Origin of the sequence: Cupriavidus pauculus (genome assembly GCF_022179805.1) — a bacterium.
Classification (GTDB): domain Bacteria; phylum Pseudomonadota; class Gammaproteobacteria; order Burkholderiales; family Burkholderiaceae; genus Cupriavidus; species Cupriavidus pauculus_E.
Map to the genome: position 1 here is coordinate 1 of NZ_BPUO01000005.1, position 115,343 is coordinate 115,343.

At 62.9% G+C, this 115,343-nt stretch carries 94 protein-coding genes and 4 pseudogenes (1 of these 98 running past the window's edge); 58 read left to right on the forward strand and 40 right to left on the reverse strand.

Annotated elements, in window-relative coordinates; genetic code table 11:
* Positions 1-330 precede the first annotated feature (330 nt).
* Both MFF62_RS11125 and MFF62_RS11130 read right to left on the reverse strand, forming a co-directional pair.
* Positions 331-1,698, reverse strand: coding sequence for a type II toxin-antitoxin system HipA family toxin (locus MFF62_RS11125; RefSeq protein ID WP_238263130.1), 1,368 nt, complete (start codon positions 1,696-1,698; stop codon positions 331-333).
* Positions 1,695-2,081 carry a helix-turn-helix domain-containing protein gene (locus MFF62_RS11130; RefSeq protein ID WP_238263132.1) on the reverse strand — a complete coding sequence of 129 codons (387 nt, stop codon included), beginning with the start codon at positions 2,079-2,081 and terminating at the stop codon, positions 1,695-1,697. The genes MFF62_RS11125 and MFF62_RS11130 overlap by 4 nt, the downstream gene beginning before the upstream one ends.
* 678 nt (positions 2,082-2,759) lie before the next feature.
* On the opposite strand from MFF62_RS11130, the pseudogene MFF62_RS11135 reads away from it, so the two are divergent.
* A pseudogene (locus MFF62_RS11135) lies at positions 2,760-3,084 on the forward strand (type II toxin-antitoxin system HicB family antitoxin).
* Between the two features lie 755 nt (positions 3,085-3,839).
* Here the strand turns inward: MFF62_RS11135 and hisN are convergent.
* Positions 3,840-4,616 carry a histidinol-phosphatase gene (gene hisN / locus MFF62_RS11140; protein ID WP_238263134.1) on the reverse strand — a complete coding sequence of 259 codons (777 nt, stop codon included), beginning with the start codon at positions 4,614-4,616 and terminating at the stop codon, positions 3,840-3,842.
* A gap of 132 nt (positions 4,617-4,748) precedes the next feature.
* Between hisN and hisD the strand changes: the two genes are divergently transcribed.
* The 9 genes and pseudogenes from hisD to MFF62_RS11185 all read left to right on the forward strand — a co-directional run bounded on the left by hisD (position 4,749) and on the right by MFF62_RS11185 (position 15,330).
* Positions 4,749-6,062, forward strand: a complete 1,314-nt coding sequence (gene hisD / locus MFF62_RS11145; protein ID WP_238263135.1) for a histidinol dehydrogenase — start codon at positions 4,749-4,751, stop codon at positions 6,060-6,062.
* Positions 6,063-6,226: 164 nt separating this feature from the next.
* On the forward strand, positions 6,227-7,177 hold the full coding sequence (locus tag MFF62_RS11150) for a LysR family transcriptional regulator (protein WP_283205340.1): 951 nt from the start codon (positions 6,227-6,229) through the stop codon (positions 7,175-7,177).
* A 242-nt stretch (positions 7,178-7,419) separates the two neighbouring features.
* Complete coding sequence (locus tag MFF62_RS11155) at positions 7,420-8,508, forward strand: ABC transporter substrate-binding protein (protein ID WP_238263139.1); 1,089 nt, start codon at positions 7,420-7,422, stop codon at positions 8,506-8,508.
* Positions 8,509-8,531: 23 nt separating this feature from the next.
* Positions 8,532-9,716 (forward strand): ABC transporter ATP-binding protein, encoded by a 1,185-nt coding sequence (locus MFF62_RS11160; protein ID WP_238263140.1) that lies wholly within the window; start codon positions 8,532-8,534, stop codon positions 9,714-9,716.
* Complete coding sequence (locus MFF62_RS11165) at positions 9,709-11,481, forward strand: ABC transporter permease subunit (protein ID WP_238263142.1); 1,773 nt, start codon at positions 9,709-9,711, stop codon at positions 11,479-11,481. Before MFF62_RS11160 ends, MFF62_RS11165 begins: the two co-directional genes overlap by 8 nt.
* Entirely contained in the window at positions 11,478-12,734 is a 1,257-nt protein-coding gene (locus tag MFF62_RS11170; protein WP_238263144.1) for an NAD(P)/FAD-dependent oxidoreductase, read from the forward strand. The genes MFF62_RS11165 and MFF62_RS11170 overlap by 4 nt, the downstream gene beginning before the upstream one ends.
* A 10-nt stretch (positions 12,735-12,744) precedes the next feature.
* Positions 12,745-13,443 (forward strand): GntR family transcriptional regulator, encoded by a 699-nt coding sequence (locus tag MFF62_RS11175; RefSeq protein ID WP_238263146.1) that lies wholly within the window; start codon positions 12,745-12,747, stop codon positions 13,441-13,443.
* A gap of 47 nt (positions 13,444-13,490) precedes the next feature.
* Complete coding sequence (locus MFF62_RS11180; RefSeq protein WP_238263148.1) at positions 13,491-13,847, forward strand: RidA family protein; 357 nt, start codon at positions 13,491-13,493, stop codon at positions 13,845-13,847.
* Between the two features lie 88 nt (positions 13,848-13,935).
* Positions 13,936-15,330, forward strand: a pseudogene (locus tag MFF62_RS11185) (aspartate ammonia-lyase).
* A gap of 1,208 nt (positions 15,331-16,538) precedes the next feature.
* Here the strand turns inward: MFF62_RS11185 and MFF62_RS11190 are convergent.
* The gene (locus MFF62_RS11190; RefSeq protein WP_238263150.1) at positions 16,539-17,810 is read right to left on the reverse strand and encodes a patatin-like phospholipase family protein; all 1,272 of its coding nucleotides are present in this window, start codon (positions 17,808-17,810) and stop codon (positions 16,539-16,541) included.
* Between the two features lie 411 nt (positions 17,811-18,221).
* On the opposite strand from MFF62_RS11190, the gene MFF62_RS11195 reads away from it, so the two are divergent.
* The 4 genes and pseudogenes from MFF62_RS11195 (at position 18,222) to MFF62_RS11210 (ending at position 21,725) form a co-directional block, all read left to right on the forward strand.
* On the forward strand, positions 18,222-19,952 hold the full coding sequence (locus tag MFF62_RS11195) for a SulP family inorganic anion transporter (RefSeq protein WP_238263553.1): 1,731 nt from the start codon (positions 18,222-18,224) through the stop codon (positions 19,950-19,952).
* A gap of 214 nt (positions 19,953-20,166) precedes the next feature.
* Positions 20,167-20,466: pseudogene (locus MFF62_RS30875) on the forward strand (DUF2252 family protein).
* Between the two features lie 83 nt (positions 20,467-20,549).
* Positions 20,550-21,395 carry a transporter gene (locus tag MFF62_RS11205; RefSeq protein WP_238263152.1) on the forward strand — a complete coding sequence of 282 codons (846 nt, stop codon included), beginning with the start codon at positions 20,550-20,552 and terminating at the stop codon, positions 21,393-21,395.
* A 99-nt stretch (positions 21,396-21,494) separates the two neighbouring features.
* The gene (locus MFF62_RS11210) at positions 21,495-21,725 is read left to right on the forward strand and encodes a hypothetical protein (protein WP_238263154.1); all 231 of its coding nucleotides are present in this window, start codon (positions 21,495-21,497) and stop codon (positions 21,723-21,725) included.
* 277 nt (positions 21,726-22,002) lie between these two features.
* On the opposite strand, the gene MFF62_RS11215 is transcribed toward MFF62_RS11210, so the two are convergent.
* The 7 genes from MFF62_RS11215 to MFF62_RS30880 all read right to left on the reverse strand — a co-directional run bounded on the left by MFF62_RS11215 (position 22,003) and on the right by MFF62_RS30880 (position 35,730).
* A complete protein-coding gene (locus MFF62_RS11215) occupies positions 22,003-27,522 on the reverse strand; it encodes a trifunctional serine/threonine-protein kinase/ATP-binding protein/sensor histidine kinase (protein WP_238263554.1) in 5,520 nt (1,839 codons plus the stop codon).
* 1,088 nt (positions 27,523-28,610) lie between these two features.
* Positions 28,611-29,720, reverse strand: coding sequence for an alkene reductase (locus tag MFF62_RS11220; protein WP_238263555.1), 1,110 nt, complete (start codon positions 29,718-29,720; stop codon positions 28,611-28,613).
* Between the two features lie 59 nt (positions 29,721-29,779).
* A complete protein-coding gene (locus MFF62_RS11225) occupies positions 29,780-32,053 on the reverse strand; it encodes a xanthine dehydrogenase family protein molybdopterin-binding subunit (protein WP_238263156.1) in 2,274 nt (757 codons plus the stop codon).
* Positions 32,050-32,532 (reverse strand): (2Fe-2S)-binding protein, encoded by a 483-nt coding sequence (locus MFF62_RS11230; RefSeq protein ID WP_238263158.1) that lies wholly within the window; start codon positions 32,530-32,532, stop codon positions 32,050-32,052. Before MFF62_RS11230 ends, MFF62_RS11225 begins: the two co-directional genes overlap by 4 nt.
* Complete coding sequence (locus MFF62_RS11235) at positions 32,529-33,815, reverse strand: cytochrome c (protein WP_238263160.1); 1,287 nt, start codon at positions 33,813-33,815, stop codon at positions 32,529-32,531. Before MFF62_RS11235 ends, MFF62_RS11230 begins: the two co-directional genes overlap by 4 nt.
* A gap of 247 nt (positions 33,816-34,062) precedes the next feature.
* Positions 34,063-35,262 carry an MFS transporter gene (locus tag MFF62_RS11240; protein ID WP_238263162.1) on the reverse strand — a complete coding sequence of 400 codons (1,200 nt, stop codon included), beginning with the start codon at positions 35,260-35,262 and terminating at the stop codon, positions 34,063-34,065.
* 171 nt (positions 35,263-35,433) lie between these two features.
* Positions 35,434-35,730 (reverse strand): LysR substrate-binding domain-containing protein, encoded by a 297-nt coding sequence (locus MFF62_RS30880; protein WP_404990739.1) that lies wholly within the window; start codon positions 35,728-35,730, stop codon positions 35,434-35,436.
* Between the two features lie 311 nt (positions 35,731-36,041).
* Between MFF62_RS30880 and MFF62_RS11245 the strand changes: the two genes are divergently transcribed.
* A complete protein-coding gene (locus MFF62_RS11245) occupies positions 36,042-37,535 on the forward strand; it encodes a DUF1254 domain-containing protein (protein WP_238263164.1) in 1,494 nt (497 codons plus the stop codon).
* Between the two features lie 84 nt (positions 37,536-37,619).
* Here the strand turns inward: MFF62_RS11245 and MFF62_RS11250 are convergent, their stop codons facing one another.
* From MFF62_RS11250 to MFF62_RS11275, 6 genes are all read right to left on the reverse strand, one after another.
* Positions 37,620-39,050: a DUF1254 domain-containing protein gene (locus tag MFF62_RS11250; RefSeq protein WP_238263165.1), complete on the reverse strand. Its 1,431-nt coding sequence runs from the start codon at positions 39,048-39,050 to the stop codon at positions 37,620-37,622.
* Positions 39,051-39,302: 252 nt separating this feature from the next.
* Complete coding sequence (locus MFF62_RS11255) at positions 39,303-40,436, reverse strand: porin (RefSeq protein ID WP_404990740.1); 1,134 nt, start codon at positions 40,434-40,436, stop codon at positions 39,303-39,305.
* Positions 40,437-40,593: 157 nt separating this feature from the next.
* A complete protein-coding gene (locus MFF62_RS11260; protein ID WP_238263170.1) occupies positions 40,594-41,901 on the reverse strand; it encodes an MFS transporter in 1,308 nt (435 codons plus the stop codon).
* 116 nt (positions 41,902-42,017) lie between these two features.
* Positions 42,018-43,664, reverse strand: a complete 1,647-nt coding sequence (locus MFF62_RS11265) for a GMC family oxidoreductase (RefSeq protein WP_473700884.1) — start codon at positions 43,662-43,664, stop codon at positions 42,018-42,020.
* Positions 43,661-44,254: a thiamine pyrophosphate-dependent enzyme gene (locus MFF62_RS11270; protein ID WP_238263174.1), complete on the reverse strand. Its 594-nt coding sequence runs from the start codon at positions 44,252-44,254 to the stop codon at positions 43,661-43,663. Before MFF62_RS11270 ends, MFF62_RS11265 begins: the two co-directional genes overlap by 4 nt.
* 11 nt (positions 44,255-44,265) lie before the next feature.
* Positions 44,266-44,793 carry a thiamine pyrophosphate-binding protein gene (locus MFF62_RS11275; RefSeq protein WP_238263176.1) on the reverse strand — a complete coding sequence of 176 codons (528 nt, stop codon included), beginning with the start codon at positions 44,791-44,793 and terminating at the stop codon, positions 44,266-44,268.
* 71 nt (positions 44,794-44,864) lie between these two features.
* On the opposite strand from MFF62_RS11275, the gene MFF62_RS11280 reads away from it, so the two are divergent.
* The 9 genes and pseudogenes from MFF62_RS11280 to MFF62_RS11320 all read left to right on the forward strand — a co-directional run bounded on the left by MFF62_RS11280 (position 44,865) and on the right by MFF62_RS11320 (position 55,674).
* Positions 44,865-45,581 carry a Crp/Fnr family transcriptional regulator gene (locus MFF62_RS11280; protein WP_238263178.1) on the forward strand — a complete coding sequence of 239 codons (717 nt, stop codon included), beginning with the start codon at positions 44,865-44,867 and terminating at the stop codon, positions 45,579-45,581.
* 765 nt (positions 45,582-46,346) lie between these two features.
* Complete coding sequence (locus MFF62_RS11285; protein ID WP_238263180.1) at positions 46,347-47,621, forward strand: formylglycine-generating enzyme family protein; 1,275 nt, start codon at positions 46,347-46,349, stop codon at positions 47,619-47,621.
* A 29-nt stretch (positions 47,622-47,650) separates the two neighbouring features.
* The gene (locus tag MFF62_RS11290; protein WP_238263181.1) at positions 47,651-48,718 is read left to right on the forward strand and encodes an HAD family hydrolase; all 1,068 of its coding nucleotides are present in this window, start codon (positions 47,651-47,653) and stop codon (positions 48,716-48,718) included.
* 86 nt (positions 48,719-48,804) lie between these two features.
* Positions 48,805-50,454, forward strand: coding sequence for an arylsulfatase (locus MFF62_RS11295; protein WP_238263183.1), 1,650 nt, complete (start codon positions 48,805-48,807; stop codon positions 50,452-50,454).
* 62 nt (positions 50,455-50,516) lie between these two features.
* Positions 50,517-51,281 (forward strand): annotated as a pseudogene (locus MFF62_RS11300) (bestrophin-like domain).
* Between the two features lie 931 nt (positions 51,282-52,212).
* A complete protein-coding gene (locus MFF62_RS11305; RefSeq protein WP_238263185.1) occupies positions 52,213-52,842 on the forward strand; it encodes a TetR/AcrR family transcriptional regulator in 630 nt (209 codons plus the stop codon).
* 170 nt (positions 52,843-53,012) lie between these two features.
* A complete protein-coding gene (locus tag MFF62_RS11310) occupies positions 53,013-53,927 on the forward strand; it encodes an alpha/beta fold hydrolase (RefSeq protein WP_238263186.1) in 915 nt (304 codons plus the stop codon).
* Between the two features lie 429 nt (positions 53,928-54,356).
* A complete protein-coding gene (locus tag MFF62_RS11315; protein WP_238263188.1) occupies positions 54,357-55,034 on the forward strand; it encodes a VIT1/CCC1 transporter family protein in 678 nt (225 codons plus the stop codon).
* Between the two features lie 70 nt (positions 55,035-55,104).
* Positions 55,105-55,674, forward strand: a complete 570-nt coding sequence (locus MFF62_RS11320) for a hypothetical protein (RefSeq protein WP_238263190.1) — start codon at positions 55,105-55,107, stop codon at positions 55,672-55,674.
* Here the strand turns inward: MFF62_RS11320 and adhP are convergent.
* A complete protein-coding gene (gene adhP, locus MFF62_RS11325) occupies positions 55,671-56,702 on the reverse strand; it encodes an alcohol dehydrogenase AdhP (RefSeq protein WP_238263192.1) in 1,032 nt (343 codons plus the stop codon). The two genes, MFF62_RS11320 and adhP, sit on opposite strands and share 4 nt — an antisense overlap.
* A gap of 840 nt (positions 56,703-57,542) precedes the next feature.
* Between adhP and cax the strand changes: the two genes are divergently transcribed.
* Positions 57,543-58,604 carry a calcium/proton exchanger gene (gene cax, locus MFF62_RS11330; protein ID WP_238263194.1) on the forward strand — a complete coding sequence of 354 codons (1,062 nt, stop codon included), beginning with the start codon at positions 57,543-57,545 and terminating at the stop codon, positions 58,602-58,604.
* 23 nt (positions 58,605-58,627) lie between these two features.
* Here the strand turns inward: cax and MFF62_RS11335 are convergent, their stop codons facing one another.
* Positions 58,628-59,245 (reverse strand): TetR/AcrR family transcriptional regulator, encoded by a 618-nt coding sequence (locus MFF62_RS11335; RefSeq protein WP_238263196.1) that lies wholly within the window; start codon positions 59,243-59,245, stop codon positions 58,628-58,630.
* Between the two features lie 204 nt (positions 59,246-59,449).
* Between MFF62_RS11335 and MFF62_RS11340 the strand changes: the two genes are divergently transcribed.
* The gene (locus tag MFF62_RS11340; RefSeq protein WP_238263198.1) at positions 59,450-60,331 is read left to right on the forward strand and encodes an alpha/beta fold hydrolase; all 882 of its coding nucleotides are present in this window, start codon (positions 59,450-59,452) and stop codon (positions 60,329-60,331) included.
* A 708-nt stretch (positions 60,332-61,039) separates the two neighbouring features.
* On the opposite strand, the gene MFF62_RS11345 is transcribed toward MFF62_RS11340, so the two are convergent.
* The 5 genes from MFF62_RS11345 to MFF62_RS11365 all read right to left on the reverse strand — a co-directional run bounded on the left by MFF62_RS11345 (position 61,040) and on the right by MFF62_RS11365 (position 67,034).
* Positions 61,040-61,657, reverse strand: a complete 618-nt coding sequence (locus MFF62_RS11345; RefSeq protein ID WP_238263200.1) for a nitroreductase family protein — start codon at positions 61,655-61,657, stop codon at positions 61,040-61,042.
* A gap of 601 nt (positions 61,658-62,258) precedes the next feature.
* Positions 62,259-62,846: a TetR/AcrR family transcriptional regulator gene (locus MFF62_RS11350; RefSeq protein WP_238263202.1), complete on the reverse strand. Its 588-nt coding sequence runs from the start codon at positions 62,844-62,846 to the stop codon at positions 62,259-62,261.
* A 45-nt stretch (positions 62,847-62,891) separates the two neighbouring features.
* Positions 62,892-63,929, reverse strand: a complete 1,038-nt coding sequence (locus MFF62_RS11355) for an HlyD family secretion protein (RefSeq protein ID WP_238263203.1) — start codon at positions 63,927-63,929, stop codon at positions 62,892-62,894.
* Positions 63,926-65,482 (reverse strand): MFS transporter, encoded by a 1,557-nt coding sequence (locus tag MFF62_RS11360; RefSeq protein ID WP_238263205.1) that lies wholly within the window; start codon positions 65,480-65,482, stop codon positions 63,926-63,928. Before MFF62_RS11360 ends, MFF62_RS11355 begins: the two co-directional genes overlap by 4 nt.
* A gap of 16 nt (positions 65,483-65,498) precedes the next feature.
* Positions 65,499-67,034, reverse strand: coding sequence for an efflux transporter outer membrane subunit (locus MFF62_RS11365; protein WP_238263207.1), 1,536 nt, complete (start codon positions 67,032-67,034; stop codon positions 65,499-65,501).
* A gap of 366 nt (positions 67,035-67,400) precedes the next feature.
* Here MFF62_RS11365 and MFF62_RS11370 point away from each other — a divergent pair, with 366 nt between their 5' ends.
* Positions 67,401-67,874 (forward strand): excisionase family DNA-binding protein, encoded by a 474-nt coding sequence (locus MFF62_RS11370; protein WP_238263209.1) that lies wholly within the window; start codon positions 67,401-67,403, stop codon positions 67,872-67,874.
* Between the two features lie 530 nt (positions 67,875-68,404).
* On the opposite strand, the gene MFF62_RS11375 is transcribed toward MFF62_RS11370, so the two are convergent.
* From MFF62_RS11375 to MFF62_RS11385, 3 genes are all read right to left on the reverse strand, one after another.
* Positions 68,405-68,803: a type II toxin-antitoxin system VapC family toxin gene (locus MFF62_RS11375; protein ID WP_238263211.1), complete on the reverse strand. Its 399-nt coding sequence runs from the start codon at positions 68,801-68,803 to the stop codon at positions 68,405-68,407.
* Between the two features lie 26 nt (positions 68,804-68,829).
* Entirely contained in the window at positions 68,830-69,042 is a 213-nt protein-coding gene (locus tag MFF62_RS11380) for an antitoxin (RefSeq protein ID WP_238263214.1), read from the reverse strand.
* A gap of 467 nt (positions 69,043-69,509) precedes the next feature.
* Entirely contained in the window at positions 69,510-71,015 is a 1,506-nt protein-coding gene (locus MFF62_RS11385; protein WP_238263215.1) for an aminotransferase class V-fold PLP-dependent enzyme, read from the reverse strand.
* Positions 71,016-71,454: 439 nt separating this feature from the next.
* Here MFF62_RS11385 and MFF62_RS11390 point away from each other — a divergent pair, with 439 nt between their 5' ends.
* Both MFF62_RS11390 and MFF62_RS11395 read left to right on the forward strand, forming a co-directional pair.
* Positions 71,455-72,147, forward strand: a complete 693-nt coding sequence (locus tag MFF62_RS11390) for a helix-turn-helix transcriptional regulator (RefSeq protein ID WP_238263218.1) — start codon at positions 71,455-71,457, stop codon at positions 72,145-72,147.
* The gene (locus tag MFF62_RS11395; RefSeq protein WP_238263220.1) at positions 72,144-72,698 is read left to right on the forward strand and encodes a DUF6036 family nucleotidyltransferase; all 555 of its coding nucleotides are present in this window, start codon (positions 72,144-72,146) and stop codon (positions 72,696-72,698) included. The genes MFF62_RS11390 and MFF62_RS11395 overlap by 4 nt, the downstream gene beginning before the upstream one ends.
* A 68-nt stretch (positions 72,699-72,766) precedes the next feature.
* On the opposite strand, the gene MFF62_RS11400 is transcribed toward MFF62_RS11395, so the two are convergent.
* Both MFF62_RS11400 and MFF62_RS11405 read right to left on the reverse strand, forming a co-directional pair.
* Positions 72,767-73,480 (reverse strand): YoaK family protein, encoded by a 714-nt coding sequence (locus tag MFF62_RS11400; protein ID WP_238263222.1) that lies wholly within the window; start codon positions 73,478-73,480, stop codon positions 72,767-72,769.
* A 78-nt stretch (positions 73,481-73,558) separates the two neighbouring features.
* Positions 73,559-74,257, reverse strand: a complete 699-nt coding sequence (locus MFF62_RS11405; RefSeq protein ID WP_238262415.1) for a hydrolase — start codon at positions 74,255-74,257, stop codon at positions 73,559-73,561.
* Positions 74,258-74,600: 343 nt separating this feature from the next.
* On the opposite strand from MFF62_RS11405, the gene MFF62_RS11410 reads away from it, so the two are divergent.
* Both MFF62_RS11410 and MFF62_RS11415 read left to right on the forward strand, forming a co-directional pair.
* Entirely contained in the window at positions 74,601-76,226 is a 1,626-nt protein-coding gene (locus tag MFF62_RS11410; RefSeq protein WP_238263224.1) for a methyl-accepting chemotaxis protein, read from the forward strand.
* A gap of 297 nt (positions 76,227-76,523) precedes the next feature.
* On the forward strand, positions 76,524-77,402 hold the full coding sequence (locus tag MFF62_RS11415) for a c-type cytochrome (RefSeq protein WP_238263226.1): 879 nt from the start codon (positions 76,524-76,526) through the stop codon (positions 77,400-77,402).
* Positions 77,403-77,411: 9 nt separating this feature from the next.
* Here the strand turns inward: MFF62_RS11415 and MFF62_RS11420 are convergent, their stop codons facing one another.
* Positions 77,412-79,049, reverse strand: coding sequence for an acyl-CoA synthetase (locus tag MFF62_RS11420; RefSeq protein ID WP_238263228.1), 1,638 nt, complete (start codon positions 79,047-79,049; stop codon positions 77,412-77,414).
* A gap of 187 nt (positions 79,050-79,236) precedes the next feature.
* On the opposite strand from MFF62_RS11420, the gene MFF62_RS11425 reads away from it, so the two are divergent.
* Both MFF62_RS11425 and MFF62_RS11430 read left to right on the forward strand, forming a co-directional pair.
* Positions 79,237-79,917, forward strand: coding sequence for a Crp/Fnr family transcriptional regulator (locus MFF62_RS11425; protein WP_238263230.1), 681 nt, complete (start codon positions 79,237-79,239; stop codon positions 79,915-79,917).
* A gap of 90 nt (positions 79,918-80,007) precedes the next feature.
* Positions 80,008-80,754 carry an HAD family hydrolase gene (locus MFF62_RS11430; RefSeq protein WP_238263232.1) on the forward strand — a complete coding sequence of 249 codons (747 nt, stop codon included), beginning with the start codon at positions 80,008-80,010 and terminating at the stop codon, positions 80,752-80,754.
* 8 nt (positions 80,755-80,762) lie between these two features.
* Here MFF62_RS11430 and MFF62_RS11435 read toward each other — a convergent pair whose 3' ends face one another.
* Complete coding sequence (locus MFF62_RS11435) at positions 80,763-80,939, reverse strand: hypothetical protein (protein WP_238263234.1); 177 nt, start codon at positions 80,937-80,939, stop codon at positions 80,763-80,765.
* Positions 80,940-81,072: 133 nt separating this feature from the next.
* Positions 81,073-82,071 carry a GlxA family transcriptional regulator gene (locus tag MFF62_RS11440; RefSeq protein WP_238263235.1) on the reverse strand — a complete coding sequence of 333 codons (999 nt, stop codon included), beginning with the start codon at positions 82,069-82,071 and terminating at the stop codon, positions 81,073-81,075.
* A 276-nt stretch (positions 82,072-82,347) separates the two neighbouring features.
* Here MFF62_RS11440 and MFF62_RS11445 point away from each other — a divergent pair, with 276 nt between their 5' ends.
* From MFF62_RS11445 to MFF62_RS11465, 5 genes are all read left to right on the forward strand, one after another.
* A complete protein-coding gene (locus tag MFF62_RS11445; RefSeq protein ID WP_238263237.1) occupies positions 82,348-82,944 on the forward strand; it encodes a carbonic anhydrase in 597 nt (198 codons plus the stop codon).
* A 150-nt stretch (positions 82,945-83,094) separates the two neighbouring features.
* Positions 83,095-83,667: a TetR/AcrR family transcriptional regulator gene (locus MFF62_RS11450; protein ID WP_238263239.1), complete on the forward strand. Its 573-nt coding sequence runs from the start codon at positions 83,095-83,097 to the stop codon at positions 83,665-83,667.
* 44 nt (positions 83,668-83,711) lie between these two features.
* Positions 83,712-84,593 carry an NmrA family NAD(P)-binding protein gene (locus MFF62_RS11455; RefSeq protein ID WP_238263240.1) on the forward strand — a complete coding sequence of 294 codons (882 nt, stop codon included), beginning with the start codon at positions 83,712-83,714 and terminating at the stop codon, positions 84,591-84,593.
* Between the two features lie 27 nt (positions 84,594-84,620).
* Positions 84,621-85,262 carry an HD domain-containing protein gene (locus MFF62_RS11460; RefSeq protein WP_238263241.1) on the forward strand — a complete coding sequence of 214 codons (642 nt, stop codon included), beginning with the start codon at positions 84,621-84,623 and terminating at the stop codon, positions 85,260-85,262.
* 38 nt (positions 85,263-85,300) lie between these two features.
* Positions 85,301-86,020 carry an SDR family oxidoreductase gene (locus MFF62_RS11465; RefSeq protein ID WP_238263242.1) on the forward strand — a complete coding sequence of 240 codons (720 nt, stop codon included), beginning with the start codon at positions 85,301-85,303 and terminating at the stop codon, positions 86,018-86,020.
* Positions 86,021-86,638: 618 nt separating this feature from the next.
* On the opposite strand, the gene MFF62_RS11470 is transcribed toward MFF62_RS11465, so the two are convergent.
* The 3 genes from MFF62_RS11470 to MFF62_RS11480 form a co-directional block, all read right to left on the reverse strand.
* Positions 86,639-86,929 carry a hypothetical protein gene (locus tag MFF62_RS11470; RefSeq protein ID WP_238263243.1) on the reverse strand — a complete coding sequence of 97 codons (291 nt, stop codon included), beginning with the start codon at positions 86,927-86,929 and terminating at the stop codon, positions 86,639-86,641.
* A 76-nt stretch (positions 86,930-87,005) separates the two neighbouring features.
* Positions 87,006-88,256: a serine hydrolase domain-containing protein gene (locus tag MFF62_RS11475; RefSeq protein ID WP_238263244.1), complete on the reverse strand. Its 1,251-nt coding sequence runs from the start codon at positions 88,254-88,256 to the stop codon at positions 87,006-87,008.
* A gap of 45 nt (positions 88,257-88,301) precedes the next feature.
* The gene (locus MFF62_RS11480) at positions 88,302-89,222 is read right to left on the reverse strand and encodes a DMT family transporter (RefSeq protein WP_238263245.1); all 921 of its coding nucleotides are present in this window, start codon (positions 89,220-89,222) and stop codon (positions 88,302-88,304) included.
* A gap of 117 nt (positions 89,223-89,339) precedes the next feature.
* On the opposite strand from MFF62_RS11480, the gene MFF62_RS11485 reads away from it, so the two are divergent.
* The 3 genes from MFF62_RS11485 (at position 89,340) to MFF62_RS11495 (ending at position 93,003) form a co-directional block, all read left to right on the forward strand.
* Positions 89,340-89,777 (forward strand): Lrp/AsnC family transcriptional regulator, encoded by a 438-nt coding sequence (locus MFF62_RS11485; RefSeq protein ID WP_238263246.1) that lies wholly within the window; start codon positions 89,340-89,342, stop codon positions 89,775-89,777.
* Positions 89,778-89,925: 148 nt separating this feature from the next.
* Positions 89,926-91,785 (forward strand): dihydroxy-acid dehydratase, encoded by a 1,860-nt coding sequence (gene ilvD, locus MFF62_RS11490; RefSeq protein WP_238263247.1) that lies wholly within the window; start codon positions 89,926-89,928, stop codon positions 91,783-91,785.
* A gap of 237 nt (positions 91,786-92,022) precedes the next feature.
* Positions 92,023-93,003, forward strand: a complete 981-nt coding sequence (locus tag MFF62_RS11495; RefSeq protein WP_404990732.1) for a tripartite tricarboxylate transporter substrate binding protein — start codon at positions 92,023-92,025, stop codon at positions 93,001-93,003.
* Positions 93,004-93,044: 41 nt separating this feature from the next.
* Here the strand turns inward: MFF62_RS11495 and MFF62_RS11500 are convergent, their stop codons facing one another.
* The gene (locus tag MFF62_RS11500) at positions 93,045-94,253 is read right to left on the reverse strand and encodes a GGDEF domain-containing protein (protein ID WP_238263248.1); all 1,209 of its coding nucleotides are present in this window, start codon (positions 94,251-94,253) and stop codon (positions 93,045-93,047) included.
* Between the two features lie 309 nt (positions 94,254-94,562).
* Here MFF62_RS11500 and MFF62_RS11505 point away from each other — a divergent pair, with 309 nt between their 5' ends.
* From MFF62_RS11505 to MFF62_RS11525, 5 genes are all read left to right on the forward strand, one after another.
* Complete coding sequence (locus MFF62_RS11505; RefSeq protein WP_238263249.1) at positions 94,563-95,534, forward strand: Bug family tripartite tricarboxylate transporter substrate binding protein; 972 nt, start codon at positions 94,563-94,565, stop codon at positions 95,532-95,534.
* Between the two features lie 12 nt (positions 95,535-95,546).
* Positions 95,547-96,842 carry a 3-isopropylmalate dehydratase large subunit gene (locus tag MFF62_RS11510; protein WP_238263250.1) on the forward strand — a complete coding sequence of 432 codons (1,296 nt, stop codon included), beginning with the start codon at positions 95,547-95,549 and terminating at the stop codon, positions 96,840-96,842.
* Positions 96,839-97,360 (forward strand): LeuD/DmdB family oxidoreductase small subunit, encoded by a 522-nt coding sequence (locus tag MFF62_RS11515; RefSeq protein ID WP_238263251.1) that lies wholly within the window; start codon positions 96,839-96,841, stop codon positions 97,358-97,360. Before MFF62_RS11510 ends, MFF62_RS11515 begins: the two co-directional genes overlap by 4 nt.
* Positions 97,357-98,223 (forward strand): isocitrate lyase/PEP mutase family protein, encoded by an 867-nt coding sequence (locus MFF62_RS11520; RefSeq protein ID WP_238263252.1) that lies wholly within the window; start codon positions 97,357-97,359, stop codon positions 98,221-98,223. Before MFF62_RS11515 ends, MFF62_RS11520 begins: the two co-directional genes overlap by 4 nt.
* 89 nt (positions 98,224-98,312) lie before the next feature.
* Complete coding sequence (locus MFF62_RS11525; RefSeq protein ID WP_238263253.1) at positions 98,313-99,098, forward strand: GntR family transcriptional regulator; 786 nt, start codon at positions 98,313-98,315, stop codon at positions 99,096-99,098.
* 4 nt (positions 99,099-99,102) lie between these two features.
* On the opposite strand, the gene MFF62_RS11530 is transcribed toward MFF62_RS11525, so the two are convergent.
* Positions 99,103-99,669, reverse strand: a complete 567-nt coding sequence (locus tag MFF62_RS11530; protein ID WP_238263254.1) for a helix-turn-helix domain-containing protein — start codon at positions 99,667-99,669, stop codon at positions 99,103-99,105.
* Between the two features lie 168 nt (positions 99,670-99,837).
* Between MFF62_RS11530 and MFF62_RS11535 the strand changes: the two genes are divergently transcribed.
* Genes MFF62_RS11535 through MFF62_RS11545 form a run of 3 tightly spaced genes read left to right on the forward strand, consistent with a single transcriptional unit; the run spans position 99,838 to position 102,986 of the window.
* Positions 99,838-101,208, forward strand: coding sequence for an LLM class flavin-dependent oxidoreductase (locus MFF62_RS11535; protein ID WP_238263255.1), 1,371 nt, complete (start codon positions 99,838-99,840; stop codon positions 101,206-101,208).
* 13 nt (positions 101,209-101,221) lie between these two features.
* Positions 101,222-101,725, forward strand: a complete 504-nt coding sequence (locus MFF62_RS11540) for a flavin reductase (RefSeq protein WP_238263256.1) — start codon at positions 101,222-101,224, stop codon at positions 101,723-101,725.
* Between the two features lies 1 nt (position 101,726).
* A complete protein-coding gene (locus MFF62_RS11545) occupies positions 101,727-102,986 on the forward strand; it encodes an MFS transporter (protein ID WP_238263257.1) in 1,260 nt (419 codons plus the stop codon).
* Positions 102,987-103,005: 19 nt separating this feature from the next.
* Here the strand turns inward: MFF62_RS11545 and MFF62_RS11550 are convergent, their stop codons facing one another.
* Positions 103,006-103,356, reverse strand: a complete 351-nt coding sequence (locus MFF62_RS11550; RefSeq protein ID WP_238263258.1) for a VOC family protein — start codon at positions 103,354-103,356, stop codon at positions 103,006-103,008.
* Between the two features lie 173 nt (positions 103,357-103,529).
* Between MFF62_RS11550 and MFF62_RS11555 the strand changes: the two genes are divergently transcribed.
* On the forward strand, positions 103,530-104,522 hold the full coding sequence (locus tag MFF62_RS11555) for a Bug family tripartite tricarboxylate transporter substrate binding protein (RefSeq protein ID WP_238263259.1): 993 nt from the start codon (positions 103,530-103,532) through the stop codon (positions 104,520-104,522).
* A gap of 82 nt (positions 104,523-104,604) precedes the next feature.
* Here the strand turns inward: MFF62_RS11555 and MFF62_RS11560 are convergent, their stop codons facing one another.
* Together MFF62_RS11560 and MFF62_RS11565 are read right to left on the reverse strand one after the other, a co-directional pair.
* Positions 104,605-105,657: a porin gene (locus MFF62_RS11560; protein ID WP_238263260.1), complete on the reverse strand. Its 1,053-nt coding sequence runs from the start codon at positions 105,655-105,657 to the stop codon at positions 104,605-104,607.
* A gap of 96 nt (positions 105,658-105,753) precedes the next feature.
* Positions 105,754-107,187 carry an aldehyde dehydrogenase family protein gene (locus MFF62_RS11565; RefSeq protein WP_238263261.1) on the reverse strand — a complete coding sequence of 478 codons (1,434 nt, stop codon included), beginning with the start codon at positions 107,185-107,187 and terminating at the stop codon, positions 105,754-105,756.
* Between the two features lie 74 nt (positions 107,188-107,261).
* Here MFF62_RS11565 and MFF62_RS11570 point away from each other — a divergent pair, with 74 nt between their 5' ends.
* The 8 genes from MFF62_RS11570 to MFF62_RS11605 form a co-directional block, all read left to right on the forward strand.
* Positions 107,262-107,915 (forward strand): GntR family transcriptional regulator, encoded by a 654-nt coding sequence (locus tag MFF62_RS11570; RefSeq protein WP_238263262.1) that lies wholly within the window; start codon positions 107,262-107,264, stop codon positions 107,913-107,915.
* Positions 107,916-107,976: 61 nt separating this feature from the next.
* Positions 107,977-108,963, forward strand: coding sequence for a Bug family tripartite tricarboxylate transporter substrate binding protein (locus MFF62_RS11575; protein WP_238263263.1), 987 nt, complete (start codon positions 107,977-107,979; stop codon positions 108,961-108,963).
* 42 nt (positions 108,964-109,005) lie between these two features.
* Positions 109,006-110,193: a mandelate racemase/muconate lactonizing enzyme family protein gene (locus MFF62_RS11580; protein WP_238263264.1), complete on the forward strand. Its 1,188-nt coding sequence runs from the start codon at positions 109,006-109,008 to the stop codon at positions 110,191-110,193.
* A gap of 25 nt (positions 110,194-110,218) precedes the next feature.
* The gene (locus tag MFF62_RS11585) at positions 110,219-110,956 is read left to right on the forward strand and encodes a ribonuclease activity regulator RraA (protein WP_238263265.1); all 738 of its coding nucleotides are present in this window, start codon (positions 110,219-110,221) and stop codon (positions 110,954-110,956) included.
* On the forward strand, positions 110,949-111,770 hold the full coding sequence (locus tag MFF62_RS11590) for an NAD-dependent epimerase/dehydratase family protein (RefSeq protein WP_238263266.1): 822 nt from the start codon (positions 110,949-110,951) through the stop codon (positions 111,768-111,770). The genes MFF62_RS11585 and MFF62_RS11590 overlap by 8 nt, the downstream gene beginning before the upstream one ends.
* On the forward strand, positions 111,739-112,665 hold the full coding sequence (locus MFF62_RS11595; protein WP_238263267.1) for an SMP-30/gluconolactonase/LRE family protein: 927 nt from the start codon (positions 111,739-111,741) through the stop codon (positions 112,663-112,665). The genes MFF62_RS11590 and MFF62_RS11595 overlap by 32 nt, the downstream gene beginning before the upstream one ends.
* A 121-nt stretch (positions 112,666-112,786) precedes the next feature.
* Positions 112,787-114,538, forward strand: a complete 1,752-nt coding sequence (locus MFF62_RS11600) for a hypothetical protein (RefSeq protein ID WP_238263268.1) — start codon at positions 112,787-112,789, stop codon at positions 114,536-114,538.
* 237 nt (positions 114,539-114,775) lie between these two features.
* Positions 114,776-115,343, forward strand: partial view of a LysR family transcriptional regulator gene (locus MFF62_RS11605; protein WP_238263269.1) — the 5' portion only. Its footprint extends 359 nt past the window's final position; 568 of the gene's 927 nt are visible here — the first part of the coding sequence; its start codon is at positions 114,776-114,778; its stop codon lies beyond the right edge, outside the window.

A 115,343-nucleotide genomic window follows, 5' to 3' on the forward strand; every position in this document is an offset into this window, starting at 1 on the left:
ATGGTCACCAATCCCTGTCCGTGCATCGCTGCCTCCCGTAGCGGCCGGTGAATCTCGGAGCCTACGGGACAACAAAGGTGACATCTCTAATCACCGCAAAGGTGACATTACTAAAAACGGCCAACACGATTCTAATGCATAATATGTGTTATGTTAAATTTATGAGACGGCTGCAGGCGGGTGTGACCGTTCTTGAGTGGCTGAAGACCCCGCCGGCTTGTCACAGCCCGACAACCATTACGGAAACGCGTTCGACCCCGCCGCCTCGTCCTGGCCCGAGCGTCGGGCCTTGGCCAGGTACGGAGCGAGGCGCGAGTGGCAAGGCTACAGCTACGCTGCGGCCTTTTGGCGTTTCAAGAGCGAGGCCACCAGCTCATGGCTCTTGAAGTACGAAAGCAGACGCTCTTTCTGCTGCTCAGTGAGCAGAGATTCCTCAATCATGTCCGGCCACTTGGCGACGGCAGCTTCCACCGTTTCACGCACAACTTTCGAAGCGGGCTTTTCCGGGATACCCAGCTCCGCACAGAACCTTCGGACAATCGCAGGGCTGATCCTCGGTTTGGCCGCCCGCCCGCCTTCAGCGCGCTTGGGCTGCGGCAGCAATTCCGGAGGCATGATGTGGAGCGCATGCCCGGAGCGCTTGTTGTACGCGGAATAGGCCACGATATCGTACGCCGGCGGCAGTTCTGGTGTTTCTCCGTCCGGATACCAGAGGCCGATGTTCTTCAGGTGCATATCAGGATTGCCGAGCATCTCGTTGACGATGAGACGGCGGAGCAGCTCGTGCACTGCGGGCTCCCCCAACGCGGCAAAGCCCATCATCACGGACGCGACATCGAGGTACGTCCCGCCCGTGTACTTTTGCTCTGGAGCGGCGCCCAGGACCTGCGCAAAATCCTCCGTATGGACACGCTTCTGGCCCGGAGCACGGTCATAGCGAATCACCGCTAGAAAGTTGGTCTTCCTGTCCGCGTCTCCCAGGTCATAGCCGTGCTCGACCGCTAGCTTTTCCAGTGGCTCCAGGTGAGCTTCGGTCACTGTCGCACCCGCAGCGGCGGCAAGTCGCAGGGACAGCTCTTCCACCTCGGGAAGGCGTGGCTGGTCCACCACCGGCAATTTGGCAATGATGTGGGTGTCCTGCATCTTGGTCCGACCAACGTAATGGCCGCCCTCGTAGATGACCCCCAATTTTGGTTGAACACCCGACAGGGATACGCCCTCAGCCATAGGGTTCGCCGTCACGGACATCTCAAGGGAGTCAGCATCCTGCGTGACATAGTGGGCCAGCTCGTCGCGCGTCAGCTCAAGCGGGAGCGCAAACACATTCCCAGGAAGGTCCAGACCGCAGGCCGCCAGCATCTCGAAATGGTCTTTTGGGTCGCACTTGCGGAGCACCGCGACATGGTCCCGGAACACGCCCTCAGGAAGTAGGTTCTGGAAGAACGAAGGAAGCAGCCAGCCATTCGCTGGACTGTAGACACCGTTGAAAGGGATGGAGCGAACATCGCTCCACAACGCCTTTTGGGCCTCCGGGTCCGCCGCTTTCATGGACAGCGACAGAGTCGGTGCGTCACTGAGGTTGCTGAAGGCATCGTCTGCAACAAAACGGTTCACGACCTGCTCACCCATCGCATACTGAAACAACACCCCAACGCGCAGGTCCCGACCGATGAAAATCCCAAGTGCTCGAACGTTCATTCCTTATCCTTCTTAACGAGGCGTTCCGTAAAGGCCGGATTGAGACTGAGCACCTTCAACTTGGCTGCCGATTCGCTCAGCGGAAGGCTCTTCAACCTTTCGCGCGCGGCCTGCACCACCGTTTTCACTGTCGGTGGAGTCGGCGCAAACGACCCCTCGCCACCCAGGCCAGCGGCTGCGCCCTTGGGAACGATGGCAAGCTCGTACCCCAATCGGTCAAGAACGGCCATCAGCGTGGTGACTTTATAGTCAGCCTCCCCGCTTAGGACGCCAGTGAGCGTGCGTCGTGCGATGCCAGCGTCCTCGCCGAGCTCGCGCTGCGTAACGTTGTTGTTCTTGAGCCTCTCTCGTAGGAATGAGGCGATTTCCGGCAGGCTTTTCATGGCGCTAAAGTAGGATAATACGTATTGATCATACTTTACTGCTCACAATAGGACAAGGAATATGCGCAACAAAGTAGGATAAATGTAAAGTTACGCAACTTATTGCGCTCTGCATCACGAGCAACCGCCTGAGCAACAAAGTAGTCGTTTTCTACGATGCACCTACTTTACTGCTCACCGCTGCCAGGGATATGCACAGGGAGGCTTCCAAGGCACAATCAGGCAATCAGCCGAGCCTCACCCGCCCATGGCCCTCTCTTCCACCCAAGTAGGTGCAATTGGGGAAAACCTGCTCAGTAACGCCGTCCTGACGGCCAGTGACAGCCGGCTCTCGCCTTTTCAGCCGGTTGCGGACGATGACGGTATAGCCGCGTTGTTCTTTGACAAGAGCACCGCCGCAGTGGCCATCCAGCTCAAATGCCGCACGGTGGCATTGTTCAAGCCCAAGACCCAAGTGCGCGGGAACGGATCGTCCTCGACCACCCAGAGCGCGTCGAGCAGGACGTCGTGCCCCCCCGGCAACAGGGTACAAGCCACATGGTGTTCAAGATGCCTTGGCCCGGTGATCCCCGGGTCAACATTCAAGAAGACAAAAGCGGCAAAGCAAAGCCGTACTAGGTCCGTCAGGTCTTAAAGGCCATCGACAAGCAGTCCGAAGAGAAGCAGCAAAGTAATACCGTGCCGTTCGATCACTATACCTACCGTGTTACCTGGTCCGCCGAGGATAAGGAATATGTGGGCCTTTGCGCGGAGTTTCGTTCCCTTTCCTGGTTGGCGGACTCCCAGGCCGAAGCCTTGGAAGGCGTTCGTCAGCACGTGGCAGACGTAGTCCGGGATATGCGCAAGGCCGGCGAAAAGATCCCCGAGGCGTTGGCCGATCAAAAACTTCAGTGGGAAATTTCTGGTGCGGATTCCGCCGCAACAGCATCGCGCGTTGGCGATTGAGGCAGCAGAGCAGAACGTGAGCCTGAATCGACTGGTGAGCGCACGCCTAGTGGCGTAACACCGCACTTGCCTCGCAACGCAGAAGGGTCCCGCAAGGGGCTTTTTTTTCGCCCTAATAAGGCAGGCGACCAAGAAGTCACGATCGAGCCCGAGCCCACCCCCCATCGATGAAGAACACTTCAGTGTGGCGTCGACATCGAGCGCGTGCTGCTGGGCCTCACTCCGTCCCGAGGAAAAGTCGACACTTACCCCCAGGCCAACTACCGGAGCGGAACACCCCGCGTCGCTTTTTGCTTTCCGATACTATGTGGGAACTCTTCGACCAGAACGGCCACTAGAGGTCAGAAAGCCCGTTCGGTGCGCTAATACCGGAACGGGCCGTCTGGGTGTTCAACAGGGACTATTGACGTCCTGCACTGTCGCCGACGCCTATCTGTATTTGTATTCGCTGACCCAGTGGGACCAAGCCGAGTGGCTGGAGTCCGTCTACAAAGCCGATATCCATTTCGACGGTTTGGAGAACCTCAGGCGTTGGTATTTCCGTATGCGCGGGTGGCCAGCGGTGCGTAAGGCATTGCACACTGAAGGTCTCAGGTAGAGCTCTAAGTTCAAGATACGAAAAGCGGCTACAGTTCGGTTACCGCCCCCGCAGGGTCCCTCGGCCACCTCGGCCATGGGACCCTTGCCGGCCAGTTTCAGCCACTGTCTATTGATTCGGGTATGGCTGGTGAGCAGCCATGAGCTGCCATCGCGCTGCGCCCATTTTACTCAGCTACTACGTCGCATCCGCTAAGAAAGCTCTGACGACGCTGTTCAGGTAGCTCGTAGAACCGCCAGCGCTTCGTCGTGCAATTGGCGAGTCGCGGCCGCAACAATCTGGCCAGAGAATGCCGTGTCAATGGGCTGGCCACGCCAGTCGGACACAACGCCACCAGCGTTCTCAATGATGGGAACAAGCGCCATGACATCGTAGGCTTTCAAGCCGGACTCGACGACCAAATCGCAATGGCCCGAGGCTAGCAGGCCATAGGCATAACAATCTGTCCCAAAGCGCCTAAGCCCCACTTGTTCGCTGATTCGCGCAAACGCATCGGCGAATTCGCCGACGAACATGTCAGGTGATGTCGAAAACAGCCTCGCTTCTGCCAAAGACTTGCAGCCGCTAACGCTAGCACGCGCGTCGTTACATAGGGTACGCCCAGCAGCACCTACCCAACGCTCTCGCAATGCGGGCATTTCCAAAACGCCAATCACAGGGCGCCCAGCCACCAGGAACGCAATCAGCGAGCCAAAAAGCGGAACACCGCATATAAAGCTCTTGGTTCCATCGATCGGATCCACGACCCACGTTGGACCATTGAGCATCGTGCCGCCGCTTTCCTCACCAAAGAACGCGTGGTCTGGGTAGCGCTCGCTGATCGCGTCGCGGACTTGGCGTTCGATCTCGTTGTCCGCCTCGGTGACCGGAGAGCGATCCGACTTGACTGACACCGACAAAGCGGTTCGGAAATATTGCCGGGCGGTCGCCCTGGCGACATCCGCAAGCTGCTCGGCAAATGCGCGCACATCGCTGAGGTCCTTTTCATTCATGCCGGCATCCATAAGCAAACACTATGCAAAACATAATACTTAGGTCATTGTCTGATAGATGGCGTGACTTTACTCTCCCTCGTGCCGCTCGTCATTACACCTTCTTCCGGACGAGCCCCAAGGAGATACCCCATGGAATACCGCCTCAAGTCACCGGCCGTCCAGACCAATGCCGCAGAAGCCTCTTCGCCGCAAGTCCGGCAGGTAGTCGAAGACGCGCTGCGCGACATTCGCGCCCGGGGCGACGCTGCCGTGCGCGACCTGTCGAACAGGTTCGACAAATGGTCGCCCGAATCCTTCAAGCTCTCCCGCGAGCAGATTGAGGCAGCCATCGCGCACCTGCCAGCCCAGACGCTCGCCGATATCCGAACCGCCCAGGCCAACGTACAGCGCTTTGCGCAACTGCAACGCTCCTCTATCACAGACTTCGAATCCGAGGTGCAACCAGGCGTCATCCTCGGCCAGAAGAACATCCCCATCAATTCGGTTGGCGCTTATATACCCGGTGGCCGTTATCCGCTTCTGGCATCGGCGCACATGATTATTACGACGGCCAAGGTGGCAGGCGTCAAGCGCGTGATCGCCTGCACGCCGCCGAATCGGGGTGAGATTCCTTACGCTTCCGTTGCAGCAGCGCATTTTGCCGGCGCCGATGAAATTTATTTGCTGGGCGGCGTGCAGGCGGTGGGCGCCATGGCGATCGGCACGGAAACCATGCCCCGCGTGGACATGCTGGCGGGCCCTGGCAACGCATATGTGGCCGAAGCAAAGCGTCAACTCTTCGGCGAGGTGGGCATCGACCTGTTTGCCGGGCCCACCGAAGTGCTGATCATTGCCGACGAATCGGCCAATCCTTTCGTGGTAGCCACGGACATCATCAGCCAGGCAGAGCATGGTCCGGACTCCCCGGCTGTGCTGGTTACCACGTCGCGTACGCTCGGCGAGGCCGTGCTGAAGGAAATCGACAGCCAGCTTTCCAACCTTGTGACGCGGGAAGTGGCAGAAGCGGCATGGCGCGATTTCGGTGAAATCATCGTGACGGACACGATTGAAGAAGCTTACGCAGTCTCGGACCGATACGGCAGCGAACACGTGCAGGTGCTCACGAACAATCCGCGTCACGCACTCGAACATCTCACGACCTATGGCGCGCTGTTCATGGGCGAAAACACCTGCGTCTCGTTCGGCGACAAGGTCATCGGGACTAACCATGTGCTGCCGACGCGCAATGCCGCGCGCTACACGGGTGGACTGTGGGTCGGCAAATTCCTGAAGACGGTCACCTATCAGGAAATCACATCTTTGGCCGCCAGCGGCGCCATGGGCGAGCTCTGTGCCCGCGCGTCGCGTGCCGAGAACTTCGAGGGGCACGCCCGCTCGGGGGACGTGCGCGCGGCACGGGCCAAGGGCGAGAAGCCGGAATGGGCAATCGAACAGGTGGCCTGACGTGTCCTGACCCATCGCAGTCCTGTCTCCGTAGTCTTCGGCGTTGCAAGCGGTAGGGCTTGCACGCCGTTTTTTGTTGCTGATGGCTTTCCTGCCGCGCAGCTTCACCGCATGCGACAATGCACAGACCCTTGTACCACCTATAAGGTTTACTTGTGACACTTGTGCAGCTTGAGGCATTTGTCCGGGCTGCACGGCTCGGGACGTTTAGCGCGGCCGCTATCGAAATGGGCATCAGCCAGCCTGGCGTGTCGGATCTCATCGGGCGCCTGGAGGCAGAACTCAGCACAAAGCTATTTCATCGCGCAAACAAACAACTGGTGCTGACGTTTGCCGGCGAGCAACTGCTGCCGTTTGCCGAACAATCCACGGTGTCGGCGGAGCAAGGGGCGCGCGTCGTCAAGGCGATGATGGCGCTGGGCGGCGGGACGGCGACGTTCGGGCTGCTGCGCAATGCGGATTTTTACCTTGGCACCAATCTGGCCCAGCAGTTCCACAGGCTTTATCCCAACGTTCGCATGCGGCTGTTGGGCCAAAACAGCGCCGAGACGGCATCTAGTGTCGCTTCCGGGAACCTCGAAGCCGGGCTAGTTACCCTTCCCGTGGACGATGCTGACCTGGACGTCGTACCGCTGGTGCGCGACGAGGTTTGCTTTGTCAGCGCCGTCGCGGAGCGATGCGCGGCGCCGATGACGATCCGCGCCTTCGCCGAAACACCGTTGGTGTTGTATGACGCGCACTATGCGGACACGGACCCGGCCAGGCGCCAACTCGCCGGCCGCGCGCGCATTGCCGGCGTCCGCATCCTCCCCCTGATCGAAGTGGAGTACTTGTCCTCTGCACTGGCGCTCGTCTCCGAGGGCATCGGGGACACGATCGCATGCCGCGCTGCCATGGCGAGCGAAGCGTTTCCAGAGAACTTACGTTTCGCGTCGTTCGAGGAGCCCCTATTCGACACCATTGCGCTGATCAAGCGCCGAGGCCAGTTGCTTTCACCGGCCACGCGGGAGATGGCGCGCTTGGCTCATTCCGCTCTGATGGCATATCAAAATTCGCCTCATGGCACCGCTGAAATCCTGCCCACTGCGGGCGAGACCGACGCCTTCTTTTTCTAGATCCTCAGTGGCTGGAATCGCGGTCGACTCCTCTCCTCATCCTCCAGCCCGCCCCTCTCCACATTTTCGAAACGATGCCTCGGTGCGCGAGCAGTGCATCCTGCACCCGCTCGTCCATGTCGCTGCATAAAGCGGGTAAACACCCATAAGAAGATCTTTGACTCCGTAACCTGACATGTCTACGATGACTGTGACATGTCAGAGAACGTATTTGTGAAAAACACTTGAGTCACGGAGTCGTTATGGTCGCCCCTGTCGAAATCCCCCCGGTCGTCAATTCGTCGCGTCGCCGCGCCCTTCGCAATCTCGCGCTTGGCACCACCGCCCTCGCGTTCCCGTTCATCAACAAGGGCTCGCTCGCAGCGGATCGGCGCATTGTCGTACGGGACCCGGGCGGCCCCTACTCCGCTGCGTTTGCTGAAGCGTTCTATCAGCCTTTCAAAGCCGCGACCGGCATTGAGATCGTGCCCGTGGTGGCGCAATCCGATCCGACCGCCATGGTCAAGGGTATGGTCGATGCGAAGAACTACGCTTGGGACATGGTGCTGCTCAATCGCCAATCGCAGGAGGTGTTGACCGATCCGTCAACGGGGGTGTTTCTGGAAGAGGTTCGCGTCAAGGCGCCCGAAATCCCAGAGAAGTACAACAGCCAGTACATGATCGCCACGCTCGTGCTGCAAACGGTATTGGCGGTGCGGACCGACAAATTCAAGGACCGTCCGATGCCGGCATCCTGGGCCGACTTCTGGGACGTCCAAAAATTCCCTGGCCGCCGCGCAATGCGACGCGCGCCGCAGGACACGCTGGAAGAAGCCTTCCTCGGCGGCGGGGGTGCGGCCAGCTCGCTCTACCCGCTCGACGCGAAAGTGGCGTTTGCCAATCTCGACCGCATCAAGAAGAACGTCAACGTGTGGTGGACGGGCGGTGCTCAGACCTCGCAACTGCTGAAAAGCGGCGAAGTCGATTTGTGCCCGACGTGGAACGCCCGGGCCCAGGCAGCCATCGACGAAGGTGCGCCCGTGAAGATCATCTGGAACCAAGGCCTGTGGAGCACCGAGGGCTTCTGCATCCTGAAGGGCACGCCGAAGGCGGACCTCTGCCGCGAGTTCATCAAGTTCACGTGTGACGCCAAGCGCCAAGCCCTTTACACGAAGGGATTGTCGTATGGCCCTTCGAACCCGGACGCGTACAAATTCATTGATCCCGTTCGCGCGAAGTCGTTGCCCACCCATCCGGACAACATCGCCAAGGCTGTCCAGATCGACTCGAAGTATTGGGGCAAGAACAAGGACAAGCTGACCGAGACCTTCAACACGTGGTTGCTGGCCTGAGCGTCACGGAAAGAGACATCAAGATGGAAGCCCTGAATCAAACTACGCTCGGCAATCGCTTCGACATGCCGGGTACGCACAAAGCGAGCACGACGCCGGACCAGCGCGCTTCGGCGGGCATCGGCAACGAGAAGCTGCGCATCGCTGGCCTTTCCAAGCGCTATGGCGACACTTACGCACTGATCGCTACGGATTTGGTGGTCCAACAAGGCGAATTCGTGACGCTTCTCGGCCCATCAGGCTCCGGCAAAACCACGTTGCTCATGATGATCGCCGGCCTGACGCAACCCACCAGCGGCCAGATCTGGATCGAGCGCAAGGATGCCACACTGGCACCGCCGCATCGGCGCGACATCGGCATGATGTTCCAGAGCTACGCGCTTTTTCCCCACATGACGGTGGCTGAGAACATCGGCTTTCCGCTGCGGATGCGAGGCATGCGCGCCGAGCAGATCAAACACGAAGTGGATGCCATCTTGGCGTTGATCAAGTTGCCCGGCATCCAGCACCGTTTCCCGACCCAGCTATCCGGAGGGCAGCAGCAACGCGTGGCGCTGGCACGTGCCATTGTCCACAAGCCCTCGATTGTACTGATGGACGAACCGCTGGCCGCGCTGGACAAGGCGCTGCGCACGCACATGCAGGCTGAAATCCGGCAACTGCAGAAGGCGCTTGGGATTACCGTCGTCTATGTCACGCACGACCAGGAAGAAGCGATGACGATGTCGGACCGCATCTGCCTGATGAACAATGCGGCCATCGAGCAGATCGGGCAACCCGAGGAGCTGTATTTCTCGCCGCGCACCCTGTTCGCCGGCCAGTTCCTGGGCGAATCCAACTGCCTGCGCGGTACGCTGCAGGGCATCGATGCCGGCTCGGGAATCGGCACGTTGCGACTCGCCTCGGGCGTGACGCTGCATGGTCGTGTAGCCGAATCGGCCAAGGTGGGATCGAAGGCTGTCCTGCTCGTGCGCCCCGAGTCGGTTCGCGTTAACGGATCGCCGTCGGTAGCCACAAACCAGCTCGGCTGCACGGTGGACGAGTGCACGGTGATGGGTTCGCTGTCTCGCACTCGCATGACCCTCGACGACCAGGCCGGGATGGTTTCCGTCGCGCTGACGCAGGCCGTCAAGCCGGCGACCGGCGGAACCGCATCGGCCATGTTTGACGCCAACGATGCGATCATCTTTGGAGACGGCCATGTCTAACGTGTCGGTGCTCCGAGGGCGATGGACTGGCCCTGCGCTGGTCGCCCCTACTCTGGCATTTCTACTGGCAACGGTGTTCGTGCCCGTGGTCATGCTGCTCGGTGCGTCGCTGTTCAACAGCGCCGGCTTTTCCTACTCGTCGTTCACGCGACTGGTGAGCACACCGGTCTACACGCAGGTTCTGATCCAGAGCCTCTACCTGTCAGCGGCGGCCGCCACGCTTGCCGTGCTTGCCGGCTTCCCCGTGGCTGCGGCCATCGCGCGCGCGACGCCCGGATGGCGCCAATGGCTGTGGCTGGGGGTATTGCTGCCGTTCTGGACCAGCTTTCTGGTGCGTACGATTGCGTGGATCGTCATTCTCGGTCGCACCGGTGTCGTGAACAGTTCGCTGATGAGTACGGGCATGATCAGCGAGCCGATGGAGCTGCTCTACACCAACTTCAGTGTGGTGGTGGGCCTGGTTCACGTACTCCTGCCACTGGCCATCCTCACAATGCTGCCGGTCTTCGAGTCCATTGACCGACGCCTTTTTGCGGCGGCCCATACGCTGGGAGCCCGACCCGGTGTCACGTTCTTCACGGTATTCCTGCCGCTTAGCGCGCCGGGCGTCACTGCGGCATGGCTCTCGACCTTCATTTCCGCACTTGGCTTCTTTATCACGCCGGCACTGCTGGGTTCGCCCAAGCAAACGATGATGGCTCAACTCATCATCCAGCAAGTGCAGGAAATGCTTGATTGGGGTCTCGCGGCGGCACTCGCCGTGGTCACCTTGATTGCCACGTTCATCATCTACTGGATCTATGACCGCCTGGTTGGCCTGTCCACGATGACTGGCGACACGTCGTCCATCAAGCAGGGAGACAGGGCGAACACGGGTTTTATCCGCAATCTGGCATTCAACGTCTGCTGGGCACTCGGCAAAGGCATCGACAAGGTCGTCGGTACGGTGTTCGCCGGCGGCCCTGCCACCGAAAACGCGAAAGGCCTCGCCAGGCCGATTGCCGTAGCAATTATCGTCGCCCTCAGCCTGCCTGTGCTCCTGCTGATTCCGGAGTCCTTCACGACCAGCGCGTTCATCGATTGGCCGCCGCAAGGATTCACCCTGCACTGGTACGAGGAAATCTTCGCGTCGCCGCTCTGGATGACGGCCATCCAGCGTTCGCTGGGCGTCGCAGTGGGCACCGCCATCCTCGCCAGTGCTATTGGCATCCCGGCAGCATTTGCTTTCGCCCATCAGAAGCTGCCGTTCCGCTCGCTGGTGCTGGGTGCCATCCTGGCACCGATGATCCTGCCGCGAATCATTGTGGCCCTGGGCCTCTTCTATGTGCTTTCTCGGCTCGGCTGGCTGGGTTCATCGCTGGCGCTGATCATCGGCCATACCGCGCTCGCCGTGCCCTATGTCGTCATCACGGTCTCGGCGGCGCTGCGCTCCTACGATCGCCGGCTGGACAACGCGGCAAGCATTTCCGGCGCCAATATCCTCACGCGCCTGCGCCTGATTACGTTGCCAATCATCGCCCCGGGCATCCTGTCGGCGTTCATCTTCGCCTTCGTCACATCCTTCGATGACCTGACACTCGCGCTCTTTGTCAGCGGTGGCATGTTCACGACTCTGCCCAAGCAGATGTGGGACGACGCACTACTGAAAGTCAGCCCCACCCTCGCGGCCGTTTCGGTGCTCCTGTTCCTTGCGGTACTTCTGATGATCGCCATCTCCTACCTTCTCCGCCGTCGATCGGCAAAACTTGCAGGTGCCGCAGCATGACGAACCATCAACCCATCGACGACGTGGTCGTCATCGGCGCCGGCATCATCGGCGCGACTGCAGCATTCAATCTCGTGCAGCAAGGCCGGAAAGTCACCATCATCGACCGCCAGGCACCGGGTTTTGGCTGCTCCTTCGGGAATGCAGGAGGCCTGAGCCCGGGCATCAGCTTCCCGCTGGCGATGCCGGGGATCTACAAGCATCTCCCAGAATGGCTCGTGAATCCTGCGAGCCCGGTCACCGTGCTGTGGCGCCGCTTGCCCGCCGCCCTGCCCTGGCTACTGAAGTTTCTGTATGAAGCGACGCCTGCCCGCTCAAGCGTTGCCGCAGAGGGCGTTCGCAAGATGATGCGCAACTCCCTTGAGGACTACGCCCCGATTATCAAGTTTGCCGGCGCTGAAGACCTCGTCCATCGCGTTGGGCAGCTCTACCTGTACAGCACCGACCAGGGCTTTGCCGACGAACAGGCGGGATTGCGCGCGCGGGCGGACCTTGGTGTCGAACAGACGGTACTGAACGCCGCCGAGCTGAAAGACTATGAACCGGCTCTGTCGGACATCTTCAAGCACGCGATTTACTTCCCCGGCCACGGGCACTGCTCGAATCCACAGCAGTTCGTGGAACGGATCGTGCGCGCCTGCGTCGAAAAGGGCGACGCACAACTCGTTCAGCAGGATGTCACCGCCATTCTGCCGTCACGAGACCACGTCGTGATCAAGACCGCCGGCGGCGACCGCATTGCCAAACAGGTTGTCATCGCAGCGGGCATCCATTCGAAGACGTTAATGCAAGGCCTTGGATGGCGTGTCCCGCTGGAAAGCCATAGGGGCTATCACCTTCAATTGAGCGATACCGGTGTCCATGCAAACCGCAACGTCATGTGGGCCGAACGAAAGACGCTGGTGACGCCCATCGCCGGTGGCCTCAGGGTTGCGGGGACCGCTGAAATCGGTGGCCTTGAAGCCGCACCCACCGCGCGCCGCTTCGACCAGCTCTTGCAGACACTGAAAGAGGTATATCCCGCCGCGCAAACCGACAGCCGCAAGGAATGGATGGGACACCGCCCTTGTACGCCTGACTCCCTGCCCGTGATCGGGCCGGTGCCTGGCAACGACCGTATCATTTGTGCATTTGGACATGGACATATCGGCCTGACGGGGGCGTCATTCACCGGGCGTGCCGTTGCGCTCGCCGCGCAGAGTGCTTCCATGGCCGATACCTGGCGCGAGTTTTCCATCTCGCGTTTCGCGTAAGGACAAGTCAATGAATGCCATAGACCCTGTCGCGTTGTCGGAAGCTGGCGACAGCCGGCCCCTTCAGCGCCTTATCTTCGACGACATCAAGCGGCGCGTGATCACGTGCGACCTGTTGCCTGGCGTGGAAGTCACCGAGAAAGCCCTCGCCGATTCCTACGGCGTGACGAAGGCGCCGATCCGTAGCGCGTTGACGCGTCTGACGGAGGCGGGCTGGCTCGTCAGCGCACCGCGCAAGGGGCACGTTGTCGCCCCGCTTCGACTCCACGACGTCGTCGAGATCTTTGACGCACGAGAACTCATCGAGCCCGAAACTGCGCGCCTCTGCGCAGGTCGCGTATCGAAAGATATGCTGGTGCAGCTTAACAACGCCTGCACGAGGGAATATGACCTCGACGACATGGAAGCCAAGCGCACGTTCCTGTTGGCAAACGCTGCGTTCCATGTCGCCATTGGACGGGCGTCCGGCAATAGCCGCTTGGCGCTCATGCTGGAACAGCTTCACGAACAAAGCCTGCGGGTGCTGTACCTGAGCATCAGTGCCAGCGATCGCTCCGCCCAGTGGCGACACGGGCACGAAGGCATGATCGACGTGCTGGTATCCGGCGACGCCCAGGAGGCCGCAAGCCGGACGCTCGCCGGCATCCGACGCAGCCGGCAGGCCGTGCTCGACATTGTCAAGCAACGCAACGGCGCCCTTTTTGTGTGACCCAACTTTTACCCCTTCCAACCCAACCTTTTTGACAAAGGATCCACGTGAGCAATATTCAACGCCTCAATACCGGTGTTCGACTGTCGGACGCATCCATCTACAACGGCACTGTCTATCTGGCTGGCCAAGTGCCGCGCCAGACCACCGAGCAAGGCATCGAGGCACAAACCGCCGAGGTACTCGCCTCCATCGACAAGCTCCTGGCTGAGAGCGGTTCGAGCAAGGAGCGTATCCTGTCTTGCCAGATCTTCCTGAAGGACATTAGCGACTTGGCAGGCATGAATAGCGTGTGGGACGAATGGGTCGCAAAGGGCCAGTGCCCCAGCCGCGCAACGGTGCAGGCCACGCTCAACAATCCCGCATGGCGGATCGAGATCGTTATCGTCGCTGCGCAAAACTGATCAGTAACAGAAGCGCCCCGCTGCATCTTGCGGGGTGTTCGGCGCCTGCGTTGCGCGGCACGCGTTTCAGCTTCTTGGAGCAGAAATCATGGAAACCCGCACTGAAGTTGACTTGCTCGGCGAGAGGCAAGTAACCCGCAGACGCCTACTATGGTATCCATACGCTGAGGGACTGGTAGAACTTCCAGATTAGTGGCTTAGCGATATCGGCGTGGCCAACCCTAATCAGTGCGCTAGCAGCGGTCAAGGAGGCCGCGGCAGAGGCCAATACCGAACTCGGCCTATTGCCACAGGATCTGTGCGCCGCCATCGTAGCCGCTTGCCAGGATGTGCGCGCCGGCGAGCTGCATGACCAGTTCATCATCGATACCATCCAGGGCGGCGCCGGCACCTCGACCAACATGAATGCGAACGAGGTGATCTGCAACCGGGCGCTCGAGCATCTCGGCCGGCAGCGCGGCGAATACCATTATCTGCATCCGAACGAACACGTCAATCTGGCGCAAAGCACGAACGATGTGTATCCGACGGCCATCCGCATTGCCACCTGCTACGCCATCGACTACCTGCTGGACGCCATGGAGGTCCTTCGTACAGCATTCGAACGCAAGGCCACCGAATTTTCCGACATCCTCAAGCTCGGCCGGACCCAGTTGCGGGACGCCGTGCCAATGACGTTTGGCCAGGAGTTTTCGACCTACGCGGTAATGATCGAGGAAGACATGGCCCGCTTGCGGGAAGCCGCCCTGCTGATTCGGGAAATCAACCTCGGCGCCACCGCTATCGGAACCGGCATCACTGCACACCCTGCATACGCGGGCAAGGCTCTCGCGGCGCTGCGCCGTTCACCGGCCTGGAGTGGACCACAGCGCCGAACCTTATCGAAGCCACGCAGGATTGCGGCGCATTCGTGCAGATCTCGGGCGTATTGAAGCGCATCGCCGTCAAATTGTCGAAGACGTGCAACGACCTTCGGCTGCTTTCGAGTGGTCCTCGTGCCGGCCTGGGCGAAATCAACCTGCCTCCCATGCAGGCCGGGTCATCCATCATGCCGGGCAAGGTCAATCCCGTCATCCCGGAGGTGGTCAACCAGATCGCGTTCGAGGTGTTCGGAAACGATACGATTACGTTCGCCGCGGAGGCCGGGCAGCTTCAGCTCAATGCGTTTGAGCCAGTCATCGCGTCCAGCCTGTTCCGCAGCTTCAACCACCTCACGCAAGGCCGTCAGACTCTGGCGTGCACATGCGTGGACGGCATCACGGCGAACCCGGAAAGGCTGCGCGAAACGATCGAAAGGTCTATCGCGCTGGCGACGGCGCTCAACCCGAGCATTGGGTACAAGAACGCTACGTCTGTTGCGGCAGACGCGCATGCAACTGGCAAGACGGTGCGCGAAGTGGTGCTGGCACGCGGGCTGCTGAGCGCTGAAGCTCTGGATGAGACATTGCGCCCCGAAACCTTGATCCGCCCCAAGATCCAATGACCCTCTGACGATTTCACGCCATGCCTCTTGACTCCCCTACCGGCTCCGCGTTTTCGCTGGCCAGCCAAGATCTGACTGCAGCACAGTCGCTATTCGACTCCCCATCGGTGCAGGACCTGCGCAGACAACTGGCGCTCGCACTGCGCGCAGTCACGATCCGGCCCTTCGGTAGATGGAGTTCGACAGTCGCCGTCGCTCCAGCAGAAGAGACAACCGGTGATGGGCGACGGACCACTGGCTCGACACACACGGGAACAAACTCGGCGCCCACCTGCGCTACCGCGCCATACGTGCCTTGCTCGTACTCGCGGCGCCATCTGGCCAGTTGGTTGTGGTTCAGGTCGTGCTCGCGTGCAAAGCGCGCTTACGACATCTTCGACGACAGCAGCGTCTGCACCATCTGGCATTTGTACTCGGCCGAAGCGGCGCCTTGGTTCTCGACGGTAACCGCCTTCCTGATCCTTAGCTGACTGCGGCATAGGTCCCCACCAAATGATAGGTGGGGACCTATTGTGCTTGTCGATGCCCCAACGTCCAGACGGTACTGGGCCGGAGGCTTACGGCAAGGATGCCCGACGTCTGCCGGTGTCAACACCAGACCGCCCCTGCCTCGAATTGCGAATTCAGTTTCAGAAGTCAAAAAAAATGACATGGATTGTAATGTCAATTATTGTTGACATTAGATTTGCTGAATCCAACCCGGTTGAGGGGGGCAAATGGACCATCGACGAGAGCTACATGATCAAGCGGACGCAATGCGCCGCAAAATTGGGGAAGCCTTGCGCTCCGCGCGCGAGCGACAAGGTAGCAAGCAATCCGACATCGCCTAGAAAGTGGGCGTGTCTCGGGCAACCGTCATTGCAATCGAGAGCGGCCAAAGCGTCTCGACGTTGAATCTGCTCCTGATGGCGGCTGCGGTCGGCGTGAACCTTAACCCTCAACCAGACCCGGCGATCGTCACGCCACCACGTCGCCCCATGCTCAGGGAAATGATGCGAGCGGAGCGGGAGCGCCAGGCAATGCTCCAGACGAATCTCATGCCCAAAGTATCTCAATGAGTACCGCCCCCGAAGGGTTCCTTTGCCACCTGGACCATCGGACCGTTGCCGGCCGCGACGTTCGAACGTCGGCTTCGGCTCACTCATTTACGTTCTAAGGTGCCCGATGCAAGTATGAAAGTGTTCACGCGAATCAATGCCGCCGCTGCGCTATTTCTCGGCTGGTAGGGCACGCGGCAAGGCAAATCCTGGTGGCGCCTTAGCCCAAGGGTATCCCTTCAAAGTCATTTGATAGGCGGCGTCATAGAGAGCACGCATGTAGTCAGTATCGAACTCTTCCTTGTGGGGCGCGTTAAAGCTTGCGGGGATGAAAGCAAGATTGAAGTCGACTCCATCGCGACTGGCAGTCGCATAGATGCGATAAAGATCGCCAACGCCTTGGCTTTGGATCATCGATGCGACCGCGCGAGAGGCTATGCTCATCGTAGAACGTTCCACCTCCGCCCAGTCTGCGTCGAGTCGAGCGTTGCGAATAATGTAAAGCTTGCGCTCGCGACGGACGCCGATCGAAGCTGCCTCCTCTTGTACCCGCAAGGTCGCCGGGTAGACGAAAACCTGAGCTACGACGCCTCCATCGACGTGCATTTCCTGGTAAGCGGCGCCATTGGCTTCCACGTTTATCATCATCGGCGGAAAGGCGCCTGGAATCGAAGTGGAAGCGACTAGCACTTTTATAAACAGGTCCAAAGCTTTGGGACCGCCGTAGGTCGCAATCTTGCCCATGTCCCAAATTATTCCGCGGCGTGCATCAAGGTCCGTCGTGGCGACCAATAACATGCGGCCTTTGGCGTACTCGGCTGCAATCTCCTTGAGCAGGTCCTCCGTCACGAATTTTCGTGTCAGTGTCAGCAGCGGTCGGTTATCGGCCATGGCATCGCTTAGCACGCCTCCGAGAAAGCTTCGCTGTTCCAGGACGTCCTTCGGGGAAATAGTCGTGTAGACCTGCTTCAGCGTCGAGTCGTACTTCGCTCCGAGAAAAGCGAAAGGCGCAATCAGCGCGCCGGTGCTTATGCCGGTGACCAGCTTGAACTCCGGCCGTGTTCCCGTCTCATTCCATGCATTCAACAAGCCTGCGGCAAATGCCCCATTGTCGCCCCCACCCGAAATCGCAAGGAAAACTGCCTGCGGCATCTGTCCAGTCACCCCCTGTCCGCCGAGATATTCCCTTTCCCGCTTCAGAGCGTCAAAAGCCGCTTTGGTCAGTTCCGGGGCATCCGCCCCCGCAACGTAACGTACACCGGGCATGCCAGGAATTTCAGCAATTCCGGTTACTTCGTGTGGAACGGCTGGCAATCGTCCGGGCGTCGTTGAACACCCTTGCAGCGCAAGCATGAAAGCGATGGATAGGCCGAAAAAAAAGGAGCCGGCGCTTAGCTTGTTCGCGGCAAATGCATTCAACGGCACTACGAAGAGTTTGCTCATGCTCTTGCTCTCCTCGAAACGGATTCATTTTCTGTCTGCGTAGCCCCTGTTTCACTGGGTCGACCTCTGAAGTGGAGTTTAGGGTAATCGCTTTTTTTTGCACCAGCTCTTGCGATCTGGAATTGATTTTCATTACGAATTAATATTCGCGACTCAGCAGTTCCCCGGCCGTAGACGTACGGCAACCGGGTCGACGGCCGATATCGCGCGATCAATCCGACCCTCCCTAGGGCAATACTTTTATAACAATCGATGGACCAATCGCCTTTACTTCATAGAGAAGCACAACCGCGACGGTTTTGAGTGAGCGCCAGCATCCGACAGGTCGCGAACTGTAAGGAGATCTCTGAGGGGAGAGGTGCCGTGGGCAGAAACGCTTCTAAGCCCGATAAGCCGGGACCCGCTGTCGGCATCCAAGACGAGACGATTGTCGTCCGCAAATGGCATGAGGTGCTCCCTCCTAGTCGCTGGCTGCCCGCCTACGAGCCGCAGTGGCTGCGGCGCGACATCCTCGCGGGAGTGACGCTGGCAGCCTATGGCATTCCGGTTTCCCTTGCCTATGCGTCGCTAGCCGGCCTGCCCCCGCAGTACGGCATCTATTGCTATCTGGTCGGCGGTATTGCCTATGCGCTCTTCGGCACCTCGCGCCAACTCGCCATAGGGCCGACGTCGGCGATCTCGATGCTGGTGGGCGTCACGGTTGCGGGTATGGCGGGGGGCGATCCGGGGCGCTGGGCCTCCATCGCGGCCCTGACGGCGCTGCTGATCGCCATCATGTGCGTTGTGGCATGGCTCTTCCGGCTGAGCTCGCTCGTGAATTTCATCAGCGAGACGATTCTGCTCGGTTTTAAAGCTGGCGCAGCGCTAATCATCGCATTAACCCAGCTTCCCAAGCTGTTCGGAGTCAAGGGTGGCGGGGAATCATTTTTTGACCGGATCGCCGTCCTCGCCGGACAGATTCCCGACGCCAACCTGGCCGTACTCGCCTTCGGACTAGCCGCACTGGCCATTCTGCTGTTGGGCGAGAAATATCTGCCGGGGCGGCCGGTGGCACTGGTCGTTGTGGTGCTCTCCATCGTCATTCTGTCGGTGACGCCGTTGAGTGCGCTGGGCTTCAAGGTCGTTGGCGCGCTGCCGCAAGGGCTGCCGTCGTTCCAACGCCCGGGACTACAGCCGAGCGATGTGGATGGGGTGATCCCGTTGGCGTTTGCGTGCCTGCTGCTTTCCTATGTGGAAAGCGTGTCAGCAGCGCGTGCGCTCGCGCAGGCGCACGGCGAGGAGATCGATCCGCGTCAGGAATTGCTCGGGCTCGGTGCAGCGAACCTGGCGGCAGGGCTGTTTCAAGCCTATCCGGTCGCGGGGGGCCTGTCGCAGTCGTCAGTCAACGACAAGGCCGGTGCCCGTACGCCGCTCGCACTGGTATTCGCCTCCGTGACGATAGGTCTGTGCCTGATGTTCCTGACCGGCCTGCTTGCCAACCTACCGAATGTGGTGCTCGCTGCCATCGTGCTGGTGGCTGTCAAGGGGCTAATCAACATTGCAGAGTTGCGCCACCTCTGGCGCGTGAGCCGCTTCGAGTTTTGGGTGGCGATGGTGGCATTCGCTGCCGTCCTGCTGCTGGGCATCCTGAAAGGGGTTGTCGTGGCGGTGCTGGTGTCGATGTTGCTACTGGTTCGACGCGCAGCGCACCCGCACGTGGCTGTGCTCGGCCGCATCCCTGGCACGCGGATCTTCTCCGACCTGGAGCGCCACTCGGACAACCGGCCGGCTGCGGGCGTACTGGTCCTCCGCCCGGAGGCCTCGCTGCTCTATTTCAACGTCGAGCACGTGCGCGCAGCCATCCGGTTTCGCGTGCGAACTGGCGCCGGGCTGGTGCGGCTGGTGATCTGCGATCTCTCCCTGAGCCCCGTCGTCGACTTGGCAGCAGCGCGGATGCTATCGACGCTCTGCCACGAACTGGTGACGAAAGGCATCGCGTTTCGTCTCGTGGGCGCACACGCCGGGGCGCGCGACATGCTGCGCGCCGAGGGGCTCGAAGAAGAGGCAGGAAGTCTCGACCGCCGGCTGACGGTTGCCGATGCGGTCGATGAGTTTCAGGCTGAGGCTGGCAATGTCGCCATTCCGATGCGGACACAACTGTAATAGAACGAAAGGATGCCCCATGGCCAAGGCAGACAGGACCCTGCGCAACGGCACAAAAGCCCCCGCGTCCGCTTACCTGACCGCGGACGAGCGCGCCGCCAAAGGCCGGGCCCTGCGTGACACTGTGCCGCCCTCTTCGCAATCCGGCCGGACGCCAGCCCCGGAGCATCGCGACCCAGTGACGCTCCTGGAGCAATCGAACGCCGGCCGGATGATGGAACTGGTCCCTATCCGCTTCGGCCGTATGTTGGCGTCGCCCTTTGCCTTCTACCGGGGCGCGGCGGCGATCATGGCAGCCGAACTGCGAGCTCGCCCACGAGTGATGCCCGTGTGCAGGCCTGTGGCGATGCGCACCTCATGAATTTCGGCGGCTTCGCCACGCCGCAGCGCAACATCATTCGATATCAACGATCTCGACGAGACGCTCCCTGCACCCTTTAATTGGGACGTGAAGCGTCTTGCGGCAAGCATCGTCATCGCCGCCAGGGCCTTCATGACGGAGAGGAGACACTGATGCCAAGGTGGGACCGGTCTACCGCATGTGCCATTTGGGGGCGATGTCTGTTGCCTTGCTTTGGCGCGTTTGCCGACGGCTGCATGGGTCAGGAACTCGAACCGCGCGCCTATTCGGCGGCACCGGTTGGCACGCATTTCCTGCTTGCAACGTATGCACGTCTGGGCGGCGATGTACTGACCGACCCCTCCCTGCCCATTACCGACGTCAAGTCGAAGATCGACGTCTTCGCACTGGGTTATCTGCAGGTGTTCGACCTGCTTGGCAGGACGGCTTCCGTTGGCGTCGTACTACCCTACTCCCGCGCAAACGTCGCAGGAAATGTATTCGACGCGCCGAACAGCGTCTATCGTGCCGGCCTCGGCGACGCGTATCTCCGTCTCGCGGTCAACCTTTTGGGTGGTCCCGCCAGGACGTCCTCCGAGTTTGCGAGGCATCCGCAGGCTCCTATCCTGGGAACGAGCCTGACAGTGGTCACGCCGAGTGGGCAGTATCACGCGGACAGGCTCATCAACATCGGTGCGAACCGTTGGGCATTCAAGCCAGAAGTTGGGGTGTCGGCACCGTTTGGCAACTGGTTCGCCGAAGGGTCGTTTGGTATCTGGTTCTTTACCGATAACAATGAATTTCTGGGGAGCAGGCGACGCCAGCAAAGTCCGCTAGCGGTCGCACAATTGCATGGTGGATACCAATTCCGTCCAGGTCTTTGGCTCGCTGCTGATGCGGGCTTGTATAGCGGCGGCAATACGACAGTGGATGGCGTGCACAACGATGATCGTCGCACCAATACTCGGTACGGATTGACGCTATCGGTGCCCTTCGCTGCAAACTGGTCGGGGAAAATCAGTGCCTCCAAAGGCTGGATCACGCGTGCCGGTGGCGATTACAAGGCAATCTCACTGACCGTTCAATATCGCTGGATTGACTAAGTTGAAGGGACTGTGGGCTCTGTTGAGAGCCCGTGGACAATAACACTCGGAGTGGAACAACTGATTGGACGGCGATTACGCCGTTGATGATGGACAAGCATGAGCACGGGAGGAACGCCGATCAGAGAAATCGCTGTTCATCCGGCTGGCAACAGCATGTTGATTGCGCACGGAACGGTGGCGGTCTCCATGCTCGTGAACGTCGACAAGTCCATTTCCGGTTCAGGAAATGGAATCGGCAGTGGAAGCGTGCCGCTCACGACGATTGCTGTGTCGCCAGATCGCCGAACGGTGCCGATATGGGTCGGCCCTCGGCGTCAAGCCGCGTGACGGCCCGCTTCGTTCGCATCGCTGATGTTCGCAAAACCCATCACTAAACCACGCGGCGTGTCCCGCATACGGCCGCGCGCATACCAGATCGAAAGCGGCAACACTGCAAGTCCCGCCTGTCAACTGGTACCGCAGCAAACGCTGCTTGCAGTCGGGCGTTTGAATGTCGGCTCCGCAAGCTTTCTAGGACAACCTCAGTTCCGAGCCGCGTGGTTTGCTAAAGTGGTGCGATATAAAGATGGAACCCGCAAGAGCGGCCCGCGCGCGCTGCGTATCGCTATGAAACAGATGGAAGGGCCGGTACTGTGAATTGAAAGATAGCGCCGCGGGGCCCGTTCTCGCTCGCCCACAATCGGCCTCCGTGTGCCTCGATGATTGAACGGCAGATGGACAGTCCCATCCCTAGACCTGTGGACTTCGTGGTGTAGAAGGGCGCGAAAAGCTGTTCTGCGCCGTCCGGGCCAAAGCCTGGCCCCGAATCGCTCACCGCCACGAGCACGTAGCCAGCATCCGCTGTCTTCGTACGGATCACGCATTCCCGCACGCCGTCGCTAACTCCACTCATCGACTCCATCGCATTGATGCACAGGTTGAGGAGGACTTGCTGCAACCGCACCCGATCGCCCTCGATGAGTGGTAGTCCGTCCGCGAGATGTGTCTGCACCGAGGCACCATGCTTCCAAGCTTCGCCACGGGTAAGCTCGATAACCTCAAGGATTGCCTTGTTGATATCCAGCGGTTCCTTCTGTGGCGGCGCTTTCTTGACGAGTGCAAGGATGCGGCCGACCACGTCGCCCGCCCGATTAGTATCTTTAATGATACGGCCGAGCACCTGCTCGACCTCATAGAGGTCAGGTGGCTGGGCGCGCAGCCATCGCAGTCCGGTCTGGGCGTTGGTGATTGTCGCGGCGATCGGTTGGTTGACTTCATGAGCAATCGAGGCTGTGAGCTGCCCCATGGTCGCAACACGGTTTGCGTGCGCCAGCTCCGTCTGCGCCTCGCGATAGCGCCGCTCGCTCTCGCGGGCCTTCTCCTCCGCCTGCTTGCTCTCGGTCAGATCAAGTACGAAAGCCACACCTTCCTTGCGGCTTGCTTCGAACGCGGCCGCACCCAGCATGACAGGCACGCGGCTACCGTCCCTCTTGAGGTACTCCTTCTGAAAGGTCTGCGCCCGCCCCGTCTCCGCGATCTCTCGCAGCGCGCGTTCGTCGCCCTCGCGCCATTCCGGCGGCGTCAGATCCGTCCAGCGCAATCGTTCCGTGACAAGATCGTCACGCTGGTATCCCACCATGCGAAGAAATGCGTCATTGGCCTCGAGAATCTCGCCACTTGCATTCCACAATATGATCCCGATGATGTTCGCGTCGACGAGGCGCCGAATTTTCTCTTCGCGCTTCGCAACGTCGCGGTACAAGCGGGCAATTTCCAGCGAAATGGCCGCCTGCGAGACCACCAGCCTCAGTACCGCGATGCGTGCAGGGGTGAACACGCGGGTAGTGAGATTGTTCTCGAGGTAAAGCGCACCGGTGAGCTTTGCCTGATTCATCAATGGTAGGCAGAGAATGGATCGAGTGCGATGTTGTCTAATGTAGGGATCCGCAGCAAATGAGGAATCTTCTACGGCATCGTCTAGGATGATGCTCTCCCGGGTCCGCAGGACGTAATAAAGAACGGACTCCGGCAGCGCTGCCGGAGTCACGGGCGCGTCGCGCAGGTGCACGGCGACCCTTTCGCCACCCGTCGTTGCCTCTGCGGCGATGCGTTGTTCGCCCTCTTCCGGAAGAATCAACAGACCTCGTTCAGCGCCGGCATGTTCGATCGCCGTACGCATGACCGTCTCAATCAGCTTATCGAGGACGATGTCTCCAGAGACCGCTTGCGACACCTTGATTACGGTCGCGAGATCGAGGTGTTCGACCGGAGTCGCGATCGTGCCCGTTGAACCGGACGCCAACTCTCCCGTTCTCAGGTGCGGATACGCCTGCTCGAGTTGCCGCACCTTTCCATCGGCCCGCCAACGCGAGTAGCAATAGCGAGCGTTTTGCAAATAGGCCTCGGCGATGACTTCGAATTCGCGCGCCGCGTAGAATCGCGCGGCGATTTCGTTGGCAAGGGCCTCAACGTGCCAGAAGCCATTTGCATGGGCCGAGCGGATGGCCAGTTGATAAAGGCGCATCGCATCAAAACTGCGGTTTTCGATCCGGGCGATCTCCGCGTCCACCAGCGCGGCGCGGCTCTCGAAATTCTCCGGGCAATGCTCGGCCCAGACCTTCAGCTGCCGGTGGTGCACAGTCAGAGTATTCATGTGCTCCGACCGCTCGCCGGACGCGGCGGAGTCGCAGCAGGCCGCGTGGGACAGCGCCCCGTAAAAATAATATTCGGCTTCCTCAAAGAATGACGTCGTGGTCCAGAGCAGCGTTTTCGCTTTCGCTGCGGAGTCCAAAGCCGTGACATGGTCGCCAGCAATACAGCGCGACTGCAACTTCCGGATCCAGTACCAGCAGGCAGCGAACGCCAGGCCTGGGTTACTGGAGAGATGGTCCTCGGTGCGATGCTCGTTGAACTGCCCGTCGTCAAGGCAGCCGAATGTCGGCGTCGAGCCGCGGAGCATCCGCATCAGCGCGAGTTGCGTCGTGATCAAGGCAAGACCGAACCGCGCCTTGTCGACGAACGCGAGGCCGTGTTCGGCTTCGCTTTGGACCTCGGGCAGTGGCCCACCGGCGAAGAGCTGGGCCGCGTTGAGATGGCAGCTCGCCCCGACTGCGAATACGGGATCTCCAATCCGGTTCGCTTCTTCAAACGAGCGGCGCAGCAGTTCCCGGCACGCCGCCACGTGTTTCATCCAGGGCATGACAAAATGCGCAAAACAAACTAAGGTTCGCGCCTCGAAACGCTTGAGCCCGCGCAGTCCGACGAGGTCATAGCCGAGTTGGCCGAATCGAAATCCGGCCTGGTAGTCGCCGAAGCGCGGTCCGGCAATCCTGGCGAGCTGGACATAGGCGAGACAGGAGGCATCACAGTTGCCGCGCTCTAGGCTGAGACTGATCGCCTTGCAGATCATCAGAGAAGCCAGGTTCTCATCCGTAAATACTGCTGGCGGCGTAAGCTTACTTAGAACGTCGAGAGCAGCCAGGGTTGCCGGATCCTCCATCAGCGGCAAATCAATTAAATCGTCGATGGTCCGATCCCTAAGCGCAGACCAAATGCGTTCGTATTCGCGTCGTACCTCGCTATCTTTCGGATGGGGAGTCCACGCGATACCAAAATGCCGGAGACAGTTGAGGCCGACGACAATGGCGCGGCTGCTCTGACCGAAGGTCGTGCAGACATCGATGTGCAAGCACGCGACGATGGCGTGTTCGACCGTTGTCGTGGCCCGGTTCGACAGTGTCGTCAGGCGCTCGTCCGCGATCGATAGCTGGCCGGTCAAGAATTCGCATTCGGCCCGGTTCAGTTCCAGCGCGAAGACTACCTCGCGCTGGCGGTCCCAACGATCCTCCGCCAACAACTCCAAGCCGAAATTGAGATAGGTGAGCGCCGAGGCATAGGCGCTGGACCCCTTGGCACGCTTTCCCGCTAGCAGGTTCAGCTCGACCAGTTGGTTCCGTTCTTCCTGCTGCGTGATTAGCGCAGCGCCTCGGTTGAGCTGGTTGACAATCTCGAAGATCGCCTCCTCGCGCTTCCCGGCGGGCGTTCGCTCGATGAGCAAGCGACCGAGCCGGAGATGGACTTCCGCGCGCATGGCTTCCGGAATCATCGAATAGGCGGCTTCCTGAATACGGTCATGCATAAACCTATAGGCACTCTCGAGACGCTCAACCAGTCCCTGACAGACGGCCCCCCAGAGATCTATATGGACCTGCTTCTCCGGGATTGCGAGGACTGTCGATAGTGTCGCAATCTCCGCAAGGTTGCCCATGCAAGCGAGTTGCTTCAAGGCCAGTTGTGTTTCGCTTGGCAGCCGGCTGAGTTTGCCGACCATCAGATCCACAACATTGTCGGTGAAACGCTTGGCCTGTATGCGATCGAGATCCCAGGACCAGCACACCAAGTCATGGTCGAAATGAAGCAAGCCCACGTCGGCGAGCGAATAGAGAAACTGGATCACGAAGAAAGGATTGCCAGCGGTCTTCTCATGCACCAGCTGCCCCAGCGGTGCGACGCGCGCAGGGTCGCCGTAGACCGCATCCCCGATCAACCGCCCGACGTGGTCAGCGGCAAGCGGTGCAAGCGCGATCTCCCGCACGTTCCCGCCAGCGTCCTTGATGACCTCCAGCTTGTGCATCAGCGGATGTGCGGCATCGACTTCATTGTCCCGATATGCGCCGATCACCATCAGGTACTGCAGATCGGACCGTGTCAGCAGATCCTCCAGCAAGTCGAGCGTCGCCGCGTCAAGCCATTGAAGATCATCGAGGAACAGTGCCAACGGATGCTCCGGCCGGGCAAAAACACCAATGAACCGGCGAAACACCAACTGAAAGCGGCTTTGCGCCAGCAGCGGTGCGAGCTCCGGCACCGGCGGCGGCTCCCCGATGATGAGCTTAAGTTCCGGGATCAAGTCGGTCATGAGTCGTGCGTTCGGTGCAATAGCTCCCAGCAACGCCTCGCGCCAGCTCGCCAGTTCGGTCTCCCGCATCCCGAGCAGTGGACGCACCAGGCTCTGTAGGGCCTGTATTAAGGTCGAGTAAGGAATGTTGCGCTTGTACTGATCGAACTTGCCGGAAGCAAAAATCCCCCGCGGCGGCACCAGCACCTTATGCAGCTCATTGACGACAGAGGATTTTCCGATGCCGGAGTATCCTGAGACCAGTACCAGTTCCGGTGCGCCGCCTGTGACCACACGGTCGAAGGCCGCGAGCAGCGCATCGACCTCGCGCTCCCGGCCGTACAGCTTTTCGGGAATCACCAGTCGGTCCGGCGTGTCGTGTTCCCCAAACGGAAACGCGTCGATCCGGCCATTGGTCTCCCAGCTGGCGAGGCAGCGTTGCAGATCCTGTTCGGCGCCGGCCGCAGTCTGGTAGCGCTCCTCGGCCGTCTTGGCGAGTAACTTCATGACGATGCGGGAGAGCGGCAGCGGTATCGACGCCAACCGCTCGCTAGGCGGCACGGGTTGTCGGGCGATATGGCAGTGCACCCACTCCATCGGGTCAGTCGCCGAAAACGGCAGCGCGCCCGTGAGGGTCTGGTAGAGCACGGTGCCGAACGCATAGAGATCGCTGCGCGAATCGATGGAACGATTCATCCGCCCGGTCTGTTCGGGCGCCATGTAGGCAAGCGTGCCAGCAATGGTTTCTGGCGGCTCAGGCGCCTGATGTTCGCGCAGCAGGCGCGAGGCGATGCCGAAGCCGGTGAGCCGCGCCCGTCCGTCCGGGCAGTTCACCAGGATATGAGCCGGCTTGAGATCTTTATGAACGAGGCCGCGCTGATGGAGTTGGCCCAGGGCCGCCGCAATGCCGACAGCGAAGCGCAAGACACGACCCACCTCCATCGGCGCGCCGAGCAGTCGCTCGAGCGGCTCACCGCCAGGATCCTCGAGCACCAACGAGGTCCGGCCGTTTTCGCGCAGAAGCTCCAGTGGCCTCACCGCCCACGCGCCATCGAGTTCGTCCTTCAGTTCAAATTCGTGCGCGAGGCGATCGAGGCTGACGGACGATGGATGGTCGGCCGCGGGCCGCACAACGAGAATACTGTCGGCGCCGCCGTTGCTCGGGTGCCAGCCTCGACAGAAGACGCGTTCGCCGTCTTCCCACAAAGTTTGAAGGTCTGGGCTGCTTCCCATCGGCATTGAAATCATGTGAGGGGACCATGTTGCATACTGGTGCAGGCTTCTGTCCTGCGCTGCTGCTGAGAGAACACCATGGACGTTCAGCGCAGCCACGCGACAGGATGCGCTCCTAAAGCCATTGCAACGTGGGCGTTTCCGCAACATCGAAGTTGTGGCACTAGCTGATTAGATTACACCGTGGCGCCCACGGCGCCAGCAGCATTGTGCTGACGCGTCCCTGAGGAGGGAGCAACATAACGGCGCGCTGACCTGCGAGCACGGACCTGGCGCGCCACAAGGGCCACACAAGAGACGGCTAGGCAAGTGGTACCAAAAGGGCGCCTCGCGTCGGCGTCGGCCCACGGCTGTCCGCTTCGTTGCTGTCAAGGGACAGTCATGCCGTTGCACTCGGATGGCAGAAAAGGGACGGCAGGAGTCCTCGCCGGCAGTCAACTTCTGAGCATTCTGACGATCGGCTTCGATATCACGAAGTTCAGCATTCAGAACCCGGTAACGGCCCCCGGCCCCATAGACCAAAAGTTCAGCGCAAACGCTTATAGAGCGGGTTCATCCCCGACCAGTCTTGGGTCGCAGGCTAACGAAGGATGCACAGGTTACGCTTGAGCACTAGGGAGAAATCTTCCCTGTGGAGATCAGCGTCCGCCACCTGCGCCCGAGCGCCCGAGCGGCTACGTGATGCATGGCAACAGCAACGACTACCGGTTGGAAGACGTGAGCCTGAAATCCTCATCGGCAAGGAAGGCTCCGAGCTGAAAATCTCGGGCCGCTAACGCCAGGTCAGACGCTAAAGATGGCGGGGCCGAAGCGGTTGAGTCTTAAGTCAAGGTCACCGCAAAATGCGCCTATGCAGTTTTGTCACATTACGATGCCATTGCGATAAGAAGGCTTATCGCTATAGCTGTGTTCGCAGCACAGCTTTCCGGGGTTTGGGGGGCATCGTCCTTTTGCAGCATATTGATACGGTCAGGCTTAAAAATGCGTTCCAGAACAATGTCTTAGTGATTATTCATTTTGCGCTGCACCGTCCTTTCGTTGCGAATTGGTACACAGTTGGTAGGCGCTGTCTCGCCAAAGTAAGCCGCCAGCCCGCGAAGCCCCTACGCAAGCACCTTGTAGTCCGTATAGCCCACGGCATCGCCGCCGAAGAAGGTTGCCGGGTCAGGTGAATTCAGCGAGGCGGCTAGGCGGATTCGCGCAGGAAGATCCGGGTTGGCAATGAACGGACGGCCGAAAGCGATGATGTCGGCCCGCCCCGAGGCCAATGCCTCCTGCCCCGTCTTGCCATCGTAGCCACCCGCGAGGATGAGCACACCGTGCCACGCTTCGCGCATCGACAGGATCATCTCGTTCCACCGTGGATCGGTGACCTCGTCCCTGACGTTACCGACCATCGCTGGTTCCACCAGGTGCAGATAGGCCAGCTGCCATTCGTTCAGGCGCCGTGCGATATACCCGAAGGTCTGCATGGGCGTCTCGTCACCCATTCCCATGAAGCGACCCATTGGCGTGAGTCGAACGCCAACGCGCGACGCGCCGATCTCGTTCGACACGGCTTCCACGACCTCAAGCAGCAAGCATGCACGATGCTTCAGACTGCCACCATAGGCGTCATCGCGATGGTTGCTGTTCGAATTGATGAACTGGTCCAGCAGGTAGCCATTCCCCGCATGGATCTCCACGCCATCCATGCCCGCTTCAATCGCGTTGCGGGCCGCATGGCGGTAGTCCTCCACGATGGCGGCGATGCCTTCGAGAGTCAACGCCTGCGGCGTCGGCACATCGCCCCATACACCCTTCCCTTCCTCATCGACGATGAACGTCTTTCCCGGAACGGGAAGCGCGCTGGGCGCAACAGGCAGAGCGCCGCCCGGCTGGAACGACTGATGCGAGACGCGCCCGACATGCCAGAGTTGCAGGAACATCCGGCCACCGGCTTCATGCACCGCATTGGACACGGCACGCCATCCGGCAATCTGTTCAATCGAATAGATGCCGGGTGTCCACGCATATCCCTGCCCCTGCGGCGAAATCTGCGTGGCTTCGGAGATGATCAGACCGGCCGATGCGCGCTGCCGGTAATACTCGACGTTCAGCGCCGTGGGCACGTTGCCAGGCTGACCTGCCCGCGACCGGGTCAACGGTGCCATGGCAATGCGATTCGGCAACTGGAGTGATCCGATCGAGATTGGCGAGAACAGCGATAGCATACGGTCCATGAGGATCTCCAAGAAAAGGGAAGGAGCGCCGCAAAGGCGCCCCGTGGTAATTAGGGAGCGATCAGGTTCTTCAGCCGCTCGCCCGCCAGCGGCATGTCGCGCAGACGGTGACCCGTGGCATCGAACAGTGCATTGCCGATGGCGCCGGCCGTCGGCCCCATTGCCGCTTCGGCCACCCCGAGGAACGGCATGCCCGGGCGGTCGATCAGGTGCACGTTGATCTGCGCAGGCACAGCAGAGAAGCGCAGGATCGGATAAGTGCCCCAGTCGAAACTGCGGATGCCCTGCGGATCGAAACGCAGCTGCTCGTAGAGACTCCAGCTTGCCGCTTGCAGGATGCCGCCCTCGATCTGGTTGCGCACACCATCGGGATTGACGATCTGACCACAGTCCACCGCCACCTCGGCGCGTTCAAGCTTCACCTGCCCCGTATCGCGTTCGACCGATATCTCCACGGCCATCGCCACATACGCCATCAGGTTCTTGTACTTGCCGAACGCAAAACCCACGCCGTGTCCCGGCTTGCGCGCGGAGCGTGGCCAGCCGAAGCGCTGTGCTGCCAGGCGGATGACATCGAGCGCGCGCGGATCGTCCATATGTCGGATGCGGAAGGGCACGGGATCGATGTCGGCCGCATGCGCCAGATCGTCCATGAAGGTCTCGATGGTGAACACGTTCATGTGCGCGCCGAGCGAACGCATGGCCGAGGTGCGCAAGGGCATCGTCGGCGAGAAGTTGTTGACGATGTGGCGCGTCGGCAGGCGATAGAGCGGAATCGCGTTGCGATCACCGCCGCCTTCGGGCTGCATCATCGGCGTGGATGGCGCGGGTGTGAATGGCTTGGCGAGCAGTGTCGCTGGTAGCAATCGCCCTGCGCTAACCACCCGCTCGTTGTGCGAACTGCTCCACAGCGCGTAGTGCCAATCGACGATGGTGCCGTCCGCCGAGAGCGATGCCTTGACCTGCGTGACCATCGCGGGCGTGAAGTGGTCCCAGAGGTTTTCCTGATCGCGCATCCACTGCACGCGCACCGGTTGACCGGGCAGCGCACGGGCGAGCAGCGCGGCGTGCGCTGCGGCATCGTCGGCGGGGTTGTGACCGTAGCAGCCGGAACCTTCCACGTGCACGCAGCGGATTGTCTCCTTGGGCATCGACAGCATTTCAGCCAGGCCATCGCGCAGCGGATAGACGCCCTGCGAATGCGTCCAGACAGTGAGCATGCCGTTGTCGAGATGACCGACCGCACAGGACGGGCCAATCGAACCATGCATCAGGTAGCGCTTGGCGTACGTGGCAGACAACGTCTTCACAGCAGGCGCCATGGGCGCGCGCTGATCCGCGATCACGATGTGCTCGGTGCTGATCTGCTTGAGCTGCGTGTTGACCTGATCCGGCGCGGGCAGTGTGCGGCCCGGGCCCCATCGGCATCCCGCCGACAGCGCGCGTTGTGCGAGCACGGCCTGCCATTCACGTCGCGCCACGACGGCGAGCATGTTGCCGTCGCGGACGATGGCGACAAAGCCCGGCGTCGCCCGTGCGGCGGCCTCATCGACGGAGAGCAACTGCGCACCATAGCTCGCGGGCAGCACCACGCGCGCATGCACCATGCCAGGCAGCTTCATGTCCTGGACATAACTCGGCCCGCCCGTGACCTTTCCCGGGATGTCTACGCGATGCATCGATGTGCCGATTACCTTGAACGTCGACGGATCGCGCAACGGCGACGTGGGCGTAGCTACCACGTGCAGGTTCACGCGTGGCAGCAGTTCCGCGAAGGTCAGCGCGCGTCCATCCGCCGCGACAATGCGCGCATCGCTCGTCTTGAGCGTGGACGGATCGACGCGCCACGTTCGCGCGGCGGCATCGACCATCAGCCCGCGCACCTGCGCGGCGGCGTTGAGCAGAGCGCTGCCGCTATCGGCCATCGTATGGCTGCCAGCGGTCAGGCCTTCGTCAGGCGAGCGCGCAGTGTCGGCGGTCAGGAACGTCATGCGATGCGGCGAGATCTGCAGTTCCTCGGCGGCCACCTGCCATAGCGCCGTACGGATGCCGGTGCCGAGTTCCACCTTGCCGGTGTAGACCGTGACGTGGTTGTCTGGCGCGACCTTGATCCATGCATCGAGATACGGATTGGTCTTCAGGCTGCCGGCGAGCTTCATGTAGCCCCGCCCTACGGTCACGGCCGCGCCTTCATCGGCAAGCACCATCTGCGCCAGCGCATCGCGCCCCGGCAACAGCGAGAAGCCAACGACGAGCGCGCCGGACACCATGAAGGCACGGCGGCCTGGGTTGTGCAGCGTCTTGATGGAATCGTCGTGGCTCATTGCGCTGCCTCCGCCACACGTCCACTCGCCGCACCCGACGCCGCACGGATCGCGGCGAGGATGCGCATGTGGGTGCCGCAACGGCACAGGTTCGGCTCCATGTGCGCGCGGATCTCTGCGTCGGTGGGATGTGGGTTGCGATCAAGCAACGCCTGCGCGCGCATCACCATGCCTGCGATGCAGTAGCCGCACTGCGCGGCCTGATGGTCAATGAACGCCTTCTGCAAGGGCCCCGGCTTCTCCGCCGTGCCGAGGCTTTCGATCGTGCGCACGGGGCGCTTGCCGATAGCGGCGACCGGTGTCACACACGAGAACGTGGGCTTGCCATCGACAATGACCGTGCAGGCGCCGCACTGGCCCATGCCGCAGCCAAACTTTGCACCATTCAGACCCAGGTCTTCACGCAAGGCGTAGAGCAGCGGCGTGCCAGGGTCGATGTCGAGGGTGTGGCTGACGCCGTTGACTGTGATGTGGATCATCGCGATGCATCTCCCTTGCGGATATCTGCCACCGCCCGCGGCACGTTCTGCCACGGCGATAGCTTCGTGTAAGTGGCGCGCAGGTACATCGCCAGATCGGCGATCTGCGCATCGTCGAGCGACTCGCCGAACGCGGGCATGTAGTGCATGGGCTGCTCGCCCTGCCATGGCACGCCGAGTAACATCATCTGGATCACGTTGCGCGGCGTACTCGCCAACACGGCGCTGCTGGTAGCCAGTCTCGGACGGTCGCCTACGCTCTGCATGGGCGACTTGTCGCCATGGCACGACGCACACGCGCCGTTGAACAGCACTGCACCACGTGCGATGGATTGCCTATCTGCATCTGTTGAAGTGGTAGCTGCCGGATGATCCACGGGCTGTTGCAGCGAGAACAGGTAAGTCGCCATGGCCTGTACATCGGCAAGCGGCACGGTGGCCAGTTCCTGCGTGACAGGCAGCATCGGACCTGCCGCCGCGCCATGGCGCGCCGACATGCCGGTGCGCAGATACGTCACAAGGTCGGCCTCGCTCCACGGCGCACGCGCATTCGCCAGCGTCACCAACGAAGGCGCGACCCAGCCATCGACTACGCCGCCGTGTAACGACTTGCCCCAGCTTTCCGCGCCAATCGGATTGAGCGGGCTGTGGCACGCTGCGCAATGGCCGAGCCCGGCGACGAGTTCACGCCCACGGTTCCAAGCAACGCTCTGCACGGTATCTGGCGCTTCGCGACCGGTGCGCAAGAACAGCACGTTCCAGAACGCGACGAGCGCGCGGAAATTCAGCGGGAAAATCAGGTCGTTGTCCGTCGTCTTGGCGACTACGGGATCGCGCCGCATCAGGAAGGCATACGCAGCGGCGATATCGTCATCGGACATCCGCGTGTAGTGCACGTACGGAAACGCGGGATAGAGCTGATGGCCGTCGCGTGCAATGCCGCGACGCAGCGCACGCTTGAAGGCGTCGAGCGACCACGTACCGATGCCGGTCTCTGCATCGGGCGTGATGTTGGTCGTGTATAGCGTGCCGAACGGCGTGGCCAGCGGCAAACCGCCGGCATAGGGCTTGCCACCTGGTGCGGTGTGGCAGACCGCGCAATCGCCGAGCGCCACCACACGTGCGCCGCGCAAGGCGAGTTCGCGGTCGATGGTTGACGGTGCGGGCGGTTGGATCGGCGCGATGGCCGGCTCCCACGTCAGCCATGCCGCCACGGCTACGCCGACCACGGCAACGGCCGCGCCGGCAATCAGGATGGGCTTCCATCGGAATCGGGACAACATGTGGTGGACCTCCGCCAACTTTTTCTCTGGGTTGCGGCAATCGTAGAAAACACGGGGAAGGCGGACAACTGGCGCGTAGTCGAGCGCGGCTCACACCATGGTATGGGCTCGGATAAACCAATCCCTTGGAGACCAGCGCCCGTGATCACTCCAGCGTGCGATGCAGAAATCCCTGGCGTTGCCCGAAAGTGCGATGCGGTGGTGTGCCCAGGGGACGAAGCCCAACACATACCTCCGTCGCCACAATTCAACGGCGCGAGGTCGCGATCAACGCCGCCAGCGCCAGCAGCGCCATGCTGCCTCCCGCCACGACAATGCCGTGCCATCCGAAGCGTGTGTAAAGCGAGCTTGCGAGGGCAGAGCCTGCCGCACCACCCACGAAGATCGCCGTCATGTAGAGCGCGTTCAGGCGCGCACGGCTGGCCGCATCCAGTGCGTAGATGGCCCGCTGGCCCAGCACCATGTTCATCTGCACGGCAAAGTCGAGCAGGATGCCGGTGACTGCGAGGCCGATCACCGCACCGCTACCGCTTGTCAGTCCCGGCAGGAAGCTCAGCGCTGCAACACTCATTGCCGCAAACGAGGCGACGCGTGTATGTCCGGCATCCGCCAGCCGTCCAGCAATGGGCGCTGCCACGGCACCCAGCGCACCAACCAAAGCGAACATGCCGATCTGGGATTGCGAGAGGCCATGTTGCCCAGCCAGTTCCAGCGGGACCGCGGTCCAGAACAGGCTGAACGCGGCGAACATAAGACCCTGGAACAGCGCACGCTGACGCAGCAGCGCATAGTGGGCGAGCAGATGCCAAAGCGACGCCAGCAAAGTGCCATAGGTGGCGCGATGTTGCGGCACGCGACGCGGCAGGGTCATCACGATTATCCCGACGGTCAGCAACGTCAGGGCAGCTGCGATCACGAATACCGCGCGCCAGCCCAGCCATTGCGCCGCCATGCTCGAAAGCGGGCGCGACAGCAGGATGCCTGACAGCAGGCCGCCCATGATCGTACCGACGGTGCGGCCACGCAACGCCTCCGGTGCGAGGTGCGCCGCGAGCGGAATCAGGATCTGCACGCTCACAGAACTGAGCCCCAGCAGCAGCGAGACGAGCAGGAAGACAGTCGGCTGCGACGACAAGGCCGCACCCGCGAGGCTGGCAGCGGCAGCCACTCCGCTGATGGCCAGCAAGCGGCGGTTCTCCAGCAAGTCGGCGAGCGGCACGAGGAAGAAAAGCCCGACCGCGTATCCAATTTGCGTCAGCGAAACAATGACGCTCGCGCGGTCAGTAGAGAGTCCGATCGCAGGGGCGATCAGCTCGATAATCGGCTGGGCATAGTAGAGATTCGCCACCAGGACGCCGGCGCAGAGCGAGAACAGCGCGACGAGCGCGGGTGACATCGGCGACACCGTTACACTGCCAGCGGGGGTGGGAGAGGCTTGGGTAGACATAGCTCCGGTTCCTGAAAGGGAATGACCGGAGGTTAGTTGTCAGGCGACGTTGCGGGAATCGCAACGCGGCGCAACACAGCGTTGCGCGCAGGGCAAAGGGGCGGATTGACCGCTGCTTATTGCGCAGCGGGCCTTGCCTGGCCGGTCGGCCCTGGCAGCGACGACAGGAACTCAAGGAAAGTCGCCACACGGCGCGATCCGAGATGATTCCGAAGATAGCGCGCGGTAAAGACCGAACTGGACTCGTTGGGCGCCACGTCCCACGACACGAGCAACGTCACCAGCGTTCCCTCGGTATGTGACATCCTGTACGAGCCAGTCTGGCAACAGTCCCACGCCCAGACCCGTCAACACCGCATCCCTCAACACTTCGATGTTGTTGCTTCGAAGGCTGCCGTTGACGGGCACCACCACCTTGTGCGCGTCTTGTCGAATCGTCCAGGCCTGATCACGGCTGGCGCATTTCAGCCTGCCGGGCCAACGACGCCGAGTCGCGAGAGAAAGTCAGTAGGACGGCAAGCGGGAAATCCGCTACTGCGCAAGGCATTGATCGATAAGAAGAATTCAGATCAAACCGCCAGATTTTGCATGGAACGTACGATGACCCCGAAATGAAAGATTTCTCCGGCGGATGTGAAGATTTCCGAGAAATGGGGATTCGGCGCCATTTCCGGTGACCTGCTTGGCATACTCGCCGGACGAGCGAGCCGGCAAGTAACCCAACCCATGGCATGGCGGCAGACTGGCATCGCGCCCGCCCCCACGACAGGAGCATTGCAATGGATCGACGCCAATTCCTGGTTTCAACCGCTGGCGGTGCCCTTACCGCCACGGCGGGCACGCCGGCTGAAGCCCAACCTTCGGGCGCTGTCGCCGCGCAGGGAAGTCGCGAGCCCCTGGGCGGCCAGCCTCCGCCGGGCGCCACTCCATCCGTCAAGGATTTCGACTACCAGATCAAGTACCACCGCGCCTTCGAGGCCGTGCTCTGGAACATGCCAGCGATTGCGATCTATTCGTTCCGCCGCGCGGCCTTCACCGACCTCGGGATGAAGGACAACGACATCATCACATACTCCGCAACGGCTACACCACGGCTGGAAGCCATCACGGCCAACAGCTCGACGCCCTATATCGCGGCCTACACCGACCTGCGCAAGGGCCCGGTGGTGCTGGAGGTTCCGAAAGCGGGGCCTGATGGCAGCCTCTACGGCCAGGTGGTGGACGCGTGGCAGTTCACGATTGCCGACGTGGGGCCTTCCGGTATGGACAAGGGCAAGGGCGGCAAGTACCTCTTTACGCCGCCGGGCTACAAGGGCCAGATCCCGAAGGGATATCTCCACGTGGCGTCGCCCAACTACCGTATTGCGTTCGCATTCCGTTCGGTGCGGGCATCAGGAAAGTCTGTGGAAGACGCCTTCCATTATGCGCAGCGGCTGCGCATGTACTACCTGTCCGAGGCGGCCAGCCCGCCTCGCCAGCGCTTTGTCGACCCAGCCAACCAGCGCTATCCCACTCTGCCGTTCTATGACGAGCGGCATTTCGCCGACATGCACGAGATCATGAGCGTGGAGCCGGTGCGGGAGCACGACAAGGTCATGATGGGAATGCTGACCTCGCTGGGGATCGAGCGGGGCAAGCCGTTCACGCCTGACGACACCGCGAAACGGGCCATGCACAATGCGGCGATCGATGCCTGGTTCTTCCTGCAGCAGTGGTTCGACACTGAAATGGTGAAGCGCGTGTATTGGCCGGACCGGCACTACGTATCGCTGCTGCAGACCGACGCTAATCGCCGCTTCAACTTCACCTACGACGACCGGATCGACCTGATCGAACGCGCCGCCGAGTATTTCTGGTGTACCTACATGCCCAAGGTACTTTCCGATGCGCCGGCAACGCAGTACTTGATCGCCCTCTCGGACAAGGACGGCAAGCTGCTCGAGCCTGGAACGCTCTATAAGCTGGACGTCCCGCCTGACATGCCCGTCAAGCAGTTCTGGGCGCTGACCGTCTACGACCGCGCCACATTCTCGTTTATCTACAGCGATTCCAATCGCACAACGCTGTCCTCATACGATCTCGACAGGATGAAGCGGAATCCCAATGGCGGCGTGACCCTCTACGTGGGCCCGAGGCCACCAGCCGGACTGGAGTCAAACTGGATTCCAACCGAAGGCAAGCGGCCGATGCCGACGATGCGCTTCTATGGCGCAACGGATGCCCTGAACAAGAAGACCTTCAAACTGCCGGACTTTGAGATCGTCAAAAGCTAAGTGTCTCTGCGCGATCTCGCCGCACGAGGAAGGGGCTGCAGCACAACTGCGGCCCGTTCGATCATCAGTCACAACTGAAAGCCTTTACTTGCCGGCACGGTCCATCTGCGGCAACTTCCACGCGCCAGAAATGACTTCCTCCTTGGGCTGATAGATGCGCAGGATCGCGTAGAAGGGACCGCTCGGAGAAGGCAACCAGTTGGTGCCCTCCGCGGGCTTGCGTGGCGAAACGGTGACCGAGAAGCTACCGTCGCCGTTCTTGCGGATGCCGGGCGTATCGCTGCCGAACTTGTACCGGTTGAGCGGATTCTCGATCAGCATCTTGGTCTTGGCGTCGTAGATCGTGAGCGACCAGAATGCGTTATTTGGCGGTTCGCCCGAGAACTTGACGACATAGTCGTTGGCGCCGTCGAGCGGCTTGCCTTCGCTGTCCGTGTAGCGGATCGGATAGACAGCTTCGTTCTCGCCTTGGCCGCCAAGGTACGGGCCAGCCACTACCGCCCGTAGGGGGTAGTTGTAACCAAAGCTGTCCATGCCTCGAACATAGTTCCACCCTTGCCGGACCTGCGAAGCCTGCGACACGCCGGATACCGCAATGAAGGGGCCATCATTGATCGCGCGAAGCAGTCCCTTGCGCTGGTTGTCATTGAGCTTTCCCGGGTCGAATCCTTTCGCGGTCAGCCCGATCCGCGAAAATTGCTCGGCAAGCGCCTTGTCTTCGGTGCGGATGGGGTTGTCCTTCAGGGCCGCGCCCAGTTGGCGATAGAAGCCGAGAGGATCGTTGCCGATGTCGGGCAACGAAGCCAGCGTTGCGCTGGGGGCCTGCCAGTTCTTCTGACCCATTGCCGCCAGCGGCCGAAGGTCGAACGCATCTTGCAGCGCATGGATCTTCTTCATGTCCTCGCCAGCCGATACGCGCATGCGGCCCCACAGCCAGACCTTGCTCGTTGCCACATCCAGGCGCTTGACGCCCGCTGGCAGCGCCCCCTTCCAGCCGGGTGGCACCAGCGCATAACGGGCTGCCTTGGTTCCGGTGGTGCGACGGCCAATGTAGTGCTGCAATTCCTGCCACATGTTGAAGACATCGACAACGTAGTAACGGTTACCCACTTCCGGCACCGACAGGATGTACGGTCCGTTGGACAGATCGACCACGGCGCTCAGGTACGTGGTGTCATTGTTAGCCGTAGGCATATCCAAGGCCGAAGGCGTCGCCAGCTCACGCGCCCAGCCAATGCGGTTCAATGGAGCGCGATAGCTCGTGGCAGGCTTCGGATTGGGCACGTCGGTGTATTCACGCGCCACGCGCTCCATCCGGACCAGCGGGTAGCCCCATACATAGGCGGAAAGGCCGAGTTGGTAGGCATCCAGCTCCTCCCCCTTCGCCACGTTCTCCGGGGTGCCCGCAGTATCCAGAAGCGGGTCCGGCCAATCCTTTGCCACGGCTGCTGGCGCTACCGCGCACGACATGGCGCCCAAGACAAGACATGCAAAGATCTTTCGTGGAAGGGTCATCGGAGGTCTCCAGAAACAAGGCTGGTTCAGGCGAGCAAGGCACTATGCACAACACCGATATCGTGTAGCAATTATTTTGCCAGGGGGCCCTCCAATCAAAGATTTCAGATCAACTTCTGAAATATTGAAAGCGATCGAACTCCCGCAGGCACCGCGATGAAAATGGACCACGAGGCGGACAGCCTCCGTGGTCCCGAAGACTCCCTGCGGGCTCCAGCGGCGCTCTTGCGGAAACGGAGAAATCAGTCCCCTCTAAAACCTGTGCCGCACGCCCACGGCCACGCCAAGCATCGAACTCTGCCCGTTGGCCAGCGCGTAGCTCGTGCCCAGCGACAGCGAGGTGGCGTAGACATTCGCCACCGAATCGAAGGTCAGGCCGGCATTCTTCGCGTAGGCGGCCGTCAGGTACACGTCGGTCCGCTTGGAGAATGCATAGTCGGAGATCAGCGCGACTTGCCACGGATTGGCCAACTGGGTGTTGCCGTACAGGTCCTTGAGGTTGTCGTAGTTGTACTCGACCGACAGGGAAATCGCCTGCGTCGCCTGATAGGTGGCGCCCGCCCAGTAATAGTCGTCCCGCTGGATCAGGTTGCCGTCCTGGCCCTTGTTCTGGCCCCAGCGGTAGCCGCCCATCACCTTGAGCGTCGGGCCGAACGTATAGCTGGCGCCGACCGACGCCTTCTTCACCGTTCCGCTACCCGTGCCGATGGTCGGACTGAACTGGTCATAGCCGGCCGTCACCGCGAGCGGGCCAGCACCGTAGACCAGCGCCGCGCCATAGGCCGAATCGCGCCGGAACTGTCCCGGCACCTCGCCATTGCCGCCGATCGGCGTGGCCACGCCCACCGTCGCCGGCAGTGCCAGCCCGGTGCCGAACGACCAGTGCGCCAGCGCCGTCAGCGGGCCGAACTGGCCCGTGTACTTCACCGTGTTGTCCTCGCGGAAGTTGGCCCCCGCCATGAAGGCGACGGGCTCGTACTGCGTGGCGTAGGCCATCGGCACGAAGTTGGCCAGCGCCTCGAACATCGACGTGTACTGCCGTCCCAGCGTGACCTGTCCATAGGGCGACGCCAGGCCGACAAATGCCTGCCGGCCGAACAGGCGGCCACTCTGCTGCAGCGTGCCGGTGTCGAGGTTGAACCCGCTCTCCAGCACGAACAACGCAGACGTCCCGCCGCCCAGGTCCTCCGTGCCGCGAATCCCCCAGCGCGATCCGGCATAGCCGCCAGAGTCCATGCGCACCACGCCATGCGCTGGCCCCGGATTGAAGCCATTGGCGGCGGTCGGCACGGCGCCGACATGGCTGGCGTACTCGGCGTTCACATCCGCCACGCCATACAGCGTCACGCTGGATTGCGCGTGGGCGCTCCCCGCGCCGGCCAGCATCGCTGCTAGCGCTACGATCGATTTCCTCACTCCTGTCTCCCCCTTGTGGGTTGTAAATGACCGCCGCCCGTTGGATCGGACGTGACGGTATAAACGGGCACTGGAATGCCCGGTTGCTGCAACGCCTGCCTGATGAATGGAATCGTTGGGTTCGACGTCAGCCGGCGGCCGATTGGGTGCCCGACCCCGAGGCACGGATGGCCGTGCCCTTGTCGCGCAGCGCGCGCACCGACTTCCCCGGATCAATCGCCATGGCGCCGACGATGCCGCCTAGCACCATCAATGCGCCGCAGAAGGCGAAGCCGGCCTGATAGCCTGCCGCGCCCGCAATGCCCTCGATGAAGAACGCCGATACCAGCGGCGCCAGCACGCCGGCAACGGAAGCGATGGAGTTGTCGATGGCGAGGATGGCCCCGCGCTGCGCGCCAGGCGTCACTTCCGCCAGCATGGCGGGTCCCAGCGAGTAGATCGTCGGCGATACGCCCACGGCCACGCCGATCAGCGCCACGCGCCAGATCGGTGCAAGGTCCGTCGCCCACAAGGCGATGAAGGCGCCGCCTGCCAGCAACAGCGTGGCGGCGGAGAACAGGCCGCGGGCAGCGCGCGATGTGGCGCCGCGCTTGAGCATCCTCTGGGCGAACCAGCAGCAGCCGATGACCGTCGGCATGCTGATCGCGACGATCACGGCATACAGGCGGCCCGCCTCGATGCCCGAGTAGCCAAGCCCGCGCTGCAGATACGCTGGCAGCCATGTCAGGGTCAGCGCAAGCCCCCAGTACGCCACGAAATGCAGGAGGAAGCAGGCCATCACGGTGGGGTCCGACATCAGCCGGGCATAGGGCAGGCGCGCTTCGGTGCCGGCCGTCTCGGCCCCCGCTTCCCTTGTCTCGATGTGGCCCTCGCGGCCAAGCAGCATCCACAGCAGCGCCCAGACCAGCCCGACGGCCGACAGCACGTAGAAGTTTGCCCGCCAGCCCCAGTGCAGGGTGATCTGCGGAATCACGATGCCGGCAATCAGCAGCCCGACACTGCCGCCCTGCGAGAAGAACGCCACCGGCACATTGCGCCGGTCGTCGGGGAACCACTTGTAGGCGGCATGAACGGCCACGGGGAATGCCGGGCCTTCGGCGATGCCGAGCAGCACGCGCGACAGGATCAGCACGGCCACGCTCGACGACATCGCCAATGGAATCTGGAAGACCGACCACGCGAGTGCCATGACCAGCAGCATCGTCGTCGTGGCGACGCGATTGGCCATGAAGCCGCCTGCGATGCCGGCGACAGCAAATACCCAGAAGAAGCTGCTGGCCACCAGCCCGAACTGCGAGGGCGTCAATTGCAGCGATTCCATCATCGGCACGGCCAGCAGGCCGATGACGATCTTGTCCAGGAAGTTCACCACCATGAATAGGAACAGCAGCACCGCCGTGCGCCACGCTCGCGCGGGCTCGTAGATTGGGGTCATGTTGTCTCCGAGATATTGTGTTGGGTTGGAGTGGCCGTCTTGGCGCGGCCTGTCTTCGCTGAATGTGCCCCGTGTTGCCCGTGTTGCCCGCTTTGGCCGTATCGGGCCGTTGCGGCTCAGCCCCGCGCGGGGCCGAGGATCATGTCGGCCGCCTTCTCGCCGATCATGATCGACGCCGCATTGGTGTTCGACGAACACATGGTCGGCATGATGGAAGAGTCCACCACGCGCAAGCCGGCCACGCCGTGCACGCGGAGCTGGTTGTCCACCACGGCCATCGGATCGCTCCCCATCTTGCAGGTGCCGATCGGATGCCAAGACGTCTGTCCCGATGCCTTGATGTAGTCCAGAAGGCCGGCGTCATCGCGCACGTCGGCGCCGGGCCGGGTCTCGCGTGCCACGTAGCCGGCCAGGCCCTGTTGCTGCGATACCTTGCGCGACAGCCGCAGCGCTTCCAGCATCGCGTGCCGGTCGCCTTCGGTATCGAGATAGCGCGGCTCGATCACCGGGGCCTCGTGCGGGTCGGTGCTGCGGATATGCAGATGGCCGCGCGAATCGGGCCGCAACTGGAAGAACCCCACCGCGAAGCCTGGGAACGGATCGAGGCCGAAGCCCCGGCCGGCGTAGCGGTCCGCGCCGGTCAGGTGGTGAAGCTGGATTTTGACGGCCGGTCGTTCCTTCAGTTCGGCGGTACGTGCCAACGCATGGACCGTGGCGGAAGGCGTGGCCATGATGCCGCGCCGCGTCATCAGGTAGCGCATGCCCATCCAGCCCTGCCGCAGCGGGCTGCGGACAATCTCGTTGAGCGTGATCGGCTTGGTGCATGCGAACGTGATGCGCGCCTGCAGGTGGTCGATCAGGTTTTCTCCGACGCCGGGCAGATGATGGCGTACCGGGATGCCAAGCGCCTGCAACCGCGCCCCGTCGCCGATGCCGGAAAGCTCCAGCAGTTGCGGCGACTTGATCGGCCCCGCACTGAGGATGACCTCGCGCGTTGCCATGGCACGGCGCCGGACGCCACCCTGCTCGTATTCGACGCCGACGGCACGCTGTCCGTCGAAGACCAAGCACGTCCCGATCGCCTCCGTCGCCAGCACGAGATTGGCCTGCGGCCTGCCGCGCAGGTAGCCGACAGCCGTGCTGCAACGCCTGCCGCCACCGGTCGACAGTTGCAGGTAGCTCACCCCCTCGTAGACGCCACCGTTGTAGTCGCTGGCTGCGGGAATGCCCGCCTGCTGGCACGCCTGCACGAAGGCATCGCTGAGCGGATTCGGGTGGACCTTCGACACCGACGACACGCTGATCGGCCCACTGCGGCCGCGCGCGTCGTCCTGCCCGCACGCGGTGTTCTCCAGGCGCTTGAAGTACGGCAGCAGCGATGCGTAATCCCAACCCTGGTTGCCGAGTGCGGCCCAATGGTCGAATTCGGCGGGTTCGCCGCGCACGAAGATCATGCCGTTCACCGAACTCGACCCGCCGGGCAGCCGGCCGCGCGGCCAGTAGATCTTCTGTCCGGCAAGCTGGGGCTGGGCCTCGGTCTGGAAAGGCCAGACGTAGTCGGGGTTGAGCAGCAGCTTGGCAACGCCGAGCGGCACCGTGACCCAGAAATCCTTGTCGCGCGGCGCGCCGGCTTCGAGCAGCAGCACCTTGCCCTGGCCACGCTCGGCCAGGCGGGTGGCCAACGTCGCACCGGACGAGCCAGCACCCACCACGATGTAGTCGTACGTATCTGCAACCTGGGAAGTCACGTCATGCCCCTTCAATACGCTGCGTACCAGACGCCGAGTTGCTCCGCCTCGGCGCCCATGCGCTGGAACTGCCGGTCCGGCATCTCCGGCTGCGGCTTCGCCGGTCCGAACTGCGGCGCCTCCGGCTCGGTTTTCAACACGACGAATACGGGGCCGCTGGCGTCGAGCAATGCGGGCAGCGCGTCGCCAAGCGCCGCGGCGTCGTCGAAAACTTGCGCGCTCGCGTAGCCGGCGGCCAGCGCCATGGCGCGGAAGTCCACGTCATGCCCGCCGGGCACGGGAAGGTTGGAGGCGCCGGCAAACTGGGCCCCGTTCTGTACGACAAAATGGAGCAGGTTGGTGGCGCCGGCATCGGCGACGGTGATCAGCCCGCCGAGCTGCATCAGGAGGCTGGCGTCGCCGTCCACCACGATCACGCCGTGGTCCGGCCGCGCGAGTGCCAGCCCCAGACCGAGACTCGCGGCGCCGCCCATCAGCGGCACCGAACTCAGGCGGCGTTCGGTCACGCCGAGCATGTCGAAGGCGAACATCGCCCCCATCGTCGCCACGATCACGCGCCCGCCGCGCGCTTGTGCAATGGCCTTGCAGGCTTCCACGATTCGCATGGTGTTCTCCTTCAGTGCCACGCCACGGGGCGTCCGACGATCAGCGCCGCGGCGCCCCGACGGCTCTGCGCCGCGTCATAGGCGGCCGCCACAGCCACCAGGTCGGAAGCCTGTTCCAGTTGCCAATGCGGCACATTGAGGGTATCTAAGATCGGCTCCAGCAGATTGACGACACGCCGGCGCGACTGAATGCTCGGCTGCGCGAAGTTGTCGGTTTCGCGGCCGAACTGGCCGATCAGGAAGACAGTGGGAATGCGCGCGTCGAGCGCCACGGCGCGGATGGTGTTGATGCATGCGTAGAGACCCTGGTTCTGGATCACGACGAGCGGCCGCTTGCCGGCAATCGTCAGGCCCGCCGCTACGCAGACGGCCTGGTCCTCGTTGCACGTGCGGACCAGCGCCATCCCGCCTTCGCCGCGCTCCACGGCCTGATGCAGTGCAAGCTGGACGAAGTCCGGCACTGTGACAAAATGACTGACACCCGCCCCCCGCAATGCGGCAAGATAGGCGGATGCGCCAATGCCAAGATCGTCGGCCATTGCTGTCTCCTGGAATTCTGTGAATGTGCCGGCGATTCTAGGGAGGCGCGTCCCTCAAATCTGTAAAGAACATGACAGAATCCGCTCGGCCCTCGCACCGTGCCCTGGCCTCCGCCGTACTGAAACGCGTCAGCTGGTTCAGCACCTGCAAGCCGGAAACCCTGGAAACGCTGCTGGACGAAGGACAGGTCAGGCTGCTCAGACGCGGCGAAGTCCTGACCCGACGGGGGGAGCCGGTCGAGCACCTCTGCCTGATCGTCGATGGTGTGCTGGAGGTCAGCGCCACCACACCGACCGGCAAGCGGCATGTGGCACGCTATCTGGAACCGGGCCAGTTGATGAACCTGATCCCGGTGCTGGATGAGCAAGGCGCCATCCATGACGCCGTGGCCCATGAAGACACCGTCGTCCTGCTGCTCGGCAAGGCACTGGTCCAGCGGACGCTGGCCAGCGAGCCGGAGCTTGCCCTGGCGCTCATGCGACTGCTTTGCCTGCGCTCCCGCCTGACCTACCTGAACCTTGCCGAGAGTTCGCTAGCCACGCTGCGTGCGCGTTGCGCGCGAACGCTGCTCCACATGGTGGACCCCTACGGAATGCCACGCACGGACGGCGTGTCGATTTCGCTGAAGCTCTCCCAGGACGAGTTCGCCGACATGGTGGGCCGCTCGCGCCCTATCGTGAACAAGGAACTCAAGCAGCTTGAGCGCGACGGCGTCATCCGCATTACCTACTCGCATTTCCTGGTTCTCGACGTGACAGCATTGAGCGCGATCGCTGCCGAAATGTGAGGGCGCTCGCGGTGGGAGCGATTGATCCCGAATGGCTGAATTCAACAGGGCAAGCGCCATTCCGAGACATGTCTGCGAATGGCGGAGTCATTGAGCCGGTGCGACGGCGAACCCTGAGTATCCGCTTGAGCGCAAGCGCACCTGTGGACTCGAAGCTGACTCCGCAATCGTCTTGGCGTTTGGGTCGGCGTATTCGTAGCCCACAGGTGCATGTCCCGCCTTCACTGGCAGCTTCGCTGCCAATCCCAAAGTATCGATGAAGGCGGGGCGGACTACCTATAAAGGGGCGCGTAACGCTGATTGAGCTTTGCTGCGCCTGTGAATGAGGGTCGACGACCGAGTCCGGCCATTTTGCGTCGCTCGTGACCCCGGCCATGAACGGCCGGCCTCGGATTTGTAACGGCCGTTCCACCACCAGTTTTTTCAAGAATGTTGACATATTGAAACGCACCAAGAATGAACATTCGTTAGTGCGCTAGGGAACAGACGTCGGCCAATCCGGCACTCATGCGGGTTCTGAAGATCATTCGGCCACGCTACCCATGGCACCAGGCCATCCTTCATGAAATCGCTGGCAAGGCTCTCGCTTGGAAGCATCCATCCGACTGAAATATCTTAAATCGCCCAAGAAAAGTTTCACTTCCCCAGCGCTCCCCTTATCGGAAGTATTGCCATTGGTGAGTGCTGCCAAACGTGGTCTTCGGCGGGCACCGCGCATCGCGTCAATAGCGCTGTCAAAGGCAAGTAGATGCCTAGGAGTGGTGCATGGGAAAGCGCAGCAAGGTAAGCCGTCGGAACGTTCCGCAGATGGCAGTCGACACGCGACCAGGCTTCTCGATTGGTGCGCGAACGGGCGCCACGTTTTCGCGTACGTCGCGCCAATGGCTTTGGGGGCTTCTCATACTTGGTGTTTCGGCTGGACTGGGAGCCACCACCACATGGTGGCTCCATTCGCCGATGCAGACTGCCGCCACAGAGGTGGTGGAGGGAAACGGTCGCAGCGGTCCGGTCGGCATGGTTCATATCCCAGGCGGCGAGTTCCTGATGGGCAGCGACAGCAAGATGGCGCAGCTCAATGAGAAGCCCGCCCACAAGGCGCGAGTGCGTGGATTCTGGATGGACAAGCACCACGTTACGAATGCGCAGTTCCGCAAGTTCGTCGATGCCACCGGCTATGTCACCACGGCCGAACGGGTACCGGACTGGGAGACGATCAAAGTTCAGCTTCCCCCCGGTACGCCGCGCCCGCCCGCCGGCACGCTGGTCGCAGGTGGCCTCGTGTTCGTCGGGACCAACAAGCCTGTTCCACTGCAGGACCTCTCTCAATGGTGGCGCTATGTACCGGGCGCCAACTGGCGGCATCCGGGTGGCCCAGACACATCGATCGTGGGCAAGGACGACCATCCGGTTGTGCAGGTCTCGTTTGAAGACGCACAGGCTTACGCGAAATGGATAGGCAAGCGGCTGCCGACCGAAGCGGAGTGGGAATTTGCCGCACGCGGCGGTCTCGAGCAGGCAACCTATACGTGGGGCGAGCAATTCTCGCCCGATGGCAAGCAGATGGCCAATGTCTGGCAAGGCCAGCAGGGGCAGCCGTTCCCCGTGGTCAGTCCCAAGGCCGGAGGTGCGGTCGGTACCAGCCCGGTGGGCACCTTTCCGCCTAACGGATATGGCTTGTCCGACATGACTGGCAACGCTTGGCAATGGGTGGCCGACTGGTACCGCAGCGACCAGTTCCAGCGTGAAGCTGCAAGTGGCAAAGTGGCCGACAACCCGATGGGTCCACTGGTTTCATGGGATCCCGCGGATCCTGGCGTGCCCTTCGACGCCCCCAAGCGGGTTTCGCGCGGCGGCTCCTTTCTCTGCAATGAGGACTTTTGCCTGAGCTATCGCCCCAGCGCTCGGCAAGGGACGGATCCGTACAACAGCATGTCGCACCTTGGTTTCCGATTGGTCATGGACGACAGCGCTTGGGCTGACCGAAACCGAGACGGAGCACTCGCCAGCGCCGATCGCTCTCTAAAGCAAGCCCCCAATTAGCCACTCTTCGTCCTACGCGACTTCGCATCATGCGCCAGCCCCCACTCTCTCAGCGCCTGCTCGCCGGCGTCGGCACCATATTGCTGTTTGCCGGACTTAGTCTGTCCGGTTGCACTGTACCAGCCACGCCGGCGACGTCGCCTCAACAGGCGCCCGCGGCCACGTCGCCAACGGCTGTGCAAGCGCTGCCGTCATGGCGCGACGGTGCCGCACGCCAGGCGCTGATAAAGTTCGTCGCGGATGTGACCACGCCTGGCACGTCCTCCTACGTTCCACCCGAAGCCCGCATCGCCGTTTTCGACAACGATGGCACGCTGTGGAGCGAGCAGCCGATGTATTTCCAGATCGCGTTCCTGCTCGACCAGGTGAAGGCCGCTGCTTCGAAGCACCCCGAGTGGCGTAGCAACCCGACTTACAAGGCATTGATAGCCAATGACATGGCCGGGGTCATGCGCGACCAGAAAGCATTGCTGGCGCTAATCGCCGCCGCGAACAGTGGTATGACAGTGGACGAATATGATCGCACCATCCGGGACTGGCTCGCCACCGCACGTCATCCCAAGTTCAACCGTCCTTACACCGAACTCGTCTTCCAGCCACAACTCGAGTTGCTCTCCTACCTGCGTGCCAACGGATTCAAGACCTATATCGTCTCTGGCGGCACGATCGACTTCATGCGGCCGTGGAGCCAGGCGGTTTACGGGATTCCCCCTGAGCAGGTTATCGGCTCCTCGCAGGCCGTGCGATACACCGTGCAGGACGGCAAACCGGTGCTGCTGCGTGAACCTAAGCTCGACTTCATCGATGACGGACCTGGCAAGCCAGTTGGCATCTATCGCCATATCGGGCGGCGTCCCATTCTTGCCGTTGGCAATTCCGATGGAGATTTCCAGATGCTCGAGTACACCATGGGCGGAGACGGCCCGCGTTTAGGCGTGCTGATCCACCACGACGACGCCGAACGCGAATTCGCCTACGACCGCGCGTCCCATTTCGGCAAGCTTGACAAGGCCCTGGACGCGGCGCGTGACAAGGGTTGGTCCGTCGTGAGCATGAAGCAGGACTGGCAGCAGATATACCCAACGCTCGGGCGATGATGCGGTAGCCCGGTCCAGGGTACTACGAGCAGGAATACGGCTACCGTCTGTCGCGGAAAGCCGGATGTGACAACTCGGAGGACACCATGAAGCGAACACTAATGCGGTGGTTGGCGTTGTTGGCGTGCGCGCTGGCAATCCCCGCCTGGGCGCAGAACAAGCCGAATATCGTCTTAATTGTCTCCGACGATACAGGCTATGGGGATTTGGGTCCGTATGGCGGTGGCGAGGGACGGGGCATGCCGACACCTAACATCGATCGCATGGCAGCGGAAGGTATGACCTTCTACTCATTCTATGCTCAGGCAAGCTGCACACCCGGTCGTGCGGCGATCCAGACCGGACGCATTCCAAACCGCAGTGGCATGACCACCGTTGCCTTCCAGGGTCAAGGCGGCGGCTTGCCTAAAGCAGAATGGACACTGGCGTCAGTACTAAAGACAGCAGGATACAGCACGTTCTTCACGGGCAAATGGCATCTGGGGGAAGCGGACTACGCGCTGCCGAACGCTCAGGGCTACGACGAAATGCGCTACGTCGGCCTGTACCACCTGAACGCCTACACCTATGCGGACCAGAGCTGGTTCCCTGGCATGGACCCTGAACTGCGTGCAATGTTCAAGAAGGTCACACGCGGGTCATTGTCGGCCAAGGCCGGCGAACAGGCGAAGGAAGACTTCGCCATCAATGGCCAGTACGTCGACAAGCCCACTGAGAAAACCTCGGAATATCCCAATGGTGTGGTCGGCATCCCCTTCTTCGATGGGTATGTAGAAAAGGCCGCTATCGAGTACCTCGACAAGGCGAGCCAGGCTGGCAAGCCATTCTTTATGAACGTCAACTTCATGAAGGTGCACCAGCCAAACATGCCACATCCCGACTACCAGTACAAATCTTTGTCCAAGTCCAAGTATGCCGACTCCGTGGTCGAGCTCGACGCGCGAATCGGCCACATCATGGATAAGATCCGGGCGCTTGGCCTCGACAAGAACACGCTGGTCATCTACACAACCGACAACGGCGCTTGGCAGGATGTCTACCCAGACGCTGGCTACACCCCGCTCCGCGGTACCAAGGGAACGGTCAGAGAAGGGGGTAACCGGGTACCGGCAATCGCGTGGATGCCTGGCAAGATCAAGCCTGAATCCAAGAATCACGACCTTCTGGGCGGACTAGATCTGATGGCCACATTTGCTTCGGTCGCCGGCATCAAGCTTCCCACCAATGACCGGGATGGCAAGCCCATCATCTTCGACAGTTTCGACATGTCGCCGGTGCTGTTCGGAACGGGAAAATCGGCGCGCAAGTCTTGGTTCTTCTTTACGGAAAACGAGCTCACGCCAGGAGCCGTTCGCGTCGGCAACTACAAGGCAGTCTTCAACCTACGCGGGGACAATGGCCAATCGACAGGCGGACTTGCAGTGGATAGCAATCTTGGGTGGAAGGGACCGGAAAAGTATGTGGCTACGGTTCCGCAAATCTTCGATTTGTGGGCAGATCCGCAAGAACGCTATGACCTGTTCATGAACAATTTTACAGAGAGCACCTGGACGCTCGTCACGTTCAATCAGGCGGTCGGCGATCTCATGAAGACGTACCTCAAGTATCCCCCACGCAAGCTGCAGAGCGAGGGCTACTCGGGACCAATCACTTTAACGCAATACCAGCGTTTCCAGTACGTCCGCGAAGCGCTGCAAAAAGAAGGGTTCAATATCCCCTTGCCTAGCGGCAATTGACGACCCACGCGTCGAGGAAGTCGGTGCGCTCCTTGCGCGTCGACTTCCGCAGCCATTGAATCATGAGCCAACTTATTCGCCATCCCCCCATCCTCTTCGTCCTGCTGCTGGTGATGCTGACGGTTGCGACGGCCCTCGGCGCATTTGTACTGCGCCGCATCCGGCCACTACGCAGCGAAGGCCGGGAGGATTTCAACATCATTCAGGGAGCCACGCTCACGCTTCTGGCGCTGTCAATAGGATTTACGCTGTCCATGGCAGTCGGAAGATACGATCAGCGTAAGAACCTCGAAGAGGAGGAGGCCAATGCCATCGGGACAGAATATCTACGCGCAGACCTGATTGAAGGGCCTGAAGCCGCTACCGTGAAGGTGCTGCTTAGCCGCTATCTCGATCTTCGCTTGCACTACTACCAAACGCGCGACCGGGAACGCCTTAGCCGGATCGCTGCGGACACCGCGCGAACTTAGGATGAGATGTGGGCAATTGTTCGAGCTACAGCGCATGCTAGGCCGAATCCCATTTCTGCGCTCGTGGTGACTGGCATGAACGATGTGATCAATTCGCAGGGCTACGCCGAAGCCACATGGTTGAATCGCATCCCTGTATCGGCGTGGTGCCTGATGATTGCCATCGCATTCTTCAGCACCTTCATGCAAGGCTATGGTGCACGGGCCGAGACGTCGAAAGCCTTCTTGCTTCTCGTGCTACCCATGACGGTGTCACTCTCTCTTGCACTGATTGCGGATATCGACAGTCCTCAAGGCGGACTGATTCAAGTCGCACCCCAAAATCTGCAGAATCTTGCGGCATCTCTTCAACATTAAGCGCTTCCGACCGATCTCAACACTCGGCCGATTCGTCCTTTTCGGAAGGCGATGTCTAAGCGGTAACCGCCCTAGCTGGCGCCGGCGCGAATATTCAGGCGCCGGATTTTCCTTACCGTCGTAGGAACGTCCACCCCTGGCCTGGCGACATGGGTTGCTTATGCGTAGTCGCACGGGCGACCAACGTCCCTTTTTCCCATTAACAAGAGTCATCCGGCTCAACGCAATCGAACGGCCGAGAAGGGTCGGGAACGGTCTTCGGCCATAGCTATTCCTTTGCTCGATGCGCAAGTTCTCGATCGACTGCCCTGCATTGACAGTGGGCTGCAGCCGATTCCGCAGATGGCCGACTCCATTCCACGTAGGGTCATTGGCGTCGCGCAAACGGTCGCGCCGGAGGCAGCGGCGACGGCCACGCCAGCCGCGTCAACACATCCTGCCGCCAAAACGTGCTCGTAGGTCGACCCGAGGCAGGCCATCGGAGACTGATCCACAGGCCCGCGTCAGCGCAGTTGCGCATTGCTGCGCCAAGGGTTGCGTAGAGGTCGGGGGCACCCGACGGCAGCCGATTCGTTAGCCCATGCCAGCACCCGGCCGGCGCACATTCTGCATCGTGTGCCTATCCATCGCGATGATCTAAAACGTTAGCGAAGAGATATGAGCGAGCTGGCGCCGAATCGCTCCGATGACGCCTCTGCCGACTGGCCATCGCCAAGCCGACCGCGCAGGTGGCGGTCAGCCGCCTCACGCAAGGACGCGCCCTCGTACCGGACGGCAGCCGGGAAATTCGCTACCGCGCAAGGCATTGACCTATAAGGAAAATTCCGTCCGCACCACCAGGTTTTGCGCGGAAAGTACGATAGCCCCTAGAAACGCACCCCGGTGGGCAAGGATCGCTAGTCCAAACGCGTCGCTTGATTATGGAAACGATATGACCCATAATCGGCCCATGACGCCTTTCACAAGCAAACCGGGCCGCGGCCGCCCCAGGGAATTCAACTACGACGAAGTCGTGGACTCGGCGATCGGGTTATTTAGGCAGCGCGGTTTTGGCGCAACCTCGATTGCGGATCTGGTCGAGGCGACCAGTCTCACGCGGGGTAGCCTGTACAAGGCATTCACGGACAAGAAGTCTGTCTACGTCGCCGCGCTCGAACGCTATGTAAGGCTCGGGCACGAGCGCATCCGGGCGATCGCAGGCGGCCAGGGCACGGGGCGCGAGCGGGTAGCTAAGTTGCTCGCCTACTATCTTGAGCAATCACGCAGCGAGCCGGGGAGGCTCGGCTGCCTCGTCGTCGCGACAGGACTCGAGGCCACCGTGGTGGACCCCGACATCGCGCGCATGTTCGAACAGGCGCTGAAATACCTCGAGCAAACATTATCGGAACTGATTCGGATCGGTATCGAAGACCATTCGATACGCGTCGACGTCAACACCAAGGCAGCTGCCAAAGCGCTGCTCTGCTTCCTGCAAGGACTGCGAGTCGTCGGGAAAAGCGACCTCCATCGCGATCATCTCGACAAGGCCATGCTCGACATGGCGATGAGAATCCTCGATTAAGCGTTGAGCCGTGTCATGAAGATCCACGGCATTTTTTTTATTAATTTGGAACCGAAATGCCCATAAATACTTCATCCACTCCATCTCCACGACGCATTGCCCTGCGCATCTTCGCTGCCGCGTGGCTTGCCCTCGTGGTCCTTTCACCTTCTATAGTTCGAGCCGCAGACATGAACACCGACCATAGCGATACCAACGTCCAGTTGCACCACAAGCTGATCGACGTCGATGGCGTCAGACTCCACTATGTGGAAGCCGGTGTGGGCGCGCCGATTCTGCTGATCCCCGGATGGCCGGAAAGTTGGTATGCGTGGCGCGACGTCATCCCGAAGCTCGTGCGAGCGGGCCGTAGGGTAATTGCCATCGACCCGCGCGGCATGGGCGATTCCGCTCATCCTGCGCAAGGGTTCACACCAGGCATCGTCGCCGCCGAAATCCACCGCTTCGTGCAAGTGCTGGGGCTGACGAACGATGACAGACTCGATCTGGCGGCGCACGATGTCGGCGCGTGGATCGCCTACGCCTATGCCGCCGACTGGCCGGGCGACGTGCGCACTCTGTCGTTGTTCGACGCTGCCCTGCCGGGCATCTCACCGATGCCCGTGTCGGATATTCCATCGGACGAGGTCAATAAGCGGACGTGGCATTTTGCCTTCAACCGCATTCCCGACCTGCCCGAGATTCTTGTGCGCGGGCACGAGCGCGAATACCTGGCGTGGCTGTTTTCCCAGAAGGCTGCGCGGCCATGGGTCTTCACGCCCGCTGTCATCGACGAATACACGCGCACCTATGTCCAGCCGGGTGGGACGAGAACGGCGTTCGCCTACTATCGCGAGTCGTTCTCGCAGGAGGCGCTTGCCACCAACCGGACACGTGCAACGAAGAAGCTCGAAATGCCGGTCTTGGTGCTCGGCGGGCAATTTGGCGTGGGATCGACGCTGTTCGATACGATGAAACGCATCGCGACGAACGTGCAAGGGCACGTGCTTGCCGATTGCGGGCATTTTGTCATGGAGGAATGCCCAGACGAGGTGGCGTCTCATATGATCGCGTTCACCTCCAATCCAGTCAGAACGCTTCGTTGATACGCATGCACACCTCGTGGCATAGCTGCCAGCGCGGCATCGCGACCAGCTTCAGTTCCGTTAAGGAAGAGCCCGCACGCTGCGGGCTCAAGTCAGCTAGCTTGGAAGATCGGTTGTTCGCGGGACGCCTCCAACGCGTCACCAATATCGATACTGTCTTCTAGGATTGTCAAAACCCACCAAGAGCACGCCAAGGCACTTCGCTGCCAGCTTGCGCAACCGCAGTCCAGCCCAAAGGCGGTCGGTACCAACACACAGATGAGCAGGCGCAAAAGGCGCTGGCGATGGTCAGCGCACCGGCGAATGTATCGGGAGTGCACCGAGACCGCCTTAGGCCGTTGGTCCAATGGATGATCGACATGAATGGGTCTACTTTCCAAAAGCACGTCATTGTGACGGCGATTCTCCATGTAGGGAGGGAGAACTTGCATGACGTCTATCAATTCGTCGCAAGAGAAATCTGCTGTAGAGCGATCCCCGGCTCTTGATGTCGTCGACCGCGTATCCGAGACGTGCTTCGGGTTGTTCATGGCGCTGACTTTCGTCGGCGCGGTTTCCTCCGCTACCGCCGGCCCCGATGCCGGCCGAACCATGTTGAGCACGGCCCTTGGTTGCAACCTTGCCTGGGGCCTGGTCGATGCCATCATGTACCTCGTGCGAACCCTGGCGGGACGCGGCATGCTTCAGAAGCTTGTCGTCATTACCAGGCACGGCGACCCTGCATCCGGCATCGCTGCGATTCGAGACGCGTTACCGCCCGCTATGAATCCCCATGTTCCCGACGAGGATCTCGAACCGTTGCGGCAGCGCTTCCTTAGCGGCGCGGCGGTGCCCGCGCGTCCCAAGTTGCGTGGTGGCGACCTGTTGGCGGCACTCCGGATCTTCTGCATCGTCGTGCTGGCGACCTTCCCTGTCGCACTACCCTTCGTCCTATGGGATGACGTCACTACGGCCCTCATCGTTTCCCGGGTTCTCACCCTGATCATGCTGTTCGCAAGCGGCGCGGCACTGGGATACTACGGCGGCATCAGCCCATGGCGCGCCGGCTTCGGCATGATGACACTCGGGGTCGCCCTCACTGTGGCGGTCATCGCGCTGGGGGGATGACGTGCGCGCATTACCGGCTGCCGCTGTGTTCTGCTTGGCATTCCACGGCGCACATGCTCAGCAGGCTGTCGTGGACCCGCCGAATGCCACCGCGCCACCGCCGGCCTGGAGTTTTATGGCCACCGGCTTCTGGAACATGCCGCGACATGAGGGTAGCTATGGCTCGGGCATCTTCGCGGCCGACCACGGCTCGCTTCATCTTGAGGCACGCGTCAACTACGAAGCGATACATGCCCAATCCGCCTTCGTCGGATGGTCGTTTTCAGGTGGCGAGACCGTCCAATACAAGGTCACCCCCATCGTCGGCTTTGTTGCAGGCAGCACGCACGGCCCCATCGTCGGCGCGGAGGCGAGCCTAACGGTCAGCAAGTTCGATTACTACCTCGAATTCGAGTATCTACCCGGCACAGGCTCCGCCACGCCCTACACCTATGCCTGGAGCGAACTCGGATACCGCCCATTGCCATGGCTGCGGTTGGGGGTCGTTGCACAACGCACGCGAATCTATGGCGGCGATCGCGAGTTCCAGCGCGGCGGATTGCTGCAACTCACGTTCGGCAAGGTCACAGGCAGCGTCTACTTTTTCAACCCGGCCTCCCACGACCAAGTAGTTATCGCTGCCGTGACCCTTGCGTTCTAGCGGCCAAATCCCGTCAGTACGACGCGCCCGTTGATCTTCCCGGCCTTCAGGCGATCGAATACGGCATTGATGTTGTCGAGGCTATCCGTCGATGTCGTCGCCGTGACCGCGCCTGCCGCGGCAAACTCCAGCGCCTCCTGAAGGTCGCTTCGCGTTCCCACAATGGAGCCGCGGATCGTGATCGCCTTCAGCACGACATCGAAGATCGGTGTCGGGAAGTCGCCCGGAGGCAGGCCATTCAGTGCAATGGTGCCACCCCGGCGGGCCATGCCGATGGCCTGGGAGAATGCTGTTGGCGATACCGCAGTGACCAGCACGCCGTGCGCGCCGCCAATTTCCTTCTGCAGGAGCCTCACCGGGTCATCCGTACGGGCGTTCACGGTCAACGATGCGCCGAGATCCCGTGCGAGCGAGAGCTTCTCGTCGTCCACATCAATGGCGGCAACGTGCAGTCCCATCGCCGTGGCGTACTGCACCGCGACATGGCCCAATCCACCGATGCCGGAAATGGCGACCCACTGTCCGGGCCTGGTATCGGTCACCTTGAGGCCTTTGTAGACCGTAACCCCCGCGCAAAGTATCGGAGCGATTTCGACAAAGTCGATGCCGGCCGGCAATAGGCCGACGTAGTTCGGATCCGCGACGACGTACTCGGCATAGGCACCATTCACTGAGTAGCCCGTATTCTTCTGCGATTCGCAGAGCGTTTCCCAACCTTTCAGGCAGTGCTCGCAATAGCCGCAAGCGCTATATAGCCACGGTACGCCGACACGATCGCCTTCCTTGACCCGTTTCACACCGCTGCCCACCGCCGACACATAGCCAACGCCCTCGTGCCCGGGAATGAACGGCAGCAAGGGCTTGACGGGCCAATCACCCTGTGCGGCATGCAGGTCAGTGTGACAAACGCCCGAAGCCTCTACTTTTACCTGAATTTCCCCTGCGCCCGGCATGGGTACAGGCACTTCCTCCAGAATCAGCGGCGCGTCAAACTGTCTTACGACCGCCGCCTTCATGATCGATGCCATATCTTTTCTCCTGTCGGTGTACGTCTCGCATGCAACGCTTCCCTCACCGGCTTCAGTGCCGATGCACGCAAGTGCATCTGGCATGATCAATTCCAGCCCGAGCGGCGTCAGACTCGAAACGTTCAATGATGACCTCCGTGGGCAAGGGACTACCTGGGCCGGCGTCCATCCCTCAATTTGCGATATCGGCGCCCGATTGCCATTGGACCTTGGTCCCTGCGCGCGGCAGCATTTGCTGCCGTGATTCCAATTAGTCCTTTGGACCAATTGAGTACCGCGCAAACGCGCACTAGCTTAAGTATCGGGAATCTGCGAACTCGCCCGCGGCTTTCGGATACCGAATGCGCTGTAACGGCAACCTGAAGACATAAGAGACGGACCATGTGCCAGAGAGATGCCTCGGCCCTGGAAACCTTTTTGCCTTTCGATCTCAGGGACGAGTTGAACAAGCTTCGGGGCAGCGTGACGAACCGGCGAATGTTCGGTGCCCGCCGTGGCAACTCGAGTTCTCTGGCCCCTGTGCCTCGTCACGGTTTCTGGCATCAGGACCTGTTTGCGATGGTCTATTTCGAGCGCGCGTTATCCTGCCTGCCCGAGTGGGCGGGTCCTCGCGACGGGTCGGCATTATCTTCGGCTGGTTGCGCGCCGTGCATCCGACACTTGGCCGTTTTCCCGAACCGACATTCTGGTTTATGGATGCGGGTGGGTCTGAACGCGTTTGGCGCGGCCCGCATAAGCCGGGTGGTCAGCCTGTGCCTGTGGGGCATATTCACGACGGCAGTACGCCGCTGGTCTGAGGGTCGATGGCAATCATGATCCTCTTATGAATTAATTCCGCTTATGGCATGGAACATCCTGCTGATCGCCGTACCGATCTCGATTGCCGTCGAACTATTTGCGCCAGACCAGCATTTCCTTATCTTTCTCGTTTCCGCGGTGGCGATCCTTCCCCTCGCCCAGAAGATGGGCAACGCGACTGAACGGCTGGCCGAACACATGGGGGATAGCGTTGGTGGACTGCTCAACGCCACGTTCGGCAACGCGGCCGAATTGATCATCGCACTGGCAGCGCTGCGTGCCGGGCTGCATGAAGTCGTGGAAGCTTCGATTGTAGGCTCCATCGTCGGCAACCTGCTTCTGGTCTTCGGCGCCGCCATGCTCGCCGGCGGCACGCGCTTCCATGAGCAGCAGTTCAACGCTCGCGGTGCGCGATCCCAGGCAACCATGCTGATCCTGTCCGCGATCGCGTTGATCCTACCCGCGTCATTCGAAGTAGTGAAAGGCAACCTCCCTACGTTGCACCAACTGAGTGTGTCCATCTCGATCGCATTGCTGGTGGTCTATGCGTTGTACCTGGCATTCTTGCTGCGCACGCATCCGGAACTGTTTCGCGGCGCTGCCGTCACGGCGGAGAAAGCCGAGGCGGACTCATCCGGTTCATCAGTCGGCCGTGCCCTCGCTGTCCTGCTCGTGGCGACGGCCGGCACCGCCTGGGTGAGCGAAATTCTGGTCGGCTCGATCGGGCCGACGATGCAACAGTACGGACTCAGCAATATCTTCGTCGGCGCCTTCGTGGTGGCCATCCTTGGCAATGCTGCCGAGCATGCCACCGCCATCACGGCTGCACTGAATAACCGCATGGACTTGTCGTTCTCCATCGCCGTGGGCTCAAGCGTGCAGGTGGCGCTGTTCGTCGCGCCAGTACTGGTGCTAGCCAGCCTGTTCATCGGCCCCGTACCGATGGATCTTGCGTTTCGTCCTGCCCTAGTCCTGATCGTCACTCTGTCAGTGGTTGTCATTGCCCAGATGGCAAGCGATGGCTACGCGGACTGGTTCAAGGGGGTGCAGCTTTTGGTGGTGTACCTGACCTTGGCTTTGACATTTTTCTTGTTGCCTGACTGAGCAGTCAGGTCGCGGCCGGCCAGCTACGGTCGGTCTATGCCATCGCGCGGAACTCCCGGTGTCCGTAGTAACGCGAAAAACGGCCGAACGACCCCGGTCAGCAGTTCACGGTCGGGATTGGTGCGGGCCAAAACCCGGAGGCCCAGGACGGTGCCCAGGGCGAGCCGCGAGATGTCGGCCGGAGGTTGCGAGGTAAGGATTGATCCGTCGCGCTGCCCAGCCGCGACACATTCGCGGACACGTTTCTCCATTTCATCAAAGACCTCCGTTACAACATCTCGGAAGTCTTGGTCGTGCGGCGCCATCTCCAACGCAGTGTTCACGACAAAACACCCCCTGTGAAGCCTGTCAGCGAGCACGTCTTCAACGTTTGCATCGAAGTACCGCTCCAGTGCGCGCAAAGGCGGGTCATCGCTTCCGAATATTGCCGAGCAGGTGTCGAGCGTGCGACGGATGTATCGATCGAGCACGAGACGGTAGATAGCTCTCTTGTCACCGAAAGCGTTGTAGAGGCTTGGCGTCGTCATTCCGGTGCAGTCGGCGAGGTCGCGCATCGATGTCGCCTCATAGCCGATATTCCAGAACCGTTGCATTGCCGCTTCGAGCACCGCGTCTTCGTCAAATTCCCTGGGCCTGGCCATCTTGATCCTTCGGTCAATCGTAAGGGGGCGAATCTTTCAATTGCGTAATTTTATCACGATCGTCACAAAAATCCGTTGCCGATTTTATAACGATCGTCATAGAATTCGCGCAGCCGATGCTGATCGTGGCTTCGACCACGGAACTCAGAGGCTCGCGACACCGCTTCGCCAATCCCCAACTAGAAACAAAACTGGAGTACGCAGATGAGTAAGCATGCCTACGTAGACGGAATTCACTCCTTCCCGGCTGTGATGCAGACAAGGACGATAGAAACCAACGGTACGTCCATCCATGTACGGGTCGGTGGTCATGGCCCAGCGGTCGTCATGCTGCACGGCTTTGGGACGACGGGCGACATGTGGGGGCATCTGGCGAGCGCACTCATCGAAGACCACATGGTTATCGTGCCCGACCTGCGTGGGTTGGGTCTCTCGTCGAAGCCTGCTGGTGGCTATGACAAGAAGAATCAGGCGGCGGACGTGGTGGGCGTCATGGACGCCTTGGGTGTGCGTTCGGCCGAAATGGTGACGCACGACATCGGCATCATGGTCGGCTTCGCAGTTGCAGCCACCCACCGAGAGCGCGTGAGCCGATGGGTCGCGATCGATGCACCGCTACCCGGGGTCGGATCCTGGGATCGGATCACGCAGGACCCGGCCATGTGGCACTTTGGTTTTGGCGGCCAGGACATGGAGCGTCTGGTCGCCGGCCGAGAGCGCATCTATCTCGACCGCTTCTGGAACGAACTTTCCCGGAACCCGAAGCGGTTTGACGAAGAGAAGCGTGAGCATTATGCGGCGCTCTATGCGCAACCCGGCGCGATGCGAGCTAGCTTTGCCCAGTTCCTGGCATTCAGCCAGGATGCGGCCGACAACCGGATGCTCCTTGCACAGGGCAAGCTTCAGATGCCGGTCCTAGCCCTGGGTGGTGAATCGACTTTTGGCCCGATGATCGGCTCAGTCATTCGGTGTGCAGCCGATAACGTCGAAGATGCAATTATCCCGGATTGCGGGCACTGGATCACGGAAGAGCAGCCGCAGGCGACGACAGACCTGGTCGTCGAGTTCCTGCACCGTCGTTCGTGACCTAGCTAGTGTTGCGTAGTGCGCCGCTGCGCCAATCGATGAGATGGCGACAGCGGCGCCTGGCAAGAAGCGCCGCGCTCGCTGGCGCTTCGGCGTTAGGCGGCGAAGGGCCGTTTGCAACAGTCTTTTCTGGATCGGCAAGAGCCCTTGCCGACGTCAACTTCTAATGGTTCTGGCAATCGGCTCGGCATCACGAAGGTCAGCATTCAGCACCGGTAACGGCTTGGCCTACCGCGCCCATCAACGCTGTGTGCCTCACAACACATTCTTCAAGCCGATCATAATGCGGTCGATGTCGTGCTTTATCGACGCAAACATAGGCTAGTGCAGCCTAGGGCGTGCATTATGCGTTTGACATGGCGATCCGGCGAACCGGCTATGACGAAGCGGAATCGGTCCTCATCCCAGGACTGTCAGCCATGTGCGCACCAATTCTCGATGTCCAGAACGAGGCAATCGCGTGTCTGACGTTAATCGGCGCAAGTCCTGATGTCCGGCGCGTCAAGACAAAGGCAATCAGAGCGCTCGTCGAGGCAAGCGTGAGCATCTCGCGATCTTGCGGGAGCAACCTGTCGTTCGCTTCGTCATTGGCCCATCCGGCAACATAAGCCTGATCTCCTGCATTGCCGCTGGCCGTCTGCAAATGATTACGGGTGAGCTGGTACCGCCATTGTGAATAGCGGTACTTTGCAGCACCCCCTGCGGGATCTACGCAAAGTCCAGTACTTCTGCCAGCGAGCGGCGCGGCTTTTGCGGCCAGTTCTCGGGCAAGGCTGAGCCAACGGATAACAGCATGACGGGCACTTCGTCTTGGGCCAGCGCGAATTCCCGGACCACCGCGTCAGCGTCAAAGCCGATCATCGGCGACGAACCCAGGCCGAGCGCATGGGCTGCATAGATCAATGCGGTCGCGCCAATAGCGCCAGTGCGTACCGCCTCGTCCCGCTGCAGTTGCGGCTGCTCGAAATACAGGCCGCGCGCCGCGTCTTCGAACCCAATAGCGACCTTCGCCGGCATGATGCCTGCCTCCACAGCCGGCGCCAGGCGACCCGGGAGAACGCGATGATCGGCCAACTGGCCGCAGATGATGAAGGTAACGGCGGCATCGGTAATCTTGGCCTGGTCCCAGGCAACCGCTCGCAGCCGCGCCTTGGCTTCAGGCGTACGCACGGCGATGAAGCGCCAGTTCTGCATGTTGAAGGACGTCGGCGCCGTGGTCGCGACTTTTACCAATTCGCGGATCTGATCGTCGCTCACGGTAAAGGCACTGTCATACAGACTGATGGTACGACGGCTCACAAGGGATTCGATGATTGCGTTGGACATGGTGATTCCTAGGGTCGAAGGGCTCGATTGAGCTGATAGGGCGGCGGTCCGTTGTGATGGCATTGGCACGACGCAGTCCTCATCGTAGGAACTCCGCCGGTCTGACGGAAGATCCAGGAAGGTGCTCACAGTGTTGTCCGCGCCGCACCATTCCCATTCGATACGATTGCCCCGTGTATGCGACGCAGCCCGAGACCAGACCCGCCATTCTCCCTATGGAAGCGATCGAACATCCGAACTTAAAGCCATTCTGACTGGCCGGATTGCCAAAACTGCCCTGTACAACACGGGTGCATTGCTTATCGCGGGGCCATGCACTACAGCAGCACCGTCAGCACCTTGAACCGCATCGGCAGCGCGGCGGGTAGCGCGCCCGCCAGCAACAGGCTGGCCGAGTCGGGCTTCATATTTAAGCGGACTATTTAGTATCCGCGGCAACGTCAGTCCAGAGTTGTCGGCTTTCGGCAATGTGGTGGTTCGCATCGGACCAACCGGCAAACAGCCTTTAGGCCCCTAGCATTCCTGGGCCCAGCGCTCGTCCATGCCATTGACAACCGCAATGGGACGATTTCCATCGTCGAGCCGAAGCCACCAACCACGGTCAGATGCGCGCGGCTTTCAGCATCGACCGCAGTGACAAGCCGATCAGGTCGCCTGCCGACGGACCGGCGTGGAATTGCAGCGCGATCCCGAAAGTCAGCTCCATGACGAGCGCGCCCAGTTCCAGCGGCGTGGCGGGCGCGCGTCCGGCGGGAAAGATCCGCGTGACGATCATGCCGACCTTGTTCCACTGGTCGGTGAACATCCCGGTATGGCGCGCGGTCAGTGCCGCATCCTGCTTTGCGTGGCGGATCAGGTCCAGGATCAACGAGCGCGGACCCGGCTCACGTGACGTCTCGGTGGACCACTTGCAGATGGCGTCGATTAGCGCCTCGGGGTCGTCGATCCCCTGCACGGCCTGTTCAAGCTCGGCGGCATCACGAAAGCTCACGTCCTCCACGAACTGCAGGAAGATGTCTTCCTTCGACACGAAGTTCGAGTAGAACGCGCCCTTCGTGAAGCCCGCCTCCTCGACGATGCGATCGATCGTGGCGCCGCCCAGGCCGTCGCTCGCGAAGACCTTGCCCGCGGCGGCCAGCAGCTTTTCGCGCGTCAGCGCGCGGCTTTCCTGTCTTGTCAAACGTGCCATCGATGTCGAAGTTCCCGGACCTGCTGTTCGTCATGCTCCCGACGGTCACAAACGCACGTGCACGGTGGGAACCACGGACATGCCGATACGCAGGTCGCGCGCGGCAGCCTGGCCGCTGTCGATGCGGATCTTCACCGGCACGCGCTGCACCACCTTCGTAAAGTTGCCGGTGGCATTGTCCGGCGCGATCGGCGAGAACGCGATGCCGCTGGCGGGCGCGACACTCTCCACATGACCGCGCAACTCGATGCCCGGCAGCATGTCCACCGCGATTGTAACGGCTTGGCCGGCCCGCACGCGGCGCAACTGCGTCTCGCGGAAGTTCGCCTCGATGTATGCGTCCTTGAGCGGCACCACGGCCAGCAGCGGCGCGCCGACGTTGACATAGGCGCCCACGCGCAGCGTGCGATGCCCCACCATACCGCCGATGGGCGCGGTGATGCGCGTGTACGACAGGTTCAGGCGCGCGGCGTCCAGCGCGGCCATCGCCTTCTCCAGGCTGGCCTCGGCCTGCTTCTGCTGGGCCTGCAGCACGCCGGCCTGGTGCTGTGCGGCATCGCGCGCCGACGCATGCTCGGTACGGCGCGCCACGGCCACCTGCAACTGCGATTGCGACTGCTGCCGCTCCTGCACCGTGCCGGAACCGTCGACCGCCAGGTTGGCGTAGCGCCGCGCGTCGGCCTCGGCGAAAGTGATCGACGCGTTGTCGGCGGAAATCGCCGCGTCGCCCTGCCGGATCACGCTCACCTGCTGCTGTTGCGCCGCCTTCAGGCGCAGCAGGTCAGCACGCGCGTTGTTCACGTCCGCGGTGGCGCTGGCCACCGCCACCACGAAATCGCGGTCGTCGATGGTAGCCAGCAGCTGGCCCTGCTTCACTATCTGGTTGTCTTCCACCAGCACCTGGGCAATCTGGCCGGCGATGCGCGGCGCCACGAAGGTGGAGTCCGCGCGCACGTAGGCGTCGGTCGTGGATTGCGTGGCACCGCGACCCTCGTCGCGGAAGTAGAGATAGGCCGTTGCGGCAAGTGCGCAGCCAAGGACGGCCCAGACGGCGATCTTTGCGGGGCGGGGGAGCATCTTCATAAGTGGATAGGCTTGTGCACTTTGGGCGGAGCGATGTAGTGCAGGTTCAGGACGAAGGGCACCAGGGCCACCGCCAGCAGGCCCAGGACCAGATAGGCATCGGCGATCGACAGCACGAACGCCTGGTGCGTAATGCGCTCGGCAAGGTGGCGCAGGTGTTCCACGCCATCGGCATGCAAGCCCGCGCCGTCGGCGCGGATCGCGCGATCCAGCAGTACGTTGGCGTGCGTGTGTTCGCGCACCACGATCAGACGCTCGACGAAGGCTGCGCCGCTGACCGTGGCCAGCACGCGCAGTACGTTGACGATGCCGGACACGACCGGGCCTTCGCTCGGCTGCACCACGCTGGTGGCCAGGAACAGCGTGGAGACGACAGCCATCGGCTGGCCAATGGCCTGCAGTACCTGCACTGCGAAGAACTCCGGCGCCATCCACGCCGACGTCACGCGCGACGCGATCAGACACGACATCGCAATGCAAAGCAGGCCGCCCGCGAACATGTACCGTGCGTCCATCCAGCGCTTGTAGAGCAGGTACGACACGAACGGTCCGAGCACGAGTTGCGGCACGCCAACCGTGATGCCCAGCACCGCCACATACGGCGTGCGGAACGCGTGGATATGCGACAGGAACAGCGCCGGCAGCAGCGATCCCGACAGCAGAATCACCACCAGTGCGTAGAAGATCGAGAAGCCCAGCCCGAGATTGCGGCGTTCCAGCAGCTGCAGCTTGATGAAGGGCAGCGGGTGATACCACTCGGTGAGCAGGCATACGCACAGCAACGCACCGCCGGCGCCGAAGAACCAGCAGATCAGTGTGTCGTTGAACCAGTCGTAGCGTTCGCCCTGCGACAGTCCAAGCCCCAGCATCACCAGCCCGGCCAGGCCGGTGACCAGCCCGATCAGGTTGATCTGCCTGAACCGCCCCAGCATCACCGGGTCTTGCGGCACGCCCCACGCCACGGCCCATAGCGAGAAGGCGGCCAGCGGCAGAGCCTGCCAGTAGACAAGATGCCAGTTTCCCAGCGTATCGGTGTAGGTGGCCGACAGCCACGTAGCAACGTTTGGCGAGAACGTGGCTGTCATCGCGTACAGCGCCAGGCCATAGAGCCGCAGCGGCAGCGGAAAGAAGCGCAGGGCCGCGGCCATCAGCACGGGAATCAGCAGCCCGCCAAAGAAGCCCTGCAGCGCGCGCAGGCACAGCAGCACGGGCAAGCTCGGTGCGTAGGGCGTGAGCAGGCCCAGCAGCGTGAAGATCGCCACCGCCCCCAGGTGAAAGCGCCGCAGCGACAGCGTGACCGCGAACCACGTGGCAAACGGCATCGCGGCGAGTTCGCAGGCCGCGTAGACGCTGGTGATCCAGCTGCCTTCGTCGGCGCCCAGGCCGGCGGCGCCCTTGAGGTCTACCAGCGACAGACCGCCGATACGGTTGTTCATGCCCGACATCATTGCGGCCACGAACACGCCGAGCACGCCGATGAAGATCTGCGCGTTGAATGGATGGGGCCCCGCCGCCGCCTTGGGCGGGACGGCATGGACCGGAAGACTTGCCATGTCGATACCCTCCCCGCTATTGGACGGTGCTGGCCGGCGCGGGCGTCCAGCCGCCGCCAAGCACCTTGTAGAGCTTGACCATTGCCATCGATACATCGGTCCGGCTTTGCGTCAGCGCGTTCTCGGCGGCTAGCAGGTCGCGCTGGGCGATCAGAACGGCCAGGAATGTCGATGCGCCCTGCGCATAGCGCTGCTGCGCGGTGCGAAACGCGATGCGGTCGCTGTCCACAGCCACTCCAAGCTGTTCGTCACGTGCCTGCGCCGAGCGATACGCGGTCATCGCGTCGTCCACTTCGTGCCACGCGGTGAGCACGGTCTGCCGATAGCGGATCGCGATCTCCTGCTGGCGCGCCTTGGTCAGCGCGAGCGTGCCCATCAGGCGTCCGCCTTCGAAGATCGGCAGATGTAGCACCGGCCCCACCGCGAACTGTCGGGCGCTCCAGTCGCCGGCCTCGGTGAACTTCAGCGCCTGGAATCCGAAGCTGCCGGTCAGGCTGACGCTCGGATAAAAATTGGCCTTGGCCACGCCGATGGCAGCCGTTGCCGCATGCAGCTCGGCCTCGGCGCGCAGGATGTCGGGTCGACGGTGCGCGAGGTCGGACGACAAACCCACGGGCACCACCACGGGCGGCGCAGGGATACCGGCATCGCCGGCAAGTTCGTCGTCCAGCGCGTGCGGCGCCTGGCCCAGCAGCAGCGCCAGCGCATTCATCAATGCCGCGCGCCGGTGTTCCAGTTCAGGAACGGTGGCGGTAACGCGCGCAAGCTCCGCCTTGGCGCTGGCTGCGTCGTACCGGGTGGCCACACCCTGCTCTTCGCGACGGGTAGCCAGGCGCAGCGTGGCCTGGGCGATCTCCCGGTTCTTCTGGGCAATCGCCAGCGACGACTGCACGCCCCGCAACGCCAGGTAGGCACGGGCCACTTCGGCCGATACCAGCACGCGCACGGCTTCGCGGTCGTAGACGGTGGCATCGGTGGTGGCATTGGCCGACTCTTTGGCGCGTCGGACCTTGCCCCAGATATCAATCTCCCACGTGGCATCCACGCCGTATTGCCAGAGGCTGTACGGCGGCGAGCCCAGCTCGCCCTTCAGCGCGCTGGTGCCGAACGGGTCCGCACCATTGGCGGCGGTGCCACTCACGGCGCCCGAGGTGCCGGTGAGCTTGAGGATGCCATTCGGGCTGGCGCGCTCGCGCAGCCCCGAGCCGTTGGCCGAGAACGTCGGGTAGGCGTCGGCGCCCACCACGCGCAACCGCGCCCGGCTCTGCCCGATGCGCGCCTCAGCGGCCTGCAATTCAAGGTTCTGCTCCGCCACGCGCGACTCGAGCGATGTCAGCACCGGATCGTTGAACTGCTTCCACCAGTCCGCCTGCACTGCGCCGGCCGAGAAGCCGGCCGTGTCCGTGCCGCCGGCAGCGCTCAGCAATGCCGCAGGGGGCCGCATCGAAGGCGTTTCGAAATCGGGGCCGACGGCACAGCCGCCTAGCCCCGCAACGAGCGCGGCATTGACCAGCGCGAAACACACCATCCGCAAGCGCAACGTGACAGACATGCAATAGTCCACGAACCGAAGTGGGCCGAATCATATACCAAATAGTTTTCAAATACTATTCAGTATTTGTGCGGCGACCGCCAACATTACCCGCTGTAGTCCGCCGTGAAGGGACACCCCGCCGGCTCGCGGCCGTGGCCTGCCCGTCACTGGGTCGAGCGCAGTTCACGCCGATGGTGCCGGCGTCGCCTTATATGTGCTGCAATAGCAACAAAAATCGCATTTGTGACTAAAGCTTCGGTGGATGTTCACCGTACACCTACTGCACTTTTTTCACTTATTGCGTTTGTGGGCTAGGCTTGCTGTCGTAGATAGCGCAAGCCTAGCAATCGCAATTGCCGTGTTAAGCAGTGGGGAGAGAATCAAATGTCTGCGGTGAATCGATTGCGTGAGGTGATCCCTCCCGTAATGACCGAGCAAGAACTGGACATGGCGCGCACCGCCCAGCGCTGCATCATGGAGGCGTTGGACCATTCTCGTGCTGCCGCCATGACTTTGACGACGGATGCTGGTGAGCACCTCTCGGTCGATGTGCCTCCCGCAGCGTTGAAGCTGATTGGTCAGCTTCTCGGTGCATTAAGTGAAGGCCGCCCAATCACGTTGATGCCCGCGAAGCGTGAATTCAGCACGGTAGAGGCAGCTCACTTTCTCAATGTGTCCCGTCCGTTTGTCATTAAGGAAATTGAGCAAGGCAAGCTGCCGCACCGCATGGTAGGCACGCATCGTCGAATCGCCTTCGAAGACTTGGTTGCCTACGCCAAGGCGATGCGTGAAAGTCAATCTAGTGCGCTGGACCGCATGGCAGAGAACGCCCGAGAACTGGGGCTGGATTCCTTATAACCGGGTACGCGCGCTATACGGCGCTGCTCGATGCCTGTGTGCTCTATCCCATCGCCATAACCAATTCGCTAATGAGCTTGGCTGCCGCAGGGCTATTCGCGGCCAAGTAGACGCAGCGCATCGAGGATGAATGGATGCGCGCCCTAGAAGCGCAACGGCCTGACTTGAAAGGCCGCTTGACGATCCGTCGCGACGCAATGCGAGACACTGTACCGGACTGGGAGGTGCCCGAAGGTGCCTGGGCGCCGCTCATCGGAAACTACAGTCTGCCCGACCCTGACGGATAGGGTCTGAGTAACAGCAAAGTACGGTGCAAGAGGCGAGTCGATTCGCACCATGGTCCTGCGCAACATTCCGTTTAGACCCATTACCAATGGTCAGGTCTTGGAATGCGGGGCTGTCCTACATCGGCGAACTGGCTTGCCGCCTGGGGTAGCTACTCCGGTAAGTTGCAGGAAATCAAAGGGACTCCACAGGCGATGCCGCCGGCTACAGGAGTCGTCTCAGGTCACAGACTGTGCACAGCATTCCTAATGACCGCCGGCATGCCAGTCTTCGACCAGCAGCTGCGTCACACGGGAAAACTCGCGTACGTTGTGGGTCACAAGAATGAGGTTGCGCGCCCTCGCCTGTCCGGCAATCAATGTGTAAGGGCCGATCGGCGTACCAGCGGCCGCCAGTTGTGCACGAATCTCGCCTGCATGCTGGGCGTCCTCCAAATCAAATGGCACCACATCAAGCTGCAACGCTTCGATTCGCGCAAGGTTCGCCGCCGCGCGCTGGCTCTTGTAAGCCCCGTAGTACAAATCGTGAGCAACGATGGACGGCATCCCGAAGTCCGCCGGCAAATGCGTTCGCAGACGGGCAAGCATGTTGGGCTCGCCCTTGAGCATCGCGATCACCACGTTGGTATCGAGAAGATACTTCATTCAAAGACGTCCAGGCCAGGCCGCTCCTACTCCCCAGGCTGGGAGACTGCCGCTGCCTCGAAATCCGCATCGACTGGTCCGATCAGCGGTGATAGCCATGCCCAATCTTGCGGGACTGGTTCCAGGATAACCGCGGCGCCGTGTCGACGAATCCGCACTTCCGCACTGTCGAAACGGTAGTCCTTGGGCAAACGTACGGCTTGGGAGCCGCCATGGCGGAAGATTTTGGCAAATTTCATTTGTACTCCCTTTTTTGTATCTACAAAACGTAGATATCGAACAGACGCAAGCCCGCTGATTCAACCTTCCCGCACGCTTGCCTCCTCACGAGTTGCGAACGGGTTGCTCGCCCCGGTCCTTCCCAAGTAACGCCTCAAAGTTGGAAGAATGTTGTAACGACCGAAGAATTCGCTTGGCTTATCACGGTCCCCATGCAGGATCCGCTCGGCTGCGCGGGGCAGTCGACCTACAATCTGCTTCGAGGAGCACTACAGAGCATTGGACATTGCGGTGCTCAATACGCTTTCCTAGCAGGTTTTCGCGTCGTTGTCTGGTATGGCGATCCGATGCTACAGACTTTCTTGGTCGACTAATCGGCCAAGCCCGCGTAGTGATGTATGCATCACTTAATCTGCATAACGGCATTTAAGGCCCGGATCGGGCTGCCCCGACTCCTTTGCTTCATCTGGGGCGTGGGGCGCGGCGCTCAACCTTGGCTGCTGCTTCCTAGTTTCCACAGCGACTCCGACCGGGTACCCGTGCGGCAATATGCGAGGACGGGCTTTGGCAGCTCGGCCAACAATAATTCGAAGGCTGCCGCTTCGTTCAAGGTGATACGCCCCGATTCCATGGGCATGTAGTGCGCGACCATTCCAAGTGAGCGGGCAATCTCTGCAACCTCTGCGAAGGCAATCTGATCTGCAGACTCTCCATCGTGACGGTTACAGACAATGGAGCGAAAACCGTTCGTATGTGCGATCCGTACGTCAGCGCGGTCTATCTGTGCCGCGACGCTCAGATCATTCGACAGATACTTGATCTGCAATGCCTGCGGACTTGTTCCCGCTTCCTGACAATTTTCGATGGCAAGGTGGAAGCACTCCACTGCAAAATCCACATCATCCTCCGTCGTGAAGCGCCCAAGACTCAACCGAACTGTACGTTGCGCGGCGTCTTCAGCGAGGCCAAGGCCGGTGAGCACGTGAGACACCTTGCCAGCCGCCGAATTGCAGGCAGACGTCGAGGAGATCGCGATATCGTCGGTCAGCATGGACGGGAGGAAATTGGGCAGAGCCACCGTCAGACTCAGCGTGTGCGGGATACGGTCTGTGCGACTGGCGTTTTGGGTGACGACGCCCGACGCGCCCACACCATTCAGCAAACGCTCGCTCAGTTGCACGATGCGCTGGTTGTCCGACGCCATTTCGGCGCGCGCCAACTCACAAGCCAATCCCATCCCGACAATCTGGTGCGTGGGAAGCGTTCCAGACCTCAAACCCTGCTCATGTCCGCCGCCGTGCATCTGGCAAGCAATACGCGGCGTAACCTCGCGGCTCACATAGAGCGCGCCAATGCCTTTCGGGCCATAGAACTTGTGTGCTGACAGGGACAACAGGTCAATGCCCATCGCCTTGACATCAATCTCAGTCTTCCCTGCCGCTTGTGCTGCATCCACGTGCAGCAGCGCGCCAGCGGCGTGAACAACCCGCGAGATCTCGGCAATGTTGGTGAGAGTCCCAAGTTCATTGTTGACCATCATCAGTGAAACCAGTCCCGTGGTGTTGCTGCAAGCCGCTTCGACGGCAGCCAGGGAAATCTCGCCTGACGGGCTAGGCGAGAGATAGGTCACTGAGCCGCCAAGTCGCTCGAGGTGTTGCGCCGTATCCAGAATCGCCTTGTGCTCGAGCTTGCTGGTCACAAGATGGCGGCGACTCTGCTCGTCCTCGAAGAAACCCTTCAGCGCCAGGTTGTTCGACTCGGTCGCACCTGACGTCCAGACAATCTCCGACGGGTCTGCGCCAATGAGTCCCGCGACCTGGGCTCGCCCTTGTTCGACGAGGTCCTTGGCTTTTAGCCCCGCAGCGTGAGAGTTCGACGCAGGGTTCCCGAAGACGCCGGAGACTCCCATGCAGTGAAACATCGCCTCCATGACACGCGGGTCGGCTGGCGTTGTGGCGGCGTAATCGAAGTAGCGGGGGGCGTCCGTGCGCATTGTTCCATCCATCCTTGCGAAGGAGAGAAATGCTACGACGAATGCTCTAGAACTTCTTTCTAAGTCTCACCCTAAGAGGTGAAGAGAATAGTATGCACTTCTACTTTTCAGTTAATTATGAGAATTTTATTCTATCCATCTGACAAAACCTGCGCTCGGATCTCCACCGCCGTGCGGCAGCTTGCGTAGAAACGGGCTAGGAGGCACGGGGATGCCAGCATAGTTCGGCGGGCAGGCAGTACTGGAGCCTAGAAACTCGCGAGACCCGGCGGGGTAACCAAAGGTCGCACCCTGGAAGGCGACCAGGCCGAAATGACCTGTGCGGCGCCCTACGGGAAGGCCGTTTCTCAAGCTATTCTGGAAGCGCGTCCCCATCACTAGCCTTCAAATGTTCAATATACTGGACAAATGTTAGGTTTTTGCCTAGCATACTGAACATATGATCTACTCTCGAGAAACGGACCCTCTTGTCGAGCGCCAGTTGCTTTTAACGCTGGGCGATCGGCTTCGGCGTCTTCGCAAGGCCAAGCGGCTGACGGCCAGTCAGTTGGCTGAGCAGGTAGGCATCTCGCGCACCACACTCGCATCTGTCGAAGCTGGTGATCCGACGCCTTCGATCGGCACCTTACTCCGGGTCATGTCGGCTCTCGGTGTCGCGGGTGACTTCGCTTTGTTGGTGTCCGACACATTCCAGCCAGCCCCGCCGAAGTCCGCAGGATCGAACACGTATCGCGGCCGTCCCGAAATTCAGGTGACGATTAGGGCGGATTCGGCGCTTCATCAGGCACAAGATCTTCAGAGCATGGCGCTTCACGAAAGGGCGTTTCAGTTGTTGCGCGAGAATCCCGAACTCCGTCAGCGTGCACTCGACACTCTCGCAGCCTGGCGCGCCAAGGGTCCGTCTCGTTCAGAATCTCTCTGGCTTGAATGGGAGCACATTCTGGCGAATAAAACGTGGCGCAGGGCGCTGGGGCGTACGAAGCGCGCGCAGGAACTCAGGCAGGCATCCCCCTTGCCTACTCTGCTGCCAGAGGAGGTCCGCCGCGAGATAATTTCTCAGGTTCAGGCGCTCAAGAGAGGCGTCGTGATCGGCGATGTGCCCGAAGACGAGTCCGCTGGAGAACCACTATGAAGCGAGAGGATCTCGAGCACATCATTCGTGCGTCGGGCGTTATCACGGACGAGTACGAGTTCGTCATAGTCGGCAGCCAGTCCCTTCTTGGCGGGCATCCATATCCACCCGAGGTCTTCACCGCGTCGGCGGAGGCCGACATCTATCCGCTCCATGCTCCCGAGAAGGCGGATGACATTGATGGCGCGATTGGCGAGGGCTCTCAATTCCACGAGTCGAATGGCTATTACGCGCAAGGCGTCGGCCCAGACACCGCCGTATTGCCTGAAGGATGGTTGCGGCGAGTCGACAAGATCCAGAACGATGGTACGAGCAGCCGCATCGGATACTGTCTGAGCGCCATCGATCTATTTATGGCCAAGGCCGTCGCGAATCGTGACAAAGACCGGGACTTCAACGTGGCGCTGCTGGTGTACGGCTACGTCGAGGCAGAGATGGCCGTTTCGATGGTCGACCAGATGCCGATCGAAACTGCAGCAAAGGGCCGCCTGCGAGCTCGGGTCAAGCGCTGGGTGGGCATCGCTCAGGCACAGGTGATCGCAAAAGACTGAGGAAGGCCAGGGAAACGCGAGTGGCCCCGCCTTTAGTCTGTCCCAATTTCATAGGTGCAGAAGTCTTTTTAAGGAGCCAGAGCGGTCGCATTCGGTGCCAGCGCCCGGTGTGCGCACAGTGCGAACAGGACGCTAACGGGGAGCGCTACCGCCCAATAGCCGGCGCAGCTAAACAGCAGGCCGCCAAGTATTGCGCCGGTCGCGAAGGCCAACACGCTCGGGATCATTTTGGCGAGTCGCTTGCTGATGGCGGCATGCTCTTCTGGCGTGCTCGGGCTGAGCAGGTCCACGATATCCACCACAATCTGCGTGCTATTCCCTGTCATGATGGTGGTGGGTCCCAAATCGCTCAACGAGGTGCGTGACAGCGCATTCTGCACAGCCATTGCCGCCACAGCAAGCAGTCCCGTTAAGGTGGCGAGATATGCGCGGCTGTCGGGGCTGGCGGCGTGCATCGTCGTGCCGGCGATTGCAAACGCGATGAGCAACAGGCTCTCCAGACCGACCAGCGGTACGACAGGGTCACGACCGCAGCGCAGGCGCGCGCGCTCAGAGATCCGGGTGAAGGCGACGACGCCGACAAAAATCGGCAGCGCGAGAATCTTCAGCAGCAGGCCATTCTGAGTTCCCACCGCCTCCACGCCGATCATGATGATATTTCCCGTCACGTGAGCCGTGAACAGTCCTGCCAAGGCAATAAAGCCGATCACGTCTACGTATCCGGCGGCGAATGCGTACCCAGCACCTTCCGCGTTACGGGCAAAGTCTTTTAGAGGCGGCATGTTTTCTCGAGCAAGTACCGTGTGTAACATCCGAAGCGCCACCCCGCTGAACCGGCGCGGTGGCGACATCCTGCGGAATTAGTACTCGATCACCGGTGCATGCACCGGGGCGATGGACTCGTGTGCGGTCTGCGTGCGCTGCGCGGCCTTGTGCACCATCGTGTAGGCGTAGTCGATACCCATGCCGTAGGCGCCCGAGTGTTCCTTGGCCAGACCGGTCACGGCGTCGTACGTTTCCTTGTTCTTCCAGTCACGCTGCCATTCCAGCAGCACCTGCTGCCAGGTGACCGGCACCACGCCGGCCTGGATCATGCGCTGCATGGCGTAGTCGTGCGCTTCCTTGGTGGTGCCGCCCGACGCGTCGGCCACCATGTAGATCTCGTAGTCGCCTTCGAGCATGGCGGACAGCGCGAACGTGGTGTTGCAGACTTCGGTCCACAGGCCGGCCACGACGATCTTCTTGCGGCCGTTGGCGGCCAGCGAGTCGCGCACCTTCTGGTCGTCCCACGAATTCATCGAGGTGCGTTCCAGCGTTTGCTTGCCCGGGAAGACGTCGAGCAGTTCGGGGTAGGTGTAGCCGGAGAACGAATCGCTTTCCACCGTGGTGATGGTGGTGGGCACGTCGAAGATCTTTGCTGCCTTGGCCAGGCCCACCACGTTGTTCTTCATGGTCTGGCGGTCCATCGACTGCACGCCGAAGGCCATCTGGGGCTGGTGGTCGATGATGATCAGCTGGCTGTTACGCGGGGTCAGGACTTGCAGCTTGGCGTTCGACATGGTGATTCTCCGGTATAAAAGATAATTCAATGAATTTGAGGTTTTATCGGGCGGCGCGGGCTTCGCTTCGTTTGCTTCAGTGCGTTGCTGCGCTGTCCATGTGCAGAACTATAGCGGTCGCCCAACCGGAGGAAACAGGCTATCGCTGTCATAGTTATTCAAAATAATTGAATTGATGGAAATGACGCGGAATACACGGCGCCCGGCGCTGGGCTTCTCAAGTTCCGGTCTGGGTGACCGACAACCGAAATAGGTCAGTCCGATAACCCGCGGCGCAGGCAGGCGGTAGACCTTCATCAAGAGCAGTGGGCAACGATCCGCGCCGTTCGAATGGAGACAAGAAATGATGAAGCACCCGTCGATCCGGGGCTCGCTGAGCCTGCTGGTCGCGTTTTTCGGGGTGGCGCTGCTGATTGGCGCCGCCGTGGGGCTGTATTCGATCAGCGCCGGCAACGACGCGCTGAAACAGACCTACACGGTGGATACGCCTGCCGTGGCCGATCTGGAAGCCAGCGCCAGCCAGTTGCTGCGGCTGCGGCTGGCACTGGCCACCTATGCGTCGCTGACCGAACTCAATGACCAGGAAGGCGCCAGCGCGGTACTCAAGCGCTTTGACCAGTACCTCAAGAACGCCAACGAGCGCATCGACCACTATCTGGCCGTGACCGGCAAGGGCGACGAGGAACAGCAGCGGCTGGTCAAGGACATGCAGGACAAGCGCGCCAAGTTCCTGAGCGATGGCGTGGAGCCCGCGTTAGCCGCGCTCAAGGCCGGCGACCGCCAGGCATTCCTGCAGCAGCAGGCGCACAAGCTGCCGCCGCTGTACAGCGCCTATGAGAAAGCCATGCTCGCGCTGGAAAAACTCCAGGTGACCTATGGCGAGCAGCGCTACAACGCCGCGCAGACGCGCTTCAAGCTCGTGATCTGGGCGGTGGCGGTGGGGCTGGCCGGTGCCTTGGTGCTGGGCCTGCTGGTGCGCTGGCTGATGATCCGCGCGATCGTCGCGCCCGTGGATGCGGCGGTGGCGCAGTTCCAGCGCATTGCCGGCGGCGACCTGACGGGCCGCGTGGAAGTGGCGTCGAGCCGCGAGATGGGCAAGCTGACCGGCGCGCTGCAGCAGATGCAGGCGTCGCTGATCGAAACGGTAGGGACCGTGCGTGCCGGCACCGATGCCATCGGCACCGGCGTGGGCGAGATCTCCAGCGGCAATACCGACCTGTCCCAGCGCACCGAGGAGCAGGCCGCGTCGCTGGAGCAGACCGCCGCGAGCATGGAGGAACTGACCTCGACCGTGAAGCAGACCGCCGAGAATGCCCGCCATGCCAGCGAACTGGCGCGGGGCGCGTCCGACCTGGCCGCGCAGGGTGGGGACCTCACGCAGCAGGTGGTGGACACCATGCAGCACATCGTGGCCGATTCGCAGAAGATCGGCGACATCGTCGGCGTGATCGAGAGCATCGCGTTCCAGACCAATATCCTGGCCCTCAACGCCGCCGTGGAAGCCGCGCGTGCCGGCGAGCAGGGGCGCGGGTTTGCCGTGGTGGCGTCCGAGGTGCGCTCGCTGGCCCAGCGCAGCGCCGGCGCCGCGAAGGAAATCAAGGGCCTGATCGAGCTGTCGGCGAACCGCGTGGAATCGGGCGCCGGCCTGGTCGGCCGCTCGGGCGCGACCATGGGCGAGATCGTGACGGCCATCGCACGCGTCAGCGACATCATGAACGAGATTGCGGCGGCTGCCGTGGAGCAGAGCAGCGGCATCGACCAGGTGAACGTGGCCGTGACGCAGATGGATGAAGTGACGCAGCAGAACGCGGCGTTGGTGGAACAGGCTGCGGCGGCGGCCGGGGCGCTGGAGGAACAGGCGCAGCGGCTGTCGGCGGCGGTGGCGGTGTTCAGATTGGATGGGGTGGAGGCAACCGCGCGGCCGGAACGGCGCGGTGTGGGGCACGGTGGGCGGTTGGCGTTGGCATAGTTGTGTAGGTGTTGCGACTGGTTATAGCTCCCCTCTCCCGCGTGCCTTGGGTTTTTTGGCTCCCCTCTCCCGCTTGCGGGAGAGGGGCTGGGGGGAGAGGGCAACGCGGTTCTGCTTGCCGACATTTCGCAATTTGAACCGCTGACCCTCTCCCCCAACCCCTCTCCTGTCCGTCTTGCGGGAGAGGGGAGCAAACCAGCGCGGAAGCAGGCAGCGGAGGGGAGCAACCCCGCGAGGAAGCAAACGAGGGGCATTCCATGCGACCATACCCGCCTGACCCTCCCCAACAAAAACAACATGACCCCCTGGCTCTCCCGCGTCGCGGCGGCATTCGCCTGCGCCGCTGCCTGCCTCGTCACGCCAGCCCAGGCGGCGGACACCTCGGCCACGCTGACCATCACCGCCGGCGCGCAGCAGAAGACCTTTACGCGTGATGCGCTGCTCAAGGACCCGCGTCTGGTCAGCGTGACGGTCGACGACGACAACTACAAGCGCCGCATGACGTTCAAGGCCATTCCGATGGCGGCGTTGCTGGCGGGCTTGCCGCAGTCGGCCGATGGCAGCGCCACCACGGCGGCCACAGACGGCTACGTCTCGCACCTGCCGCTGGGGCTGCTGCTGGCCGACCAGCCCAACGGCCCGCGCGCCTGGCTGGCGGTGGAGAACCCGGCGCGGCCGTGGCCGAAGCTGAAGGGCCAGGACATCGGCCCTTATCGGCTGATCTGGACCGTGCCCAAGGCGTCGACCCAGACGGTCAGGATTACCGAAAGCCTGTGGACCTGGGCAATTGCCCGCATCGATATCGGCGCCACGGCGGCCGAGCGTTTCGCGGTGATCCGCCCGGCCGAAAGCGAGCCGGCCGATGGCCCGGTGATGCGCGGCTTTGCCGCGTTCCAGCGCGTCTGTTTCTCGTGCCATTCGATGAACCGCGCTGGCGACGCTCACCTGGGGCCTGACCTGAACGTGCCTCACAACCCCGTGGAATACCTGGGCGACGAGCGGCTGGCAGCGCTCGTCCGCAACCCGCAGTCGCTGCACTGGTGGCCAGGCTCGAAGATGCCTTCGATCGACGAGAAGACGCTGTCCGACGCCGAACTCAAGGACCTGCTGGCCTACCTGCACCACATGGCGGGCCGCAAGGCGCCCGCCGAGACCCCGGCGGCGCCCAAGCCCTGAGCGCGCGACTCAGACGTCGATGGCCGACGCGGACTGCAACTGGCGCCGCAGTTCGAACTTCTGGATCTTGCCCGTCGACGTTTTCGGCAGCGGCCCGAAGTACACCGCCTTGGGCACCTTGAAGCCCGCCAGCAGCGTACGGCAGTGCGCGATGATCTCGTCGGCCGTGGCGCTGGCGCCGTCCTTGAGTTCAACGAACGCGCACGGCGTTTCGCCCCACTTGCTGTCGGGCTGGGCCACCACGGCGGCGGCCATCACGGCCGGATGGCGGTAGATCGCATCCTCGACCTCGACGCTGGAGATGTTCTCGCCGCCCGAGATGATGATGTCCTTGCTGCGGTCCTTGATCTTGATATAGCCGTCGGGCATGCACACGCCCAGGTCGCCCGTGTGGAACCAGCCGCCCTTGAATGCGTCGCGCGTGGCGCGGTCGTTCTTCAGATAGCCCTTCATGCAGATGTTGCCGCGGAACATGATCTCGCCGATGGTCTCGCCGTCGCGCGGCACCGGCTCCATGGTGTCGGCATCGAGCACCGCCACACCCGACTGCAGGTGGTAACGCACGCCCTGGCGCGCCTTGAGCACCGCGCGTTCTTCCATCGACAGCGTGTGCCAGTCGTCCTGCTCGGCGCAGGCGGCGGCCGGGCCGTAGACCTCGGTCAGCCCATAGACGTGCGACAGCTCGAATCCCATTTCTTCCATCTGCGCCAGCACTGCTGCCGGAGGCGGGGCGCCGGCCACCATGCCGCGTACCGGCCCGCGCAGGCCCTCGCGCCAGCTCGCCGGCGCGCTGACCAGCGCGGTGTGGACGATGGGCGCGGCGCAGTAGTGCGTCACGCCCTCGTCGCGCATCAGGTCGAATACCAGCTTGGGATCGAACTTGCGCAGGCAGACGTTCACGCCGGCACGGGCGGCCACGGTCCACGCGAAGCACCAGCCGTTGCAATGGAACAGCGGCAGCGTCCACAGGTAGACGGGATGCTTGGCCATGTCCCATTCGAGGATGTTCGACACCGCGTTCATCGCTGCGCCCCGGTGGTGATAGACCACGCCCTTGGGGTCGCCCGTGGTGCCCGACGTGTAGTTCAGTGCGATGGCATCCCATTCGTCGTCGGGCATGCGCCAGGCGAAATCGGGGTCGCCGCCGGCCAGGAACGTTTCGTAGTCGGTGTCGCCGAACGGCGCGTCCGGCTCGGGGCCGAGCACATCGTGCACGGCGATGACCTTGAGCCCCTGCACCTCGCGCGCAAGCTGGCGCGCCACGTCGGCGAATTCGGTATCGGCCAGCAGCACGCGGGCCTCGCCATGACGCAGCATGAAGACCAGATTGGCGGCGTCGAGCCGGATATTGAGCGCGTTCAGCACGGCGCCGGCCATCGGCACCCCGAAATGCGCCTCGATCATCGCCGGCGTATTGGGCAGCAGTGCCGCCACCGTGTCACCCTTGCCGATCCCTGCGCGGGCCAGGGCGCTGGCCAGCCGGCGGCAGCGCGTGAACGTGTCGTGCCAATTCTGGCGCGTCGGGCCATGCACGATGGCCAGGCGCTGGCCGTAGACTTCGGCCGCGCGGGCGATGAAGTCGATCGGCGTCAGCGGCACGAAGTTGGCGGCATTGCGGGCCAGCCCGGTGTCGTAGTCGGTCGGCATGGTGGTTGTCTCCTGTCTGGGATCCGTTGCGGATGCATGGTGTGTTATTGGGGGCACGCTATCATTGTGCCGCCGGCCACTCTGTCGTCTGGATGACAGAGTGGCCGCAGCCGCCATTTCGCACACGCCGTGCGGGAGTTGGCGTCAGGTTCACGTCAGTTTCACGTCAGGTTTCGCCATCTTCCCCATGGACGTCCACGCAGCGCTTGCAGAACACGATTGGTATCGCGCGATGGCGCCAGCACATCAGGCGCTGGCCGTATCGGGCACGGTCGCGCGCACGGTTGCCGCCAACAGCTATATCGCGCGCCGTGGCGAGTATTCGCAATACTGGATCGGCGTGGATGCCGGGCTGATCAAGCTGGCCGTCTATACGCCGGACGGCCGCGGCTGCACGTTCTGCGGCGTGCCGGCTGGCGGCTGGTGCGGGGAGGGCAGCGTCATCAAGCGCGAGGATCGGCGCTACGACGTGATTGCGGTGCGTGAATCGCGTGTGCTGCTGGTGGCCGAGACGGTCTTCAACACGCTGCTGGCGGACAGCCTGCCGTTCGCGGGCTACGTGGTGCGGCAGCTCAACGAGCGGATGGGCCAGTTCATCGCCATGGTGCAGAACGACCGCCTGCTGGGCGCCGACGCGCGCGTGGCGCAGGCCATCGCGCAGTTGTTCCATCCGGCGCTGTATCCGAAGACCAGTGCGGTGCTGGAGCTGTCGCAGGAAGAAATCGGCCTGCTGACCGGATTGTCGCGGCAGCGCGTGAACCAGGCACTGCGGCGGCTCGAAGCGGAGGGCATGGTCGGGCTGTCGTACCAGACCATTCGCGTGACGGACCTGGAGGCATTGCGCCGGTTCGGCCTGTCGGACCTGTAGCCCGCACGGTCTCAAGGTCGCGCGGATGCCGCCGATCTCGGGTAAAGTCGGCCCTCTCATCGATTTACCGGCTTCACTCCCCCTTATCCCATGCAATCGCTGGCCCACATCGCGGCAATTTCCCTCGATCTCGACGACACCCTGTGGCCCTTCGGCCCCGCCGTACTGCGCGCCGAACAGACCCTGCACGACTGGCTGCTGGCGCAGGCGCCGCGCACGTCGAGCCTGCTGACCTCGCCGCAGGTGCTGGGTGATCTGCGCGTGCGGTTCCAGGCCGACCGGCCCGATCTGGCGCACAGCCTGCGCGAACTGCGGCTGGGATCGATCCGCCTGGCGCTGGAGTTGTCAGGCGAGGACCCAAGCCTGGCCGAAGCTGCCTACGACGTGTTCTTCGCGGCGCGCCAGCGGGTGGATTTCTTCGAGGATGCGTTTCCGGCGCTGGAATGGCTCAGTGCGCGTTTTCCGCTGGTGGCGCTGTCCAATGGCAACGCCAGCCTGCAGGTCACGGGCGGCCATCACTTCTTTCACGCGGCATTGAATCCGGAGAGCGCGGGCTGCGCCAAGCCCGATGCGGCGATTTTCCACGCAGCGGCGCAGGCGGCAGGGTGCGAGCCGGCGCAAATGCTGCACGTGGGCGACGATGCCGATCTCGATGTGGTGGGTGCCATCGCGGCAGGCATGCAGGCCGCGTGGCTGGTGCGCTCGGACGACGCCGTGGCCGCCCGCTGGTCACGCAGCAGCCAGGCGCCACATCTGGTGGTGCGCGATCTCTATGCGCTGTGCCAGGCCATCGACCCGAGCTGCCCGGTGGCGCGGGCGATGCCGGCGGCGCGCTAGTACGGTCCTCAGTCGCCCGACTTCTCGGGCGGCACAGCCTTGCCCAGCAGCTTGCCGAGCAGGCCATTCTTGCCGGCGTTCTGCTGGCGCTGCGTCTTCGGCAGTCCGGCACGGTTAGCGCCGGCCTGCTTCAGGCTGTTGTTGATTTTGAGGCCCTTGTTCTTTTCCAGGTCGGTTTTCTTCACGGACGGCTTCCAGTTGGTTCAAGCCCGGCATTGTACGCAGTCGCCACGACGGCTGGGCAAGTCAGGTGGACATTGCGAACGTTTGGCTCCCTCTGCTTGCCCCGATATGGCGCCTTGGGCGCTCGGTGATGTTTCAGGGTTGCGTATGGCCAAACCGCCGCCGATAGTCTTGCGGGGAAATGCCAAAGGCTTTGACGAACGCGCGGCGCATGCGCTCGTCGTCGCCGAAGCCGGCCCGACGCGCGACGGTCTGAATGCCATCAGGCGCAGATTCGAGAAGACGCCTGGCCGCTTCCGTGCGGATTTTCTCGACCGCACGCGCCGGACTCTCCCCCATCTCACGCTGATAGACGCGCGCAAAATTGCGCGGGCTCATGCGCGCCGCATCGGCTAGCGCCGTGACCGACAGATCGGCTTCGAGGTTGGCGCGTATCCACACGTGAAGATCGTCGAAGCGGCCGCGCGTGTCGCGCATTTGCTGGCGCAGCTCCACGCTGAACTGCGACTGGCCGCCGGGCCTTTTGAAGAACAAGACCATCCCGCGCGCCACATCGAGCGCCGCCATGTGGCCCAGGTCATCCGTAATCAATGCGAGCGCCATGTCGATGCCAGCGGAAACGCCGGCTGATGTCCAGACGTGACCCGAGGTGACAAATATGTCGTCGGGTTTGACGTGTACGGCTGGGTGCAGGCTCGCCAATCGGGCGCAAGCCGCCCAGTGTGTCGTCGCCTCGCGACCGTCGAGGACGCCGAGCTGGGCGAGAATGAATGCGCCGGTGCAAATGGAGCCGAGCCGGCGCGGACGGTCGAGATAGCCTTCAAGCCTGGCCCTCAGCGACGCTGTCGCCGTTGCAGGCATGACAAGATCGGCGCCGGCAACAAGCAGCGTATCGACGGAATCGACCGCTTTGTCATCGAGGCGAGTCGTTTCGAGTTTGATGCCCGTGTCCGTCGTGACGAACCCGCCGGCCTCGGAAGCCAGTACGACCCGGTAGGCCGCACCACCATCAGCGAAGCAAGCGTCGTTGAACGCTTGCAGGGGGCCGGATACGTCCAACAGCTTGACGCCCTCATACGCAACGATGACGACCTTGCGCGGCGCCTGTGAATGCGCATTGTTGGTATTCGACATCGAATTACTAGCTCCGGCTCTGACCTATCCCGCGCAAGACTGGCGCGCCTCGCCGCAGCTTATGGGATCTTGTCCGCTGGCAGCAAGGACAACAGGTCCTCATATTCAGCCACATTTTCCATGTTACCTATTCAGTACACGAAGCTCGTTAACGTTGGCAGTAATTGAGGATGTCTTGTCATTTGCGCCATTGCAGGTCCTGCTTAGACTGGGTCGTGCAGCAGCCCGACCGGGCTCGCTAACGTCAACAGCAAGACCAACTCGTGGAGCAGGAACATGTCGAAGTACAGTGAATTTGAATTCAGGACACAACCTTGGTTTGACCCGGCCTGGTTCGATCGGTCGAACTTCCAAGGCTTCAGTCAGTTCATTCCGATGAAGACCATCGTGATCCATTGCTTTGACCCGCGTGCGTCCGAGATTCCGGCGGCGGTTGCGGCTTACTTTGGCGACGAGGTCTATCCTGGCGAGAATATTCTCGACGAGGCCGGCAACCGGGTTGGCAACACGCGCACACTCTTCGCGGTCTCGAATGCCGGCGGGCGGGCCCTCGCGGCGCTGCAGTCCGTTGCCACGATGGACTATCTCTTCAAGGTCCAGAGGGTGGTGGTTGTGCACCATTCCTTTTGCGGCGCAACGGCCTTTACGCCTGAGACGCTGATCGACGAATTCCACGACCATCATCACGCCGACATCGCGACGATGTTCGATCACGAGAGCCTCGCCATTTCTCATTTCGAAGACTCGGTCAAGCATGACGTCGCACTGCTGCGCGCCAGTCCGGCCGTGCCGAAGAACGTGGAACTCTACGGCTTCTTCTTCGAGATGAATTCCGGCAAGCTGACCGAGATCGCCCGCGATATTCCGGCATAGCTTGCCGCCTCAGCTCCCGCGGACGCCTTTCTCGCTCGCGTGAGCCGAAAGCCGCCTTTCCCCTCAACCCGACTCGTTCCTTGACTTTCATTTAGATGGTGACTAACATCTATTTAAGATGGTTAGCGACCACACACATGAGGTGATGCGATGAGGAAATCAAAGGCTGAGGCGGCGGAAACGCGTGAGCGGATCGTCGATGCCGCTGCCCGGCAATTCCGGTTGAACGGCATCCAGGGCACGGGGCTGAACGACGTGATGACGCCGTTAGGTCTGACGCAGGGCGGGTTCTATCGCCACTTTGCGTCGAAGGATCAGTTGGTGGCCGAAGCGTGCGCGCGGGCGATGACCGAGGTGATCGACGGGTTGGGAACCGTCGTTCGCCAAGGTCAGCAAGCCAGTGGCTTTGCGGCCGTGGTGGATGCCTATGTGTCCGCGGCCCATCGCGATACGCCCACAGGCGGATGCCCGCTGGCAGCCATGGGAAGCGAACTGGCCCGCGCGGACAAGCAAACGCGGGCGGCGGCGGCGCAAGGATTTGATGAACTGGTGGAAGTGCTGACGAAGCAATTGGCGCACAAGCCGCAGCAGGAGGCCAGGTCGGCCGCCGTTTTCACACTGGCCGCCATGATTGGCGCCATCACGATGTCGAGAGTTGTTGAAGATGCCGACGCTTCAATGGCGATTCTGGAGGATGTGAGGCAGCACCTCGGCGCAATCTAATCCGGTCGGACACATTCACAGCCATTTACAAGCTGGAGCAATCGATGGAACAACGCAAATATCTCATCACTGGCGCAACGGGCAAGACCGGCGTCCATACCGTACGAAACCTGCTTGATGCAGGCCACGCTGTCCGCGCCTTCGTCCATCAGGAAGACGACCGCAGTGCCGCGCTGCGTAAAGAAGGAGCGGAAGTCTTTGTCGGCGATCTTCTCGAACATGACGACGTGATTCGCGCCATGGAAGGCGTGGATGGCGCTTACCTCTGCTATCCGGTCCGTCCTGGCTACATTCAGGCAACCGCGTACTTTGCCGAGGCGGCACGTCGGGCGGGCGTCAAGGTCGTTATAGAGATGTCGCAAATCTCGGCACGTGACGATTCGAAGAGCCATGCTGCGCGCGACCATTGGATTGCCGAGCGCGTGATGGACTGGTCCGGCGTGCCGGTCGTTCATATCCGTCCGACTTACTTCTCGGAATGGCTGACGTTTCCGTGGGTGCTCGATCCCCTGGTGCAGGAGGGCAAGATCACGCTGCCTTATGGGGAAGGGCGGCACGCACCGATCGCGGCCGAGGATCAGGCACGTCTGATTGCCAACATTCTCGCGAATCCCGAGGGCCATATCGGCAAGACCTATTCCCTCTTCGGTCCAGTGGAACTGAGCCAGCAGGAGATTGCCGAGGAGATCGGCAAGGTGCTGGGACGCGAAATCACCTATGCACCGGCGACGCTCGAACAATATCGCGCGCATCTGCAGACCTACGACCTGCCGGAATTTTTGATCCAGCATTTCCTGGAAACCGCCGTCGATTATCAGAACGGCATCTTCGCAGGCACCAACCGGGTCATCGAGGAAATCACCGGGCAGGTGCCACAGACGGTAGCCGGATTCGTTCAAGCCAATCGCCAGGTGTTTCAACAGTAAGCCGGCGGCGCCAGCAAGGAGAAAGAAGTGAGCAATCCTGTCACCGTGGGCGGACTGATAGCGCCGGACTCGGCGTTGTCCCGCAAAGCCGCATCACTCGTCGAAACCGTTCACCCGAAAGCCATGCTTCACCATGTTCACAGGACGTGGTGGTTCGCTGAATTCTTGGGCCGAAAGCGCCAATTGAAGTACGACCGCGAAGTCGTCTACCTTGCCTCGGTGCTGCACGACCTCGGACTGACCAAGGAGTTTGCTGCCGATCAGCGATTCGAGGTCGATGGTGCCAACGCCGCCAGCCGGATCCTGCGCGAACACGGTTATCCGGAGTCCAAGGCCGATCTGGTCTGGCAGGCTATCGCGCTGCATTCCAGCGGTGGCATCGCCGGCCTGATGGCGCCCGAGATTGCCCTGGTTTTCATGGGCGCCCATGTCGACGTGATGGGCTTGCACTACGAAGAGATGACGCCGTCGTTTGTCGATGACGTTCTCCAGGCCTATCCACGGCTGGGATTCAAGAACGCATTCCAGGAGGCGCTGGCCGAAGTGGCCAGAAAGAAGCCGCATACCGCCATCGGCACAGGGCTCGCCGACATCGGTCACCGCCACGTGGACGGATTCTGCATCCCGGACGTATGCGACCTGATCGACGGCGCGCCATTCCATAGCTGATATCTGGCTGACTAGTTCATGCCAGCAGGAGATTCGAAATGAAGATCAAAGGTTCTGTTGTATTCGTTACCGGCGCAAGCCGTGGGTTGGGACTCGCATTTGCCCGCGAGGCAGTGGTGCGCGGTGCGGCCAAGGTATATGCCGGTGTCCGCAATCCGGCGGCATTCGACCAGCCGGGCATTATTCCGGTCAAGCTGGACGTGACCGATCCGGCGTCAGTCGCTGCTGCTGCGGAGTTGGCGAAGGACGTCACCGTGCTGGTCAACAACGCCGGCATCGCCGAGGTTACGGGGTCGCCGTTTGCCGATGTCGCCGACGAGCACGCGCGCCGGATTTTCGAGACGAACTACTACGGCGTCATGCGCGTGACGCGTGCCTTCGAACCCTTGCTGCCAGAAGACGGGCAGGGCGCCATTGTGAACGTGCTTTCTGACGTCACCTGGCGCACGGTGCCGATGCTGGCCCCTTACTCGGCGTCCAAGGCGGCTGCATGGAGTTACACGAACAATATCCGGGTGCAATTGAAAGACCGGCGTATCGCGGTGGTCGGACTGCATGTTGGATTTGTCGATACCGACCTGACCAAGGACTTCGACGTCCCCAAGGCGAATCCGCTTGATGTGGCCCGCCAGGTGTATGACGCGCTGGAGGCCGGAGAAAGCGAGGTATTGGCCGACGAGGGGAGCAAGGAGTTGAAGCGCTCGCTTTCTCTGGCTGTGCCTGGGTATATCGATCCTGAGGTACTTGAAAGTAAATAAGAACCTAGGGCTTGCAAGCCGGAATGATCGAATGATCGGGTTTGCACCCGGTAGGGCGGGAGGGGGGCACTTGGCCCTCCCGCCCAGGGGACGCCATAGCCGACTGCAAGAGAGAAGCTTCCGGAGCAATTTATCCAGGACTCAAGATTAATGCCTTCGCCGTTGTTCCACCTTTGCAGTTCGGCGGCCATGCTGGATGGAATGTCTATGGATGCAGAGAGGTTAGTAAGCAAAACTGAAGTCGTCGTGCCAAAAAACGCCGGATGCGTAGCGGTCATACACCATTTCCCGTGCATGGATCGGATGGCTCCACATTTAGTTAGCTTGAGGCATCAAGGAAGCTTAACGCGCTTCGGAATGGAAACATGTGGTGTGCCAAGCGGAGGGGCTGAAGCGTTCGACGCTGCTCGACTGCTTCTTCGATGTCGATGGAGAGCCCTTGGTCGACCGATTGCGTGATTTGGCTCAGGCTAGCATTGCGTCCAACCAGCCAATCCTTTTTCAGTAACGTCGGCGTCGGTTCGAGCCTGCGGCTACCGTCAAGTTACCGCACCTGGCTGGGCTCGATTTTCGAGGCAACGAACGATCATCGGTCTGCCACGATCTCACCGCCACCAATCAATCATCCCCCTTGATCGCATCCTTCGTCGCCTGATACCCCCGCTTGGTCGTATCGGCCACTGCGTGTCCAGCGTCACGTGCCCCGTGGCCGATGGTGCGCCCAGCTTCCTTGGCGCCGTGGCCGATCGTACGGGCGACATCAGCCACGGCGTGGCCGGTTTTCTTGCCCGCTTCCTTGACGCCTTCCTTGAACGCATGTGCATCGGACGCCATGCTGGCGTGCGCCAGGGGGCTCAGGGCCGTCATGGCGGTGATCGAAAACGTCAGGATCGTCGTGCGGAGCTTCATGGGGCGGTCTCTTACCAAGGCTTGCGGGCATTCTACCCGGCCCCGCGTCCGGCACGGCCGGCGCGGGGCGCGGACGCTAGCGTCTGGCTGGGCCTGTTTCCGTGATTGCACTGTAGACCAGCGTGCGGAGCTGCCGGCGGACCGGATAGGCCGACGACGGCAGTAGCTGCGTCAGGAACAGGCCGATCAGCTCTTCCTGCGGATCGACCCAGAAGAACGTGCTGGCTGCACCCCCCCAGAACATGTCGCCGGCGCTGCCCGGGATCAGTGTGCTGGCCGGCTTGACGGTGGTGGCGAAGCCCAGGCCGAAGCCCACGCCCTCGTAGGTGGCCTCGCTGAACATCGAGCGCGACAGGCTAGGAAGATCCGCCCCGCCGGGCAGGTGGTTGGCCGTCATCAGCGCTAGCGTCTTGGGGCTGAGCAGCCGTACGCCATCCAGCTCGCCGCCGCCCAGCAGCATGCGGGCAAAGCGCATGTAGTCGGCGGCTGTCGATACCAGTCCGCCGCCGCCCGACAGGAAGGTGGGCGATTGCAGGTAGGGGCTGGTGCGGGGGTCATCCTGCAGCATCGGGCCGCGGTTCGAGATGACCTTCGAGCCCAGCGCGCCCACGGCATAGCAGGCGCAGAAGCGGTCGGCCTTGTGCTCGGGTACGTGGAACGCGGTGTCGACCATGCCGAGCGGATCGAGAATCCGCTGCTTCAGGAACGTGTCGAACGGCATGCCGCTGACCTGACCCACGAGGTAGCCCAACACATCGGTCGCCACCGAGTAGTTCCAGGCTTCGCCGGGCGAGAACTCCAGCGGCAGCGTGGCCAGTTTCTGGACCATGTCGTCGAGCGTGCCTTCGGTGGCCAGTTCGCCGATCTTCAGCTTGCGGTAGGCCGCGTCGACATTGGTGTTCTGCTGGAAGCCGTAGGTCAGGCCCGAGGTATGGCGCAGCAGGTCCACCACCATCATGGGGCGGGCCGGGGCGCGGGTCTGAAAGCCGTCCATGAAGCCGCCCGCGAACACGCCCAGGTTTTCCCACGCGGGAATGTACTTGCTGACCGGGTCGTCGAGCGCGATCTTGCATTCTTCCACCAGCATCATGATGGCCACCGACGTGATCGGCTTGGTCATCGAGTAGATGCGGAAGATGGAATCCTCGGCCAGCGGCACCTGCCGCTCGCGGTCGGCCTGGCCCAGTACCGCGTTGACGGCCAGTTCGCCGCGCCGCCATACCTGCACCAGCGCGCCGGGCAGCTTGCCGGGGGCAACGTAGGTCTCGTCGATAAAACGTCCGATCCGGTCCAGCCGCTCCCGGGACATCCCCTGCGTGTCCTGCATATCCGTGCCTCCGTGCCTGGTTGAAATGGAGGCGCGGACCGCAGTTCAGGCGGAGGGTTTGCGTTCCCCCCACGGCAGCAGTCCGCGCCATGGCCATCCCAGTGTCATGCCGGCCGCAGCCAGCAGGATCAGCGCCGCCCCGCCCACTTGCGACAGGTGCAGGTGATGCCCGAAGGCCAGCCGGTCCACCAGAATGGCCACGATAGGATAAATGAACGACAGCGCCCCTGTCAGATGTGTCGGCAGTTTCTGGATCGCGCCATACAGCAGGATGTACATCAGGCCGGTGTGGACAAAGCCCATGGTCGCCAGCGTGGCCCACGGCAGCGCGCCCGTCGGCAGGTCCGCGCGCAGGGCCATCGGCAGCAGCATCACGGTGCCCACCAGCACGTGGATCATGGCGATCAGGTGCGGCGCCACGCCCTTGAGCCGCTTGGCGATCAGTGCCGCCAGCGCGTAGAAGAACGCCGCGCCCAGCGCCAGCCCGATGCCCAGCAGGTAGTTGCCATGCGTGGCGCCGGTGTCGGGCTTGCCCTGCACGATCAGCAGCATGCCCCCGAAGGCCAGCACCAGCCAGGCTACCTTGGCCACGGTGATGCGTTCGCCCAGGAACAGCGCGCCCAGCGCCACCAGCATGAACGGCTGGGTGTTGTAGACCGCCGTGGCGATCGAGATCGAAGCCCCTTCATACGCCGAGAACAGCAGCAGCCAGTTGGCCACGATGGCCACGCCGCCCGCCACCGCCAGCAGCACCTGCCGCATGCTGATGCTGCCCGGGCGCAGGTAGCCGCGCGCCAGGCACACCGGCACCAGCACCAGCGCGCCAAACGCGCAGCGCCAGAACACCACCTGCGTGACTGGTCGCCCCGATATCACCACTAGCCAGCCGATGGTGCCTGAAATCACCATCGCCGCCGCCATCTCCAGCATGCCCCGAGTCCTGTCTTCCACGGCTTGCCTCCGCATCCTGCTGTATTCAAGAGGCTTGCAGTTTAAGGGCTGTGGCCTACAATCCACAGTCGAAAGTGAAGGTGGGTGACGGGTTTTTCCGTCGTTTATGAGGCAAAACATTGGAAATACCTTATGTCGCTCGATGACATCGATCGCCGCATCCTGGCCTTGTTGCAGCAGGACGGCCGCATGCCCATCAAGGCGCTGGCCGAGCAGGTGGGCCTGTCCTCGCCGGGCGCGTCGGAGCGGCTGCGCCGGCTGGAGGACCGTGGCGTGATCCGGGGCTTCACGGTGGATGTGGAGCCGCGCACGCTGGGGTTTGCGATGCAGGCCATCGTCCGCATCAAGCCGCTGCCCGGCAAGCTGCAGGCCGTGCAGAAGCTGATCGAGGGCATCCCGGAATTCGCCGAATGCGACAAGGTGACCGGCGACGACTGCTTTATCGGCCGGCTGTACCTGCGATCCATCGAGCACCTGGACCATATCCTGGAGCAGATCACCGAGATGGCCGAGACCACCTCGGCCATCGTCAAGTCGCAGCCGGTCAGGCGGCGCCTGCCGCCGCTGTAGCCGGGCGGGTGTGGAGGCAGGGCGTGGCTGTGGGATAATGTCGCGCTTTGCCCGGCGCCCGGCTCAAGAGGCCGCTCGCACGGGTCTGTCCAGGCCCTTCGATCCCCCAGTGGGCCGCTGCTTTCGCGTTTTCATCAAGCACCCACAAATGCCCACATACCGTTCCAAGACCTCCACCGCCGGCCGCAACATGGCGGGCGCGCGCTCGCTGTGGCGCGCCACCGGCATGAAAGACGAGGATTTCCAGAAGCCGATCATCGCGGTGGTCAATTCGTTCACCCAGTTCGTGCCGGGGCACGTGCACCTGAAGGACCTGGGTCAGCTCGTCGCGCGCGAGATCGAGGCCGCCGGTGGCGTGGCCAAGGAATTCAACACCATCGCCGTCGATGACGGCATTGCCATGGGCCACGACGGCATGCTGTACTCGCTGCCCAGCCGCGACATCATCGCGGACTCCGTGGAATACATGGTCAACGCGCATTGCGCCGATGCGATGGTCTGCATCTCCAACTGCGACAAGATCACCCCGGGCATGCTGATGGCCGCCATGCGCCTCAACATTCCCGTGATCTTCGTGTCGGGCGGCCCGATGGAAGCCGGCAAGACGCGCCTGGCCAATCCGGTCACCAAGACCATCGAACTGAAGAAGCTGGACCTGGTTGACGCCATGGTGATGGCGGCCGATTCGTCGTACTCGGACGAAGAAGTGGCACAGGTGGAACGTTCGGCCTGCCCCACGTGCGGTTCGTGCTCGGGCATGTTCACGGCCAACTCGATGAACTGCCTGACCGAGGCGCTGGGCCTGTCGCTGCCGGGCAACGGTACCGTGGTGGCCACGCACGCCGACCGCGAGCAACTGTTCAAGCGCGCCGGTAGCCGCATCGTCGACCTGGCCCGCATGTACTACGAGCAGAACGACGAGCGCATCCTCCCGCGTTCGGTGGGCTTCAAGGCGTTCGAAAACGCCATGACGCTCGATATCGCCATGGGCGGTTCGACCAACACCATCCTGCACCTGCTGGCGATTGCGCGCGAAGCCGAGATCGACTTCACGATGAAGGACATCGACCGCATGTCGCGCACGGTGCCGCAGCTGTGCAAGGTGGCGCCGAACACGAACAAGTACCACATCGAGGACGTGCACCGCGCAGGCGGCATCATGGCCATCCTGGGTGAACTGGACCGTGCCGGCAAGCTGCACACCGACGTGCCGACCGTGCACACGCCTACGCTCAAGGACGCGCTGGACCAGTGGGACATCGTCCGCACCCAGGACGAAGCGGTGCGCAATTTCTACATGGCTGGCCCCGCCGGCATCCCCACGCAGGTGGCGTTCAGCCAGAACACGCGCTGGCCCAGCCTGGACCTGGACCGCGCCGAAGGCTGCATCCGCTCGTACGAGCATGCGTTCTCGAAGGAAGGCGGCCTGGCCGTGCTGACCGGCAATATCGCGCTCGATGGCTGCGTGGTGAAGACCGCCGGCGTGGACGAGAGCATCCTGGTGTTCGAGGGCACGGCACACGTGACCGAATCGCAGGACGAGGCCGTTGAGAACATCCTCAACGACAAGGTCAAGGCCGGTGATGTGGTGATCGTGCGCTACGAAGGCCCCAAGGGCGGCCCGGGCATGCAGGAAATGCTCTACCCGACCAGCTACATCAAGTCGAAGGGCCTGGGCAAGGCCTGTGCGCTGCTGACCGACGGCCGCTTCTCGGGCGGTACCTCGGGCCTGTCGATTGGCCACTGCTCGCCGGAAGCCGCTGCTGGTGGCGCCATCGGCCTGGTGCGTGATGGCGACAAGATCCGCATCGACATCCCCAACCGCACGATCGACGTGCTGGTGTCCGACGAGGAACTGGCAACCCGCCGCGCGGCGCAGGAAGCGCTGGGCTGGAAGCCGGTCAAGCCGCGTCCGCGCAAGGTGTCGGCCGCGCTCAAGGCGTACGCCAAGCTGGTGATGTCGGCCGACAAGGGCGCCGTGCGCGACCTGTCGCTGCTCGACGACTGACGCGCCTGGCCGCATCGCGCGGCCTTGGCACAACGTCAAACGCCGCCCCGCCATACCCTGGCGGGGCGGCGTTTTTTATTGGCGCCAAAGTTTCAGCCGATGAAACTTTGATGCATTGCAGAGTGACAGCGCGCCGCCGGTGCGCCTATAAGCCTCCTGGAAAAGCTCGTTTCAACGCCATTCCAAAGCTGTTTCGCGAATTTCATTCCGCAAAACCGTAGCGATCCAGGAGCGCGCATGTCCGTCTTCCGCAAGCCGTGGCTGTCCCCGTGGGTAATGGTGCTTCCGTTGCTGGCCGCCGCGCCGGGCGCGCAGGCGCAGGCATGGCCTGCCAAGCCGATCCGCATGGTGGTGCCCTATCCGCCGGGCGGTCCCACCGACATCGTGGCGCGCGTGGTGGGGCAGAAGCTCTCCGAGCGGCTGGGCCAGCCCATCGTCGTCGACAACCGGCCGGGCGCCGGGGGCAATATCGGTGCCGATGCCGTGGCCAAGTCCGCGCCGGATGGCTACACGATGCTGGTGGCCACCACCGCCCACGCCATCAACATGACGCTGTTTGCCAAGCCCGGCTACAGCACCCGCAACGACTTTGCGCCGGTGTCGATGCTGACCAGCGGCCCGCTGGTGCTGGTGACGGCGCCGTCCACCCCGGCCGCCAACGTTGGCGAACTGATCGCGATGGCCAAGGCCAATCCGGGCAAGGTCACGTTCGCGAGTTCGGGCAACGGACAGTCCACGCACCTGGCGGCCGAGTTGTTCGACAGCATGGCCGGCATCCGGATGACCCATGTGCCATACAAGGGCAGCGCCCCGGCGCTGACCGATGTCATGGCGGGGCAGGCCACGGTCATGTTCGACACGATGCTGTCGGCGATGCCGTTCGTGCGCGACGGCAAGCTGCGCGCGCTGGCCGTGACGGGTGCGGCGCGATCACCGGCCGCGCCGGACATTCCCACCGTGGCGCAGGCTGGCCTGCCCGGCTACGAAGCCACGGCGTGGAACGCGCTGCTGGTGCCGGCCGGCACGCCGCCGGCAGTAGTGGCGAAGGTCAGTGAAGCGCTGAAGGCCGTGCTGAACGATGCCGACGTCAAGTCGCGGTTTGCCTCGCAGGGGTTTGCCGCCACGTGGACGTCGCCACCGGAAACGGCGCAGTTCCTGGCGCATGAGATCGACAAGTGGGGCAAGGTCGTGAAGGCGTCGGGCGCGACGATCGACTGAAGCGCCGGCGGGGATTGCGACGTTTTGCGGCGTTTGCGGCTTCAGGCGGGGAAGGCTGCGCCAACCACCTCGATGCGGTCGCGGTCGCGCTTGGCGCGATAGAGCGCCTGGTCCACCTCGCGCAGCAGCGCCTCGAAGTCTGGGATGCTGGCCAGCGTGTCGGTATCGGCCACGCCCGCGCTGAATTCCAGCGTGAACGGTAGCTGTGGCGAGGTGGGCGCCTGGTGCAGCGCATTGCGCAGCCGTTGCAGGAAACCGTGCGCCTGCACGGCATCGGTACACGGCAGCAACAGCAGGAATTCCTCTCCACCCCATCGCACCAGCACGTCGCCCTGGCGCTTGAGCCGCACCACGGCGTTGGCAAACGCCTGCAGCGCCGCGTCGCCCACGGCGTGGCCGTGCTGATCGTTGATGCCCTTGAAGTTGTCCAGGTCGATCATTGCCACGGCCAGCGGATGCGCGGCGGCGCGTGCGCGCTGCCATTCGGCCTGCACGATCTCGCTGGCGCCGCGCCGGTTCAGGGCCCCGGTCAGCGAGTCGGTGCGGCTCAGGTTCAGGATGCGCTGGCGCAACTGCTCCTGCAGCGCCAGCGCATAGCTGAGCGTGAGCAGGAACGACACCAGCCCGTCCATCAGCAGCGCGTCCACAGTGGGGAAGAACGGCGCGTGCAACGGCAGCGCCGGAATCGGGTGCACCGTCAGCATGACCGTGCCGATGCCCTGGAATGCGATCAGCACCACCTGACCGGCCAGCAGGCCCCAGGCCGAGCGATACCCGGCCCGCGCCATGCGCCATGTGATGCGCGCCTGGTTGGCAATCGACAGCAGCATGCCCAGGCAGAACCACGGCAGCGCGTAGGCGCTATGCAGCGTAATGGTCGTACCGGCCAGGTAGATCGCCGGCACCAGCAGCCAGACGCGCAGGTGCCAGCCTCGGGAGCGTCCGCGGCCAATCAGGTGGTCGAGCGCCAGCGTGTGCGCGCCCACCGCCGCCATCAGCAGCGTGGTGCCCACCACGTGGGCCGTGGCCGGGGTGAATACCGGCAGCCACGCCAGCGCTGCCGGCGGCACGCCCGGCTGCAGCAGCACCACACCGTGATAGGCCGCGATCAGCAGGTCGCCCCCCAGCCACCAGTGCAGGGACGCGTTGTCCTTGCCCAGTCCCAGATAAGACAGGCACAGGAGCAGCGTTGTCATCAGCCCGAACGGGGTGATGACGGCAAGCAGGGTGACGGGATCGTTGAACGGCATGGACAGACGGCAGGCAGGGCGCAAGTGTATTACGGCAACGCCTGCCTGGCAGCGTTATCAGCGGCTTTCGTCAGGTATTTACGTTCGCTTACATGACTACCCTCATGTCTGTGTACCATGGCGCGCTTTGCCGGCGCTCGGTGTTGGATTCCCGCCATGCTGGCCGTTTCGCGGTCGCTTGAATGTCCAGACATTGAAGGGGCCAACTGGTCTGGTGGATAGGACCAGCTGGTTCCATTGAGTGGCCCGGCGGCGGGGCATAGAGTCCGCCTGAACTCCACAGGAATAAGACAGAGGCGGAGACAACGTATGTCGATGAATCGAAGAAGGCTGCTGACTGGTGCTGCGCTGGCCATGTTTGCGGCATGGATGCCGGCGCAGCACGCGGTGGCCCAGGACAAGCCGATCACGATCGTGGTGGGCAGCCCGGCTGGCGGCACCACCGACGCGCTGGCGCGCCTGATCGCCCGTTCGGTGGGCGAGACGCTGCACCGCACGGTGGTGGTGGACAACCGGCCCGGTGCCGGCGGCAATATCGCCGCGCAGTACGTGGCGCGCGCCACGCCGGACGGCAGCACGCTGCTGATGAGCTTCACGGGCCATACCATCAACGCCACGCTGTACAAGAACCTGCCGTTCGATCCGGTCAAGGACTTCACGCCGATCTCGATGGTGGCGCGCGTGCCCAGCGTGCTGGTGGCGCGCAAGGGCGTGCCGTTCGACACCACGGCCGGCCTGGTCGACTACGCGAAAAAGAACCCCGGCAAGCTCACGTTCGCGATTGGCGCGCAGGGTTCGTCGCTGCATCTGGCCAGCGAGCAGTTCAAGCTGCAGACCGGCACCGACATCGTGAACATCCCGTACAAGGGCACGAACCCGGCGCTGACCGACCTGCTAGGCGGCACCGTGGACCTGATGTTCGCCAGCACCGTGAACGTGCTGCCGCATCTGAAGGCCGGCACGCTGAAGTTCCTGGGCGTCAGCAGTAAGGACGCGCTGGCGCAGTTTCCGGGCGTGCCGCCGATTGGCCAGACGGTCAAGGGCTTCGAGTCGTCGGCGTGGTTCGGGCTGTTCGGCCCGGCCAAGCTGCCGCCGGCCGTGACGGACCAACTCTATCGCGCGGTGAAGATCGCCGTGGAGGACCCGGCCTACAAGAAGCGCATGGAAACCGAGGCTGCCACGGCCATCAGCATGACGCCGCAGGCGTTTGCCACGTTCGTGCGCGGCGATATCCAGCACTGGGCCAAGGTGATCCAGGCGTCCGGTACCAAGGTGGAGTAAGGAATTTCAAAAATGGGCCAGACATTGGCGCAGAAACTGCTGGCCCGCGCGGCCGGCAGGGCGGAAGTGGCACCGGGCGAGATCGTCACGTGCCGCGTGGACCTGGCGATGATGCACGACTCGGGCGGCCCGCGCCGCGTGAAGCCGATGCTCGAGAAGCTGGGCGCGAAGGTGTGGAATCCGGACAAGGTGGTGGTGGTGACCGACCACTACGTGCCGGCCCATGACGCCGACAGCCGCAAGATCGTGCAGATCGCGCGCGACTGGGTGCGCGACGAACGCGTGACGCGCTTCCACGACATGGAAGGCATCTGCCATGTGGTGGTGCCGCAGAAGGGCTACCTGCGTCCGGGCATGTTTGCCGTGGGCGGCGACAGCCATTCGTCCACCGGCGGCGCGTTCGGCGCCTACATGTTCGGCATCGGCGCCACCGAGATGCTGGGCGTGCTGGTGACGGGCGAGATCTGGGTACGCGTGCCGCAGACCATCCGCATGCGCTGGCATGGACGGCTGCACGCGGGCGTATCGGCCAAGGACATGATGCTGCGCATGTGCACGCGCTTCGGCATGGATGGCGGCCAGTATCAGTCCGTGGAGTACACCGGCGACGCCGTGGCGGCGCTGCCGATGCAGGAACGCATGACACTGTCGAACATGACCGCCGAACTGGGCGCCCAGGTGGGCCTGGTGGCGCCCGATGCCGTCACGCGCGACTGGCTGCTGGCGGCGGGCGTGGCGGCGGCGGATATCGACATCGACGCCTGGCAGTCCGATGCCGACGCCGCCTGCCTGGCGGAACACGACTTCGATGCCTCGGCGCTGGCGCCGCAGGTGTCGCGCCCGCATACGCCGGCCGATGCCGACGACGTGGACGCGTTCGACAACATCGGTATCGACATTGCCTATATCGGCGCCTGCACCGGCGCCAAGCTGGAAGACCTGCGCATGGCGGCGCAGGTGCTGCGCGGCCAGCGTGTGGCGCGCGGCACGCGCCTGCTGGTGGCCCCGGCCAGCGCGGCCGACCAGCAACGCGCCGCGCAGGAGGGCACGCTGGCCGTGCTGACCGATGCCGGCGCCGAGCTGCTGCCCAATGCCTGTGGCGCCTGCGCGGGCTACGGCGAACATCGCTTCGGCGAGGACAGTGTGGTAATCAGTGCCACGGCACGTAATTTCAAGGGACGCATGGGCGCCGCTTCGTCGCAGGTCTATCTGGGGTCGCCGTACACGGTGGCGGCATCGGCCGTGGCCGGGCGCATCGCCGATCCGCGCGAGGTAATGAACGACGTTAGCGCCGAGGTACGCGCATGAGCACGCATCTCACCGGCCGCGCGTGGGTGTTTGGCGACGACATCAATACCGATCTGCTGGCGCCCGGTGCCTACATGAAGTTTGGCATCGAGGAAATCGCGCGCCATTGCATGGAGGCCGTGGATCCGACCTTCGCGGCGCAGGTGCGTCCGGGCGACGTGGTATTCGGCGGCCGCAATTTTGGCGCGGGCTCGTCGCGCGAGCAGGCCGTGGAGGTGCTGCGCCATCTGGGCGTGGTGGCCGTGGTGGCCCCGTCGTTCGCCGGCCTGTTCTATCGCAACGGCTTCAACCTGGGCCTGCCGCTGCTGACCTGCGCGGACTTGCCGCCGGTAGCCGCCGGCCAGCGGGCCGGTTGCGGCATCGATACCGCACAGGTCTTTCTTGAGGGCATCCCGGCATTGCAGTGCGAGCCGGTACCCCCGCATCTGGTGGCCATGATCCGCGATGGCGGACTGGTACCGCACCTGGCGCGCCGTATTGCGTCGGGCCAACTCACCGTGAACGAGGAAATGCAATGAGTACGACGACGTTGAAGCAACGCCTGCAAGGCACCGGCATCGTGACTGCGCCTGGCGTCTACGATGCGTTTTCCGCGCTGCTGGTGGAGCAGGCCGGTTTCCAGGCCGCCTACCTGTCGGGTGCCAGCATTGCCTACACGCGGCTGGGCCGTCCCGATATCGGCTTCCTGTCGCTGGACGACGTGGCATCGGTGGCGCGCAATATCCGCGAGCGATGCCCCACGCTGTCGCTGATCGTCGATGCCGATACCGGCTTTGGCAACGCGCTGAACGTGATGCAGACCGTGCGCGTGCTGGAGCGTGCCGGTGCTACGGCGATCCAGTTGGAAGACCAGGCCATGCCGAAGCGATGCGGCCACTTGGACGGCAAGACGGTGATCGGCGCAGCCGAGATGGCGGGCAAGATCCGCGCCGCCTGCGACGCGCGCCGCGACGAGAACACGCTGATCATCGCGCGTACCGACGCCGTGGCCGTGGAGGGCATGGACGCCGCGCTGGCACGTGCCGAGCTGTATGCCGAGGCCGGCGCCGACGTGCTGTTCGTGGAAGCGCTGCGCAGCCGCGAGGACATGACCGCCGCCATCGCCCGGCTGGGCAAGCGCGCGCCGCTGCTGGCCAATATGGTGGAAGGCGGCAAGACGCCCGTGCTGCCGGCGGCCGAGCTGGAAGAGATCGGCTTTCGCATCGTGATCTTCCCGGGCGGCACCGTGCGCGCGCTGAGCTTTGCGCTGCGCGACTACCTGGGCAGCCTGCAGCAGCACGGCACCACCACGCCGTACCTGGACCGCATGCTGTCGTTCCAGGCGCTCAACGACGTGATTGGCACGCCGGAGATGCTGGCGCTGGGCAAGCAGTACGAATAACCGGGGCGGGCGCACTTGCCGGGGCGGGGGCGCACGCGTACCGTGGCGGCATGGTTCGTCCGTGAACCGCCACAGCAACCCTGCCCAAGATGTTTGATGCCCACGCCCCGCTGACCACGCTGCCCCGCTTCCAGCAGGTTCGCCTGATCCTGCGCGACCGCATTCGCGGCGGCCACTACGCGGCGGGCCTGCCGCTGCCCGGCGAGCGGCAACTGGCCGAGGAATTCGGCGTGGCGCGCGTCACGGTGCGTTCCGCACTGGCACGGCTGCAGGAAGAAGGGCTGGTGGTGCGGCTGCGCGGCAAGGGTACGGTGCCCGTGGTGCGCAACGCGCCGCCGGCGCAGGCTGCGGTGCAGACCGTTCGCGGCGGGCTGCTCGACAACATCGTCAGCGTCAGCATGCGCACGCGGGTGCAGGTACTCGAATGGAAGCGCATGCCGGCCCCGCCGGCCGTCAGCGCCGCGCTGGCATTGCCGCCGGACGCGCCCGTGCTCAAGGTGGTGCGCGTGCGCAAGTTCAAGGCGCAGCCGATTTCGTACACCGAGGTCTTCGTGCCGGGCGAGCTGGCCGACATGATCGATCGCCATACGCTGCAGGACACGCCGATGCTCGTGGCGCTGGAACAGCATGGCATCGAGGTGGTGACGGCCGAGCAGACGCTGGGCGCCGCCGTGGCCGATCTGGATGTGGCGCGCATCTTCCGGATTGCCCCGGGCGTGCCCTTGCTGCGGGTGTCGCGCGTGGCAGCGGACGCCACGGGACGCCCCGTGCAGTTCCTGGTCGGGCTCTACCATCCGGAACGCTATACCTACCAGATGCGGCTGACGCGCACCGGCGCGTCGACGCGCGTGTGGATCGACGCCGACCAGTCCTGATTACTTACCGGCGCACCAGCGCCACCACGTAGACGCAGGCGTCCGGGCCGGGATTGATGAACGTGCACGGCGCGGGCGGCCCCAGCTGCAGGCAATCGCCGGCACTCAGCGTGTGCGAGATCTCGCCTTCCTCGAAGACCAGCGTGCCGCCGAGCACCCAGATCTGCTGGTGCTGGAATGTGAAGGCCGACGACGGATACGCCACGCGCGCCTGCGCGGGCAGCGTGACTTCCACCAGTTCCAGCATGCCGCCATTGCGCGGCGACACCGCGCGGCGCGTGTAGCCGGTTTCCGGGTCCTGCCACGTCGGCTGTTCGGCGGCGCGGCTCAGGCGTTCGCCCGCCTGCTCGGCCAGTGCCAGCAGCATCGATAATTGCAGGCCGAACGCGCCAGAGAGACGCCCGAGCACGGTGGCGGTGGGGCTGGCCTCGCCACGCTCGATCTTGCTGATCATCGCCTTGGACACGCCGGAACGGTCGGCCAGCTCCGCCAGCGACCAGCCGCGCGACTCGCGCTCGATGCGCACGCGCGCGGAGATGGCGGTGGTGGGGTCGTCGGGAAGTCGGCTCATGGCTTGGAATGGCTGGGCAAAGGCGCCGTCGGATTATAGGGGTGGGGTTGTTGTACGCGGGTAAACCCGCATCGTAAAAACCTTACGATGGTGACCATTCGTCCACTATAGTGGATGAAATCCAGAGCCGTAGTCGTATCCATTCCCTTCGACCGGAGTCGCCCCCCCATGCCGCGTGAAATCCGCCTGAACGCCTTCGACATGCATTGTGTCGGCCACATCCAGCAGGGCTTGTGGACGCATCCGCGCGATCAGTCGCACCGCTACGGCCAGTTGCAGTACTGGATCGAGTACGCGAAGACGCTCGAACGCGGGCTGTTTGACGGCATCTTCTTTGCCGATGTGGTGGGCGTGTACGACGTGTATGGCGACAGCCCCGCTGCGGCGCTGCGTGGCGCGGTGCAGGTGCCGGTCAACGATCCCACGCTGGTGATCCCGGCCATGGCCGCCGTCACCCAGCATCTTGGCTTCGGCGTTACCGCCAACCTGACCTACGAGCAGCCGTTCCTGTTTGCGCGCCGCATGTCGACGCTGGACCAGCTCACCGGCGGCCGCATCGGCTGGAATATCGTGACCGGCTACCTGGACAGCGCGGCGCGCGCCATCGGCATTGACCGCCAGGAAGCGCACGACGACCGCTACGACCTGGCCGACGAGTACATGGCGCTGGTCTACAAGCTCTGGGAAGGTAGCTGGGACGACGACGCCGTGGTGGCAGACCGCGCGTCCGGCGTCTACGCCAATCCGGAGAAAGTGCGCGTGATCCATCATCGCGGGCCGCAGTACAAGGTGGATGCGATGCACCTGTGCGCGCCGTCGCCGCAGCGCACGCCGGTCCTGTATCAGGCGGGCTCGTCCACGCGCGGGCGCCAGTTCGCGGCCACGCATGCCGAGTGCGTGTTCGTCAACGGCCAGAAGATGGAGGGCGTCAGGGAGATCGTCGGCGACATCCGCGCGCAGGCCGTGCAACTGGGCCGCCAGGCCGATGACGTGAAGGTGTTCCTGGGTGCCACGCTGGTGGTGGGGCGCACGGATGCCGAAGCGCGCGAGAAATTCGAGGAATACCGTCGTTATGTCAGCTCCGAGGCCGCGCTGGTGCATGCGGCGGCGTCGCTGGGCATCGACTTCGCGCGCTACGATCTGGACGAGCCGATCGAGACCGGCAAGAGCCAGGCCATCGTGTCGAACGTGGAGGCCATGACGCGCAGCGCCGGGCCGCAATGGACGCGCCGCAAGCTGCTGGAGCAGATGGTGCTGGGCAGCCGCCAGGCGCCGTGGGTGGGGTCAGCCGAGCGCATCGCCGACCAGCTGATGGCCTGGAGCGAGGAAACCGGCGTGGACGGCTTCAACCTGTCGCGCACCGTGGTGCCCGAGTGCTTCGAGGATGTGATCGACATGGTGGTGCCGCTGCTGCAGGAGCGCGGCGTGTACAAGACCGCGTACCAGCCCGGCACCTATCGGGACAAGCTGTTCGGCACGGCGCACTTGCCAGCCACCCACACCGCGGCGCAATATCGCGGCACAGGCGCTCAGCGCTGAAGACATACGCATCATGGTAGACAAGACGACTTTTCGCGACGCGATGGCGGGCCTGGGTGCCGCCGTCAACGTCATCACCACCGACGGCGAGGCCGGCCTGGCCGGCTGCACGGCGTCGGCGGTCTGCCCCGTTACCGACGACCCGCCCACGCTGCTGGTCTGCATCAACCGCGCCAGCCGCAACAATGCGGTGATCCGCCAGAACGGGCGGCTCTGCGTGAACGTGTTGTCCGCCGGGCAACGCGACCTAGCCATGCAGTTTGCCGACAAGGACCTGTCCATCGACGAGCGCTTTGCCTGCGCGGAATGGGCGCGGCTGGCAACCGGCGCACCCGTGCTGCATGGGGCGGTCAGCGCGCTCGACTGCGAGATCACGTCGGTGACCGAGGTGGGCACGCATACCGTGTTCTTCTGTGCCATCAAGGCTGCGCACAGCCCCGGCGGCCGCGCCGGGCTGATCTACTTCGGACGCGACTTCCACCCCGTGGGCGTGGCCGCGCACCCGGCGGCCGCCTGACATGACGTCACCGTCTTCCACCGCCGCGCCGGCGCAGCAGCGCCAGCGCGGCAAGCTATTTTCGATCGCCATCCTGCTGCTGGCCGAAGTAGCCGCCATGGGCGTCTGGTTTTCCGCCAGCACCGCCGTGGCCGTGATCAAGCGCACCGATGCCATCTCCCCGTTCGACGAGGCGCTGCTGACCAGTGCGGTGCAGTTCGGCTTTGTGGCCGGCACGCTGATGTCGGCGCTGCTGTCGCTGCCAGACCGCTACGACCTGCGGCGCCTGTTCGCCGGCTCGGCGCTGGTGGCCGCGCTGGCCACCGGTACGCTGGCGTTCATCGCGCCCACGGGCGGCATGGTGGTGGCGCTGCGCTTCGTCACGGGCATGTGCATGGCCGGCGTCTATCCGGTGGGCATGCGGCTGGCGGCCACCTGGGCGCAGGCCGACCTGGGTTTGCTGATCGGCCTGCTGGTGGGCGCGCTCACGCTGGGCTCGGCCAGCCCGCACCTGGTGGCGGCCTACCTGATGCCCGCGGCCGGTGGCCCCGACTGGCGCACGATCTACGCGGTGGCGGCGGCTTGCGCGGCCGGCGCGGCGCTGCTGATCGGCCTGGCCGGGATCGGGCCCAATCTCAAGCGCGCCGCGCGCATCGATCCCGCCAAGATCGCGCAGGCGTGGCGGCAGCCGGCGGTGCGGCTGGCCAACCTGGGCTACCTCGGCCACATGTGGGAGCTTTACGCGATGTGGGCGTGGCTGGCGCTGTTCCTGCAGCAGACGTTTGCCGCGCGCGGCATGGCTGACGCACGGAGCCGTGCGGAATTGCTGACGTTCGCGGCGATTGCCATTGGTGCCATGGGAGCCTGGCTGGGCGGATGGCTGGCCGATCGCGTGGGCCGTACGGCCGTGACCATCGCGGCCATGGCCACGAGCGCATCGTGCGCAGCGCTGATGGGCTGGCTCGAGACGGCGCCCATGGCAGTGCTGGTGACGGTGGCGCTGATCTGGGGGGTGTCGGTGATTGCCGACTCCGCGCAGTTCTCGGCCAGCGTGACCGAGCTGGCCGATCCGTCATCGATCGGCACGCTGCTGACCGCGCAGACCTGCGCGGGCTTTCTGCTGACACTGGCCAGCATCCATTTGGTACCCGACGTGGTGGAATGGCTGGGCTGGCGCGCTGGCTTCGGCATGCTGGCCATCGGCCCGGCACTGGGCTGCGTGGCGATGTGGCGGCTGCGCCAGCACCCCGACTCGCTACGGCTGGCCGGCGGCCGGCGCTGAGCGACCCGGCCCATGGCAGTTACGCATGGGCAAGGATGTTGACCAGCTTGCCGAATGGGTCCCGCACGAAGAACCGGCGCACGCCCCACGGCTCATCAACAGGACCGTATTCGATGGCAAAGCCGGCGTCGCGCATGCGCCGGTGCGCCTCATCCAGATCGTCCACCTCGATCGACAGATCCGGCACCGGCGTGCCGGAACCTCCCTCTGTCGCAAAGCTGACCTGTACGGACATCTCGGCCTGCGAGCCGTAGGTTCGAATCCACCCGTGGTCCATCAGCAGGTCAAGGCCCAGCACGTCCTGGTAGAACGCGCGGGCAGCCGTCACGTCAGTGGCGGCGACATTGGCAACGATGCGTCTGACTTTCAATTTCGATCCTCCAGTTTTGCTCCCCTCTCCCGCATCGCGGGAGAGGGGAGCAATTCGGGTTCGGGGATTTTGAACGGCTGAGCTCCATGGGACTTCACAAGTCTGTCACATAAACGTCACAATACCGGACCGATCCACGCCGCGTAGAGCGTGGCCGTATCTGGAGAGAGAAGATGACGACGAAGCCTGTTGCCCGATGTGTCCTGCGTGTCGTGGCCAGCCTGGCCCTGACGCCACTGGCGTTTGCCGCCGGTGCGGCGCATGCGGCCTGGCCTGAAAAGCCGATCCGGCTGGTGGTGGGCTTTCCGCCAGGCGGGCCGGTCGATACGCACGCGCGCATCCTGTCCGAGAAGCTGCAGCCCATTCTCGGGCAATCGATCGTACTCGACTACAAGGCCGGTGCCGCCGGCAATATCGGATCGGACAACGTGGCCAAGTCCGCGCCGGACGGCTATACGCTGCTGATTGCCAACACCGGCCAGATGGCGATCAACAATTCGCTGTATCCCAAGCTGCCCTATGGCATGCCGAAGGACTTTGCCCCGGTGGCGCGTACCGCGCTGATTCCGCTGGTGATGGTGGTCAACAACAACGTGCCGGCCAAGAACCTGAAGGAATTCATCGCCTATGCCAAGGCCAATCCGGGCAAGCTGAATTTTGCGTCGGGCGGCAACGGCGGTATCTCGCACCTGATGCCGGAGATGTTCAAGCAGGCGTCGGGCACCTTCATCGTCCATATCCCGTACAAGGGCAGCGCACCGGCGCTGACGGACGTGATGGGTGGCCAGGCGCAGATGATGGCCGATTCCATTCCGCTGTTCACCCAGTACATCAAGGGTGGCAAGGTGCGCGCGCTGGCGGTGACGTCTGGCAAGCGGTCGCCGGCGCTGCCTGATGTGCCCACGATGGAGGAATCGGGCCTGAAGGGATTCGAGGTGGTGGGCTTCTACGGGGTGCTGGCACCGGCCGGCACGCCGAAGGACGTGGTCGACAAGCTGTCGGGCGCGCTGCGCACCGTACTGGCTGATCCGGACACGAAGGCCAAGCTCGAAGCCCAAGGCGCCGAACCGGCGTGGCAATCGCCAGACGCTTTTGCCGCGACGATTGTCAACGAGCAGAAGCGCTGGGGACAGGCCGTGAAGGCATCGGGCGCGAAGATCGACTGATACGACTGATACGACTGATACCACTGATAGGGCAGGGGCGCCGGCCAGCGCCGGCTCCCTGCTTTCTCGCACTGGTCGCTGGTTAGAACTTGTGTCGGATACCGGTCGTCACACCGATGCGGGTGCTGTTGCCATAGAACGGCGTGACGAAGTTCGGCTGCGAGGCCAGCGTGCGCCAGGTGCCAGTCAGCGTGGTGTAGTCGGCTTCCACGTAGACATCGGTGCGCTTGCTGAGGTTGTAGTCGAGCATCACCGCGCCGGTGAAGCGGCTGCCGCTGTCGCCGTTGATCTTCATGCGGTCGTAGGTGCCCGTGACCAGCAGCATCCAGGCATCGCCAAACGGGTGCTTGGCGCCTGCATAGAAGGCGTTGTCGCGATAGCCGGCATTGTTGTAGGTGCTACGCGTGAAGCCCGCGTTGAACTGCGTGACGCCCAGCTTGTACGTACCCCCGACCGACCAGACCTGCTGGTCGCTCAGCGGAACCGCGGTGCCGAAGTAGGTGCTGGTGTCGCGCATGATCTGGTAGCCACCGGCGAGCTTGACCGGCCCGCTGGCGTACGTCACGCTGGCGCCCGTCGACGACGACTGGGCAAAGTTGCCCGCCACCTCGCCGAACGCGTGCTGCGCGGCCAGCGTGATCGGGCCGAACGTGCCGGCGTACTTCAGCATGTTGTCCTGCCGCACGCCGCCCGTGTAGTTGCCGCTCTGGAAGGCGACCAGCCCCAGGTTGGGCAGCGCCATCGTGTCGTAGCTGGCAATGACTTCGTGGATCACCGTGAAATCGCGGCCGAGCTTCAGCGTACCGAAGTCGCCTGACAGGCCGACGAAGGCCTTGCGGCCGAACAGCCGGCCGCCTTGCGAGGCCATGCCGGTATCGGGCAGGAAGCCGTTTTCCAGCACGAACAGCGCCTGGTAGCCATTGCCGAGGTCCTCCGTGCCCGCCAGACCGAAGCGCGTGCCGGTGAGCACGCCGTCTCCCATCTGTACCTTGCCGCTGCCCTTGGCATTCTCATGCGTGGTGTAGCGGATGGTGGTATCGACCAGGCCGTACAGCGTGACGCTCGATTGCGCCAGGGCCAGTGTCGGGCTCGCACCGCCGCAGGCCAGGCATAGCGGCAGGATGATCTTCCTCATGTTGTCTCCGTTTTTTATGGATGGATTTTGGCGGCGGCCGTTGCCGGCGCGCTGCCGTGGGACTGCGAAAAAAATCTTTGATCGATGTACGCGGCGTCAGGCGCGGATGTACGCGGTCTTGCTCGTGGTGAAGAACTCGCGCGCCGCCCAACCCTGTTCGTGCGGGCCCGATGACGATCCCTTGGTGCCGCCGAACGGCACGTGATAGTCGACGCCCGCCGTTGGCGCATTCACCATGACCATGCCGGCCTGCAGGCCGCGACGGAATCGCGTGGCCTGCGCCAGCGATTGCGTGCAGATGCCGGCCGACAGCCCATAGCCGGAGTCGTTGGCCAGCGCCAGCGCATGGTCGTCGTCGCGGGCGCGCAACACGGTGGCGACCGGTCCGAAGATTTCGTCCCGGGCGATCTGCATGTCGGGCCGGCAGTCGGCAAAGATGGCCGGCGTCATGAAATAGCCGTTGGTGGCGGCACGCACGCGCTCGCCGCCGGTGACAAGCCGCGCGCCTTCTTCCTGGCCGAGCGCGACGTAGCGCAGGTTCTTGTCCAGCTGCGTGGCATCCACGGCCGGGCCGATGTCGGTGTTGGTCTCCAGGGCGTGCCCGATGCGCAGGCGCTGCGTGGCTCCCACGAAGGCCGACAGGAATTGGTCGTAAATGCCGTCGGTGACGATGATCCGGGACGAGGCGGTGCAGCGCTGGCCGGTGGAAAAGAAGGCGCCCTGCACCGCGGCGTCGACGGCGATGTCGAGCGCGGCATCGTCCAGCACGACTAGCGGATTCTTGCCGCCCATCTCCAGCTGCAGCCGTTTTCCGGCGGTTGCCGCCGCCTGGGCGATGCGCCGGCCGGTGGCCTCCGAGCCGGTGAAGGAGACGGCCGTGACGCGCGGATCAGTGGTCAGTACGGGCCCAAGCTCGGCGCCGTGGCCCATCACCAGGTTGAACACGCCGTGCGGCAGGCCGCTGCGCGACAGGATTTCGGCCAGCGCACATGCGCAGCCGGGCACCAGTTCGGCCGGTTTGAACACCACGCAGTTGCCGAAGGCGAGGGCGGGGGCGATTTTCCAGGCCGGAATCGCAATGGGGAAGTTCCACGGCGTGATGATGCTGATGACGCCCACGGGCTCGGACGTGACCTCGATCTCGATGCCGGGCCTGACCGAAGGCAGGTGCTGCCCGTGCGGGCGCAGGATTTCCTGTGCGTAGTACTTGAAGATCTGGCCGGCGCGGACCACCTCGCCAACCCCCTCGCGTAGCGTCTTGCCTTCCTCCCGGGCAAGCAGCCGGCCCAGCTCATCCTTGCGGGCCACGATCTCCAGCCCCACGCGTTCCAGGATCTCCGCGCGCTGCTGGATGGCGCTGTGCGACCACGCGCCAAAGGCGTGCGCGGCGGCCGCGATGGCCTGTTCCGCCATGTCCGGCGTGGCCATGGCCGCATAGCCCACCACGTCGCCAAGGTCGGACGGATTGATGTTCGGCGCCCACCGCTCGCTGCCCATCCACTGCCCGTCGATCAAGTTTTCGTATCTCATTGGATTTTGGATTTTGGAAAATCCAATGTATAGTAAGCTCACGTTCCACCAAACGCAACCGGGTTTCCACGACCATGCAACGGATCAACACCCCCACATACGTTCGACTGCGCGAGCAGATCCGGGCCGATATCGCCGCTGGCATCTGGCCGCTCGGTGCGCACATCACGCTGGCGCAGATGGTCGACCGGTACGAGGTCAGCCTCAATCCCGTGCGCGAGGCGCTGCTGCACCTGCAGGGCGAGGGCATCATCGACATGCAGATGCACCGCGGCGCGGTGATTCCCACGGTGGACGCCACCTATATCTCCAACATCTACGACATGCGCGGCGCCATCGAGCAGATGCTGGCCGCCAAGGTGGCCACGCTGGCCACGCCCGAAGACCTGGAAGCCATCGACGCGGCGCGGCTGCGCCACGAGGAACTGGTGACGGGGACCGATATCGGCGCATGCGTGGCGGCCAATCGCGAATTCCATCGCGTGTTCAACGGCGTGGCCGGCAACCAGCCCGCCGTGGACGTGCTGGGGTCGCGGTCGAGCCTGGTGGATGCGTTGCGGCGCTCGCTGGGCTACGGCGCGCAACGCAAGGAAGCCGTGATCACGCAACACCGCAAGCTGGTGGCTGCCGTGCGCAAGGGCGATTCGGCGCTGGCCGCGAAGGTTGCGCTGGAACACGCGGAATCCGCACGAGACGACTTGCTGCGCATGATCGAAAAGTCGCACTAGCCGTGCGCGCCCGACCGGGCGCCACGAGAAAAATTTCCAACCCATCGAGGAGACAGCCGAAATGACATTCGGTAAGGGCGTCCTGCGCCTTGCGTTTTTGATTACCGCCAGCCTTGGGCTGGCCGAGACCGGCGCCGCCGCGCCCGCCGCCTATCCTTCCCGGCCCATCCAACTGATCGTCGGCTTTGCGCCTGGTGGCGCAGCCGACACCGTGGCACGCGCCGTGGCCGAGCAGATGGCCAAAACGCTTGGACAACCGGTGGTGATCGACAACCGGAGCGGTGCCTCCGGCAACATCGCCACGCAAACCGCGCTGGCCGCGCCCGCCGATGGCTATTCGGTGATCTTCGCGGCCATTCACCTGGCCACCAATCCGTCGATGATCGGCGTGCCCTACAACCCGCGTACCGATATCGCGATGGTCGGCCAGATGACCAGCGTGCCCGTGCTGATGCTGGCGGCCGCGTCGTCGCCCTACAAGACGGCGGCCGACGTGGTGGCGGCTTCCAGGAAGACCGATGGCGGGCTGCGCGTGGGCAGCGGCGGCATCGGCACGTCGTCGCACCTGGCGCTGGAACTGTTCAAGCGCGCCGAACACGTGCCGGCGCTGCACGTGCCTTATCGCGGCGGCACCCCCGCGCTGCAGGGGCTGATGTCCGGCGAGGTCGACGTGATGTTCGACCTGGGGTCCGGCACGATGAAGTCCTATATCGAAGCCGGCAAGGTGCGCCCGCTGGCGGTCATGCAGGCCGAACCGGTGGCCAGCATTGCCGCGCCCACCGCGCAGGCGGCCGGCTTGCCCAAGGAAACCTATATCCGTAGCTGGCAGGGGCTGGCCGTCAAGGCCGGCACGCCGCCGCAGGTCATCGCCAAACTGTACGACGCGCTGAACCAGGCCCTGCAGCAGCCGGCGGTGCGCGCACGGGTGCAGGCGCTTGGCATGGAGATCAAGCCCAGCGCTGCGCCGGCCAATTTCCAGAAGCTTTATGTCGACGAGCTGGACCGCTGGTCCGCGCTGATCAAGTCGGCCAACATCAAACCGCAGTAATCAAGCCGCAATGAACGGATCGCGCATTGCGCATTGGCAAACATGAAAATTACGAAGGTCAATGTCCATCTGATGCAGGCGGGCGCGCCCACCCATACCGCATGGGGCGGGGCGGGTAAAAGCGCGCTGGCATCGGGACGCAACTGGTTGTTCGCGGAAATCCATACCGAGGAAGGGCTCGTTGGCCTGGGCGAAGGCTCCGGCTGGCCGCGCGTGGTGGCCGCCGCGCTGCCCGACCTTGCGCCGCTGCTGGTGGGCGAGGATGCGTTCCAGACCGAGCGGCTGCACCAGAAGCTGCGCGTCGCCATGATGGGCCACGGCCACCTGGGCGTGGTCGGCAGCGGTGCATTGGCCGCGCTCGACACCGCGCTGTGGGACATCAAGGCCCAGGCACTGGGGCGTCCGCTATGCGATCTGCTGGGCGGACGCGTCAGGGACACGGTGCCGTACTACGCGCACGTCAAGGATGCCGAGACCGCGCGGGCCGCCGTGGCGCGCGGCGTGCGTGCGCTGAAGGTGGGCGGCACGCGGCAGATCGTGGAGCGTGCTTGGGCCATCCGTGAAGCCATCGGTCCCGATATCGACCTGATCGTCGACCTGCACGGCCCGGCGTGGCTGACCGGCGCCGATGCGGTAGCGGTGGGCCGGGCACTGGAAGGCGCACACCTGCTGTTCCTGGAAGAACCGGTGGCACCCGACGATCCGCTTGGCTGGCGCCGCGTGCGCGACAGCGTGGCGCTGCCGCTGGCGGCCGGCGAGCGGCTGGGCACGCTGGCCGAGTTCGACCAGCTTATCGCCAGCGGCCTGATCGACGTGGTGCAGCCCGATACCGGCCGCACCGGCGGCCCGACCCAGCTCAAGAAGATCGCGGCGCTGGCGGAGGCCAAGGCGCTGCTGGTTGCGCCGCATTCGGGCTCGCTCGGACCGGTTGCCGAGTTTGCCGCCGTCCACTGGATGGCCGCATCGACCAATGGCCTGATCCTGGAACGCCTGGAGCCGGACTGGGACGGCAAGCAGGCGGCCGTGACGCGATCCCTGCAGGCCAGCGATGGATACATCGCGGTGCCGGCCGAGGTGGGCCTTGGCACGTCGCTCGATCATGCCTTCGTTGCCGCGCACCCGAGCGAGCGCAACGTCGCGTTGCCGGCGGGCGGCTGGGAGCCGGGCACCGAGCAGGAGACGCCGTACCTGCAGGCGCGGCGCAGCCGGGCACGCCTCACCAACCAATAAACATAGCAACATAGAGACTACGACCATGGCTTTGTCCGCAGCTTTGTCCGAAAAATCGCGTGCGATCCTGATGCGCACCTCCACCGCCACGCTGACCACCATCATGTTCAAGCGCGGTTTCCGCAATGTCTTCCTGCAGGGCCTGAAGCCGCTGAACCCGCAAGCATGCCGCTTCGTGGGGCCGGCATTCACGCTGCGCTACATCCCGGCGCGCGAAGACCTGGACCCGATCACCGCGTTCGAAGACCAGCGGCATCCGCAGCGCGTTGCCATCGAGGAATGTCCCGCTGGCCATGTGCTGGTGATGGACAGCCGGGGCGATGCCACGGCGGCGTCGTCGGGCAACCTGCTGATCACGCGCCTGTGGAAGCGGGGCGGGGCGGCCGTGGTGACCGATGGCGGCTTCCGCGACAGCCCAGAGATCGCGGAGATGGATTTCCCGGCCTGGCACACGCGCCCGTCGGCCCCGACCAACCTGATCCGCCATCATGCGGTGGACCTGCAACTGCCCATCGCCTGCGCGGGCGTGAGCGTCTACCCCGGCGACATCATGGTGGCGGACGAAGAGGGCATCGTCTGCATCCCGCAGCACCTGGCCGAAGAGGTGGCGCTGGAGTCGGTGGGCCAGACGATGTACGAGGACTGGGTCAACCTGAAGATCCTGGAGGGCGCCCGCCTGCCCGGCCTGTATCCGCTGCTGGACCCGGCCCTGCAGGCCGAGTACGCGGAATGGAAGTCGCGGGAGAGCCATCTCTATGCCTGAGCAGACACCACTGGTCGTGGCGCTGACCGGCGCCGCCGGACGCCTGGCGCAGCATGTTCGGCCGCTGCTGGCGCAGGTTGCCAGCGAAGTGCGGCTGTGCGACCAGCGCGCCGTGACGCCGCAGCATCCGAACGAAACCGCGTGGCAGTGCTCGCTGGAGGATGCGGGCGCACTGGGCCGGCTGCTGGACGGTGTCGACGTGGTCGTGCATTTCGCCGGCTATCCGCGTGAAGCCCAGTGGGACGTGATCCTGCCGGCCAATGTGGCCGGTGTGGCCAACCTCTGGGAAGCCGCACGCGAAGCCGGGGTGCGCCGCATCGTCTACGCCAGCTCCAACCACGCGGTGGGCATGTATCCGCGCTCGGCGATCGTCGGCAGCAATGACGCGCCGCGTCCGGACTCGCGCTACGGCGTGTCCAAGGTGTTCATGGAAGCGGTGGCCAGCCTGTACGCGCAGAAGCTCGGCGTCAAGGCGTTCGGCATGCGCATCGGCCATTGCTCAGAAGCGCCCACCGATGCGCGCATGCTGTCGCACTGGATCAGCCCGCGCGACCTGGCGCAACTGGTTCACGTGGGCATGACGGCCGAGATTGACGAGGCCATCGTCTATGGCGCGTCGCGCAATTCGATGACGTGGTGGGACAATTCGCGCGCCTATGCGCTGGGCTATGCGCCCCAGGATTCGGCCGATGCCCATGCCGAGGCGCTGCGCGGCAAGACGTCGTCGGACCCGGTGGCGGAGTTCTATCAGGGCGGCAGCTTTGCCGCGGAGGAGTACAACGGTGATCGTTCCGCATTCGACGCGCCTCGTTGAGGTACGGGAGCGGCGTACCGCAGAAGGGCTGCACCTGCGTGAGTTCCGGGTTGGCAATCGCGTGGGCGAATGCCCGGCGTGGGACGGCAGCCAACTGGCGTGGATCGACGTACGGTCACCGGCTTTCCATGTGCTGGACCCACAGACACGCCTGATGTCGACGTGGCAGCTCGACAAGCCGGTCGGCGCGCATTGCCGGCGCGTGGATGGCCGCGTCGTGCTGGCGCTCAGCGACGAACTGGCCCTGCTGGATCCCGCTACTGGCGCATTTAACACGCTGCTCCAGCCCGAGCCCGACCGCCCGGGCAACCGGCTCAATGAGGGCCGTGTATCGCCGTGCGGCAACTGGTTCCTGTTCGGGTCGATGGACGACACCGGCGCACGCCAGCCCACCGGCCGCATCCACGCGCTGCATGCATCGGGACGCTGTCACGTCGTGCACGACGGCCTGTACGTGGCCAATGGCTTCGCCTGGGCGCCCGACGGGCAGACGTTCTATTTCTCGGACAGCATGGCCGGCATCGTCTATCGCGCGCGCTGGCTGGCGGATGCCGGCGCCATCGAGGCCATCGAGCCCTGGGTCCGAGCCGACGAACAGGCCGGGCGGCCGGACGGCGCCTTCGTGGACGACCTTGGCAACTACTGGTCGGCCGGGGTGTCGGCCGGACGCATCAACGTCTACGCGCCCGCGGGAGAGCGGCTCGCCGTCATGGCCCTGCCATGCCAGGCGCCGAGCATGCCATGCCCGGGTCCGGACGCTTCGGTGTTCGTGACCTCGCTGGTGCGGCCGCAGTGGCAGGCCGCCGACATCCGCCCCGAGGACGGGCAGCTTTTTCAACTGATGGATGTCCTGCGGGCCGGCGCGCGGCCATCGCCGCATCTGTCCATTCTCTAAGGAGTTCCACGCCCACCGACTTGTTTTGGAAGTCAGCCTGTTGTTCGCGTGCGTGGATTATGGATTATCCAAAATCAACGCCGCAATGGTTACGTCATCAAAACCCAAATAGAGGAGACACATGTACCCGCGCAACTTGACCCGCATCACCACCCTTGCCGCCGTTGCCGCGCTGAGCGCAATGCTCGCGGCCTGCGGCGGCGACGATTCACCGGCATCCGCCGGCACGACAACGCCGTCGCAAGGCGCCCAGCCTGCGCCGCCGGCCCCGCCGCCCCCGCCCACACCCACATCGTCCATCAATCCGCCCGTCAGCGCCGCCACGCGTGCCATCCTCGATGCGGATTCGGCCAGCTACGCCGCCTTGCAGCCGGTTGCCGATAGCGGCTACACCCTGCTCGGACGCCTCAAGCCGCGCACGACGATGGAACTCAAGGCGCAGGGCTTGAGCAGCACCCTGATGATCGGCGGCGAGACCACCGACCGGGGCTTCAGCGTGTTCTCGAACTGGCGCGAATACCTGAACCCGCTGGGCACGACGCGGGTGCGCGTGCAGTCCGGCTGGAACGACATCGAGCAGACCATCACCACGCCCGCCACGTACAACTTCGCCAAGCTCGACGAGATCGTCGACGGCGCCGTGGCGCAGGGGCATGCGCCGCTGGTCTTCCTGGGATATGGCAACGTACGGCCCGGGTGCACGGACTGCGGCACCGCCAACCTGGGCGGCGCCTTTCCCACCGGCGAGGGCAAGGAACGCTTCCTGAACTTCGTGGCCGCCACAGTGATGCGGTACAAGGACAAGGTGACCGACTGGCAGATCTGGAACGAGCCGACCAAGGACCTGGAAACCTACAAGACCTTGATCGTCGATACCGCCAAGCTGATCAAGCGCATCCAGCCCAACGCCAAGCTGACAATCGGCTCGTGGTACACGGTGCACTACGTGCTGGGGTGCATGGAGAACTGCAACGACAGCGCCGCGAACCAGGAGGCCCGCAACTACATCCTCACGTCGCTGAAGTACTTCTACGACAACAAGGGTCCCAGCGTGCCGAGCAAGGACGTGTACGTGGCCTTCCACCCCTACACGACCAGCGTCGATTACGACCACGTGGCCTGGTACAAGCAGAGCATGGACAACTTCCAGACGCTGCTGGACGGCTATGGCTTCCGGGTGCGCATGGACGAGAACGGCGCGCCGTCCACGCCGTGCAATACCTACGCGATGTGCAACCAGGGCACGCTGGCGTGGAGCGAGAAGAACCAGGCCAAGTACAACCTGCGGCGCGTGCTGGGTGACATGGCGCGTGGCATCGAGACCAGCATGTTCACGATCACGGACCTGCACTATGACGATGCCAAGAACACCAAGGGCCTGCTGACCACCGGCGTGTGGGATCCCACCAACGACTCGCCGTTCATCAACGGCGACCAGCGCATCAACGGCAAGAAGATCGCCTACGGAGCGTTCCAGAACGTCACGGCGCTGTTCGACAACCGCATGGAGCCGGTGGCAGACCATGGCTGCGTGGCGCCGGCCGGCTACGACGCCCATGCCTGGCGGCAGGTGAAGAACGGCGTGCCGTCCACGGTCATCAGCGTGTGGAAGATGACCACGTTGCCCGTTGCGGACGATACGGAGCCCCGCGCCGTCGTGCAGGTCACCTGCAGCCATGTCGGCTTCACCGAGATGGCGGCATCGGGCAGCCAGCCGCGCTATGTCGACATGATGGATGGCCGGGTGTACGCGATGCCGGCCGGCAGCATTGCCGCGAATGCCCCGGGTACCGTGACGTTCTCAGTGCCGGTCGCCGATTGGCCGGTGCTGATTGCCGACGCATCGGTGGTGCCAGCGGCGGCACTGCGGTAAGCATCGACCAGGCCGGGGCGGCGCAGGGACACCGCCCCGGCTTTTTCAGCCTGCCCGTCCGATCCCATCATCCCTGTTCCCCTCCATTTCTTGGTACACACACCAGGGCAAATCTTGGTTCTTCAATTCGTACGGCCGACCGTACAGAATGCGGACATCAAGACGGTCTCCCAGTCACCCAGACAGCGCCAGGTGTGAGACGGTCTCTAAGCCTTACGCCTTTGGAGAGCTGTCGCCATGGATCGTCTCGTCTCGATGCAGGCATTCACCCGTGTGGTGGATGTCGGCACCTTTGCAGGAGCCGCGGAGTCGCTCGATCTTCCAAAGGCCACGCTCACTCGCTTGATCCAGAAGCTGGAGACGCATCTCGCCGTCAAGCTGCTGCACCGGACCACGCGCCGCATAAGCGTCACCACCGATGGCGCCGCCTACTACGAACGCTGCGTGCGCATCCTGGCGGACATCGACGAAGCAGAGCACCTGCTGACGCGCCATAACAACTCGCCACGCGGCACGCTGACCGTGGACACCACGAACGGCATCGCGAAAATGGTGCTGATGCCGCAACTGCATGGCTTCTGCAATGCGTATCCCGAGATCAGGCTCGAACTGACCAGCAACGGCAAGCCGATCGATCTGCTGAAAGAGGACGTGGACGTGGTGCTGCGCGTGGGCGCGCTGGACGAAACCATGGTGGCGCGCCGCATCGGCTGGCTCAGGCTGGCCCTCTATGCGTCGCCGATTTATCTGCGCCGTTTCGGCACGCCCCGGGATCTGGCGGAACTGGCACAGCACAAGGCCGTGC

Coding starts and splice junctions, on each gene's coding strand:
- MFF62_RS11125 (WP_238263130.1), bottom strand. CDS start 1,698: ATGAACGTTCGAGCACTTGGGATTTTCATCGGTCGGGACCTGCGCGTT.
- MFF62_RS11130 (WP_238263132.1), bottom strand. CDS start 2,081: ATGAAAAGCCTGCCGGAAATCGCCTCATTCCTACGAGAGAGGCTCAAG.
- hisN (WP_238263134.1), bottom strand. CDS start 4,616: ATGAATGAAAAGGACCTCAGCGATGTGCGCGCATTTGCCGAGCAGCTT.
- hisD (WP_238263135.1), top strand. CDS start 4,749: ATGGAATACCGCCTCAAGTCACCGGCCGTCCAGACCAATGCCGCAGAA.
- MFF62_RS11155 (WP_238263139.1), top strand. CDS start 7,420: ATGGTCGCCCCTGTCGAAATCCCCCCGGTCGTCAATTCGTCGCGTCGC.
- MFF62_RS11160 (WP_238263140.1), top strand. CDS start 8,532: ATGGAAGCCCTGAATCAAACTACGCTCGGCAATCGCTTCGACATGCCG.
- MFF62_RS11165 (WP_238263142.1), top strand. CDS start 9,709: ATGTCTAACGTGTCGGTGCTCCGAGGGCGATGGACTGGCCCTGCGCTG.
- MFF62_RS11170 (WP_238263144.1), top strand. CDS start 11,478: ATGACGAACCATCAACCCATCGACGACGTGGTCGTCATCGGCGCCGGC.
- MFF62_RS11175 (WP_238263146.1), top strand. CDS start 12,745: ATGAATGCCATAGACCCTGTCGCGTTGTCGGAAGCTGGCGACAGCCGG.
- MFF62_RS11190 (WP_238263150.1), bottom strand. CDS start 17,810: ATGAGCAAACTCTTCGTAGTGCCGTTGAATGCATTTGCCGCGAACAAG.
- MFF62_RS11205 (WP_238263152.1), top strand. CDS start 20,550: ATGGGTCAGGAACTCGAACCGCGCGCCTATTCGGCGGCACCGGTTGGC.
- MFF62_RS11210 (WP_238263154.1), top strand. CDS start 21,495: ATGAGCACGGGAGGAACGCCGATCAGAGAAATCGCTGTTCATCCGGCT.
- MFF62_RS11215 (WP_238263554.1), bottom strand. CDS start 27,522: ATGATTTCAATGCCGATGGGAAGCAGCCCAGACCTTCAAACTTTGTGG.
- MFF62_RS11220 (WP_238263555.1), bottom strand. CDS start 29,720: ATGCTATCGCTGTTCTCGCCAATCTCGATCGGATCACTCCAGTTGCCG.
- MFF62_RS11225 (WP_238263156.1), bottom strand. CDS start 32,053: ATGAGCCACGACGATTCCATCAAGACGCTGCACAACCCAGGCCGCCGT.
- MFF62_RS11230 (WP_238263158.1), bottom strand. CDS start 32,532: ATGATCCACATCACAGTCAACGGCGTCAGCCACACCCTCGACATCGAC.
- MFF62_RS11235 (WP_238263160.1), bottom strand. CDS start 33,815: ATGTTGTCCCGATTCCGATGGAAGCCCATCCTGATTGCCGGCGCGGCC.
- MFF62_RS11240 (WP_238263162.1), bottom strand. CDS start 35,262: ATGTCTACCCAAGCCTCTCCCACCCCCGCTGGCAGTGTAACGGTGTCG.
- MFF62_RS11245 (WP_238263164.1), top strand. CDS start 36,042: ATGGATCGACGCCAATTCCTGGTTTCAACCGCTGGCGGTGCCCTTACC.
- MFF62_RS11250 (WP_238263165.1), bottom strand. CDS start 39,050: ATGACCCTTCCACGAAAGATCTTTGCATGTCTTGTCTTGGGCGCCATG.
- MFF62_RS11255 (WP_404990740.1), bottom strand. CDS start 40,436: ATGCTGGCCGGCGCGGGGAGCGCCCACGCGCAATCCAGCGTGACGCTG.
- MFF62_RS11260 (WP_238263170.1), bottom strand. CDS start 41,901: ATGACCCCAATCTACGAGCCCGCGCGAGCGTGGCGCACGGCGGTGCTG.
- MFF62_RS11270 (WP_238263174.1), bottom strand. CDS start 44,254: ATGCGAATCGTGGAAGCCTGCAAGGCCATTGCACAAGCGCGCGGCGGG.
- MFF62_RS11275 (WP_238263176.1), bottom strand. CDS start 44,793: ATGGCCGACGATCTTGGCATTGGCGCATCCGCCTATCTTGCCGCATTG.
- MFF62_RS11280 (WP_238263178.1), top strand. CDS start 44,865: ATGACAGAATCCGCTCGGCCCTCGCACCGTGCCCTGGCCTCCGCCGTA.
- MFF62_RS11285 (WP_238263180.1), top strand. CDS start 46,347: ATGGGAAAGCGCAGCAAGGTAAGCCGTCGGAACGTTCCGCAGATGGCA.
- MFF62_RS11290 (WP_238263181.1), top strand. CDS start 47,651: ATGCGCCAGCCCCCACTCTCTCAGCGCCTGCTCGCCGGCGTCGGCACC.
- MFF62_RS11295 (WP_238263183.1), top strand. CDS start 48,805: ATGAAGCGAACACTAATGCGGTGGTTGGCGTTGTTGGCGTGCGCGCTG.
- MFF62_RS11305 (WP_238263185.1), top strand. CDS start 52,213: ATGACCCATAATCGGCCCATGACGCCTTTCACAAGCAAACCGGGCCGC.
- MFF62_RS11310 (WP_238263186.1), top strand. CDS start 53,013: ATGAACACCGACCATAGCGATACCAACGTCCAGTTGCACCACAAGCTG.
- MFF62_RS11315 (WP_238263188.1), top strand. CDS start 54,357: ATGACGTCTATCAATTCGTCGCAAGAGAAATCTGCTGTAGAGCGATCC.
- adhP (WP_238263192.1), bottom strand. CDS start 56,702: ATGGCATCGATCATGAAGGCGGCGGTCGTAAGACAGTTTGACGCGCCG.
- cax (WP_238263194.1), top strand. CDS start 57,543: ATGGCATGGAACATCCTGCTGATCGCCGTACCGATCTCGATTGCCGTC.
- MFF62_RS11335 (WP_238263196.1), bottom strand. CDS start 59,245: ATGGCCAGGCCCAGGGAATTTGACGAAGACGCGGTGCTCGAAGCGGCA.
- MFF62_RS11340 (WP_238263198.1), top strand. CDS start 59,450: ATGAGTAAGCATGCCTACGTAGACGGAATTCACTCCTTCCCGGCTGTG.
- MFF62_RS11345 (WP_238263200.1), bottom strand. CDS start 61,657: ATGTCCAACGCAATCATCGAATCCCTTGTGAGCCGTCGTACCATCAGT.
- MFF62_RS11350 (WP_238263202.1), bottom strand. CDS start 62,846: ATGGCACGTTTGACAAGACAGGAAAGCCGCGCGCTGACGCGCGAAAAG.
- MFF62_RS11355 (WP_238263203.1), bottom strand. CDS start 63,929: ATGAAGATGCTCCCCCGCCCCGCAAAGATCGCCGTCTGGGCCGTCCTT.
- MFF62_RS11360 (WP_238263205.1), bottom strand. CDS start 65,482: ATGGCAAGTCTTCCGGTCCATGCCGTCCCGCCCAAGGCGGCGGCGGGG.
- MFF62_RS11365 (WP_238263207.1), bottom strand. CDS start 67,034: ATGTCTGTCACGTTGCGCTTGCGGATGGTGTGTTTCGCGCTGGTCAAT.
- MFF62_RS11370 (WP_238263209.1), top strand. CDS start 67,401: ATGTCTGCGGTGAATCGATTGCGTGAGGTGATCCCTCCCGTAATGACC.
- MFF62_RS11375 (WP_238263211.1), bottom strand. CDS start 68,803: ATGAAGTATCTTCTCGATACCAACGTGGTGATCGCGATGCTCAAGGGC.
- MFF62_RS11380 (WP_238263214.1), bottom strand. CDS start 69,042: ATGAAATTTGCCAAAATCTTCCGCCATGGCGGCTCCCAAGCCGTACGT.
- MFF62_RS11385 (WP_238263215.1), bottom strand. CDS start 71,015: ATGCGCACGGACGCCCCCCGCTACTTCGATTACGCCGCCACAACGCCA.
- MFF62_RS11390 (WP_238263218.1), top strand. CDS start 71,455: ATGATCTACTCTCGAGAAACGGACCCTCTTGTCGAGCGCCAGTTGCTT.
- MFF62_RS11395 (WP_238263220.1), top strand. CDS start 72,144: ATGAAGCGAGAGGATCTCGAGCACATCATTCGTGCGTCGGGCGTTATC.
- MFF62_RS11400 (WP_238263222.1), bottom strand. CDS start 73,480: ATGCCGCCTCTAAAAGACTTTGCCCGTAACGCGGAAGGTGCTGGGTAC.
- MFF62_RS11405 (WP_238262415.1), bottom strand. CDS start 74,257: ATGTCGAACGCCAAGCTGCAAGTCCTGACCCCGCGTAACAGCCAGCTG.
- MFF62_RS11410 (WP_238263224.1), top strand. CDS start 74,601: ATGATGAAGCACCCGTCGATCCGGGGCTCGCTGAGCCTGCTGGTCGCG.
- MFF62_RS11415 (WP_238263226.1), top strand. CDS start 76,524: ATGACCCCCTGGCTCTCCCGCGTCGCGGCGGCATTCGCCTGCGCCGCT.
- MFF62_RS11420 (WP_238263228.1), bottom strand. CDS start 79,049: ATGCCGACCGACTACGACACCGGGCTGGCCCGCAATGCCGCCAACTTC.
- MFF62_RS11425 (WP_238263230.1), top strand. CDS start 79,237: ATGGACGTCCACGCAGCGCTTGCAGAACACGATTGGTATCGCGCGATG.
- MFF62_RS11430 (WP_238263232.1), top strand. CDS start 80,008: ATGCAATCGCTGGCCCACATCGCGGCAATTTCCCTCGATCTCGACGAC.
- MFF62_RS11440 (WP_238263235.1), bottom strand. CDS start 82,071: ATGTCGAATACCAACAATGCGCATTCACAGGCGCCGCGCAAGGTCGTC.
- MFF62_RS11445 (WP_238263237.1), top strand. CDS start 82,348: ATGTCGAAGTACAGTGAATTTGAATTCAGGACACAACCTTGGTTTGAC.
- MFF62_RS11450 (WP_238263239.1), top strand. CDS start 83,095: ATGAGGAAATCAAAGGCTGAGGCGGCGGAAACGCGTGAGCGGATCGTC.
- MFF62_RS11455 (WP_238263240.1), top strand. CDS start 83,712: ATGGAACAACGCAAATATCTCATCACTGGCGCAACGGGCAAGACCGGC.
- MFF62_RS11465 (WP_238263242.1), top strand. CDS start 85,301: ATGAAGATCAAAGGTTCTGTTGTATTCGTTACCGGCGCAAGCCGTGGG.
- MFF62_RS11470 (WP_238263243.1), bottom strand. CDS start 86,929: ATGAAGCTCCGCACGACGATCCTGACGTTTTCGATCACCGCCATGACG.
- MFF62_RS11475 (WP_238263244.1), bottom strand. CDS start 88,256: ATGCAGGACACGCAGGGGATGTCCCGGGAGCGGCTGGACCGGATCGGA.
- MFF62_RS11480 (WP_238263245.1), bottom strand. CDS start 89,222: ATGCGGAGGCAAGCCGTGGAAGACAGGACTCGGGGCATGCTGGAGATG.
- MFF62_RS11485 (WP_238263246.1), top strand. CDS start 89,340: ATGTCGCTCGATGACATCGATCGCCGCATCCTGGCCTTGTTGCAGCAG.
- ilvD (WP_238263247.1), top strand. CDS start 89,926: ATGCCCACATACCGTTCCAAGACCTCCACCGCCGGCCGCAACATGGCG.
- MFF62_RS11495 (WP_404990732.1), top strand. CDS start 92,023: ATGTCCGTCTTCCGCAAGCCGTGGCTGTCCCCGTGGGTAATGGTGCTT.
- MFF62_RS11500 (WP_238263248.1), bottom strand. CDS start 94,253: ATGCCGTTCAACGATCCCGTCACCCTGCTTGCCGTCATCACCCCGTTC.
- MFF62_RS11505 (WP_238263249.1), top strand. CDS start 94,563: ATGTCGATGAATCGAAGAAGGCTGCTGACTGGTGCTGCGCTGGCCATG.
- MFF62_RS11510 (WP_238263250.1), top strand. CDS start 95,547: ATGGGCCAGACATTGGCGCAGAAACTGCTGGCCCGCGCGGCCGGCAGG.
- MFF62_RS11515 (WP_238263251.1), top strand. CDS start 96,839: ATGAGCACGCATCTCACCGGCCGCGCGTGGGTGTTTGGCGACGACATC.
- MFF62_RS11520 (WP_238263252.1), top strand. CDS start 97,357: ATGAGTACGACGACGTTGAAGCAACGCCTGCAAGGCACCGGCATCGTG.
- MFF62_RS11525 (WP_238263253.1), top strand. CDS start 98,313: ATGTTTGATGCCCACGCCCCGCTGACCACGCTGCCCCGCTTCCAGCAG.
- MFF62_RS11530 (WP_238263254.1), bottom strand. CDS start 99,669: ATGAGCCGACTTCCCGACGACCCCACCACCGCCATCTCCGCGCGCGTG.
- MFF62_RS11535 (WP_238263255.1), top strand. CDS start 99,838: ATGCCGCGTGAAATCCGCCTGAACGCCTTCGACATGCATTGTGTCGGC.
- MFF62_RS11540 (WP_238263256.1), top strand. CDS start 101,222: ATGGTAGACAAGACGACTTTTCGCGACGCGATGGCGGGCCTGGGTGCC.
- MFF62_RS11545 (WP_238263257.1), top strand. CDS start 101,727: ATGACGTCACCGTCTTCCACCGCCGCGCCGGCGCAGCAGCGCCAGCGC.
- MFF62_RS11555 (WP_238263259.1), top strand. CDS start 103,530: ATGACGACGAAGCCTGTTGCCCGATGTGTCCTGCGTGTCGTGGCCAGC.
- MFF62_RS11560 (WP_238263260.1), bottom strand. CDS start 105,657: ATGAGGAAGATCATCCTGCCGCTATGCCTGGCCTGCGGCGGTGCGAGC.
- MFF62_RS11565 (WP_238263261.1), bottom strand. CDS start 107,187: ATGAGATACGAAAACTTGATCGACGGGCAGTGGATGGGCAGCGAGCGG.
- MFF62_RS11570 (WP_238263262.1), top strand. CDS start 107,262: ATGCAACGGATCAACACCCCCACATACGTTCGACTGCGCGAGCAGATC.
- MFF62_RS11575 (WP_238263263.1), top strand. CDS start 107,977: ATGACATTCGGTAAGGGCGTCCTGCGCCTTGCGTTTTTGATTACCGCC.
- MFF62_RS11580 (WP_238263264.1), top strand. CDS start 109,006: ATGAAAATTACGAAGGTCAATGTCCATCTGATGCAGGCGGGCGCGCCC.
- MFF62_RS11585 (WP_238263265.1), top strand. CDS start 110,219: ATGGCTTTGTCCGCAGCTTTGTCCGAAAAATCGCGTGCGATCCTGATG.
- MFF62_RS11590 (WP_238263266.1), top strand. CDS start 110,949: ATGCCTGAGCAGACACCACTGGTCGTGGCGCTGACCGGCGCCGCCGGA.
- MFF62_RS11600 (WP_238263268.1), top strand. CDS start 112,787: ATGTACCCGCGCAACTTGACCCGCATCACCACCCTTGCCGCCGTTGCC.